At 70.1% G+C, this 113112-nt stretch carries 101 protein-coding genes and 1 riboswitch (2 of these 102 running past the window's edge); of the genes, 40 read left to right on the top strand and 61 right to left on the bottom strand.

Annotated elements, in window-relative coordinates; genetic code table 11:
• Positions 1-74: the 5' portion of a transketolase gene (gene tkt / locus ASC67_RS12150; RefSeq protein ID WP_082535977.1), read on the bottom strand. It extends 1969 nt beyond the left edge of the window; the window shows 74 of its 2043 coding nt (coding positions 1-74); the start codon lies at positions 72-74; its stop codon lies beyond the left edge, outside the window.
• Between the two features lie 70 nt (positions 75-144).
• On the opposite strand from tkt, the gene speD reads away from it, so the two are divergent.
• From speD to ASC67_RS12135, 3 genes are read left to right on the top strand one after another with little or no spacing between them, the layout of a single operon-like run.
• Positions 145-522, top strand: coding sequence for an adenosylmethionine decarboxylase (speD, locus tag ASC67_RS12145; protein ID WP_056320510.1), 378 nt, complete (start codon positions 145-147; stop codon positions 520-522).
• Entirely contained in the window at positions 519-1223 is a 705-nt protein-coding gene (gene murU / locus ASC67_RS12140; protein WP_056320506.1) for an N-acetylmuramate alpha-1-phosphate uridylyltransferase MurU, read from the top strand. Before speD ends, murU begins: the two co-directional genes overlap by 4 nt.
• A gap of 20 nt (positions 1224-1243) precedes the next feature.
• A complete protein-coding gene (locus ASC67_RS12135) occupies positions 1244-1951 on the top strand; it encodes a hypothetical protein (protein ID WP_235566299.1) in 708 nt (235 codons plus the stop codon).
• 6 nt (positions 1952-1957) lie between these two features.
• On the opposite strand, the gene ASC67_RS12130 is transcribed toward ASC67_RS12135, so the two are convergent.
• Entirely contained in the window at positions 1958-2950 is a 993-nt protein-coding gene (locus tag ASC67_RS12130; protein WP_056320498.1) for an aldo/keto reductase, read from the bottom strand.
• A gap of 100 nt (positions 2951-3050) precedes the next feature.
• On the opposite strand from ASC67_RS12130, the gene ASC67_RS12125 reads away from it, so the two are divergent.
• The gene (locus ASC67_RS12125) at positions 3051-4415 is read left to right on the top strand and encodes an aminopeptidase P N-terminal domain-containing protein (protein WP_056320493.1); all 1365 of its coding nucleotides are present in this window, start codon (positions 3051-3053) and stop codon (positions 4413-4415) included.
• A 15-nt stretch (positions 4416-4430) separates the two neighbouring features.
• Here the strand turns inward: ASC67_RS12125 and ASC67_RS12120 are convergent, their stop codons facing one another.
• Positions 4431-4817 (bottom strand): hypothetical protein, encoded by a 387-nt coding sequence (locus ASC67_RS12120; protein ID WP_056320488.1) that lies wholly within the window; start codon positions 4815-4817, stop codon positions 4431-4433.
• A gap of 280 nt (positions 4818-5097) precedes the next feature.
• On the opposite strand from ASC67_RS12120, the gene ASC67_RS12115 reads away from it, so the two are divergent.
• Positions 5098-5310: a hypothetical protein gene (locus ASC67_RS12115; RefSeq protein WP_056320482.1), complete on the top strand. Its 213-nt coding sequence runs from the start codon at positions 5098-5100 to the stop codon at positions 5308-5310.
• Between the two features lie 10 nt (positions 5311-5320).
• Here the strand turns inward: ASC67_RS12115 and ASC67_RS12110 are convergent, their stop codons facing one another.
• From ASC67_RS12110 to ASC67_RS12085, 6 genes are read right to left on the bottom strand one after another with little or no spacing between them, the layout of a single operon-like run.
• Positions 5321-6439: a tartrate dehydrogenase gene (locus ASC67_RS12110; protein ID WP_056320477.1), complete on the bottom strand. Its 1119-nt coding sequence runs from the start codon at positions 6437-6439 to the stop codon at positions 5321-5323.
• Complete coding sequence (locus ASC67_RS12105; RefSeq protein ID WP_235566298.1) at positions 6436-8106, bottom strand: FAD-dependent oxidoreductase; 1671 nt, start codon at positions 8104-8106, stop codon at positions 6436-6438. Before ASC67_RS12105 ends, ASC67_RS12110 begins: the two co-directional genes overlap by 4 nt.
• The gene (locus tag ASC67_RS12100) at positions 8103-9686 is read right to left on the bottom strand and encodes a polyamine aminopropyltransferase (protein WP_056320474.1); all 1584 of its coding nucleotides are present in this window, start codon (positions 9684-9686) and stop codon (positions 8103-8105) included. The genes ASC67_RS12105 and ASC67_RS12100 overlap by 4 nt, the downstream gene beginning before the upstream one ends.
• Positions 9687-9716: 30 nt before the next feature.
• Positions 9717-9941, bottom strand: a complete 225-nt coding sequence (locus ASC67_RS12095; protein WP_056320471.1) for a DUF350 domain-containing protein — start codon at positions 9939-9941, stop codon at positions 9717-9719.
• 34 nt (positions 9942-9975) lie between these two features.
• On the bottom strand, positions 9976-11613 hold the full coding sequence (locus ASC67_RS12090; protein WP_056320467.1) for a DUF4178 domain-containing protein: 1638 nt from the start codon (positions 11611-11613) through the stop codon (positions 9976-9978).
• 34 nt (positions 11614-11647) lie between these two features.
• Positions 11648-12685 carry an SPFH domain-containing protein gene (locus ASC67_RS12085; protein WP_056320462.1) on the bottom strand — a complete coding sequence of 346 codons (1038 nt, stop codon included), beginning with the start codon at positions 12683-12685 and terminating at the stop codon, positions 11648-11650.
• A 129-nt stretch (positions 12686-12814) separates the two neighbouring features.
• Here ASC67_RS12085 and ASC67_RS12080 point away from each other — a divergent pair, with 129 nt between their 5' ends.
• Complete coding sequence (locus tag ASC67_RS12080) at positions 12815-14050, top strand: FAD-dependent monooxygenase (protein WP_056320457.1); 1236 nt, start codon at positions 12815-12817, stop codon at positions 14048-14050.
• A 16-nt stretch (positions 14051-14066) separates the two neighbouring features.
• Here the strand turns inward: ASC67_RS12080 and ASC67_RS12075 are convergent, their stop codons facing one another.
• A complete protein-coding gene (locus ASC67_RS12075) occupies positions 14067-14885 on the bottom strand; it encodes a carbon-nitrogen hydrolase family protein (protein ID WP_056320454.1) in 819 nt (272 codons plus the stop codon).
• Complete coding sequence (locus ASC67_RS12070; protein WP_082535975.1) at positions 14882-19231, bottom strand: YhdP family protein; 4350 nt, start codon at positions 19229-19231, stop codon at positions 14882-14884. The genes ASC67_RS12075 and ASC67_RS12070 overlap by 4 nt, the downstream gene beginning before the upstream one ends.
• Before the next feature lie 143 nt (positions 19232-19374).
• Here ASC67_RS12070 and glnE point away from each other — a divergent pair, with 143 nt between their 5' ends.
• Positions 19375-22170 carry a bifunctional [glutamate--ammonia ligase]-adenylyl-L-tyrosine phosphorylase/[glutamate--ammonia-ligase] adenylyltransferase gene (gene glnE, locus ASC67_RS12065; RefSeq protein ID WP_200946896.1) on the top strand — a complete coding sequence of 932 codons (2796 nt, stop codon included), beginning with the start codon at positions 19375-19377 and terminating at the stop codon, positions 22168-22170.
• The gene (gene rrtA, locus ASC67_RS12060; RefSeq protein ID WP_056320442.1) at positions 22154-22759 is read left to right on the top strand and encodes a rhombosortase; all 606 of its coding nucleotides are present in this window, start codon (positions 22154-22156) and stop codon (positions 22757-22759) included. The genes glnE and rrtA overlap by 17 nt, the downstream gene beginning before the upstream one ends.
• A 54-nt stretch (positions 22760-22813) precedes the next feature.
• Here rrtA and rfaE2 read toward each other — a convergent pair whose 3' ends face one another.
• The 3 genes from rfaE2 to ASC67_RS12045 all read right to left on the bottom strand — a co-directional run bounded on the left by rfaE2 (position 22814) and on the right by ASC67_RS12045 (position 25285).
• Positions 22814-23293, bottom strand: coding sequence for a D-glycero-beta-D-manno-heptose 1-phosphate adenylyltransferase (rfaE2, locus tag ASC67_RS12055; RefSeq protein WP_056320438.1), 480 nt, complete (start codon positions 23291-23293; stop codon positions 22814-22816).
• 52 nt (positions 23294-23345) lie between these two features.
• Positions 23346-24230 (bottom strand): hypothetical protein, encoded by an 885-nt coding sequence (locus ASC67_RS12050; protein WP_056320435.1) that lies wholly within the window; start codon positions 24228-24230, stop codon positions 23346-23348.
• Positions 24231-24352: 122 nt separating this feature from the next.
• Entirely contained in the window at positions 24353-25285 is a 933-nt protein-coding gene (locus ASC67_RS12045) for a MerR family transcriptional regulator (RefSeq protein ID WP_056320433.1), read from the bottom strand.
• Positions 25286-25428: 143 nt separating this feature from the next.
• Between ASC67_RS12045 and ASC67_RS12040 the strand changes: the two genes are divergently transcribed.
• The 9 genes from ASC67_RS12040 (at position 25429) to ASC67_RS12000 (ending at position 33498) form a co-directional block, all read left to right on the top strand.
• Positions 25429-26046: a glutathione peroxidase gene (locus ASC67_RS12040; RefSeq protein ID WP_056320430.1), complete on the top strand. Its 618-nt coding sequence runs from the start codon at positions 25429-25431 to the stop codon at positions 26044-26046.
• A gap of 388 nt (positions 26047-26434) precedes the next feature.
• Positions 26435-27760, top strand: coding sequence for an NAD(P)/FAD-dependent oxidoreductase (locus ASC67_RS12035; RefSeq protein ID WP_056320425.1), 1326 nt, complete (start codon positions 26435-26437; stop codon positions 27758-27760).
• A gap of 5 nt (positions 27761-27765) precedes the next feature.
• Entirely contained in the window at positions 27766-28575 is an 810-nt protein-coding gene (locus ASC67_RS12030; protein WP_056320421.1) for a DUF1365 domain-containing protein, read from the top strand.
• 7 nt (positions 28576-28582) lie between these two features.
• Positions 28583-29845 carry a cyclopropane-fatty-acyl-phospholipid synthase family protein gene (locus ASC67_RS12025; RefSeq protein ID WP_056320418.1) on the top strand — a complete coding sequence of 421 codons (1263 nt, stop codon included), beginning with the start codon at positions 28583-28585 and terminating at the stop codon, positions 29843-29845.
• Complete coding sequence (locus ASC67_RS12020; protein ID WP_082535973.1) at positions 29845-30417, top strand: chalcone isomerase family protein; 573 nt, start codon at positions 29845-29847, stop codon at positions 30415-30417. Before ASC67_RS12025 ends, ASC67_RS12020 begins: the two co-directional genes overlap by 1 nt.
• Positions 30414-31721 carry an MFS transporter gene (locus ASC67_RS12015; RefSeq protein WP_082535972.1) on the top strand — a complete coding sequence of 436 codons (1308 nt, stop codon included), beginning with the start codon at positions 30414-30416 and terminating at the stop codon, positions 31719-31721. The genes ASC67_RS12020 and ASC67_RS12015 overlap by 4 nt, the downstream gene beginning before the upstream one ends.
• Positions 31718-32266, top strand: a complete 549-nt coding sequence (locus ASC67_RS12010; RefSeq protein WP_056320415.1) for a DUF3833 domain-containing protein — start codon at positions 31718-31720, stop codon at positions 32264-32266. The genes ASC67_RS12015 and ASC67_RS12010 overlap by 4 nt, the downstream gene beginning before the upstream one ends.
• A 6-nt stretch (positions 32267-32272) precedes the next feature.
• Positions 32273-33058, top strand: a complete 786-nt coding sequence (locus ASC67_RS12005) for an SDR family oxidoreductase (RefSeq protein ID WP_056320410.1) — start codon at positions 32273-32275, stop codon at positions 33056-33058.
• A complete protein-coding gene (locus ASC67_RS12000; protein WP_056320406.1) occupies positions 33058-33498 on the top strand; it encodes a nuclear transport factor 2 family protein in 441 nt (146 codons plus the stop codon). The genes ASC67_RS12005 and ASC67_RS12000 overlap by 1 nt, the downstream gene beginning before the upstream one ends.
• Positions 33499-33502: 4 nt before the next feature.
• On the opposite strand, the gene ASC67_RS11995 is transcribed toward ASC67_RS12000, so the two are convergent.
• Together ASC67_RS11995 and corA are read right to left on the bottom strand one after the other, a co-directional pair.
• The gene (locus ASC67_RS11995; RefSeq protein ID WP_056320401.1) at positions 33503-34684 is read right to left on the bottom strand and encodes an MFS transporter; all 1182 of its coding nucleotides are present in this window, start codon (positions 34682-34684) and stop codon (positions 33503-33505) included.
• 37 nt (positions 34685-34721) lie between these two features.
• The gene (corA, locus tag ASC67_RS11990; RefSeq protein ID WP_056320397.1) at positions 34722-35678 is read right to left on the bottom strand and encodes a magnesium/cobalt transporter CorA; all 957 of its coding nucleotides are present in this window, start codon (positions 35676-35678) and stop codon (positions 34722-34724) included.
• A 368-nt stretch (positions 35679-36046) separates the two neighbouring features.
• Here corA and hpf point away from each other — a divergent pair, with 368 nt between their 5' ends.
• From hpf to hprK, 3 genes are all read left to right on the top strand, one after another.
• Complete coding sequence (gene hpf, locus ASC67_RS11985) at positions 36047-36391, top strand: ribosome hibernation-promoting factor, HPF/YfiA family (protein ID WP_056320393.1); 345 nt, start codon at positions 36047-36049, stop codon at positions 36389-36391.
• Positions 36392-36615: 224 nt separating this feature from the next.
• Positions 36616-37086, top strand: coding sequence for a PTS sugar transporter subunit IIA (locus tag ASC67_RS11980; RefSeq protein WP_056320386.1), 471 nt, complete (start codon positions 36616-36618; stop codon positions 37084-37086).
• A 304-nt stretch (positions 37087-37390) separates the two neighbouring features.
• On the top strand, positions 37391-38347 hold the full coding sequence (gene hprK, locus ASC67_RS11975) for an HPr(Ser) kinase/phosphatase (RefSeq protein WP_056320383.1): 957 nt from the start codon (positions 37391-37393) through the stop codon (positions 38345-38347).
• A 7-nt stretch (positions 38348-38354) separates the two neighbouring features.
• Here hprK and fur read toward each other — a convergent pair whose 3' ends face one another.
• Positions 38355-38792, bottom strand: a complete 438-nt coding sequence (gene fur, locus ASC67_RS11970; protein ID WP_056320917.1) for a ferric iron uptake transcriptional regulator — start codon at positions 38790-38792, stop codon at positions 38355-38357.
• Positions 38793-38912: 120 nt separating this feature from the next.
• Between fur and ASC67_RS11965 the strand changes: the two genes are divergently transcribed.
• The 9 genes from ASC67_RS11965 (at position 38913) to ASC67_RS11925 (ending at position 49066) form a co-directional block, all read left to right on the top strand.
• Positions 38913-39458: an outer membrane protein assembly factor BamE gene (locus ASC67_RS11965; RefSeq protein ID WP_056320377.1), complete on the top strand. Its 546-nt coding sequence runs from the start codon at positions 38913-38915 to the stop codon at positions 39456-39458.
• The gene (dapB, locus tag ASC67_RS11960; protein WP_056320372.1) at positions 39455-40285 is read left to right on the top strand and encodes a 4-hydroxy-tetrahydrodipicolinate reductase; all 831 of its coding nucleotides are present in this window, start codon (positions 39455-39457) and stop codon (positions 40283-40285) included. The genes ASC67_RS11965 and dapB overlap by 4 nt, the downstream gene beginning before the upstream one ends.
• 11 nt (positions 40286-40296) lie before the next feature.
• Positions 40297-40962 (top strand): MotA/TolQ/ExbB proton channel family protein, encoded by a 666-nt coding sequence (locus ASC67_RS11955; RefSeq protein ID WP_056320913.1) that lies wholly within the window; start codon positions 40297-40299, stop codon positions 40960-40962.
• A gap of 6 nt (positions 40963-40968) precedes the next feature.
• Positions 40969-41406, top strand: coding sequence for a biopolymer transporter ExbD (locus ASC67_RS11950; protein ID WP_056320367.1), 438 nt, complete (start codon positions 40969-40971; stop codon positions 41404-41406).
• A 91-nt stretch (positions 41407-41497) separates the two neighbouring features.
• Positions 41498-44191: a leucine--tRNA ligase gene (gene leuS, locus ASC67_RS11945; protein WP_056320362.1), complete on the top strand. Its 2694-nt coding sequence runs from the start codon at positions 41498-41500 to the stop codon at positions 44189-44191.
• Positions 44192-44196: 5 nt separating this feature from the next.
• Positions 44197-44706 carry an LPS assembly lipoprotein LptE gene (gene lptE, locus ASC67_RS11940; protein ID WP_011827818.1) on the top strand — a complete coding sequence of 170 codons (510 nt, stop codon included), beginning with the start codon at positions 44197-44199 and terminating at the stop codon, positions 44704-44706.
• 31 nt (positions 44707-44737) lie between these two features.
• Positions 44738-45829, top strand: a complete 1092-nt coding sequence (gene holA / locus ASC67_RS11935) for a DNA polymerase III subunit delta (RefSeq protein WP_056320357.1) — start codon at positions 44738-44740, stop codon at positions 45827-45829.
• A gap of 161 nt (positions 45830-45990) precedes the next feature.
• Positions 45991-46614: a methylamine utilization protein gene (locus ASC67_RS11930; RefSeq protein WP_200946893.1), complete on the top strand. Its 624-nt coding sequence runs from the start codon at positions 45991-45993 to the stop codon at positions 46612-46614.
• Position 46615: 1 nt separating this feature from the next.
• Entirely contained in the window at positions 46616-49066 is a 2451-nt protein-coding gene (locus ASC67_RS11925; protein WP_056320352.1) for a bifunctional diguanylate cyclase/phosphodiesterase, read from the top strand.
• A gap of 9 nt (positions 49067-49075) precedes the next feature.
• On the opposite strand, the gene ASC67_RS11920 is transcribed toward ASC67_RS11925, so the two are convergent.
• The 6 genes from ASC67_RS11920 to ASC67_RS11895 are packed head-to-tail and all read right to left on the bottom strand — an operon-like array spanning position 49076 to position 54838.
• Positions 49076-50005: a glyoxylate/hydroxypyruvate reductase A gene (locus ASC67_RS11920; RefSeq protein ID WP_082535971.1), complete on the bottom strand. Its 930-nt coding sequence runs from the start codon at positions 50003-50005 to the stop codon at positions 49076-49078.
• A complete protein-coding gene (locus tag ASC67_RS11915; protein WP_056320347.1) occupies positions 50002-50508 on the bottom strand; it encodes a CinA family protein in 507 nt (168 codons plus the stop codon). Before ASC67_RS11915 ends, ASC67_RS11920 begins: the two co-directional genes overlap by 4 nt.
• Positions 50509-50515: 7 nt before the next feature.
• Positions 50516-51070: a phosphatidylglycerophosphatase A gene (locus ASC67_RS11910; RefSeq protein WP_056320344.1), complete on the bottom strand. Its 555-nt coding sequence runs from the start codon at positions 51068-51070 to the stop codon at positions 50516-50518.
• The gene (thiL, locus tag ASC67_RS11905; RefSeq protein ID WP_056320899.1) at positions 51067-52038 is read right to left on the bottom strand and encodes a thiamine-phosphate kinase; all 972 of its coding nucleotides are present in this window, start codon (positions 52036-52038) and stop codon (positions 51067-51069) included. The genes ASC67_RS11910 and thiL overlap by 4 nt, the downstream gene beginning before the upstream one ends.
• A 50-nt stretch (positions 52039-52088) precedes the next feature.
• Positions 52089-52766, bottom strand: coding sequence for a response regulator transcription factor (locus ASC67_RS11900; protein WP_056320340.1), 678 nt, complete (start codon positions 52764-52766; stop codon positions 52089-52091).
• Positions 52763-54838, bottom strand: a complete 2076-nt coding sequence (locus tag ASC67_RS11895) for a nitrogen regulation protein NR(II) (protein ID WP_056320335.1) — start codon at positions 54836-54838, stop codon at positions 52763-52765. Before ASC67_RS11895 ends, ASC67_RS11900 begins: the two co-directional genes overlap by 4 nt.
• A 182-nt stretch (positions 54839-55020) precedes the next feature.
• Between ASC67_RS11895 and ASC67_RS11890 the strand changes: the two genes are divergently transcribed.
• The 3 genes from ASC67_RS11890 (at position 55021) to ASC67_RS11880 (ending at position 58398) form a co-directional block, all read left to right on the top strand.
• Positions 55021-57315 (top strand): NADP-dependent malic enzyme, encoded by a 2295-nt coding sequence (locus ASC67_RS11890; protein ID WP_156466746.1) that lies wholly within the window; start codon positions 55021-55023, stop codon positions 57313-57315.
• Positions 57316-57545: 230 nt separating this feature from the next.
• Entirely contained in the window at positions 57546-57962 is a 417-nt protein-coding gene (locus tag ASC67_RS11885) for a ribonuclease domain-containing protein (RefSeq protein ID WP_056320332.1), read from the top strand.
• A 37-nt stretch (positions 57963-57999) separates the two neighbouring features.
• Entirely contained in the window at positions 58000-58398 is a 399-nt protein-coding gene (locus ASC67_RS11880; RefSeq protein WP_235566296.1) for a barstar family protein, read from the top strand.
• 198 nt (positions 58399-58596) lie between these two features.
• Here ASC67_RS11880 and rsmA read toward each other — a convergent pair whose 3' ends face one another.
• The 3 genes from rsmA to ASC67_RS11865 are packed head-to-tail and all read right to left on the bottom strand — an operon-like array spanning position 58597 to position 63257.
• Positions 58597-59367, bottom strand: coding sequence for a 16S rRNA (adenine(1518)-N(6)/adenine(1519)-N(6))-dimethyltransferase RsmA (rsmA, locus tag ASC67_RS11875; protein WP_056320328.1), 771 nt, complete (start codon positions 59365-59367; stop codon positions 58597-58599).
• A 34-nt stretch (positions 59368-59401) separates the two neighbouring features.
• A complete protein-coding gene (locus ASC67_RS11870; protein WP_056320325.1) occupies positions 59402-60715 on the bottom strand; it encodes a peptidylprolyl isomerase in 1314 nt (437 codons plus the stop codon).
• A gap of 13 nt (positions 60716-60728) precedes the next feature.
• The gene (locus ASC67_RS11865) at positions 60729-63257 is read right to left on the bottom strand and encodes an LPS-assembly protein LptD (RefSeq protein ID WP_235566295.1); all 2529 of its coding nucleotides are present in this window, start codon (positions 63255-63257) and stop codon (positions 60729-60731) included.
• A gap of 84 nt (positions 63258-63341) precedes the next feature.
• Here ASC67_RS11865 and ASC67_RS11860 point away from each other — a divergent pair, with 84 nt between their 5' ends.
• The 3 genes from ASC67_RS11860 (at position 63342) to ASC67_RS11850 (ending at position 65695) form a co-directional block, all read left to right on the top strand.
• Positions 63342-64397 carry an aminoglycoside phosphotransferase family protein gene (locus ASC67_RS11860; RefSeq protein WP_404932874.1) on the top strand — a complete coding sequence of 352 codons (1056 nt, stop codon included), beginning with the start codon at positions 63342-63344 and terminating at the stop codon, positions 64395-64397.
• Between the two features lie 14 nt (positions 64398-64411).
• Positions 64412-65149 (top strand): 16S rRNA (uracil(1498)-N(3))-methyltransferase, encoded by a 738-nt coding sequence (locus ASC67_RS11855; protein WP_056320316.1) that lies wholly within the window; start codon positions 64412-64414, stop codon positions 65147-65149.
• Positions 65150-65278: 129 nt separating this feature from the next.
• Entirely contained in the window at positions 65279-65695 is a 417-nt protein-coding gene (locus ASC67_RS11850; RefSeq protein ID WP_056320312.1) for a YidB family protein, read from the top strand.
• Positions 65696-65775: 80 nt separating this feature from the next.
• Here ASC67_RS11850 and ASC67_RS11845 read toward each other — a convergent pair whose 3' ends face one another.
• The 15 genes from ASC67_RS11845 to ASC67_RS11775 all read right to left on the bottom strand — a co-directional run bounded on the left by ASC67_RS11845 (position 65776) and on the right by ASC67_RS11775 (position 78420).
• Complete coding sequence (locus ASC67_RS11845; RefSeq protein ID WP_011827799.1) at positions 65776-66192, bottom strand: F0F1 ATP synthase subunit epsilon; 417 nt, start codon at positions 66190-66192, stop codon at positions 65776-65778.
• Between the two features lie 130 nt (positions 66193-66322).
• A complete protein-coding gene (gene atpD / locus ASC67_RS11840) occupies positions 66323-67738 on the bottom strand; it encodes a F0F1 ATP synthase subunit beta (protein WP_056320309.1) in 1416 nt (471 codons plus the stop codon).
• A gap of 56 nt (positions 67739-67794) precedes the next feature.
• Positions 67795-68670 (bottom strand): F0F1 ATP synthase subunit gamma, encoded by an 876-nt coding sequence (atpG, locus tag ASC67_RS11835; RefSeq protein ID WP_056320307.1) that lies wholly within the window; start codon positions 68668-68670, stop codon positions 67795-67797.
• Positions 68671-68702: 32 nt separating this feature from the next.
• A complete protein-coding gene (gene atpA / locus ASC67_RS11830; RefSeq protein WP_056320304.1) occupies positions 68703-70256 on the bottom strand; it encodes a F0F1 ATP synthase subunit alpha in 1554 nt (517 codons plus the stop codon).
• Positions 70257-70345: 89 nt separating this feature from the next.
• Positions 70346-70879 (bottom strand): F0F1 ATP synthase subunit delta, encoded by a 534-nt coding sequence (locus tag ASC67_RS11825; RefSeq protein WP_056320301.1) that lies wholly within the window; start codon positions 70877-70879, stop codon positions 70346-70348.
• 2 nt (positions 70880-70881) lie between these two features.
• Positions 70882-71352, bottom strand: a complete 471-nt coding sequence (locus ASC67_RS11820; RefSeq protein WP_056320298.1) for a F0F1 ATP synthase subunit B — start codon at positions 71350-71352, stop codon at positions 70882-70884.
• Positions 71353-71390: 38 nt separating this feature from the next.
• The gene (gene atpE / locus ASC67_RS11815; RefSeq protein ID WP_011827793.1) at positions 71391-71639 is read right to left on the bottom strand and encodes a F0F1 ATP synthase subunit C; all 249 of its coding nucleotides are present in this window, start codon (positions 71637-71639) and stop codon (positions 71391-71393) included.
• A gap of 59 nt (positions 71640-71698) precedes the next feature.
• Positions 71699-72571, bottom strand: coding sequence for a F0F1 ATP synthase subunit A (atpB, locus tag ASC67_RS11810; RefSeq protein WP_056320294.1), 873 nt, complete (start codon positions 72569-72571; stop codon positions 71699-71701).
• 3 nt (positions 72572-72574) lie between these two features.
• A complete protein-coding gene (locus ASC67_RS11805; RefSeq protein ID WP_082535969.1) occupies positions 72575-73081 on the bottom strand; it encodes an ATP synthase subunit I in 507 nt (168 codons plus the stop codon).
• Between the two features lie 177 nt (positions 73082-73258).
• Positions 73259-74098 (bottom strand): HpcH/HpaI aldolase/citrate lyase family protein, encoded by an 840-nt coding sequence (locus ASC67_RS11800; RefSeq protein WP_056320290.1) that lies wholly within the window; start codon positions 74096-74098, stop codon positions 73259-73261.
• A gap of 85 nt (positions 74099-74183) precedes the next feature.
• Positions 74184-74693 (bottom strand): GNAT family N-acetyltransferase, encoded by a 510-nt coding sequence (locus ASC67_RS11795; RefSeq protein ID WP_056320287.1) that lies wholly within the window; start codon positions 74691-74693, stop codon positions 74184-74186.
• Positions 74694-74733: 40 nt separating this feature from the next.
• Positions 74734-75576: a PhzF family phenazine biosynthesis protein gene (locus ASC67_RS11790; protein WP_056320282.1), complete on the bottom strand. Its 843-nt coding sequence runs from the start codon at positions 75574-75576 to the stop codon at positions 74734-74736.
• Positions 75573-76769 (bottom strand): PLP-dependent aminotransferase family protein, encoded by a 1197-nt coding sequence (locus ASC67_RS11785; protein ID WP_056320278.1) that lies wholly within the window; start codon positions 76767-76769, stop codon positions 75573-75575. The genes ASC67_RS11790 and ASC67_RS11785 overlap by 4 nt, the downstream gene beginning before the upstream one ends.
• On the bottom strand, positions 76769-77482 hold the full coding sequence (locus tag ASC67_RS11780; RefSeq protein ID WP_056320275.1) for an aspartate/glutamate racemase family protein: 714 nt from the start codon (positions 77480-77482) through the stop codon (positions 76769-76771). The genes ASC67_RS11785 and ASC67_RS11780 overlap by 1 nt, the downstream gene beginning before the upstream one ends.
• Positions 77479-78420, bottom strand: a complete 942-nt coding sequence (locus ASC67_RS11775) for a DMT family transporter (protein WP_056320272.1) — start codon at positions 78418-78420, stop codon at positions 77479-77481. Before ASC67_RS11775 ends, ASC67_RS11780 begins: the two co-directional genes overlap by 4 nt.
• A 96-nt stretch (positions 78421-78516) precedes the next feature.
• On the opposite strand from ASC67_RS11775, the gene ASC67_RS11770 reads away from it, so the two are divergent.
• The gene (locus ASC67_RS11770) at positions 78517-79941 is read left to right on the top strand and encodes a PLP-dependent aminotransferase family protein (RefSeq protein ID WP_056320269.1); all 1425 of its coding nucleotides are present in this window, start codon (positions 78517-78519) and stop codon (positions 79939-79941) included.
• A gap of 80 nt (positions 79942-80021) precedes the next feature.
• On the top strand, positions 80022-80768 hold the full coding sequence (locus ASC67_RS11765) for a hypothetical protein (protein ID WP_056320266.1): 747 nt from the start codon (positions 80022-80024) through the stop codon (positions 80766-80768).
• A gap of 39 nt (positions 80769-80807) precedes the next feature.
• On the opposite strand, the gene ASC67_RS11760 is transcribed toward ASC67_RS11765, so the two are convergent.
• From ASC67_RS11760 to ASC67_RS11735, 6 genes are all read right to left on the bottom strand, one after another.
• Entirely contained in the window at positions 80808-82697 is a 1890-nt protein-coding gene (locus ASC67_RS11760) for an ATP-binding cassette domain-containing protein (RefSeq protein WP_056320263.1), read from the bottom strand.
• 63 nt (positions 82698-82760) lie between these two features.
• On the bottom strand, positions 82761-83711 hold the full coding sequence (gene gshB / locus ASC67_RS11755; protein ID WP_056320260.1) for a glutathione synthase: 951 nt from the start codon (positions 83709-83711) through the stop codon (positions 82761-82763).
• A gap of 24 nt (positions 83712-83735) precedes the next feature.
• The gene (locus ASC67_RS11750) at positions 83736-84911 is read right to left on the bottom strand and encodes a benzoate/H(+) symporter BenE family transporter (protein ID WP_056320257.1); all 1176 of its coding nucleotides are present in this window, start codon (positions 84909-84911) and stop codon (positions 83736-83738) included.
• Positions 84912-84983: 72 nt separating this feature from the next.
• On the bottom strand, positions 84984-86171 hold the full coding sequence (locus ASC67_RS11745) for a lipid-transfer protein (RefSeq protein WP_056320254.1): 1188 nt from the start codon (positions 86169-86171) through the stop codon (positions 84984-84986).
• A 44-nt stretch (positions 86172-86215) separates the two neighbouring features.
• Positions 86216-87760: a long-chain fatty acid--CoA ligase gene (locus ASC67_RS11740; RefSeq protein WP_056320250.1), complete on the bottom strand. Its 1545-nt coding sequence runs from the start codon at positions 87758-87760 to the stop codon at positions 86216-86218.
• Between the two features lie 8 nt (positions 87761-87768).
• A complete protein-coding gene (locus ASC67_RS11735) occupies positions 87769-88899 on the bottom strand; it encodes a DUF5938 domain-containing protein (RefSeq protein ID WP_056320248.1) in 1131 nt (376 codons plus the stop codon).
• 170 nt (positions 88900-89069) lie between these two features.
• Between ASC67_RS11735 and ASC67_RS11730 the strand changes: the two genes are divergently transcribed.
• The gene (locus ASC67_RS11730; protein WP_056320245.1) at positions 89070-89693 is read left to right on the top strand and encodes a TetR/AcrR family transcriptional regulator; all 624 of its coding nucleotides are present in this window, start codon (positions 89070-89072) and stop codon (positions 89691-89693) included.
• Between the two features lie 33 nt (positions 89694-89726).
• Here ASC67_RS11730 and ASC67_RS11725 read toward each other — a convergent pair whose 3' ends face one another.
• The 4 genes from ASC67_RS11725 to ASC67_RS11710 form a co-directional block, all read right to left on the bottom strand.
• The gene (locus tag ASC67_RS11725) at positions 89727-91613 is read right to left on the bottom strand and encodes a potassium transporter Kup (protein ID WP_200946890.1); all 1887 of its coding nucleotides are present in this window, start codon (positions 91611-91613) and stop codon (positions 89727-89729) included.
• A gap of 129 nt (positions 91614-91742) precedes the next feature.
• Positions 91743-93038: a glutamate--cysteine ligase gene (gene gshA / locus ASC67_RS11720; protein WP_056320235.1), complete on the bottom strand. Its 1296-nt coding sequence runs from the start codon at positions 93036-93038 to the stop codon at positions 91743-91745.
• A 157-nt stretch (positions 93039-93195) separates the two neighbouring features.
• The gene (locus tag ASC67_RS11715; RefSeq protein ID WP_056320231.1) at positions 93196-94719 is read right to left on the bottom strand and encodes an ammonium transporter; all 1524 of its coding nucleotides are present in this window, start codon (positions 94717-94719) and stop codon (positions 93196-93198) included.
• A 26-nt stretch (positions 94720-94745) separates the two neighbouring features.
• The gene (locus tag ASC67_RS11710) at positions 94746-95084 is read right to left on the bottom strand and encodes a P-II family nitrogen regulator (protein ID WP_011827772.1); all 339 of its coding nucleotides are present in this window, start codon (positions 95082-95084) and stop codon (positions 94746-94748) included.
• 245 nt (positions 95085-95329) lie between these two features.
• Between ASC67_RS11710 and ASC67_RS11705 the strand changes: the two genes are divergently transcribed.
• A complete protein-coding gene (locus ASC67_RS11705) occupies positions 95330-96847 on the top strand; it encodes a YifB family Mg chelatase-like AAA ATPase (RefSeq protein WP_056320228.1) in 1518 nt (505 codons plus the stop codon).
• A gap of 28 nt (positions 96848-96875) precedes the next feature.
• Here ASC67_RS11705 and ASC67_RS11700 read toward each other — a convergent pair whose 3' ends face one another.
• Complete coding sequence (locus ASC67_RS11700) at positions 96876-97457, bottom strand: glycine zipper 2TM domain-containing protein (RefSeq protein ID WP_056320224.1); 582 nt, start codon at positions 97455-97457, stop codon at positions 96876-96878.
• Positions 97458-97555: 98 nt separating this feature from the next.
• A complete protein-coding gene (gene metH / locus ASC67_RS11695) occupies positions 97556-100327 on the bottom strand; it encodes a methionine synthase (protein WP_082535968.1) in 2772 nt (923 codons plus the stop codon).
• Between the two features lie 63 nt (positions 100328-100390).
• Positions 100391-100493: riboswitch (S-adenosyl-L-homocysteine riboswitch) on the bottom strand.
• A 104-nt stretch (positions 100494-100597) separates the two neighbouring features.
• Here metH and ASC67_RS11690 point away from each other — a divergent pair.
• Positions 100598-101128: a hypothetical protein gene (locus ASC67_RS11690; RefSeq protein ID WP_156466745.1), complete on the top strand. Its 531-nt coding sequence runs from the start codon at positions 100598-100600 to the stop codon at positions 101126-101128.
• 39 nt (positions 101129-101167) lie between these two features.
• On the opposite strand, the gene ASC67_RS11685 is transcribed toward ASC67_RS11690, so the two are convergent.
• The 8 genes from ASC67_RS11685 to aceB all read right to left on the bottom strand — a co-directional run.
• Positions 101168-102241, bottom strand: a complete 1074-nt coding sequence (locus ASC67_RS11685) for a homocysteine S-methyltransferase family protein (RefSeq protein ID WP_056320217.1) — start codon at positions 102239-102241, stop codon at positions 101168-101170.
• Positions 102242-102272: 31 nt separating this feature from the next.
• Complete coding sequence (locus tag ASC67_RS11680; RefSeq protein ID WP_056320214.1) at positions 102273-104600, bottom strand: AAA family ATPase; 2328 nt, start codon at positions 104598-104600, stop codon at positions 102273-102275.
• A 130-nt stretch (positions 104601-104730) separates the two neighbouring features.
• Positions 104731-105993, bottom strand: a complete 1263-nt coding sequence (locus tag ASC67_RS11675) for an NAD(P)/FAD-dependent oxidoreductase (protein WP_056320210.1) — start codon at positions 105991-105993, stop codon at positions 104731-104733.
• Positions 105994-106081: 88 nt separating this feature from the next.
• Complete coding sequence (locus ASC67_RS11670; protein WP_056320206.1) at positions 106082-108145, bottom strand: M13 family metallopeptidase; 2064 nt, start codon at positions 108143-108145, stop codon at positions 106082-106084.
• 109 nt (positions 108146-108254) lie between these two features.
• Entirely contained in the window at positions 108255-108995 is a 741-nt protein-coding gene (locus ASC67_RS11665) for an anti-sigma factor domain-containing protein (protein ID WP_056320201.1), read from the bottom strand.
• A complete protein-coding gene (locus ASC67_RS11660) occupies positions 108992-109558 on the bottom strand; it encodes a sigma-70 family RNA polymerase sigma factor (protein WP_056320197.1) in 567 nt (188 codons plus the stop codon). The genes ASC67_RS11665 and ASC67_RS11660 overlap by 4 nt, the downstream gene beginning before the upstream one ends.
• A 531-nt stretch (positions 109559-110089) precedes the next feature.
• Complete coding sequence (locus tag ASC67_RS11655; RefSeq protein WP_056320193.1) at positions 110090-111427, bottom strand: NAD(P)/FAD-dependent oxidoreductase; 1338 nt, start codon at positions 111425-111427, stop codon at positions 110090-110092.
• A gap of 113 nt (positions 111428-111540) precedes the next feature.
• A protein-coding gene (aceB, locus tag ASC67_RS11650) for a malate synthase A (protein WP_056320189.1) crosses the window boundary here: on the bottom strand, positions 111541-113112 show its 3' portion. The gene runs 15 nt beyond the window's last position; the window shows 1572 of its 1587 coding nt (coding positions 16-1587); its start codon lies beyond the right edge, outside the window; it ends in the stop codon at positions 111541-111543.

The raw sequence follows: 113112 nt of genomic DNA, 5'->3' as shown, positions 1-113112 counted from the left end.
GCCAGCGCGCGGATCGCGTTGGCCATCAGCGAGGTGTCGGGGGTGGCGGGCGTGCGGGATTCGAGGGCAGCCATGGTTTGCAGGGGAAAAGGGCGCCACGGAAGCGGCAGAATCGACGATTTTACGAGCCCCGTCGCGCCACCCATGCAGGGTCTGCACCTCACCGCCGATTTGAGCGGCTGCCGCCGCGGCAGCACTGCCCTGGTCGACGTGTCGGCGCTGCGCGCTCTGTGCATGGAGGCGGTTCTCGACGCCGGCCTGCAGCCGGTCGGTGAATGCTTCCATCCCTTCCCCGCCGAGGACGGCGAACCTCGCGGCGTCACCGGCGTGCTGTTGCTCGCCGAATCGCATCTCGCGGTGCACACCTGGCCGGAACTGGACGCGGTGACGCTGGATCTCTACGTCTGCCATCGCCATACCGACAACTCGGCGCGCGCCGAGGCGGTGATCGCGCGGCTGCTCGAAGCCTTCGCTCCCGCTCGCACCGAGCGCCACGCGCTGCGCCGCGGAGCGGCGCCATGAACGCGCCCGCGCTGATCCTCGCCGCCGGCCGCGGCGAGCGCATGCGCCCGCTGACCGACCGCACGCCCAAGCCGCTGCTGCCCGTGCACGGCAAGCCGCTGATCGAGTGGCAGCTCGAGGCGCTGGCACGCGACGGCGTGCGCCACGTGGTCATCAACACGGCCTGGCTCGAGGAGCAGTTCCCGGCCACGCTGGGCGACGGCTCGCGCTTCGGGCTCAGCATCCGCTACTCGATGGAGGGCCGGCGCTACGGCGGTGCGCTCGAGACCGCCGGCGGCATCGCCACCGCGCTACCGCTGTTGCAATCGGACACCTTTTGGGTCATGGCCGGCGACGCCTACATGCCGGGCTTCCGCTTCGACGCGCATCACGTGAACGACTTCATGGCCGGCGGCGATCTGGCCCACCTCTGGCTGGTGCCCAACCCGCCACAACACCCCCGCGGCGACTTCGGACTCAGTGACAAAGGCCGCATCCTGGCCGGCGACGACGCGGCGGTCATCCCTCGTTACACGTACTCCACCGTGGGCTTGTTCCAATCGAAGCTCGTCGAGGGCGTGCAGCCGGGGCAGAAGGCGCCGCTGCGGCCCCACTTCGATGCGGCGATCGCCCGCGACCGGATCAGCGGCAGCCTCTACCTGGGGCCCTGGACCGATGTCGGCACACCGCAGCGCTGGCAGGCCTTGCAAGATGGGAGCTGAGAACGATGGACGGGGGCGCGGTGGGATCACCGCTGGTCTGGTTGCTGAGCGTGGCGGTCGCCGTGCTGCTGCAGCGCGGCGCCGTGCGCGGCCTGCGGGCGGCCTGGCTGGCACATGAGCCGGTGTCCGGCGACCACACCGACTCGGTCGTCTACCACCGCAGCCTGTGGACTCCGGGCGAGCCCCAGGTGCTGGGCACGGCCGGCTTGCTGCTGGCCAGCGGCCTGGCCGCCGCGGCCGGCCTGCAGTTCAAGGACTGGCCACTGTGGCCCGCCGGCCTGGTCTGGCTCGGCGCCGTGGCCTGGGACCTGTGGACCTGGGAGCGGGTGGCGGCGAGCGTCAAGTTCGTCTCGTGGCGTCGCGGCTGGCGGCATTCGGCGCGTCGCGTCGCGGTGTCGGACCTGAGCGAGGTCAACGTCGTCGAGCGACGCCCGCGGGCGTCTCGGATTCCCGTCTGGGCCCGCCCCAGCGCCTGCTATCTCGCTTTGGTCATGCGTGACGGCAAGGCGGTGAAGCTGCCGCGCACCGGCGCGCTGTTCGGCGGCGAGGCCGAGATCGAGCGCCTGGCCAACTTCGTGCGCATGCAGATGGACGTGGTGGCCGACAATCGGCGCCGGGCCGCTGCCGACAAGCGCTCGGCCGCGCGCCGCGCCATGTTGGAGCCGGTGCCGGTGCACCCGTCGAACCGGATCGATCCGCTGGCGCTGAACCGCGGCGGCCCGGGCTGAGCCGGCTCAGGCCGCCAGCGGCTTCGTCGCCGCATCGATCCGTGCCAGCACCTCCGGCGTGAGCCGGGGCGTCAGCGCCAGGGCCTTCAGGTTGTCCTGCAGCTGCGTGATGCGGCTGGCACCGAGGATCACGGTGCTGACACGCGGATTGCGGTTGGCCCAGGCGATCGCGAGTTGCGCGACCGTGCCGCCCAGATCGGCGGCGATCTCCTCGAGCTGGCCGACCGCGGCGTTCTTCGCCGGATCCGTGAGGCCGTCGCGCAGGAAGGCCATGTTCTCGAGCGCGCCACGGCTGCCCTCGGGGATGCCGCGGCGGTACTTGCCGGTCAGCAGGCCGCTCGCGAGCGGGCTCCAGGTGGTCAGGCCCAGGCCGATGTCCTCGTAAAGCCGCGCGTACTCCTCCTCGACGCGGCGGCGGTGGAACAGGTGGTACTGCGGCTGCTCCATCACCGGCTTGTGCAGGTGGTGCTTGTCCGCGATCTCCCATGCAGCGCGGATTTCCTGCGCGCTCCATTCGCTGGTGCCCCAGTAGAGCAGCTTGCCGCGGTTGATGAGGTCGTGGAAGGCCCAGACGGTCTCCTCGATGGGCGTGTGCGGGTCGGGCCGGTGGCAGAACACGAGGTCGACGAAGTCGAGCTGCAGCCGCTGCAGCGCGCCGTCGATGGCCTGGTGCAGGTACTTGCGGTTCAGCGTGTCCTGGCCGTTGATGCGCGGCCGCTCGCCCGGCTTCGCACGATCCAGTCCCCAGAAGAACTTGGTCGACACGACGACGTCGAGCCGCGGCAGCCTGAGCTGGCGGAGGGCTTCGCCCATGATGGTTTCGCTGCGACCGTTGGCATAGATCTCGGCGTTGTCGAAGAAGTTGACACCGGCGTCGAAGGCAGCCGCGAGCATGTCCTTCGCGGCGCTCACGTCCACCTGGTTGTGATAGGTCACCCAGGACCCGAGTGACAGTTCACTGACCTGCAGGCCGGAGCGGCCTAGACGACGGTATTGCATGAGAGGAACTCCTGGTCGTCGGGGATCGGTCGGACGCGCGCCGGGGAACGCTGCGACGCTGCTCACTACACTGCAAGCGTACCCAGAACCGCATCGCCCCATGAGCCCCTCCGTCTATGCCGAGCGTCGCGCTCGCCTCGGCGCCGCGCTGCGCGAGGCCGGTGGCGGCGTCGCCGTGCTGCCGACCGCGCCGGAGCGCACCCGCAACGCCGACAGCGAACACCCCTATCGCCACGACAGTGCGTTCTACTACCTGACCGGCTTCTCCGAACCCGGTGCGCTGCTCGTCCTTGACCACACCGGGCGCAGCCTGCTGCTGTGCCGCCCCAAGGACGAGGAGCGCGAGATCTGGGACGGCTACCGGCTCGGGCCCGAGGCCGCGCCCGCCGCGCTGGGCGTGGATGAAGCGCTGCCGATCGAGGCGCTGGACGCGGTGTTGCCGCAGCGGCTGGCCAACCGTGCGACGGTGTGGTTTCCGTTCGGCGGACACGAGGGCCTCGGCTCCCGGGTCGCAGGATGGCTGGACGCCGTGCGCGCACGATCACGTGCCGGCATCGAGGCGCCGACGCAGCAACGCGACCTGGCTCGGCTGCTCGACGAGATGCGCCTGTTCAAGGACCCGCACGAGGTGGCGCTGATGCGCCGCGCCGGCGAGATCGGTGCGGCCGGTCACGTGCGCGCGATGCGGGCCTGCCGGCCCGGCCTGCGCGAGTACCAGCTCGAGGCCGAGCTGCTGCACGAGTTCCGCCGCAGCGGTGCCAGCGGCCCGGCCTACACGAGCATCGTCGCCGCAGGCCGCAATGCCTGCGTGCTGCATTACGCGGCCGGCGATGCCGAACTGCGGCCCGGCGAGCTGTGCCTGATCGACGCCGGCTGCGAGTACGGCAGCTACGCGAGCGACATCACGCGCAGCTTTCCCGTCGACGGCCGCTACACGGCGCCGCAGCGCGCGCTCTACGAAGTGGTGCTGGCCGCACAGGCAGCGGCGATCGACCACACCCGACCCGGCGCCCGCAAGACCGACAGCCACTGGGCCGCAGTGCACGCGCTGAGCGCCGGCCTGCTGGACCTGGGCCTGCTCGACCGCGACCGGCATGGTGGCGTCGACGACGTGGTGGCCAGCGCCGCCTACCGACGCTTCTACATGCACGGCACCGGCCACTGGCTGGGGCTGGACGTGCACGATGCCGGCGAGTACCTCGCGCTCGACGAGGCGCCGATCGAGCAGCCCGACGGGCTCGGCGGCCTCACGGTCAAGAAGCCGTCACGCCGCCTGCAGCCGGGCATGGTGGTGACGATCGAGCCCGGGCTCTACGTGCGGCCGGCGCCCGACGTGCCGGAGTGCTACTGGCACCTCGGCATCCGCATCGAGGACGATGCGCTCGTCACGCCCGACGGCTGCGAGCTGCTGAGCCGGGGCGTGCCGGTGCGGCCCGACGAGATCGAGGCGCTGATGCGCGGCTGATCGCCGCGCCCGGCGCTATTGCAATTGCCCGGGGGCGCGGTGCCACAGCCGCTGCGCCGCTTCGACCGGATCGGCTCCGACGGCGCCCGACGGGTCGGCGATCGGCGTCAGGCGATCCCAGTGCACGCGCAGGCGATGCAGCGTGAGGCGGAACCCTTCGCTCAACTGCGGGTGATGGCTCAGGCAGCCGAGTTGCTTGCGCACCTTGGCCGCCATCAACAGGCTTTGACCATGCGCCGCGAGCGGCTGGGCCATCGCGGCCCGCTCCACCACGCCGGTCATCAGGGCCAGCGTGCCCGCCAGCAGGGCCTCGGCGGTCGGCAGTGCGGCCTGTTCGACGTCGTCTTCCGACAGTTCGGCCGGCGGACGGCGCACGGCGCCATCGGGATCGTTGCGGTTCATTGCGAGCCTCCACCGCGCGAACGCGGGCGTGGTGAGTCGTCGGACTGGCTCGGGCGAAGGCCCTGGCTGCTATGACACGGGTTCAGTGACCTGCGCCGTGGACTCGATTGTAATGAGAACCATTCGCATCTTTCAAGGCGCATCGATCTCTCCGCTGGCGACCCCTGTCCCCCCGATTCCCGGGCCTGTCCCAGGTACGACGCCACCTAGATCGAGGATGAAACAAAACGTACACGCCCCCATGATGGTGGCGTAAGGACTCGCGACACAGGGGACGACGATGCAGGAGCGGTTCGAACACCGAGGCAAGGCCATCGAGGTGTGGACCACGGGGCGCCAGAAGGGCCCGTGGAACTGGGCGTACCGGATCGACAGTGGTGCGCCACGCGAAAGCCGCAACCGCCTGCTGTCGAACGAGGTGGTCGTGTTCAACGAGGGCAAGGCGGCGGCCTGCGCCGAACTCGACCGGCTGACCCGCGCCGGCATGCGCTGAACTGCCGCGCTCAGCGCACGCCGGCCGCCACCTGCGCGGCAATCGCGCTGCCCATCGCCGACGTCGATGCGGCACCGCCCAGGTCGGGCGTGCGTGGCCCCTCGACCAGCACCCGCTCGATCGCCGCGACGATGGCATCGTGCGCCTGCACGTGGCGCGCGGTGTCCGCGCCGATCGAGCCGCCGAGGAAATCGAGCATCAGCGCTCCCGACCAGATCATCGCCACCGGGTTCGCGATCGAGCGCCCGAAGATGTCGGGCGCCGAACCGTGCACCGGCTCGAACAACGAAGGGAAATGGCGCTGGGGATTCAGGTTCGCGGAGGGCGCCAGTCCGATGGTGCCGGTGCAGGCCGGTCCCAGGTCGCTGAGGATGTCGCCGAACAGGTTGCTGGCGACCACGACGTCGAAACGCGTCGGCTGCAGGACGAAGCGCGCACTGAGGATGTCGATGTGCTGCTTGTCGACCGTGACCTCCGGGTAGCCCTGCGCCATCGCGTCGGCGCGCTCGTCCCACCACGGCATGCTGATGGCGATGCCGTTGGACTTGGTGGCCACGGTGAGGTGCTTGCGCGGCCGCGACTGGGCCAGCTCGAAGGCGAACTTCATCACCCGGTCGGTGCCGTGGCGCGAGAACACCGACTCCTGGATCACGATCTCGCGCTCGGTCCCTTCGAAGAGGCGGCCGCCGAGGTTGGTGTATTCGCCCTCGGTGTTCTCGCGCACGACGAAGAAGTCGATGTCGCCGGGCTTGCGCGGTCGACCGTCACGGTCGACCAGCGGGCACGGCACGCCGTCGAACAGCCGCACCGGGCGCAGGTTGACGTACTGGTCGAACTCGCGGCGGAACTTGAGCAGCGAGCCCCACAGTGACACGTGGTCGGGCACCACGGCCGGCCAGCCGACGGCGCCGAAGTAGATGGCGTCGTAGCCGCTCAGCGTCGCGAACCAGTCGTCGGGCAGCATCTGCCCGGTGCGCTGCCAGTAGTCGGCGCAGGCCCAGTCGAAATGATCGAACTGCAGTGACAGCTCGAAACGCTGCGCTGCCGCCTCCAGCACTCGCAGGCCCTCGGGCATCACTTCCTGTCCGATGCCGTCGCCGGGAATCACCGCGATGCGATGGGGCTTCATATCGATCTCCTCGAAGTGTTGGCGTCGCCGAGTGTCCGCGCGACGGCCTGGCCCGCCAGTGTGCCGCGCGTGTAGGCCTCCTCGAACACCGAACCGGCCGACAGGTCGGCGTGGGCGAAGTGCAGCCGGTCCTGCGCCGCGCCCAGCGCGGCCAGCGCCGCGTCGCCGCGCAGCCCGGGTGTCGGAACGATCATCGCGTGGCCATAGCGCATCGAATCGATGCGCGCCAGCCGCCGTGGCAGGTCGGGGTGCGCCGGCAGCAGATCGGCCAGCACCGCGTCGCGCCAGGCGCTCCACGGCGCCTCCAGCAGGCGGGCGCGCTGCGCCTTCAGTTCGGCGAGCGACTGCCCGCCGAGCGCCCAGTAGTGCGTCAGCACCGTCGGACCGGGCACCGGGCGCAGGCCCTGGTGCATCGCGTCGACATAGCCCAGCGCCGGGCTGCCGGCGATCACGTTGTCCCAGGCCGGCGGCGGCCCGGGCCGGTCGAGCAGCGGCGCATGCAGTTGCAGGTTGCTGACCAGCCAGGGCGCATGGACGAGCCGCGGCGCCACGTCGGCCAGCGCCGCCGGCAGCGCGTCGATCAACCGCGCCGCGACGAACAGCGGCACGCAGACGACGACCTGCTGCGCCAGCCAGCGCTCCGGCCGCCCGGCCCGCGCATTCCAGACCTCGAGCGCCACCTCGTGACGCGTCGGCGTGATGCGGGTCAGCACCGCGGCGGTCTGCAGTCGATCGTCAAGGCCGCGCACGAGTCGTTCGGTCAGCCAGGCATTGCCTTCGGGCCAGGTCAGCACCGCGTCGGCCGGCTCGGCGTCATCGTCGCCGGGGGCGTGGAAGCCGTGGCGGCTCGCGAAGTAGTGAATCCCGGCCCAGGCCGAGACGAGACCGAGCCCGGCGCCATAGTCGTCGCGGCAGCAGTAGTCCAGATAGGCGAGCAGGCGCGCGTCGTCGTAGCCCTGCGCACTCAGCCAGGCCGCGAAGGTCCGGGCGTCGAGGGCGGCCAGGCCCGCGCTCCAGCCGCTGCGCAGCGTGGGCATCGCGAAGCTCAGCGTGCGCTGCAGCGCGGCCACCTCGGCGGCGAAGCGGCGCAGTTGCGCCAGCGTGCCGGCCCCGTCCCCGTCCAGCGGCAGCAGGCCCTCGTGCCAGCGACCCGGCGCCGTCGCATCGGCCTGGACGGACGGCACGAACACGCGCTCCTGCGGCGCGTGGCAGAGGTGGCGCTCGTCGTAGACCGTGCGGCTGGCCTCGCTGCGCGCGACGCCCAGTTCATGCAGCAGTTCCGCAACCTCGCGCGCCTCGGGGCCCGGCAGCGGCAGGTAGTGCGCACCGAGCGGACAGCGCATGCCCCCCATGGCGTGCGCGCGGGAATTGCCGCCGGCCGCGTCTTCCAGCTCGAACAGGCGCAGGTCGTCGATGCCGGCGCGGCGCAGCGCCCGTGCCGCCGCGAGCCCGGCCACGCCGGCGCCGACGATGGCGACGCTGCAGCGCCGCGCGCTGCCGGCATCGGCGCGCGGCAGCCGCCCGTCGCGCAGCGCGTGCCCCCGCTCCGCATCGGCGCCGACCCAACCGCCCGCCACCTCGGCCGGCGCGCGCTCGCAGCCGGCCAGCCACGGCCACGTGGCCAGCGCCCCGCCCGCCGCCAGCAGCGCACGGCGTGCGCGGCTCACTGGTGGACGCGGCCCCATTCCTCTTCGAAGGTGTGAACCAGCCCCTGGGTGCTGAGGCGGTTGGGCTCCGCAGGCACGCGGGCCATGTCGGGGGGGAATTCGAACAGCGCGGGCAGGCCGGCGACAGTCAGGAAACGCAGGCCGGCGGGCAAGCGGCGCGGCGGCGCAAAGGGCCGCTGGCCGGCCAGCACGAAGCCCCATTCGCCGAAGCTCGGCACGTGCGCGTGATAGGGCGTCGCCTGCAGGCCCACCGCCTCGATCGTGCTCACCACCGTCCAGAAGCTCTTGCGCGCGATCAGCGGCGAGGTGGTCTGGACCACGGCGTAGCCGGAGGCCGCGAGATGGCGGGCCATCAGCGCATAGAAGCTGGTCGAGTAGAGCTTGCCGATCGCATGGTTGCTGGGGTCGGGGAAGTCGACCACGATCACGTCGAACAGCTCGTCGTGGCGGTCCAGCCAGCCGAAGGCGTCGTCGTTGACGATCGTGAGCTTCGGGGACTTCAGCGCCTCGCCGTTCAGCGCGGTCAGCAACGGCTCGGTGGAGAACAGCCGCGTCATCGCCGGATCCAGCTCGACCAGCGTGACGTGCTCGACCGCCGGATGCTTCAGCACCTCGCGCACCGCCATGCCGTCGCCGCCACCCAGCACCAGCACGCGCTTGGGCGCGCCATGCGCCGCCATCGCCGGGTGCACCAGCGCCTCGTGGTAGCGGTATTCGTCGCGCGAGTGGAACTGCAGGTTGCCGTTGAGGAACAGCCGCACGCCGGCCGACCCCGACGTGACGACGACGCGCTGGTAGAGCGAGCTCTGGCTGAAGACGATGCGGTCGCCGTAGAAGCGGTCTTCGGCCCAGGTCGTGAGCCGGTCGGCGCCCAGCAGCGCGGCACCGAGCGCGGCGAGCACCGCGGCGCAGGCCAGTGCATGTGCGCGCCAGGCCCGCAGCTCGGCGCGGAACAGCCACAGCGCCCACACCGCGACGGCGACGTTCAACAGGCCGAACACCACACCGGTGCGCACCAGCCCCAGTTGCGGCACCAGCAGCAGCGGGAAGGCGACCGACACGGCCAGCGCACCGAGGTAGTCGAAGGTCAGCACCTGCGACACCAGGTCCTTCAGCGCGTAGCGTTCGCTGAAGTGACGCTTGAGCAGGCGCATCACCAACGGGATCTCCAGGCCCACCAGAATGCCGACCGCCAGCACCAACCCGTAGAGCAGCGTGCGAAAGGGCGCGACCGCGCTGACCGGCAACAGGCTGTGCGCGACGAACAGCGCCGCCGGCATCAGCCCGCCGATCAGGCCGACCAGCAGCTCGATGCGCAGGAAGTTCGCGACCAGCTGTCGCTCGATGTGTCGCGACAGCCAGGAGCCGATGCCCATCGCGAACAGGTAGGCGCCGATGACGGTGCTGAACTGCAGCACCGAATCGCCGAGCAGGTAGCTCGCCAGCGCCCCGGCCGCCAGCTCGTAGACCAGGCCGCAGGCCGCGACGACGAACACCGAGGCGAGCAAGGCCACCTCGGCCGGACGCACCGCCGCCGCGCGGCCGTCTGCCGCGGCATCGAGCGCCGCCGGTTCGCTCACGCGCCGGCCGGCTGCGCCGGGCGCGCGCGCTCAGCCATGGATCGCCGCGGCGACGATCAGCCCGATCGCCAAGCACATCGCCGCCACCACGAGCGCCAGCGCCTTGTTCTGCTTCTCGACGATCTCGGCCCACAGGTCGTAGGGCGTGAACTTGTCGATGATCACGAAACAGATCCAGAACACCAGCACGCCGATCAGCGCGAACAGGATCGAGCCGAAGAAGACCCCCGGCCTCAGCCACTCCATACCCATCATGATGCGTCGCTCCTGTTGATGAATCTACGGCAGGCTACTTGTGCCCGCCACCGCCGGTGCTGAAGCCACCGTAGGACCCGCCCGAACTGCGCCCGCCGCTGCCGCTGTTGCGCGCGCAACTCTGGTATTCGTTGCTGGCCTCGCCGTAGGTGCGACGCAGCTCGCTGCAGTCGTCGCGGCCGCAGCGCACCATCGAGAACACCACCACGACGAACAGCAGGAAGAGGAACAGCCCGGCCATGCCGCCGAAGCCCTTAGTCGACACCGGCTTGGCGTCGCGCTGCAGCGCGGTGCGCTGGCCGTCGTCGAGCTTGAAGGCCTTCAGCAGCACGTCGGCGTCGAGCGCCGCACCGGCCGACCAGGTGACCTCGGCGTCACCGCCCTCGCCGGTCTCCTCGCGGTTGAGCTGCTTGCCGCCGGGTCCGCGGTAATCGGTGTTGCGGGTGCGCTCGCCGCGCGCCAGCCGCCAGTAGAACTCGCCCAGCACGTAGGTGATCTGGCCGCTGTAGCGGTAGAGCTCGCGGTAGCTGTCGCCCTGCCAGCGCGCGGTGGCGCCGCTGACCTGCGGTGCGCCGGTCAGCGGCCGCACCCAGCTCCAGCCGTCCTCGGCATCGACCAGGAAAGCGAAGCCGGCTTGGCGGTTGTAGAGCAGGTACTCGCGCCAGAAGCTCTGCTCGTCGTCGCCGGCCTCGGGCAGCGTGCAGCGCTCGACATAGCCGACCACCTGCCAGGGCAGCGGCCCGCCGGCGCCGAGGGTCAGCGTGCCGCTGCGGCCTAGCGGGATCAACGGCTCGCCACCGGCGACGCCTGGGGTGTCCTGCGCGTAGTGCTTCAGGTCGGCGCCCGCGCCCTGCGCCCCGGGTGCTCCCAGGTCGACCACCGCATGGCACTGCGGGCAGGCGATCGACTGCGTGCTGTCGAGCTGCACCGCCAGCGACGCACCGCAGCTCGGGCAGGCGAGCGTGCGTCCCTTCAGCTCGCGCGTGCTGCCGTCCTCTCGCAGGCCCGACAGCGCCAGCTCGGCGAGCTGCAGGCCACGGCCGACGTACCAGCGCGGCGGCCGGCCGTCGATGGCCGGGCCGTAGTCGATGCTGGCGACCTCGCCTCGCGCGTTGCGCAGCTCGGCGACGACGTAGGCGCGCTCCAGCGCCGGCACGAAAGGCAGCTCGCCCTCGGCGGCCCCCAGCTTCGCGGTGGTGACGCTGGCGACCGACCAGCTCTCGCGGGCGAGCACCTGCTGGGCCCCGACGCGCAGCGCCTCGGGCGGCGGTAAGGCCTCGGGTGGCGCCGGCGCCTCGAAGCCGAAGACGTAGCCGCCGTTGTCCTCGCTGAGCCAGCCGGAGCGTGGTGCGGTGTCGGTCGGGTCGGCGCTGTCGAACAGCGCATGCCATTCGTTCCAGCTGCCGCCCGCGTAGCGCACCTGCAGCCGGCCGACCAACGTGAACGCCGCACCCTGCCAGCGCCCGGCGGTGCCGAGCTGCAACGGGCTGTGGTCGTCGAACAGCTCGGCGCTCTGGCCGATGCGCCGCAGCGCGTCGCCCTCGCGCAGCAGCGTGCTGCGGCAGTAGCTGCAGACCGCCAGCGCCGACGCGGCCGAGCGGAACTCGACCGCCGCGCCGCAGTTGGGGCAGGCGGCGCGGTAGGCGCGCTGGGGCGAGGGTTCGGTGGCCAAGGCTCAGCCGTGCGAGTCGGGGCCGGCCTTCACCTCACACCAGCTTCTTCAGCAGCTCGGCCTTTTTCGCCGCGAACTCCTCGTCGGTGAGGATGCCCTTGGCCTTCAGGTCGGCCAGCTTCTCGATCGTCGCCATCACCTGGTCGGGCGCGATCGCGGCCGGCGCGGCGGGGGCCGCCGCCGCGCCGCCGCCCTGCAGGCCCTGCTGCAGGTTCTGCGCGAGCACCTGGCCCAGCGCGACGCCGGCGCCCAGGCCCATCGCGTCGCCGGCGATGCCACCGCCCCCCTGCCCGCCGCCTTCGGCGAACTTCGGGATCGCCTGCGCTGTCTGGTACTGCATGAACTTGCCCATGTCGCCACCGACCATGCCCATGCCGATCTTCTGGTCGAGCACCTTCTGCAGCTCCTCGGGCAGCGAGACGTTCTGCACCGTCACGCCCTCGAGCTTCAGGCCGATCTTCTCGAACGCCGGCGCGGTGACGGTGGCGAGCTGCTGCGCGAACTCGACCTGGTTGGCCGCCAGGTCGAGGAAGGGCACGCCGCTGGACGCCACCGCGTCGCTGATGTGCTGCAACATCAGCGCACGCAGCTGGCCGTCGAGGTCGCCCACGGTGTAGCGCTCGCGCGTGCCCGAGATCTCGGTGTGGAACAGCTTGGGATCGGCCACGCGGTAGGCGTAGTTGCCGAACGCGCGCAGGCGCACCGCGCCGAAGTCCTTGTCGCGGATCGTCACCGGCTGTGTCGTCCCCCAGCGCTGGTCGACCTGCTGGCGCGTGCTGAAGAAGTACACGTCGCTCTTGAATGGCGACTGGAACAGCTTGTCCCAGTTCTTCAGGTAGGTCAGTACCGGCAGCGTCTGCGTGGTGAGCTTGTACATGCCGGGGCCGAACACGTCGGCCACCTTGCCCTCGTTGACGAACACCGCCATCTGCGATTCGCGCACCGTCAGCGAGCCGCCGTACTGGATCTCGTTGCCGGCCATCGGGTAGCGCCAGGCCAGCGTGCCGTCGTCGCCCTCGGTCCATTCGAGGATGTCGATGAACTGCTTCTTGATGAAATCCATCAGTGCCATGGGGAACCTCCAGTGAAGCGGGTTGCAGCGAGGGAAGCGAACACAATAGCGGCGGGATCATAGACCGCGGTCCGTCATGCGCCGCCCCTCTTCCGGGGGCGTGTCGGACGGCCGCCAGCAGGGCGGGCCATGGCAGCAGAACTTTCACTCGCGGTGGTCGGCGCCGGTCCGGTGGGCCTGGCGCTGGCGCTGCACACGGCCCGCGCGCTGCCCGACGCCCGCGTGCACGTGTTCGACGCGCGGCCCGCCGATCTGGATGTGTCGCGCGATCCGCGCACGCTGGCGCTCTCGCTCGGCAGCGTGCAGGAGTTCGAGCGCCTGGGCGTCTGGCCGACCATCGCCCCGGCCAGCACGGCGATCACCGCGGTGCACGTGTCGCAGCAGCAGCCCGCGCTGCTGCTGAGCGGCCTGGCCTCGGTGCTGCGCCTGCCGCCGCCCGAGCTGCTGCTGACGGCGGCCGAGTGCGGCGTCGACCAGCTCGGCGCGGTGGCCAGCTACGGCGCGATCGTCGCGCCGCTGCAGGCGGCCTGGTTCGAGGCGGTGGCGAAGGAGCCGCAGCGGCTGTCGGCCCGCTTCGGCACGCCGGTCGCAGCGCTCAAGCCAGCCGCGGGCGGCGTGGAGGTCGACGCCGGGATCGCCGAACTGCACGACCTGGCGGTGGTGGCCGAAGGTGGCGTGTTCTCGACGCAGGCGCGCAAGGCGCTGGCGCACGACTACCGCCAGACCGCCTGGGTCGGCCAGGTCACGCTGGCCGGCCCCGCGGACCCGGCGACGGCCGGCACCGCCTACGAGCGCTTCACGCCGCAGGGCCCGGCCGCGCTGCTGCCGCTGCCGATGCACGACGGCGCCGCGCGCGCGGCGTTGGTGTGGTGCGTCGAAGCGGCCGATGACCCGGTCCACGATCTCGACGACGCGCAGCGCCTCGCGGTGCTGAACCAGGTGTTCCATCCGAGAGTCGGTCGCCTCGTGGCGATCACGCCGCTCAAGCGCTTCGCGCTGGGGCTCAATGCCGAGCGCACGCTGGTCGAGGGCCGTACGGTGCGCATCGGCAATGCGGCCCAGACGCTGCATCCGGTGGCCGGCCAGGGCCTGAACCTTGGGCTGCGCGACGCGCATGCGCTGGTCGCCGCGCTGCGCTCGGCGCAGGTCGGAGGCGGTGGCATCGATGCCGCGCTGAAGCAGGTGGAGTGGCAGCGGGCCCCCGACCGCTGGGCATTGATCGCCGTGACCGACTTCCTGGCGCGCAGCTTCACCTGGCCGCTGCCCGGCCTGGCCAGCGCCCGCGGGCTGGGGCTGGCGGCGCTGCAGGCGTTGTCGCCGGCCAAGCGGCTGCTGGCGCGGCAGATGATGTTCGGCTGGCGTTGACGCAGTCGCTGCGGCTTTACAGCACCCTGTGCTGCAGCGCCGGCAGTTGCGCGCGCACCTGGGCCATGCGGGCGGCATCGAGGCTTGCCATCACCACGCCTTCGTCCTCGGCCTGCACCGCCAGCACGTCGCCCCAGGGGCCGACGGCCATCGAATGGCCCCAGGTGCGGCGGCCGTTCTCGTGGCGGCCGCCCTGCGCCGGCGCCAGCACCATGCACTGGTTCTCGACGGCCCGTGCGCGCAGCAGCAACTCCCAGTGCGCCTGGCCGGTGGGGTAGGTGAAGGCGGCCGGCACCAGCAGCAGGTCGCAGGGCGGCGCGCAGAGTGCGCGGTACAGCTCGGGGAAGCGCAGGTCGTAGCAGATGCTGAGACCCACGCGCCAGGCGTGTCCGGCGCGATCGGTGAGCGCGAAGGCGACCGGCGTGGCGCCCGGCATCAGCGTGGCGGCCTCGTCGTAGCGGCGCTCGCCGTCGTCGAAGCGGAACAGGTGGACCTTGTCGTAGCGCGCCACCCGCCGGCCGTCGGGGCCGAACACCAGCGTGGTGTTGTGGACGCGGTCGCGGCGGTCGGGGATGCGCAGCGGCAGCGTGCCGCCCACCAGCCAGATGCCGCAGTCGCGCGCGGTGGTGGCCAGCAGATCCTGGATCGGGCCGCTGCCGTCGGCCTCGGCGGCATCGAGCTTGTCGGCGTCGCGCTGACCCATCAGGCAGAAGTATTCCGGCAGGGCCACCAGCTCGGCGCCGGCGTCGGCCGCCTGCCCGATCAGCACCCGGGCCCGCGCCAGGTTCTCTGCCACCCGCGGCGTGGACACCATCTGCACGGCAGCGATCTTCATGGCGACTCCTTGGGCGGCGGCGCCGAGGCGGCCTCGTCGGTCGGCACCGCATCGCCGAGTTTGCGCTCGATCCGCTCGACCTTGGGCGTCGCCCACGGCCCGGTGACGTGGAATTCGCGCGTGCCCGCGTTCATGATGGGCCGGCGCAACAGCCATTGCGCGACGAAGCTGCCCAGGCCGACCGCCGGGTTGATGGCCGCCACCGCGAGCGAGGCCGCCCCCGCGTTGATCTCGGGCACGACCCAGACGCGCAGGTCCTGGGTCTCGTGCTCGACGTCGGCGCTGCCTTCCATCAGCACCACGGCCTGCACGCCGCGCATGCGCAGGTTGCGCGTGCTCGCCACGCCCTGCGCGATGCTGACGTCGCCGGTGATGTTGTCGAACACGAAGCCGCGCTCGAACACGTCGCGGAAATCGAGCAGCAGGCGACGCGGCAGCGACTGCAGGCTGAGCACGCCCAGCAGCTTGGCCATGCCCGGATCGGCCTGCAGGAACTGGCCCCCCTCGACCGCCGCGCGGACCTGGCCGCCGAGGCTGGCGTAGTCGATCGCCAGCGGCGAGCCGAGCCAGCTCACCTGCCCGGCCAGCTGGCCCTTGGCACCGCGCACCACCTCGCCCTGGCCGAGCCGCGAGAGCAGGGCTCCGCCATCGGCGACGTCGAGCTTGAAGTCCATCGTCGCGCGACGGCGCGAAGCCACGCCGGGGGCGGCGGCCGCCCAGCGGCCGCTGGCATTCAGCTGGGCGTCCGGCGTGACGAGGCGGAACTTGCTCAGCCGCCACTCTCGCCCCGCCTCCCCGGCCTCTGCCTCGCGGTTCTGCGCCTCGATCTCGACCCGGCCGAGCCGCTTGCCGCGCAGCTCGAAGTCGTCGATCACGACGTCGAGCGCCGGCACGCTGGCCGGCGAGGCCTGCTCCAGCAGCGAGCTGACCGCGTCGGCCTCGCTCTTGGGCAGCGACAGCCGCGACAAGCGTGCGTAGAGGCGGCCGGCGCCTTCGGCCGCGGCGCGGGGACCGCCGGGCGGGCGGTACTCGGCGTAGCCGTTGAACTCGGCAGCGTCGAGGTTGGCTCGCCACGTCCCCTCGTCGACGGCCGCGCCCCGCGTCAGGCCGATCACCACGTCGTGCAGGTGCCGCCCGCTGGTGACGAGCTCCTTCGCGCGCAGCGCCACCGTCGTCGGCGCGTAGGTCGAGCTGCCGGCGCCCGCCAGCCCACCGCCGCTGCTGCCGCCCACGCTCCAGGCGTCGGCCACCTTCTGCCAGGCATCGAGGTCGAGGTAAGGCAGGTTGAGATGGGCTGCGACGCCTTCGCCGGGCTGCGGCATCGCATCCTGCACGCCGATGCCACCGCGCAGCACCCGCGCCCCGTCCGGCCCCAGTTCGCGCCACCAGGCCGCCTGCACGACGCGGGCGGCCTCGGGGCCCAGCTCCACGCGCAGTTGGTCGCGCGGCGGTCCGCTGCCGCCCGCGGCCGACTCCGGCGACAGGCTGGCCTGCACCCGCAGCGGCAGCCCCTGATCGGCGGTCTTGCGCAGCGGCGCCGGCAGGTCGACCGACAGGCCGAGCAGGTTGCTGCTCAACTGCCATTCCATCTGGCCGTGCACGACCCCCAGCGCGAGCTTGTAGGCCGTCTGCCCACCGAGCACGGCGCCCGCCTGCGCCGCCAGCGGACCGAGTTCGCTGGTGCGCCGCAGGCCGTCGGCGCTGGCCGTGCCCTGCACATTGAAGCGCAGGCTGCCGTCGGCCTGGCGAGCGCCTTCGAAGCTCGCCTCGCCGCCCAGCACACGGGCACTGCCGCCGACCAGCGAGAAGCTGGTGTCGCCGAAGGCGACACGCGCCTTCGCGTTGGCCAGCAGCGGCAGATCGGGCCGCAGCCGCAGGTCGTTCCCGTTCAGCCGCAGCGAACCCCGCACGCTGCTGCGCTCGCTGTGCAGCAGCGGGATGTCGAGCGCCAGCTGCAGCTCGATCGGCGCCTGCACGGGGCCGGTGCTCGCCTTGGCCAGCGCGCCGCCGATCCAGCCTCCGACCGGCGTGGCATTGACGTAGCGCAGCGCATCGGCCAGCGGCCCGCTGCCGTTGCCTTCGATCACCAGCGTGGCGTTGTCGGCCAGGTTGCGGATGCCGCCGTGAACCCGCGACAGCTCGAAGCCGCCGCTGCCCACCGTGCCGAGGCGGGCCCGCAGGTCGCGCAGTTCCATCGACTGGCGGTCGAACACCAGCTCGCCCTTGATGTCGGTGAACGCCGGCCACGGCGGGTGCAGGCTCGCGGCGGCGGCCGTTCCCGGTTCGCCGGGCCAGCCGGGGTCGCCCGGCATGTAGGCCAGGCGCACGCCCTCGAGCCGGGCGGCGATGCGGAACTCGCCGGCCCGCTCGTCGGGCTGGGCGCCGTTGCGGACCGGCAGGCCGAACGGAAAATGCCGCAGGTCACCGCTGACCTTGAAGTTGACCGCGCTCGCCCGGCCGGCCTGCACCGCACGCTCGACGTACTGCCGCACACTCGCTGGCAGGCCCAGCGGCAGGTAGCGCGCGACGCGCGTGACCTGGGCGTCGCTCAGGCGCCCGTTGAGTTCCAGCACGCCGGGAAAGCGGCCCGGCTCGCCGGGCGCCACGGCCCCGGTATGCCAGGTGGCCTCGAACTCGCCCTGGGCATCGTCGTTGGCGAACCGCAGCTCGCGTGCCCGCACCTCGATGCGCGGTGGTGCGCCGCCGCTCCCGGCGTCGATGCGCCAGCTCAGGCGGCTGCCGAGGCGCTGCAGCGCGATGCGCGGTTGCTCGAACACACCCGGGAACTCGAGCACGCCGTCGCTCAGCGCAAGGCTCGCCTCGCCACCGGATTCGCTGGCCGTCAGTTCGATGTCGGCGCCCTGCAGTCCCGGCCGCCCGGGACGCCAGGCCGCCGCCGAGGCCCCTTCGCCCGGCGGCGCAGCCGCTTCGGCGGCGAGACCCAGGGCACGCAAGCTGGCCTTCAGCCGGTAGCGCTGCGGTGCGGCCAGCGGCCCGTCCCAGCGCGCCTCGACCTGGCTGGCAACGCCGGTAGGCGCCAGGCTCGCCACCCGCGTGTGCACGTCGGCGCCGATCCAGCCGACCGGCAGCCTGCCGAGGGTCTGGGCCAGCAGCGCGAGGTCGAGCCGCTGCGCATTCAGCTCGCCGCCGGCCAGGGCACCGCGCTCGTCGAGCCGCCAGCGCAATGTGGCATCGGCCGCCGGCCAGCTGATGCCGTCGGCGGTGACGAAGCCGAACTGGCGCGCCTGCAGCTCACCGCTGCGCTCGCCGCCCTGGCCGGTCGAGGGGAGGCGACCGCTGAGGCGGCCGTCGATGCGCTCGAAGGCCAGTGGCTCGGCCTCGGCGGCGAGCCGCAGCGCGACGTCGCGCAGCGCGACATCGACGGTCGCGGCCACCGGCTCGGCGTTCTTCACCTCGACCCAGGCGCGCAGCGCCCCGGCGCCGCGGCTGAGGTCGAAGGGCAGGTCGACCTGGCGGCGCAACGGTGCGATGTCGGCCGCCGGCAGGTCGGCGTAGAGCGTGCCGACCCAGCGACGCCAGTTGCCCGGTCGCGCCAGCAGCCCGCCCTGCCCCTCGACCGATCGCGCCAGCAAGGGTTGCGTGAAATGGCCGCGCAGCGAGAAGCGCTCGCCCCACTCGGCCGGCGGTGTGGCGTCGAGCCGCAGTTCGTGGCGACGCACCCCGTTGCGCACCACGAGATCCACCGCGTCGAGCGACAGTGGCGGCGCACCCCGCAGGTCGTCCGTCCACACCAGCGTGGCGCCCCGGATCACGAGCTCCTGCTGGCTGAAGAACCAGTCCGTCGCCGCGCCCTCGTCGCCCTGGCCCGAAGGCTCCAGCCCCGCCACGAGGATGCGGCCCCGTGCATCGCGCCGCACCTCGAGCCGCGCGCCCTCGACCAGCAATTGGTTGAAGCGAAGGCGCCAGTGCCCGTCCCACCCCGGCAGCAAGGACGACGGGGACAGCGCCGCGCGCACGCTCGGCAGGCGCAGCGCCTCACGCGGCGCAGCGCCCTCGCGCGGTGCCTCGTACAGCACCACGTCGCGCAATTCGATGGCGCCGGCCCAGCGCCACGCGGAGCCGCCATCCGTGACTTCGATCGCACCGATGCGCACCGGCACGCCCAGGGCGTGGCTCACGCGCATCTCCATGTCGGGACGCCAGTGTTCGATACGCGGCAGAATCGCCCACTGAAGAACAAGCCATGCCGCGATCACGATGCTCGACAGGAGCAGCAAGCCAGCAAGTCCCCAGCGCCCTGCCCTGGCCCAGCCGGAACGTCGACGGGGCGGGATGGCGGCTGGCGAAGGCGGTGGGGCAGTGGCGGGAGGCGGGATGGACGGCATCGGAGAGCAGAAGGGTCGGCGGAGCGCGCAGCACACGCGCCTTGCGCGCCGCACTGCAAGCACGGCCCGCCACGCGGCTCGGATGCCGCGTCATGACGCCCCGTCGACGGGCAGCACGCTAGCACAGACCCTTCAGCCGCATCATGCGTTCCCTGCCTGAAACAAGCGCGAACAACGGTGGCGGGCCGGTGGGCGACTGCCCGTCCGGTTCGGCGCGAGCCGCGCATTCGCGTTTCGTCCAGCGGATCCGCCGCCGCTACCCGACCGAGCTGGCCCTGCTGCCCCCCGGCGTGCCGGGGCGCGAGACCATCGGCGCGTTGATCGATACCCTGCAGGCCGGCGGCCGGGCGCTGCCGGCGGCCTTGCGCGTCGCGCGCCAGCTGGTGATCGAGCGCCTGGCAGTGCTCGACGTCGAGCAGCAGGCCCCGCTCGATGCCATCACGCTGACCATGAGCACGCTGGCGGAGGTCACGCTCGACCGCGCGCTGGCGCAGGCCTTCGCCGACCAGGATGCGCGCCACGGCGCTCCATGCAAGGACGACGGCCGCCGGGCTGCCTTCTGGGTGCTGGGCATGGGCAAGCTCGGCGCGGTGGAGCTCAACGTGTCGTCGGACATCGACCTGATCTACGTCTACGACGAGGACGGCCAGACGGCCGGCCACGGCAACAGCCACGCCGGAGTGTCGATCAGCAATCACGAGTATTTCAGCCAGGTGGCGCGCACGCTCTATGCGCTGATCGGCGAGACCACCGAGGACGGCAACGTGTTCCGCGTCGACCTCGCGCTGCGTCCGAACGGCAACTCGGGTCCGCCGGTGGTGAGCCTGGCGATGCTGGAGGAGTATTTCCTCGTGCAGGGCCGCGAGTGGGAGCGTTTCGCCTGGATGAAGAGCCGCGTGGTCGCGCCGGCCAGCGCGATGACCAGCGGCGAAGCGCTGCCGCTGCGCGACGTGGTGATCCCCTTCGTGTTCCGCCGCTACCTCGACTACGGCGTGTTCGAGGGCCTGCGTCAGCTGCACCGCAAGATCCGCGACGAGGCGGCCCGGCGCGCCGCCGGCCGGCCCGAGCGCGCCAACGACGTGAAGCTGTCGCGCGGCGGCATCCGCGAGATCGAGTTCACCGTGCAGCTGCTGCAGGTGGTGCGCGGCGGCCATTTCCCCGAGCTGCGCACGCGCTCGACGCTGACCGCGCTGGAGCGGCTGGTTGCGGTGGGCGTGATGAAGCCCGAGACCGCCAGCAAACTGGCCGAGGCATACCGCTTCCTGCGCCGGCTGGAGCACCGCATCCAGTATCTCGACGACCAGCAGACCCACCTGCTGCCGACCGACGACGCCGACCTCGGCTGGATCGCCCGCTCGATGGGGCTGATCTGCACGGCCGACACCTGCGAGCTGCTCGACACCCTGGGCACGCACCGCGAGTTCGTCGCGACAGAGTTCGACGCGCTGCTGCACGACGGCCGCACACCGGGTGCCGGCGGCTGCAAGAGCTGCGGCGGCCCGCCGCCACAGCTCGACGGCGAGGCCTTTCTCGAGCGCCTGCCGGCGGCGATCGCCGCGCGCGTGCGGACCTTCTGCGCGACACCGAAGGTCGCCGTGCTGCGCGACGAGACGAAGCTGCGGCTGGCCAAGCTGATCGGCCGCGCCTCGCTGGCCATCGACGAGGTCGACATCCGCGAGGACGCGGTGCTGCGCTTCATCGACTGGCTCGAGCCGCTGCTGCGCCGCGAGAGCTATCTGGCGCTGCTGGCCGAGCGGCCCGAGGTGCTGAACCGGCTGCTGCGGCTGCTGGGCCTGGCGCGCTGGCCGATGCGCTACCTGATGCGCCACCCGGGCGTGATCGACGAGCTGGCCGACGCCCGCGCGCTGCAGGGGCGCTTCGAGCGCGCCGCCTACCTGCGCGACCTGAACGAGCGCCACAGCGCCTGGACGCGCGGCGGCCAGGCCGACGAGGAGTCGCTGCTCGACACGCTGCGCCGCGCCCACCACGCCGAGGTGTTCCGCACGCTGGTGCGTGACGTCGAGGGCGCGCTCACCGTCGAGCAGGTGGCCGACGATCTGTCCGCGCTGGCCGATGCCACGCTCGACTGCGCCATCCGCTGGGCCTGGCAGCACCTGCGGCAACGCCATCGCGACGACCCGCATTTCGCGGTGGTCGCCTACGGCAAGCTCGGCGGCAAGGAGCTCGGCTACGGCTCCGACCTCGACGTGGTGTTCCTGTTCGACGATGCCGACGAGGCCGACCCCGACAAGGCAGCCGAGGTCTACGCCGCCTTCGTGCGCAAGCTGATCACCTGGCTCACGCTGCGCACCGCGGCCGGCGAGCTGTTCGACATCGACACCGCGCTGCGGCCCAACGGCAACTCGGGGCTGCTGGTGACCTCGATCGCGTCCTTCGAGCGCTACCAGGCCGGACGCGGCAGCAACACCGCATGGACCTGGGAGCACCAGGCCATCACGCGGGCGCGCTGGTGCGCCGGCGAACCCCGCCTCGCTCCCCGTGTGGAGGCGGTGCGTCGCGCCGTGCTGGCCGCGCCGCGCGACGCTGCGGCACTGCGCGACGAGGTCCGCACGATGCGCGAACGGGTGCGGGCGGCCCACCCGGTGCCGGCCCGAGACGGCCAGCCGGTCTTCGACGTGAAGCACAGCGAAGGCGGCATGATGGACGTCGAGTTCGCCGTGCAGACCCTGGTGCTGGCACACGGGGCGGCGCACCCGGCGCTGCGCGACGACATCGGCAACATCGCGCTGCTGCAGCTCGCCGAAACCGTCGGACTGCTGCCACCGAGCGTAGGCCAAAGCGCAGCCGATGCCTACCGCGAGCTGCGCCGGGCCCAGCACCGGGCGCGGCTCGACGAGGCGCCGACGCAGTTCGACGGCGAGGCCTTCGCCACCGAGCGCGCCGCGGTGCGCGCGCTCAGCCGTGCCGTCTTCGGCTGACGGCGAGCGACGCCCGGTGCGGCTCGGTGCCGCCGCCTGGGGCCTGGTGGGGGCGCTGCTGCTGTTGCCCGCCGTCATCGTCTACCAGAGCCCCACCGCCGAGCCGGTGCTGGCCTGGCAGCCGGCGCTGTGGCTGGTCGAGCCGTGGCGCGCATGGAGCGCCGTCTGGGTGCACCTGAGCCTGCAGCACTTGCTCGTCAATCTGGCCGGGGGGCTGCTGGTGATCGCACTCGGCATGACGGCCCGGGTGCCGGTGCGCGCCGCCATCGCGTGGGCAACGGCGTGGCCGCTGACCCAGTTCGGCCTGCTGCTGATGCCCGAGCTGCTGCGCTACGGCGGCCTGTCGGGGGTACTGCATGCCGGGGTCGCCGTCGTCGCGGTGGTGCTACTGCGCCGTGCTGATACGGGCTCGAGGCGGTTGGGCGCCGCGATCGCCGCGGTACTGGCTTTCAAGCTGCTGAGCGAAACGCCCTGGCGCGGACCGCTGACGCATCCCGAAGGTTGGGACATTGCGGTCGCACCGCTCGCGCACAGTACCGGCGCCATCTCCGGTGCGCTGCTCGCCTGGCTGCTGCTGCGCCGGCGCTGACGACGACTCTCGAGGAAGAAAACGCCGGGCCGCCCCGGACCGGCCCTGAGGTGCTCAGTCGCGGATGCGGCGCACCAGCGACGTGGTCGAGTAGCCTTCCAGGAACGGGATGGCGAGCGCGCCGCCGCCCCAGCTGCGCACCAGCGCAGTCTCGGCCAGCGCCTCCATGTCGTAGTCGCCGCCCTTCACGTAGAGATCGGGGTGCACCCGTTTCATCAGTTCGACCGGCGTCGGCTCGTCGAACAGCGTCACGAGGCTCACGCTCTCGAGCGCCGCCAGCACGGCCGCGCGGTCGGCCTCCCGGTTCAGCGGCCGGTCCGGCCCCTTGCCGAGGCCGCGCGCCGACGCATCGCTGTTCAGGCCGATCACCAGGCTGCCACCGAGCGCGCGCGCCTGCGCCAGATAGTCGACGTGACCACGGTGCAGGATGTCGAACACGCCGTTGGTGAAGACGATCGGCCGCTCGAGTTCGCCGAGGCGTCGGCTCAGCGCGTCACGAGGACAGAGCTTGCCGTGAAAGGCGGGGGGCGTCATGACGCCATTGTCGTGTGCCCTGCGTCGGGCGGCCGCGGCGAGGCCGGTCCGTTCAGGCCGGCTGAGCGCCCGAGGGTCCGGCGGCGGCCGCAGCCGCCGCGGTGGCGGCCAGCTTCTGCACCATCTCCTTGCGGAAGCGGTTGAGCTCCTGGACGCTCTCGAAGCTGCGCTCCATCAGCAGGCTGAGGTTGTGCAGGATGCGCTCGACGACCTTGTTCTCCCAGACCGCATCGAACTGGATCTGCTTGTCGAGCCAGGCCTCCAGCCACTCGGGGTCAGGCAGGCGCGACTGGATGGTGTCGCGCGGGAACAGACTCTCGTTGACGTGCAGGTTGGTCGGGTGCAGGGCCTGCGCGGTGCGACGCGCGCTCGCCATCAGCACGCCGACCTTGGCGAACGCGGCCTTGGCCTCGTCGCCGAATTTCTGCAGCGCGCGCTTCATGTAGCGCAGGTAGGCGCCGCCGTGACGCGCCTCGTCGCGCGCCAGCGTTTCGTAGATCGCCTTGATGACCGGCTCGTCGTGCCACTCTGCCGCGCGGCGGTACCAGTGGTTCAGCCGGATCTCGCCACAGAAGTGCAGCATCAGCGTCTCGAGCGCCGGGGCGGGGTCGAACTCGAACCGCACCTCGTGCAGCTCGGCCTCGGTAGGCACCAGGTCGGGACGGAAGCGGCGCAGGTATTCCATCAGCACCAGCGAATGCTTCTGTTCCTCGAAGAACCACACGCTCATGAAGGCCGAGAAGTCGCTGTCGTCGCGGTTGTCGCGCAGGAACATCTCGGTGGCCGGCAGCGCCGCCCACTCGGTGATGGCGTTCATCTTGACAGTCTGCGCCTGCTCTTCGGAGAGGCGGCTGGCGTCGAACTGGTCCCAAGGAATGTCCTTGTCCATGTTCCAGCGCACGGATTCGAGTTGCTTGAAGAGTTCGGGGTAAAGCATGACGGCCCCTTAGTGAGCTTCAGAGATTGTAGGTGGCAGGCGTGACACAACGGCGTCATGTCCATCCTGTGCAGCGGCCGGTGGCCTGGCGGGCGGACGATGCCCCGCCCCGGGCTTCGTGCTCAGCCGTGCTGCGCGCGCCAGCGCCGCGTCTCCCCGGCGATCGCACCCAGCGCGGCCAGCGCCGTCACACCCGCCACCGGCCGGCGCTGCAGCACCGGTGCGCCGCCGCCGGCCCAGATCTCGATCGACGGCGGCAGCTTCTCCCGCAGCTCGGCGAGGCCGGTCGTGACGGCTGTCGGTGTGAGCATCGAACTGAAACTCAGCGCCACGATGTCGGCGCGCTGCGACTTGGCGGCCAGCACGATGTCCCAGATCGGCGTCTGCACCCCCAGGCTCAGGCAGCGACAACCCTCCAGCAGGAACAGCGGTTCGGCCATCAGCAAGCCCAGGCCGTGTGGCTCGTGCGGGAAAGTGGTCAGCAGCACGCGCGGCTGACTGCCCGGTTCGGGCCCCGGCACCGTGCTGATGGCCTGGCGCAGCAGCACGTGGATCGATTCGGTGTACAGGTGCTCCTCGAAAACTTCCAGATGCCCGCGCATCCAGCTATCGCCGATCAGCGTATTCAGGGGCGAGATGACGTCGATAATGAAGCGCCCCAACCCGAGCTGCAGTTGCGCCTGTGCCAGTTGTCGGCGCAGCCCGTCCACGTCATGAGCGCGCACCAGGTCGACGTAGGTGCGCAGATCGGGCTGGCCGAGATCTCCACGCGGCGCCGCGACCGCCGCGCTGCCGTCGCTGAGCCGCAGCAGGGCGTCGACCGGCTGCGACACGATCTGCCCGGGCCGGTGGCCCGCGTCGAGCAGTCGCTTGATGACTCGCAGCTTCTCCACCTGTTCCAGCGGATAGAAGCGCTCGGCCAGCGCGTTCCGGTCCGGTGCGGGAAAGCCGTAGCGGCGCTCCCAGATGCGCAAGGTGTCCTTCGTCAGACCCGTATCGCGCTCGACCGCCGCAATGGACAGGGTGATGGGACGGGCGGCGCTGCGCGTGCTCATCGCCGCTGGCACCGGGCCGCGCACGGCAATCGACAAACCGGGGATTCGCGTTTCATTGCGGGTCGACCAGCATTTGACGGGGGCACATGCGCCCGTAATATAGATCAGTTCTAGCGTTTGACCAGGACAAACAGGAGATCCTCATGCCTACCTTCGCCGCGATTTCTGCCGACGCCACCCCCTCGCCGCGGCGAGGCCCCTGGCCCGGCCGAACGGCGTTGCGACCCCTCGCGATCACTGCGCTGCTGTGCATCGTGGGCAGCGGCGCACAGGCCGCGTGTCCGCCGTTGCTGGACCGCAGTTTCCCCCGCCTGCAGGACGAGAAACCGCAGAACCTGTGCCAGTACGCCGGCAAGGTGGTGGTGGTGGTCAACACCGCCAGCTATTGCGGCTTCACGTCCCAGTACAAGGGGCTCGAGGCGTTGCACGCCAGGTACCAGTCGAGGGGACTGGTCGTGCTCGGCTTCCCGTCCAACGACTTCGGCTCGCAGGAACCGGGCAGCAACCAGGACATCGCCGCGTTCTGCGAGAACACCTTCGGCGTCAGGTTTCCGATGTTCGCGAAGTCCAGCGTGAAGGGCGGTGCCCGAAATCCGCTGTACGCGGACCTCGCGCAGCGCACCGGCAAGACGCCCGCATGGAATTTCCACAAGTACCTGATCGGTCGCGACGGGCAGGTCGTGCTCAGCTTCTCGAGCCAGACCGACCCGCAAGACCCCGCGTTTGTCCAAGAGATTGAAAAACTTGTGGATTCACAATAAGACTGAGCAGTAATATAAAGACTATGCAGTTCAATAAATTGCGATTCGGGATCGACCATGCCATTGCCTTGAGCGGACCAGGTTGGGGCTGCTTGCAAGTCGTTGCACCCGGATACGGAACATTCCGCGGCCACTCCGATCGCAGGAAAGGTGGCCGCCTCCTCTCCCGAGTGCGGCCGATAGGTGACCGAACCGAGCGCTCTTTTCTGCCGCGAAGCCTTCCCCAGTGGATTGAAATCCCTGAGCACTTCTCCTCCTCCCTCCCTCCCTCCTTGGCTCAGGGGCGCTTCGCAGCATTTGTTCTTCCGATCGAGGCCCTTGCCGACCCGATCCTGACCTGCGACGCCGGTGCTTGCACCGGCGTCGTCACGTCTGCGCGGTGATGCCAATGCGCCGCGTCGCCGTCATCGGGTCAGGGATTTCCGGTCTGGCTGCGGCCCACGCCCTGGCGACGGAGCCATCGCCCGTGCCGCTCGCGGTGACGCTATTCGAGGCGGGCGCCTATCTCGGTGGGCACACCCACACCGTCGACATCACGCTCCCGGGCACGAACGGTCCGGTCCGTCATGGCGTGGACACCGGCTTCCTGGTGTTCAACCACCGGACCTATCCCGAGCTAGTTCGCCTGTTCGCCGCGCTCGGCGTGGCCACTGCGCCATCGGACATGTCGTTCTCGGTGCAGGCGCCCGACGCAGGCGCCGCCGGGCTGGAATGGAGTGGCTGCAATCTGGACACGGTGTTCGCGCAGCGCCGCAACCTCGTGCGCCCGCGGTTCTGGCGCATGCTGAAGGACATCCTGCGCTTCAACCGCCTCGCTACCGCCATTGCGGAGCGCAATGAGGACGCGCAGCTGACCCAGCCGATCGGCGACTTCCTGGCCGGGCAGGCCTTCAGCCCCGAGTTCCGCGACTGGTATTTCCTGCCGATGATCGGCTGCATCTGGTCCTGTCCGACCGATCAGATGCTGCGTTTCCCGGTGGCGACGATGATCCGCTTTTGCCACAACCACGGCCTGATCCAGGTGATCGACCGGCCGCAGTGGCACACGGTGCGCGGCGGAGCACGGCATTACGTCCAGAAGATCGCCGCGCAACTGACCGATGTGCGCCTGTCCACGCCAGTGCGTCGAGTGATGCAGGTTCCGGGCGGTGTGCGGATCGCCACCGACGCCGGCAGCATGCCGTTCGACGCGGTCGTGCTGGCCTGCCACAGCGACCAGGCGCTGGCGCTGCTGGCCGACCCGACGCCGCAGGAGCGTGCGGTGCTCGGCGCGATCCGCTACCAGCCCAATCGCGCGGTGCTGCACACCGACAGCTCGGTGCTGCCGAAGCGCCGCCGGGCCTGGGCCGCCTGGAACTACGAGCGCGCCACGACCGGCTCGCGCGAGCAGGCTGCGGTGTGCCTGCACTACCTGATGAACCGGCTGCAGCCGCTGCCGTTCCAGCAGCCCGTCGTCGTGTCGCTGAACCCGACCCGCGAACCCGCGCGCGGCAGCGTGCTCGGCGACTACGACTATGCCCACCCGGTCTTCGACCTCGCGGCCATCGAGGCCCAGCGTCGCCTGCCCGAGATCCAGGGCAGCAGCCTGCAGCGCTGGTACTGCGGCGCGTGGACCGGTTATGGCTTCCACGAGGACGGCCTGACGTCCGGGCTGGCCGCGGCGCAGGCCGTGCGCGAGCGGCTGGCCGCCGCAGCCGCGCCGCGTGCCGCATGAGTGCCATGCCGCTCACGGGAAACCCGGCACGGGCGCTGATCGCCTTCGGCAGCGTGCGCCACACGCGGCTGCGCCCGACGCGACACGCGTTCGCCTACCCCACCTACTTCCTGATGCTGCCGATGCGCAGACTGCGCGGCGCGCCCTGCGCGGCACTGCCACGCAACCGCTTCGGGCTGATCGGTTTTCACGACGCTGATCACGGCGACGGCCGGGCCGATGCTCTGGCCTGGTTCGACGAGCTGCTGACCAGCGAAGGCGTCGCCGATGCCCGCGGCGAGGTCTGGCTGCAGACCTATCCGCGCGTGCTCGGCTACGTGTTCAAGCCGGTGAGCTTCTGGTACGCGCACCGCGAGGACGGCTCGCTCGCCGCGATCGTCGCGGAGGTCAACAACACCTTCGGCGAGCGCCACTGCTACCTGCTGCATGGCGACGGCCTGGCCTGGGGCCGGGAGCTGAGCGCCGCGAAGGTCTTCCACGTCTCGCCGTTCTGCGCCGTCGAGGGCCGCTATCGCTTCCGGTTCCTGCGCACCGCGCATCCGACCGCCACGGCGCTGCGGTCCCACCCGGACGCGATCGAGCACGTCGTCGCCTGCATCGCCCACGACGATGCGCAGGGGCCGTTGCTGCAGACCAGCGTCAGCGGCGCGCTCGTGCCGTTGACCGTGGCGAGCCTGCAGCGTGCCTTCTGGGGCATGCCGCTGATGAGCGCCGGCGTGATCGCGCGCATCCACTGGCAGGCGCTGCGGCTGTGGCTCAAGCGCGTGCCCTTTTTCGGCAAACCCATCCCGCCCCGCGCCTTCGTCAGCCGCTGAACGACCGATGAACACCACCACCCACGGCGGCACCGCGCCGCGTCTCGAATCCGCCACCCTGCCGCCGTCGGCGCCCGCCGCCGCACGCGCCGTGTTCCGGCTGCTGACGCGGCTGCGGCACGGCCAGCTCGACGTGCAGATGCCCGACGGCACAAGCGCACGCTTCGGCAGCCTGCGCGAGGGCGGCGACGTGCGCGCCGCGATCCGGCTGCGCAACTGGGCCGTCTGCGGCGCGGCGCTGCGCAGCGGCGACATCGGCTTCGCGGAGAGCTACATCGCCGGCGACTGGAGCACGCCCGACCTGGCGGCGCTGCTGCGGTTGTTCGTGGCCAACCGCGAAGAGATCGAGGGCATGGTCTACGGTAGCTGGTGGGGCTCGCTGCTGTACCGCGCTCGTCATCTGCTGAACCGCAACTCGCGCCGCGGCAGCAAGAAGAACATCCACGCCCACTACGATCTCGGCAACGCCTTCTACGCGCTCTGGCTCGACGAGACGATGAGCTACTCGAGCGCCTGGTTCGACGGCGACACGCGGCGCTCCACCGTCGATGGCCAGCTCGCCAAGATGCGGCGTGCTCTGACCGAGGCCGGCGTGACGCCGGGATCGCGTGTGCTCGAGATCGGCTGCGGCTGGGGCGGCGTGGCCGAGGTCGCGGCGCGCGACTTCGGTGCCCACGTGACCGGCGTCACGCTGTCGTCCGAGCAGCTCGAGTACGCGCAGCAGCGGCTGCAGCGCGCGGGCCTCGCGCGCCGGGGCGACCTGCGCTTCCAGGACTACCGCGACATCCCCGACGGCCCGTTCGACGCGGTGGTATCGATCGAGATGTTCGAGGCCGTCGGCCGCGCCTACTGGGACGGCTATTTCCGAACGCTGTCGAACAAGCTCAAGCCCGGCGGGCGCGCCTGCATCCAGAGCATCACGATCCGCGACGACCTGTTCGAGCGCTATGTGAAGAGCACCGACTTCATACAGCAGTACATCTTTCCCGGCGGCCTGCTGCCGAGCATCGGCGCCTTCGAGGCCGAGGCCCGTCGCGCCGGATTCGAGGTGGAGAGGACCTTCCGCTTCGGACCCGACTATGCCGAAACGCTGCGGCGCTGGCGCGAAGGCTTCATGGGCGAGGAGGCCCGCGTGCGCCAACTCGGCTTCGACACGCGCTTCGTGCGCATCTGGGAGTTCTACCTCGCCTACTGCGAGGCCGCCTTCGCGGCCGGCAACACCGACATCGTGCAGTTCACGCTGCGCAAGCCCGAAGAGGCGGTCGCCTGATGGAGCGTCGCGCCTGCCTGCTGGCCCTGGCCACCGCCGCGTGTTCGGCGGCCGTGCCGGGGCTGCGGGCGCAAGTCGCGGCCAGGCCTCCGGCCGAGGTGCTGGCCGAGCTGCCCGAGGCACGCCTGCGAGGGAGCGGCCGTCTGCGCTACTTCGGCTTGCACATCTACGACGCGCGGCTGTGGGTGGGCCCGGACTATCCCGTCGCCGCCCCCGCCCGGGAGGACTATGCGGCGCATCGCTTCGCGCTCGAGCTCGAGTACGCCCGCTCGCTCGACGGCGAGAAGATCGCCGAGCGTTCGATCGACGAGATGCAGCGCGCCGGCTCGCTGCCCGAAGCACAGCGGCAAGGCTGGCTGGCCTTCATGACGAAGACCTTCCCCAACGTCGCGGCCGGCTCCCGGCTCACCGGACTGCACCGACCGGGCGAGATGACGCGCTTCTACTTCAACGGTCAGCCGGCCGGCGAACTGCGCGACTCCGCGTTCGCGCAGCGCTTCTTCGGCATCTGGCTCGGCCCGCAGACCTCGCAACCGGCGCTGCGGCAATCGCTGCTCGGGGGTGCGCCGTGAGCGAGCCGGCGGCGGCAGCGCTCGGCCTGCCGCGCGCAACGGCCGGGCTGGCTTCGGCCGGCGAGGGGCTGCGCTATGGTGCCCTCGGCCTGCCGCTGGCTTTCGTCGCACTGCCGCTGTATGTGGTGCTGCCGAACCACTACGCATCGCAGTTCGGCGTACCGCTGGCCGCGCTGGGTGCAGTGCTGCTCGGCGCGCGCCTGCTCGACGCGCTGGCCGATCCGCTGATCGGCCGCTGGGTGGACCGGCTGTTCGCTCGCAATGCCCTGTCGGCGTGGTGGTCCGCCGCCATCGCGGCCGTGGTGCTCGCGATCGGCTTTCGCGCGCTGTTCTTTCCCGCCGTCGCAAGCACGGCGGCCCTGCTCGCATGGTGCGCGATCGGCCTGGCCTTCACCTACCTGGGCTATAGCGTGGTCTCGGTGGTCCACCAGGCCTGGGGTGCACGGCTCGGCGGCGACGAGGCGGGCCGCGCCCGCGTGGTCGCGTGGCGCGAAGGGGCCGCGGTGGTGGGGGTGCTGATCGCCAGCGTGCTGCCGTCGGCCGCCGGCCTGCAGGCCACCACGCTGGTGTTCGCGGTGCTGCTGATGGCCGGGCTGGCGCTGCTGCGGCAGGCGCCTCGGGCGGTCGTCCGCCCACTTCACGCTGCCGGCGCCGCCACCTCGGTGCGGCCCTTTCGCGTGGCGGCGTTTCGCCGCCTGTTGGCCATCTTCATCGTCAACGGCATCGCCAGCGCGGTGCCGGCCACGCTGGTGCTGTTCTTCATCCGAGACCGGCTGCAGGCGCCGGCCTGGGAGCCAGCCTTCCTGGCGGCGTACTTCGCGGCCGGCGCGCTGTCGATCCCGCTGTGGCTGCGCAGCGTTGCCCGCTTCGGCCTGGCACGCAGCTGGCTCGCCGGCATGGGGCTGGCGATCGCCACCTTCGGCTGGGCCGCGACGCTGGGCGCTGGCGACACGCTCGGCTTCCTCGCGGTGTGCATCGCCAGCGGCGTGGCGCTCGGCGCCGACCTCACGCTGCCCGGCGCGTTGCTGACGGGCGTGATCCAGCGCGCCGGTCACGCCGGCCACGGCGAAGGCGCCTACCTCGGCTGGTGGAACTTCGCCACCAAGCTCAACCTCGCGCTCGCCGCCGGCGTGGCCTTGCCGCTGCTGCAGGCCACCGGCTACGAGAGCGGCGCGCGCGACCCGCAGGCGCTCGCCGCGCTGAGCGTCGCCTACTGCCTGCTGCCCTGCGCGCTGAAGTTCGGCGCCGCGCTGCTGCTGTGGGCGCTGTGGCTGCGCCACCCCGACACCGGAGATCTCGCATGAACAAACGCACCCTGCTGGCGGCCGCCGGCGCCGCCGCGGCACTGGCGGCCACCGGCGGCCTGGCCGGCTGCGCCGGCCCGACCGTCACCGACTACGTCGCCGAGCAGCCGACGCTCGACCTCGCGCAGTACTTCAACGGCACGCTCGACGCCCATGGCGTGTTCAGCGACCGCTCCGGCAAGGTCGTCAAGCGCTTCCGCGTGGTGATGAAGTGCAGCTGGCAGGGCAACGACGGCGTGCTCGACGAGGACTTCACCTACAGCGACGGCACGAAGCAGCGGCGCGTCTGGCGCCTGAAGAAGCTCGATGGCGGCCGCTACACCGGCACCGCCGACGACGTGAGCGGCGAGGCGCAGGGTCAGGCCGCGGGCAACGCCTTCAACTGGCGCTACACACTGCGCCTGCCGGTGGACGGCAAGGTGGTCGACGTGCAGTTCGACGACTGGATGTACCTGATGGACGAGCGCGTGATGCTGAACAAGGCCGTGATGAGCAAGTTCGGCGTCCGCCTCGGCGAGGTCACGCTGTCCTTCTACAAGCGCTGAACCTCGATGTCCCTGAACCCTCCTCTCACCGAGTGGTCCGGCCAGCTCGCCTGGCTGGTCGGCGCTTCCAGCGGCATCGGGCGCGCCACCGCGTCGGCGCTGCACGCGCAGGGCGCGACCGTGGTGGTGTCGGCCCGCAAGGCGGCGGACCTCGAGCGCTTCGTGCAAGAGCATCCCGGCAGCCATGCGGTGGTGCTCGACGCGACCGACCGTACAGCGGTGCAGGCTGCGGCCCGCCGCGTGCAGGGCCTGATGGGCCGCATCGACCTCGCGATGTACTGCGCCGGCCACTACAAGCCGCAGCGTGCCACCGCCTTCGACCTCGACGAGATGCTGCTGCACCAGCAGGTCAACTACGTCGGCGCTCTGCATCTGGTCGACGCGGTGCTGCCCGCGCTGCTCGGGCAGGCCGCGGCCGGCTCAGGGGGCCACCTGAGCCTGGTCGGCAGCGTGGCCGGCTACCGCGGCCTGCCGAACTCGCTGGCCTACGGGCCGACGAAGGCGGCCCTGATCAACCTGGCGCAGACGCTCTACCTCGACCTGCATGCGAAGGGCATCGGCGTGTCGATCGTCAACCCCGGCTTCGTCGAGTCGCCGCTGACGGCGCAGAACGACTTCGCGATGCCGGCACTGCTGACCCCCGAGCAGGCGGCGCAGGCCATCCTCGGGGGCTGGGCCGCGGGTGCCTTCGAGCTGCACTTCCCGAAGCGCTTCACGCTGTGGATGAAGTTGCTGAGCCACGTCGGCGACGGCCTGTACTTCAAGGCGGTGCGCCGCGCCACGGGCCTGTGATGCCGGCCTCCACCGACGACGCTCGCGTGGCGCGCGTGATCGCACGCTTCGAGCTCCTCACCCGCGAGGATGTGCCGCGCCTGGGCGAGATCTACACCGACGATGCGCTGTTCAAGGATCCGTTCAACGAGGTCGAGGGCCTGGCCGCCGTGCAGGCGGTGTTCGCGCACATGTTCGATGCACTCGACGAACCGCGCTTCGTGGTGCAGGACGCCGTCGTGCAAGGCGACCAGTGCCTGCTGACCTGGGACTTCCTGTTCCGCTTCAAGCGCTACCGCTACGAGCTGCAGAAGGTGCGCGGTGCCTCGCACCTTCGTTTTGCCGCCGACGGCCGGATCGCGCTGCATCGCGACTACTGGGATGCCGCCGAGGAGCTGTACGAGAAGCTGCCCGCGATCGGCGCTCTGATGCGCTGGCTGAAGCGCCGCGCGAGCCGCTGAGGGCTCAACGCTCGTCGGATGCGGCGTGCATGCGCAGCGCCACGGCGATCACGCTGACGGCGAGCGCGGCCAGCCACAGCGACTGCCCCGGCACGCCGCAGCGTTCGAGCATCAGGCCGCTGACCGCGGGCCCGACAGCGCCGCCGGCCGTGTAGCCGGTGATCATCGCCGCGGTGCCGGCGATGGTGGAGCGTCCGGTGAACTCATGTGCCACGCGGACCATCGTCAGGGTGTAGAGCGCCCCGCCGACCGCCCCCCACAGGAAGGCCGCCACCCAGAACAGCGCGGCCGCACGGGGCGCCAGACCGAAGGCCAGCACCGACAGCAGCAGCAGGGCACCGGCGACGCCGAACACCCGCCGCACCGGCGCGTGGTCCGCCAGCCAGCCGGCCGGGTACTGCAACGCGAAGCTGCCGACGCCCAGCGCGCCGGCGATCGACGTCGCCACACCGAGCGACATGCCGAGCTGGGATCCATAGGCCGCGGTGATGCCGCCGAGGCCCGCCTCGAACACCCCGCCCGCGAAGGCGATCCACACGAGCGCAGGACGTGCGCGCAGCGCGGCCCGAAGGCTGTCGTGGCCGGCGCCGCTGTGCGAGGCCCGCAAGCGGCCGACCGCGGGTCCGGCCGTGACCGCCAGCGCCAGCGCATAGATGGCAGCGGCGCCCCACAGCAGCCACACCGTGTGCAGAGGCTGCCCCACGGGCAACAGCCACTGCAGCGCACCGGGCAGCAAGGGACCGACCGCGAGAGCTGCGCCCAGCGCGGTCTGGTACAGCCCGGTGAAGCGGCCGCGCCGAGCCGGCGGCGCGTTGAAGGCGATCAGCGCCTCGGTGCCGTTCCATTCGGCCGCCGCACCGAGCGCGCCGAGCACCGACCAGCAACACCAAGCGAGATAGCTGTCGGTCAGTGCATAGCCCGCCAGTGACAGCACGCCCAGCACCAGGCCGGCGCGGTAGGCGCGGATCACGCCGATGCGTGCGAACACGCGTGGCATCACCGGGATCATCGTGGCCACCGTCAGGAAGGGCAGCATCGCGAACAGGCCGATCGCACCGGCATTCACGCCCCGGCGCTGCAGGGTCACGGCGAGCACCGGATTGACGACGCTGAAGGCCAGCACCACCAGCGTCGTGCCCGCGCCGACGCGCCAGAGCCCGCGGCCCTCGGAGGCGTCCGGGCTCATCGCGTCGGGCCGGCAGCGCGGACGCGCCGCGCTGCCGTCACAGCCAGCCCTTGCGACGGAAGTACCAGAACGGCGCGATCACCGAGGCGAGCATCAGCGCCAGCGCGAACGGGTAGCCCAGGCTCCAGTCGAGCTCAGGCATCGCCTTGAAGTTCATGCCGTAGATGCTGGCGATCAGCGTCGGCGGCAGCAGCGCGACGCTGGCCACCGAGAACAGCTTGATGATCTTGTTCTGGTTGATGTTGATGAAGCCGACGATGGCGTCCATCAGGAAGTTGATCTTGTCGAACAGGAAGGCGGTATGCGAATCCAGCGAGTCGATGTCGCGCAGGATCTGGCGCGCCTCCTCGAACTGCTCGGCATTGAGCAGGCGGCTGCGCATCATGAAGCTGACCGCGCGCCGCGTGTCCATCACGTTGCGGCGGATGCGCCCGTTCAAGTCTTCCTGCCGCGCGATGGCAGCCAGCACCTCGGCGGCGGTCTGGTCGTTCACCTCCGACTGCAGCACGCGCGAGGACACCTTCTCCAGTTCGTCGTAGATGCCCTCGAGCGAATCGGCCGAGTACTCGGCGTCGGCGTCGTAGAGCTTGAGCAGCACGTCCTTGGCATCCTCGATCAGCGCCGGCGTGCGGCGCGCCCGCAGGCGCAGCAGGCGGAACACCGGCAGGTCCTCGGCATGCACCGAAAAAAGAACCTTGTCGTGCAGGATGAACGCCACGCGGACATTTCGAGTCGCCTCGTCGTGGATCAGGAAGTCGGATCGGATGTGCAGCTCACCGTTGTCTTCCTCGTAGAAGCGGGCGGACTCCTCCAGATCGTCGTCGACGATGTTCTCGGGAATGTGCAGGCCGAAGCGACCGGCCAGCCAGCCCTTCTCTTCGGGCGTCGGACTTTCCAGGTCGACCCACACCGGCTGCACGTGGGCGAGCGCTGCCGCGCTCTCGATTTCTTCCTGGAACAGCCGCCCATTGGCGAGTGTGAAGACGTTCAGCATGCGAACTCCAACGACCGCGCGGGCCGACGCGCCGCGGATTCGACCCCGGAAGCTGGGCTCGGGGTCGGCTTGGGAAGTGAGATCACCGTCTCACTCCCTGCGGTATCGCGCCACCCGAAGTGGCGCAGAAGCGGTTGGAGTGGACGGTCACCGAGGTGGGGTGGTGTCCAACGGAAGCTCCGACAACGAAACCGGCGGATTATGGCATTCGCGCCATGGCGCCGAGCCCGCCGCGGCCCTGTCCCGGCTCGGTCATCGGCTTGTCACGCTGCAGCGTCGGGCGCACACTGATCCGGACCGTCGAGGCACGGCTTGCCCTGCCCCGGCGTCGCCGGTTTCCTTCTCAACCCTCAGTGAAAGGCGAACTTATGAACCTGACGATCAGCGGACACCATCTCGAAGTGACGCCTTCTCTGCGTGAGTACGTACTTACAAAATTGGACCGAGTCACTCGACATTTCGATCAGGTCGTCGACATCAATGTCCTGCTGAGCGTGGAGAAGCAGAAGGAGAAGGAAAAGCGGCAGAAGGCCGAGGTCAACGTGCATGTGAAGGGCAAGGACATCTTCGTCGAATCGGCCCACGAGGATCTGTACGCCGCCATCGATGATCTGATGGACAAGCTCGACCGCCAGGTCTGCCGCCACAAGGACAGGGTGCAAGATCACCACCACGCCTCGGCCAAGCGCCTCGACGCGCCGGATCTCCAGTAAGCCCACCGCAAGGATCGCGGAACATAAAGGAGCGGCCTGCGGGCCGCTTTGTTCTTTTCGATCGGGCAGGAAGTCGTTGCCGCACCGCAACCGCAGGCACCTCATCGCGGGGACTGGAGGGCTCGCCCCAGCTTCTGAGCCGGCCTCCTTCCTATAATTTGTCACTCGTTTGTTGCGAAGCGCTGGCCAAGGCTCCTTTCCGTCGAAACCGGCGCTGCCCCTAGATGAACCGTCTCTCCGCCATCCTGCCCGCCAGCAATGTGCTGGTGGATGTGGACGCCACCAGCAAGAAACGTGTGTTCGAGCAGGCGGGCCTGCTGTTCGAAAACCGACACGCGATCGCGCGGGCGACGGTCACCGACAACCTGTTCGCCCGCGAGCGCCTGGGCTCGACCGGTCTGGGTCACGGCGTGGCCATCCCGCATGGCCGGATCAAGGGGTTGAAGAACCCGCTCGCGGCGGTGATCCGCATGCAGCAGCCGATCGGCTTCGACGCGCCGGACGACGAGCCGGTGTCACTGCTGATCTTCCTGCTGGTGCCGGAAGCGGCCACGCAGCGCCATCTCGAGATCCTCTCGGAGATTGCCGAGTTGCTGTCGGACCGGGCCCTGCGCGACAAGCTCAAGACCGAGCCCGACGCCGCCAAGCTCCACGAGCTGATTGCCAACTGGGAACCGCTGAAGTCGGTCGCGTGAGCGACCTGCCGGCCCCGGCTCGAGCGGCGCAGCCGGCCTGCTCCGGGGCGATGCAATGAAGCTCCAACCCGTTCGTCCTGCGACACCGCGTCCGCGCATGCCTTGCTTCGCAACGGCTGGCGCGATCCGAGGCAGTCGATGAAGCCCCAACCCGTTCGTCCTGCGACACCGCGTCCGCGCATGCCTTGCTTCGCAACGGCCGGCGCGATCCGAGGCAGTCGATGAAGCCCCAATCCGTTCGTCCTGCGGCACCGTGTCCGCGCGTGCCTTGCTTCGCAACGGCCGGCGCGATCCGAGGCAGTCGATGAAGCCCACCGTCATCAGCGCCGAGGCGCTGTTCGAGGCCCACCGCGCCGCGCTGCGCTGGGAATGGCTGGCCGGCCACGCCCATCCGGAGCGCCGCTTCGACGAGGTCGCGGTGCGCGACGCCCAGTCGGCGGCCGACCTGGTGGGCTACCTGAACTACATCCACCCCTATCGCGTGCAGATCGTCGGTCGACGCGAGGTGCGCTACCTCGTCGACGTTCCACCGGAGGACCAGGAACGCCGCATCTCGCGCATCGTGACGCTCGAGCCGCCGGTGGTGATCGTGGCCGACCAGCAGACGCCGCCGGACCGGCTGGTCGCGATGTGCGAACGCGCCGACATCCCCCTGTTCGTGACCGAGGAGTCCGCCGGCCACGTGATCGACGTGCTGCGCGCCCACCTGAGCCAGCACTTCGCCGACCGCACCACGCGGCACGGCGTGTTCATGGACATCCTCGGCCTGGGCGTGCTGCTGACCGGCGAGTCCGGCCTGGGCAAGAGCGAACTCGGTCTGGAACTGATCTCGCGCGGCCATGGACTCGTGGCGGACGACGCGGTCGATCTTTACCGGGTGTCGCAGACCGCTCTGGAAGGCCGCTGCCCCGACCTGCTGCTCAATCTGCTCGAGGTGCGCGGCATCGGCCTGCTCGACATCAAGGCGATCTTCGGCGAGACCGCGGTGCGTCGCAAGATGCGACTCAAGCTCATCGTGCACCTGGTGCGCAAGGAGACGATGGAACGCGACTTCGAGCGCCTGCCCTACGAGCCGCTCTACGAGGACGTGCTCGACGTGCCGGTGCTGAAGGCGGTGATCGCGGTCGACGCCGGCCGCAACCTCGCGGTACTGGTCGAGGCCGCGGTGCGCAACACCATCCTGAAGCTGCGCGGCATCGACACCTACCAGGAGTTCATCGCACGCCACCGCATCGCGATGGAAGGCGACGAGCCGATCTGAGCGCTGGTCAGCGCGGCGGGTTGCTGCCCTTGCAGCCGTCGCGCCCGCAGATCACGTAGAGCGCGAGCGAGTGGTCCTGCAGTTCGTAGCCGCGCTCGCGGGCGATCTGCACCTGGCGCTTCTCGATCTCGGCGTCGTAGAACTCCTCGACACGTCCGCAGACCACGCACACCAGGTGGTCATGGTGCTTGCCCTCGTTGAGCTCGAACACCGACTTGCCCGACTCGAAGTGGTTGCGCGACAGGATGCCGGCCTGCTCGAACTGCATCAGCACCCGGTAGACCGTGGCCAGACCGATGTCCGAGCCGTCGGCCAGCAGGTGCTTGTAGACGTCCTCGGCCGTCAGGTGGCGCACCGTCGAGGTCTGGAACACCTCGAGGATCTTGAGGCGCGGCAAGGTGGCCTTGAGCCCGCTGCTCTTGAGGTCTTCGGCATGGGTGGTCATCGGCATGTCCTCGGAGCAGGTGGGCTCCACTAGAATTCTTGGATGATATCGAGCCTGCAGCCCTGGTGCGGCGGGCACCCCGTCGCTCTCGCAGCGGCCCCGCCTGCCGCACCGATTTCCATGCCTTCTTCGTCCCACATCCGCGCCCTCTGCCTGCTGCTGGCGCCTCTCGTGCTCGGTGGCTGCGGTTCGATGCGCTCCACGTCGGACACCCTGTTCGGGTTGATCACCCCTTATCGCGTCGAGGTTGTTCAGGGCAATGTCGTGACGCAGGAGATGGCCGCTGCCGTCAAGCCCGGCATGACACGGGCCCAGATCCGTGACACGCTGGGGTCGCCGCTGCTCGCCGACATCTTCCATGCCGACCGCTGGGACTACGTGTTCACGATCCGGCGCCCGGGCGCGGCCTACCAGCAGCGCCGCGTCACCGTGCTGTTCGACGGCGACACGATGAAGTCCTTCGAAGCCGACGAACTGCCGAGCGAGCGCGATTTCGTCTCGTCGATCGACACCAAGAGCACGAAGGGCGGCAAGGCGCCCACCCTGGCCCTGAACGACGAACAGCTCAAGGCGCTGCCGGTTCCGGCCAAGGGCCGCGTGCCGGAGCCGAGCAGCGCGCCGCAGGGCCCGGCCCGCGAGTACCCGCCGCTGGAGGCGGCGCCGTGAGGCCGACGGCCGCTGCCGAACGGCGCCGCATCGCGATCGCCGGCGCCACCGGCCGCATGGGCCACATGCTGATCGAGGCCGTGCTGGCCTCGGACGACTGCGTGCTGGCGGGCGCCCTCGACCGCCCCGACAGCCCCCAGCTGGGGCAGGACGCCGCCGGTTTCCTCGGGCAGCGCAGCGGCGTGGCCATCACCGACGATCTGCGCACCGGGCTCGCGAACGCCCAGGTGCTGATCGACTTCACGCGTCCCGAAGGCACGCTGGCGCACCTGCAGGCCTGCCGCGAGCTCGGCGTGCAGCTGGTGATCGGCACCACCGGTTTCGACGAGGCCGGCAAGGCCCGCATCGCTGCGGCATCGCAGGACATCGCGATCGTGATGGCGCCGAACATGAGCGTGGGCGTGAACGTGGTGCTGCAGCTGCTGGCCACCGCCGCCAAGGCGCTGAGCCACGGCTACGACATCGAGATCATCGAGGCCCATCACCGCCACAAGGTCGATGCCCCCAGCGGTACCGCGCTGAAGATGGGTGAGGTGGTGGCCGACGCGCTCGGCCGCGACCTGAAGGCCTGCGCGGTCTACGGCCGTGAAGGCGTGACCGGCGAACGCGACCCGTCGACGATCGGTTTCGCCACCGTGCGCGGCGGCGACATCGTCGGCGATCACACGGTGCTGTTCGCCGGCACCGGCGAGCGCATCGAGATCACGCACAAGTCCAGCAGCCGCGCCACCTACGCCCAGGGCAGCCTGCGCGCGGCACGCTTCCTGGCCGGCCAGCAGCGTGGCCTCTACGGCATGGAGGCCGTGCTGGGCCTCGCGGCGACGTGACCAGCGGTCTCCTGCATTTCTGGGCCGAGGGTGATGCGATCACCCGCCTCGTCGCCGCGCTGTTGTTGCTGATGTCGATCAGCGCGTGGGTGCTGATCTTCTGGAAGTCCTGGCTGCTGCGCCGGGTGCGTGCCGACCTCGCGCGTGCCGTGCCGGCGTTCTGGGCCGCGCCCGATCTGACAACGGCCCGCACGCAATTGCAGACCTTCGATCGCGAGGCGGCGCTGGTGCCCCTGCTCGACGCCGGGCTGCAGTCCGCCCGCAGCGGCACGCTCGAGGCCGCCGGCGCGCGCGCCTCGCAGCTCACGCGCCGCCTGCGCGACGCCCTGCATGGGGTGCTGATGCAGCTGCAATTCGGCCAGGTGCTGCTCGCGTCGATCGGCGCGACGGCGCCCTTCATCGGCCTGTTCGGCACCGTCTGGGGCATCTACCACGCGCTGCTCGGCATTGCCGCCGCCGGCAACCTGAGCATCGATCGCATCTCCGGCCCGGTCGGCGAAGCCCTGGTCATGACGGCGGCCGGCCTCGCGGTCGCGATCCCCGCCGTGCTGGCCTACAACGTGTTCGGCAAGCTGGTCGGCGCCTGCGAGGCCGAGCTCGAGGGCTTTGCCCACGACCTGCGCGAGATGCTGCTCGACGACGCCTCGGCGCCCCGCCCAGGCACCGAGCGAGGCTGAGCCGCCATGGCCTTTGGTCGCCTGGAGCGCACCGCGCTGCCGCAGCCGATGAGCGACATCAACATGACGCCGCTGATCGACGTGATGCTGGTGCTGCTGGTGATCTTCATGATCAGCGCCCCGCTGATGACCTCCAGCCTGCGTCTCGATCTGCCGCGGACCGATGCCGCGACGCCGAGCGACACACCCAGCTTCGTCAGTGTCGCGCTCACCCCGGACGGCGCGCTCCATCTCGGCGACGAGGCGCTGGCCGACGACGCCTTCGACGCCCGCATCCGTGAGGCTGCAAGGCGCCAACCCGGCCTGGAGGTGCAGCTGCGCGCCGACCAGTCGGTTCCCTACGGCCGCGTGGCCGCGCTGATCGGCCGGCTGCAGAGCGCCGGCCTGAACCGCATCGCCTTCGTCGCACAGCCCACCGAGGCCGCGCGGCCCGCCTCGAACTGAGCGCCGCGGTGCGGCCGTCGTGCTCGACGGGCCGCGCCCTAGAATCCATCGACTTTTCCGAGACGGCGCCGTCGCAGCGCCCGTGCCCTGCATGAGCACCCCGCATCCAGCCCCCGCCTCCTCCTACGAACCCGGCACGATCGAAGCCGCCGCGCATGCGCACTGGACCGCGCGCGACGCGCACCGCATCGTCGAGGACGCGAACCGCCCGAAGTTCTACGCCTGCTCGATGCTGCCCTACCCCAGCGGCAAGCTGCACATGGGCCACGTGCGCAACTACACCATCAACGACATGATGGCTCGCTACCTGCGCATGAAGGGCTACAACGTCCTGATGCCGATGGGCTGGGATGCCTTCGGCCTGCCGGCGGAGAACGCGGCGATCGACAAGAAGGTCGCGCCGGCGCAGTGGACGCGCGACAACATCGCCGACATGAAGTCGCAGATGCAGCCGCTCGGGTTGGCGTTCGACTGGTCGCGCGAAGTCGCCACCTGCGACCCGGGCTACTACAAGTGGAACCAGTGGTTCTTCCTGAAGCTGCTCGAGAAGGGCATTGCCTACAAGAAGACCCAGGTCGTGAACTGGGACCCGATCGACCAGACCGTGCTCGCCAACGAGCAGGTGATCGACGGCAAGGGCTGGCGCAGCGGCGCGCCGGTCGAGCGCCGCGAGATCCCGGGCTACTACCTCGCGATCACGCAGTACGCCGACGAGCTGCTCGCCAACGTCGCCGACCCCGCCAGCCCCGGCTTCCTGCACGGCTGGCCCGAGCGCGTGCGGCTGATGCAGGAGCACTGGATCGGCAAGAGCGCCGGCGTGCGCTTCGCCTTCCCGCACGAGATCCGCGACGCGAGCGGCGCGCTGATCGGCGACGGCCTGATGCACGTCTTCACGACGCGCGCCGACACCATCATGGGCGTGACCTTCTGCGCGGTGGCGCCCGAGCACCCGCTGGCGACGCATGCTGCCGCCTCCGACCCGGAGCTTGCCGCGTTCATCGAGACCTGCCAAGCCGGCGGCACGACCGAGGCCGAACTGGCCACCAAGGACAAGGAAGGCCGGCCCACCGGCCTGTTCGTGAAGCACCCGCTGAGCGGCGCGCCGATCGCGGTGTGGGTCGGCAACTACGTGCTGATGGGCTACGGCGATGGCGCCGTGATGGGCGTGCCGGCGCATGACGAGCGCGACTTCGCGTTCGCCAGGAAATACGGCATCGACATCCTGCAGGTGGTGCACGTCGACGGCGAGCACTTCAGCTACGACCACTGGCAGGACTGGTACACCGACAAGCAGCGCGGCGTGACGATCAACTCCGGCAACCTGAGCGGCCTGAGCTACCCGGTCGCGGTCGACGCGGTGGCCAAGGCGCTGGCAGGTCAGGGCCTTGGCGACAAGAAGACCACCTGGCGCCTGCGCGACTGGGGCATCAGTCGACAGCGCTACTGGGGCACGCCGATCCCGATCATCCACTGCACCGGATCGGGACCGGAGTCCGACAACCCCGGGTGCGGCGACGTGCCGGTGCCCGAGCAGGACCTGCCGGTGCTGCTGCCCGAGGACCTGATCCCCGACGGCTCGGGCAACCCGCTGAACAAGAGCGCCGCCTTCCTGAACGTGGCTTGCCCGAAGTGCGGCGCACCGGCCAAGCGCGAGACGGACACGATGGACACCTTCGTCGATTCGTCGTGGTACTACATGCGCTACTGCTGCCCCGACAGCGACGAGGCGATGGTCGACGCGCGCAACGACTACTGGATGCCGATGGACCAGTACATCGGCGGCATCGAGCACGCAGTGCTGCACCTGCTGTACGCGCGCTTCTGGACCAAGGCGATGCGCGACTGCGGGCTGGTGAGCTTCGACGAGCCGTTCACGAAGCTCTTCACCCAGGGCATGCTGCTCAACGAGTCCTACTTCCGCGAGGAGGCCTCGGGCAAGAAGCGCTGGTTCTACCCGAGCGAAGTGGAGGTGCAGTTCGACGACAAGGGCCACCCGATCGGCGCCACCGCGCGCGAGGACGGCCAGCCGGTGCAGCTGGGCGGCATCGAGAAGATGTCGAAGTCGAAGAACAACGTGGTCGAGCCGCGCGACATCATCGCGAAGTTCGGTGCCGACACCGCGCGCCTGTTCACCATGTTCGCGGGCCCGCCGGACCAGAGTGCAGCCTGGTCGGACTCCGGTGCCGAGGGCAGTTTCCGCTACCTGCGCCGGCTGTGGGCCTTCGCGACGAAGCAGCGCGAGGCCGTGCAGGCCGCCGGCACCGACTTCGACGGCGCCTCGCGCGGTGCCGTCGACCTGCGGCGAGACGTGCACCTGCTGCTGCGCCAGGTCAGCCACGACTACGACCGGCTGCAGTACAACACCGTCGTCTCCGGCGCGATGAAGCTGCTCAATGCGCTGGAGAGCGCCGTGCTCACCGACGCCGCTGCCGACCGCGCCGCGCTGCGGGAAGGCCTGGGCATCCTGCTGCGCGCGCTGTATCCCGCCGCGCCGCACATCGCCCACGCGCTGTGGCAGGACCTCGGCTACGCCGCGGCGCACGGCGACCTGCTCGACGCCCCCTGGCCGGCGGTCGACGAGCAGGCGCTGGTGCAGGACGAGATCGAGCTGGTGTTGCAGGTCAACGGCAAGCTGCGCGGCGCGCTGACGGTGCCCGCGTCGGCCGACAGGGCTGCGATCGAGGCCGCCGCGCTGGCCAGCCCCGAGCTCGCGAAGTTCGCCGAGGGCCGCACGCCGAAGAAGGTGGTGGTGGTGCCCGGCCGGCTGGTCAACGTGGTGGTGTGAGCCGCATGTCGCCTCTGCACCGTCGCACCACGCTGAAGGCCGCGCTCGCGCTGTCCGCCCTTGCCTTGTCCGGCTGCGGCTTCCAGTTGCGCCGCCCGCCGAAGCTGAGCTTCTCGACGGTGCAGCTGGTCGGCTTCCCGCAGCGCTCGCCGTTCACCGAGCAGCTGCGGCGCAGCATCGAGGCCAGCGGCACGACCCGCGTGGTCGAGTCTCCGGCGCAGGCCCAGGTGGTGCTCGAAGCGCTGGAGGACGTGCGCGACAAGTCGGTCGCCGCACAGACCGCCGCCGGCCAGGTGCGCGAGTTCACGCTGCGCACGCGGCTGCGCTTTCGCCTGCGCACGCCGGGTGGCCGACTGCTGATCCGCGACACCGAGTTGCTGCTGAGCCGCGACATGAGCTACAACGAGACCAACGCACTCGCCAAGGAACAGGAAGAGGCCATGCTCTACCGCGGCATGCAGAGCGACATCGTCGACCAGGTGATGCGCCAGCTCGCCGCGGTGCCGGCCCCCTGAGCACGGCGCACCCCACCGGTTCCGCACCTGCATGCAGATCAAGCCCGACCAGCTCGATGCGCATCTGAGGAAGGGCTTGCGCCCGCTGTACACGCTGCACGGCGACGAGCCGCTGCTGGCGCTGGAGGCGAGCGACGCGATCCGCGCCGCCGCGCGCGATGCCGGGCACACCGAGCGCGAGGTGCACCACGTGGCCGGTGCGCACTTCGACTGGAGTTCGCTGCTCGGCGCAGCCAGCTCGATGAGCCTGTTCGCCGAGGCCAAGATCGTCGAGATCCGCATTCCGTCGGGCAAGCCGGGCAAGGACGGCTCGCAGGCGCTGCAGCACTATTGCGAGCACCTGCCGGAGGGCGTGGTGACGCTGATCACGCTGCCGCGCCTGGACCGCCAGCAATCGGGTAGTGCCTGGTTCGGCGCGCTCGAATCGGCCGGCGTGACGCTGCGGCTCGACCCGGTGGAGCGCCAGGCGCTGCCGCAGTGGATCGCGCAGCGCCTCGCGGCGCAGAACCAGCGCGTCGCCGCCGCAGACGAGGGGCAGCGCACGCTGGCCTTCTTTGCCGACCGCGTCGAGGGCAACCTGCTGGCCGCCCAGCAGGAGCTCACCAAGCTCGGCCTGCTGTACCCCGCCGGCGAGCTGAGCTTCGAACAGGTCGAGGCCGCGGTGCTGAATGTGGCGCGCTACAGCGTCTTCAAGCTCGGCGAGGCCGTGCTGGCCGGCCAGGTCTCGCGCGTGCTGCGCATGCTCGACGGCCTGCGCGCCGAGGGCGAGGCCGCCGTGCTGGTGCACTGGACGCTGGCCGAGGACATCCGTGCGCTGCGGCGCTGCAAGGACGCCGTCGCGGCCGGCAAGCCGCTGCCGATGGCGCTGCGCGAGAACCGCATCTGGGGCCTCAAGGAGCGCCTCTTCGAACGCGCGCTGCCGCGGCTCGGCGACGGCACGATCGAGCAGCTGATCGAGGCCGCTCACGTCTGCGATGGCCTGGTCAAGGGCCTGAAGCACCCGCAGTGGCCACAGGACCCCTGGATCGGCCTGCAGCGGCTGGCACTGCAGCTCGCGGGGTCGATGCAGGCCGCCAACCTGCCACGCGGCGCCACGTCGCAGCGGCTCGTGCTGCAGGCCTGAGGCGACCGGCACGGAACGCGCGTGACGAGTCGCGCGCGTTCGCCTCGCCTACAGATGGCGCAGGAGCGGTCGATATCCCTTGCTGAGGCTCCGACGGCCCCGCTCGCGCATCATGCGCGTCGGCCGGCCTGGATCGGCCGACCTCGCCCGCTGTCCGCCCCATGAAGCCCCTGATGCTGCGTCGCTGTCCGTCCCGCCGGTTCATCCCCCTGTGGCTGCTGCTCGCCGGACTGCCGGTCCATGCCGTGCCGCTGGTGGTCACCGTGACCGACGAACAGGGCGCGCCGCTCGCCGACGCCGTGGTCGCGGTGCAGGTGAAGGGCACGCCGACCCACGCGCCCGCGGGCACGAGCGCCGAGCTGGGCCAGAAGAACCGGCGCTTCACACCGACGGTGCTGGCCGTGCAGACCGGCACGGCGGTCAGCTTCCCCAACTTCGACACGGTGCGGCACCACGTCTATTCGTTCTCGCCGATCAAGACCTTCGAACTCAAGCTCTATGCCGGCACGCCGGCCGCGCCCGTGGTGTTCGACAAGCCCGGCACCGCGGCCCTCGGCTGCAACATCCACGACACGATGACGGCGTATGTGCGGGTGGTCGACACGCCGTACTTCGCCCGCACCGACGGCAGCGGCCGCGCGCAGCTCGAGCTGCCCGCCGGCGACCACCAGTTGCAGACCTGGCACGCGCTGCTGGGCGTGGACGTGCTCGCGCCGGTCCAGCCGCTGAAGGTCGGCAGCGCGCCCGTTGCCGCTGCGGTGAAGCTGAACGCGAAAGCCCCCTGAGATGCCGCTGCCGGCCTTCCTGACACCGAAGCGGCTGCAGTTCCGCATCGTCGCGCTGTTCCTCGGCCTGCTGCTGGTGGTGCAGCTGGCCAGCCTGCTGCTGATCGGCAACAGCATCAGCGTCAACGCCCGGTCCGCCGTCAACGCCGAGCTGCGCACGGCCGAACGGGTGTTCGAGCGCCTGCTGGCGCAGAACGCCGGACGGCTCACCGATGCAGCGCGACTGCTGGCATCCGACTTCGGTTTCCGCGCCGCCGTGGCGAGCAACGACGGCGAAACGCTGGCCTCGGCGCTGGCCAACCAGGGCGACCGCATCGGCGCGAGTCTGGCCATGTTCACCGACGCCCAGTTCCGCCTGAAGGCCGCCACGCACGACGGCGCCGCACGCTTCCTGCCGACGCTGCGACAGCTGGCCACCGACCCCGACGTGACGCAGCGCCTGGTCATGCTGGACGGTGAACCTTACCAACTGGTGGCCGTGCCGGTGAAGGCACCGCTGACGATCGGCTGGGTCGCGATGGGCTTTCGCATCGAGGCAGGGCTCTTGCAGGAGATGCAGCAGCTGTCGTCGATCGACGTCGCGCTGCTCACGCAGCGCGGCAGCCCACCGCGCTGGGACGTGCTGCAGTCCACCCTGGGCCCGGCAGCCTCGCCGCAGCTCGTCGAGCAATGGCTGGCGGCGCGCGCGACGCAGGCCACCAGCCAGATGTCGCTGAAGGACCGCCACGCGACCCTGACGCTGAGCGATGACAGCGGCAGCCGCGTCAGTGGGCACCTGCTGGCCCGCGACATGCCGCTCGGCCGTGAAGGCGAGCCGCAGACCGTCGCCGTGTTGATGCGTTCGCTGGACGAGGCCACCGCACCCTATCGGCGCCTGCAGTGGCTCCTGCTGGCCTTCACGGTGGTGGCGATCGCGGTGTTCGCGGTCGTCAGCGTCTTCACGGCCCGCCGCATCACCACGCCGCTGAAGACGCTGGCCGGCTCGGCGCGCCGGCTCGGCCAGGGCGACTACGAACAGGCGGTACCGGTGCGCACGGACGACGAGATCGGCGAGCTGGCGCAGGCCTTCGAGGCCATGCGTCTGGCCGTGCGCGAGCGCGAAGGCGAAGTGCGCCGGCTGGCCTTCGAAGACGGCCTCACGCAGCTGCCGAACCGCGAGCAGTTCCGCGCCGACCTGCGGGCCGCGATCCTGCATGCACAGGCCCATGACGAACCCTGCGCCGTGCTGATGCTCGATCTCGACCGCTTCAAGCACGTCAACGACGTCCTGGGCCATCGCTTCGGCGACCGTCTGCTCCAGGAGGTCGCGAAGCGGCTGACGCAGGAAGCACGGCGCAGCAACGATGTGGTGGCGCGTCTGGGTGGCGACGAGTTCGTGATGCTGATGCCGAGCGCCGACATCGCGCTCGCGCTCGGCATCGCGCAGCGCATCCAGCGCGCCTTCGAACGCCCGATCTCGCTGGACGACCACACCGTCGACCTGAGCGCCGGCATCGGCATCGCCTGCTGCCCCGCGCACGGCGTCGAGGCGGACACGCTGGTCAGCCGCGCCGAGCTGGCGATGTACGCGGCCAAGCAGCATCAGCTGGGCGTGAAGGTCTACGACGCGGCGCTCGACATGAGCAGCGACGAGTCGCTGTCGCTGCTGAGCGAGCTGCGCACCGCGGTCGACCGCGACCAGCTGCGCCTCTACCTGCAACCGAAGATCTCGCTCGCCACCGGCGCGGTGCTGGGCGCCGAGGCGCTGGTGCGCTGGCAGCACCCGCAGCGCGGCCTGGTGCCGCCGGCCAAGTTCATTCCCTTCGCCGAGCAGACCGGCTTCATCCGCGTGCTCACAGGCTGGATGATCGAGCGCAGCGCGATGGTGCTGCGCCAGCTGCACGCCGGTGCGCCGGCGCTGAAGATCTCGGTGAACCTGTCGACCCGCGACCTGCTCGACCAGGACCTGTCGGCCAAGATGCAGCGCCTGATCGACACCCTGTCGCTGAACCCGAACTCGATGTGCCTCGAGATCACCGAGAGCGCGATCATGGACGACCCGCAGCGTGCCCTGCAGACACTGGAGCGGCTTCACGCGATGGGCTTCAAGCTGTCGATCGACGATTTCGGGACCGGCTACTCCTCGCTCGCCTACCTCAAGCGACTGCCGGTCGACGAGTTGAAGATCGACCAGAGCTTCGTCTTCAACATGGAACGCGATCTCGACGACGCGAAGATCGTGCGATCCACCATCGACCTGGCCCATAACCTGGGCCTGAACGTGGTAGCCGAGGGCATCGAGACCGCCAAGGCCTGGAAGCTGCTGCAGGCGCTGGGCTGCGACGAGGCGCAGGGCTACTTCGTCGCAAAGCCGATGCCAGAGGCCCTGTTCGCCGACTGGATCCGCGACTGGACCGCGCCGCAGGTGCAGGCAGTGCGGCTGGACTCCGACTTCAGCCGACTGGCCCTCTGACGACGGACGCTAGTAGCCGCGCGCGCGATCGACCACGTGCGCCAGCGGCCGGCCCGCGCGCCAGGCGTGCAGGTTGGCCGCCACCACGCCGGCGGCGCTGCGCGGATCGGTCTGGGCAGCCGCATGCGGCAGCACGGTGACGCGCGGATGCGACCAGAACGCGTGGCCGGCGGGCAGCGGTTCCGTCTGGAACACGTCGAGCACCGCGTGGCGCAGCGGCCCCGCATCCAGCGCCGCCAGCAGGTCCGCCTCGACCACGTGCGCGCCGCGCGCCAGATTGACGAAGCCTGCGCCGGGCTTCATCCGCGCGAAGCGTGTGGCATCGAACAGGCCTCGCGTGGCGGGCGTCAGCGGCAGCAGGTCGAGCACGATGTCGGCGCGCGCCAGCAGCGCGTCGAGCGCGGCGGCGCCCGCGTGGGTCTCGATGCCCTCGACGGCGGTCGGCCCCGCGCTCCAGCCCAGCACGCGGTAGCCCTGCGCCGAGAGCCGCAACGCCGCGCAGCGGCCCATCTGGCCGAGCCCCAGCACCGCCACCACCATCTCGTCGGCGCGGCGTTGCCCGTGCGGCGCCCAGCGCCCTTCGCGCTGCAGCCGGGCATAGCGGAAGAAGCCGCGGTGCAGCGCCAGCACCGCCCACAGCGCGGTCTCGGCCATCGCGACGTTCATCGCCGGATCGACCATGCGCACGATCGGCACGCCGGCCGGCAGCGTCGGGTCGGCCAGCAAGCGATCGACACCGGCCCACAGCGACTGGATCAGGCGCAGCCGCGGCAGCCCGGCCAGCGCACCCGGGCGCGGGTTGGCGACGATCGCGACCTCGATGTCGTCGGCAGCGTCGCTCGTCTCCACCAGGTGTTCTCCGGGCAGTGCGGCGGCCAGCGCAGCGCGCCATGTCGCCGCTTCGTCGGCGCCGACGTCGCAGGCCAGCAGCAGGCTCACGGGCGCGCGGCCTCCAGCAGGCGCTGCAGGGCCTGCTGCACGGTCTGCGCGCGGATGCTCGCGCGATCGCCCCCCAGTTGCAGCAACTCGGCCCGCGCCGCCTGGCCGCGCGCTGCCAACCCCAGCCACACCGTGCCGACCGGCTTGCCCGGCACCGCCCCGCCGGGGCCGGCGATGCCGGTCACGCCGAGCGCGAGATCGGCCGGCGCCTGCCGCAGCACGCCATCGGCCATCGCCAGCGCGACCTCGCGGCTCACCGCGCCGTACCGTGCGATCAGCGCGGCCGGCACGCCGAGCGACTCGACCTTGGCCTCGTTGCTGTAGGTGACGAAGCCGCGCTCGAACCAGTCGCTGGAGCCGGCCACGGCCGTGCAGGCCGCCGCCACCAGGCCGCCGGTACAGCTCTCGGCGGTGGCCAGGCGCCAGCGCCGCGCGCGCAGCGCGGCGGCCAGTTGCAGCACCAGCGGCTCCAGGGCGTCGAGCGCAAGCAGCGGGGCCGTCATCGGGGCCTCAGACGACGAAGCGCCACAGCGCGATGACCAGCAGCGTGCACAGAGCGGCCACGCCATCGTCGAACAGGATGCCGAAGCCCTGCGCCCAGCCGATGCCCGGCCCACTGCGGCGCCGCTTGAAGCGCGCATCGGCCCAGGCCACCGGGCCGGGCTTGGCGGCATCGAAGAAGCGGAACAGGCCGAAGGCCACCAGTTGGCCGAGGAGGCCAGCCGGCATCACCAGCCACAGGACAGCCCAGAAGGCGAGCACCTCGTCCCAGACGATGGCGCCGGGGTCGGCGACGTGGAGATGGCGCGCGGTGACGGTGCAGGCCCACCAGCCCACCGCCGCCCCCGCGAGCAGCAGCAGGGCCCATTGCCCGGCGTCGAGCCAGCGGTCGAGCACCAGGAAGCTGACCCAGGCCCACAGCGTGCCGACGGTGCCCGGCGCCACCGGGCTGAGGCCGGCACCGAAGCCCAGCGCGATGACATGCGCAGGATGGGCCCACAGGAAGCCCGCGGTCGCGCGGCGCGGTGCTGTCACCGAAGCTTCTTCGGGCAGGACGGCGCTCATGCGGAGAAATGATCGAACGACGACCACACGCGCTCCACCGCCTGGCCGTCGGCGTCGACGAGCCGCAGGCCGGTCTCCTGCTCGACGCGGCCGATGCGGCTGACCGCCACGTCGGCCGCGCGCGCGGCCTCGAGCACGAACGCATGCGCCGCCTCCGGTGCGGTGAAGACGAGCTCGTAGTCGTCGCCGCCGGCCAGCGTGCACAGGCGCTGCAAGGACAGCGGCTGGGCTGCGAGATCGGCGCTGCGCGGCACGCGGCCGACATCGACGCTGGCGCCCACGGCGCTGCGACGCAGCAGATGGGACAGGTCGCCGAGCAGCCCGTCCGACACATCGACCGCCGCGCTCGCCACGCCGCGCAGCGCCAGGCCCAGCGCGACGCGCGGCTGGGGCTGCTCCATCGCGCGCCGCACGCGCTCGAACACCGCCCCTGGCAAGGACACTTGGCCGCGGAAGGCCTCGAGCGCGAGCCGCGCGTCGCCGACACCGCCGCCGATCGCATGGCTGACCCAGATCTCGTCGTCGGGCTCCGCGCCGCTGCGCAGCAGCGCCGCGCCCACGGGCACCTCGCCGAACACCGTGATGCAGATGTTCAGCGGACCGGCCGTGGTGTCGCCGCCGATCAGTTCGCAACCGTGCGCGTCGGCCAGTTCGTACAGCCCGGCCGAGAAACCTTCGAGCCAGGCCTCGTCGACCCGCGGCAGCGCCAGCGCCAGCGTGCAGGCCATGGGCTGGGCGCCGCAGGCCGCGAGATCGCTGAGGTTGACCGCCAGCGCCTTGTGGCCGAGGCGGCGTGGATCGACGGTGGGCAGGAAATGCCGGCCTTCCACCAGCATGTCGCACGACACCGCGAGCTGCATGCCGGGCCGCAGCGCGAGCAGCGCGCAGTCGTCGCCGGGCCCCAGCGCCGCGCGGCGGGTCGGGCGGCCGAAATAGCGCGCGATCAGGTCGAACTCGCCGAGGCTCATGGCCGCATTGTCGCTGCGCGCCTCGACGATCGCGCAGCGTCGCACCCGTCTCAGGGCGGCCGCTGTGCGCCGTGCTCGCGCAGTACGTTGGCCAGCTCGACGGCCGACTTCACGCCCATCTTCTCGAACACACGCGCACGATGCACTTCGACCGTGCGCACGCTGATGTCGAGCGCGTGCGCGATCAGCTTGTTCGGGCGGCCGTCGATCACCAGCATCATCACCTCGCGCTCGCGCTCGGTGAGCTCGGTCAGGCGCTGGCGCATCAGCGCGCCGGCACGGCGCGCCTCGAGCGTCGCGCGGCTGGCGGCCAGCGCACGCTCGATGCGGTCGACCAGGCTGTTGTCGGAGAACGGCTTCTCGACGAAGTCGAACGCGCCCTGCTGGATCGCCGCGACCGCGGTAGCCACATCGCCATGGCCGGTGAGGAAGATGACCGGCATCACCGCCAGCAGGCGCTGCTCGATCAGGCGCTCGAACAGCTGCAGCCCGCTCATGCCGCCGGGCATGCGCATGTCGAGCAGCACGCAGGTGGGTGCGTTGAGAATCGCGTCGCCGCGTGCCGCCAGCATGGCCTCGAACGCCTCGGCCGATTCGTGCGGCTCGGCCAGCAGGCGGCGCGTGCGCAGCAGCCAAGCGATCGCATTGCGCACCACCGCCTCGTCGTCGACGAGGTGGACGACCGGCAGACCCAGCGGCGCGGTGGCCGGCAGCACGCCATGGCTCATGCAGACACTCCATCGAGAACACCCGGTTGGGCGGCCACCGCTGCAGCGGCGGGCCCGGCTGCCGGCAGTGTGAACTCGAAACAGGTGCCACGCACGCGGCCCTCGCCGTCGCGCAGCGTGGTGAAGTCGAGCGCACCGCCGTGCTGCTCGACGACCGTGCGGCACAGGCTCAGGCCCAAGCCCATACCTTCGGCCTTGGTGGTGAAGAAGGGCGTGAACAGGCGGGCCGCCACCTCGGGTGCGATGCCGGGGCCGTGGTCGGTCACGCTCAGCCGCACCCAGGCGCCGTGCGTGCGGGCGCCGAGCTTCACCACGCGGCGCTCCGGCGGCTCGGCTTCCATCGCCTGCAGCGCATTGCGGGTCAGGTTGAGCAGCACCTGCTCGATCATCGTGCGGTCGCAGACGACGCGCGGCGCCGGACTGCCGAACTCGAACTCGATGCGCGCGCCGCTCTTGCGCGCCTGCAGCCGCAGCAGCGGCATCACCGCCTCGACGAGCTGGTCACAGGTCAGGTTCTCGCGGCTCTGCTCGCGCCGGCGCACGAAGTCGTGCACGCTGCGGATGACGCGGCCGGCCCGCTCGGCCTGCTCGGCGATGTGCTGCGTGGCCTCGCGGATCATCGCCACGCTCGGCGGATCGGGCCGCTCGCCGGCGTCGTCGATCAGGTTCAGCGAACCGGTCGCGTAGCTGGCGATGGCCGCCAGCGGCTGGTTGAGCTCGTGGCTCAGCAGTGAGGCCATCTCGCCGACGCTGGCCAGCCGGGCCGTGGCCTGCAGCTGCTCCTGCTGCTGGCGCGAACGCTCCTCGACTCGGCGCTGTGCGCTGAGGTCGAGCACCGCGCTCATCCAGCCGCTCTGCAGTCCGTCGGGGCCCACCAGCGGCGCCTCGAAGATCAGCACCGGGAAGCGCTCGCCGTCGGAGCGCATGAAGGTGGTCTCGAAACCATCGCGCGACTCGTGCGCCGGTACGCCCTGCGCCATGCGCTGCGCCTGGCGCGCCTCGTACGCGCTGAGCATCTCGGGTGGCCAATAGGGCGGCGTGGTCTGGCCGACCAGCTGCTCGGCGCTGAAGCCCACCATCTTGCAGAAGGCCGGGTTGACGTAGGTGACGCGGCCCTGGAGGTCGCGCGCCCGCAGGCCGGTCACCAGCGAGTCCTCCATCGCGCGGCGCAGCGTCAACTCCTCGCCGAGGCGCAGCTCGGCCGCCGCACGGCGGCGCACGTCACGCGCCAGCAGGGCCACGACCGCCGCCAGCGCAAGCGAGAGGCCGAGCACCAGCGAGGTCGCCACGTTGGGCATCAGTCGCGGCGCGCCGGCCGCGCTGTCGAGCCGCAGCGCGAGCGTGAGGCTCGACAGGTTGACCAGGCGCTCGGCGACGTAGACGCCCGCGCCGCGCGTCAGCCCGCCGCGCGCCAGGCGCGTGCCGTCGCCCTCGACGAAGGACAGCTCGTGGCTTCGCGCCAGCTCCGGCGCGACGGCCTCGTCGATCACCCCGCCGAGCGCCAGCGTCGCCACCATCGCGCCGCGCTCGCCGTTGGGGCCGATCGGCAGGCAGACGTCGATCACCTCGACGCCCAGTCCGCCGGGCTGGGGCACGAAATAGCTGCGCGACCAGGCCGGCGCCGCCAGTCGCTGTGCGTCGGCACAGGCGGCCTGGGTGTCCAGATCGAGGTCGCTGCGCGCCAGGCTGACGAACAGCGGCCCGCCGTAAGGCGAGTCGGCCGCCGTCTCGATCGCGTTGGCACCGCTGCGCCACTCGATGCGCAGCATCTCGCGACGCGCGCGCAGCAGGTCGGCCGCGTCGGAGCGCCACTGGGCCGGCTGCGGGTCGTTCCACAGCAGCGCCTGCAGGCTCTGCACGTCGCGCAGCAGCAGCTGCCGCACGTTGGCCGACGCCGAGGCCGCCGCCAGCTCGATGCGCTCCTGCTCGCGGTTGTGCTCGTGCTGCACCGTCAACGCCAGCAGCAGCGTCTGGGCCACGCCCAGCAGCAGCACGAGCAGCGCCCACGGCAACAGCCGCCGCCAGCGCGAAGCGGGCGGCGCGGGCACGACGGTGGCATCGGCATCGGCCATAGCCTCAGTATCGAGAGCTCGCAAGCGAAAGAGGTAAGCAGTTTCGCGCATGGCCGTTACCTCCGGGATTTGCAACACTGCCCTGCGCAAGCCGCTCTGGCCGCAACAGGGGTCTTCTTACAATCGACGACCCGGCCCGCTGCCTCTCGTGCGGTGAGCCTCCCAACACGGAAAGCCCGACCATGCTGACCAACGAAGAAAAGAGCGCGGAACTGCGCCAGGCCGCGCTCGAGTACCACGAGTTCCCGACGCCCGGGAAGGTGGCCATCGCCGCCACCAAGCAGCTGGTCAACCAGCGCGACCTCGCGCTGGCGTACTCGCCCGGTGTCGCAGCCGCCTGCGAGGAGATCGTGGCCGACCCGGCGAACGCCTACCGCTACACCTCGCGCGGCAATTTGGTGGCAGTGGTCACCAACGGCACCGCAGTGCTGGGCCTGGGCGACATCGGCCCGCTGGCAGCCAAGCCGGTGATGGAAGGCAAGGGCGTGCTGTTCAAGAAGTTCGCCGGCATCGACGTGTTCGACCTCGAGATCGCCGAGCGGAACCTCGACAAGCTGGTCGACTGCATCGCTGCACTGGAGCCCACCTTCGGCGGCATCAACCTCGAGGACATCAAGGCGCCGGACTGCTTCTACGTCGAGCGCAAGCTGCGCGAGCGCATGAAGATCCCGGTCTTCCATGACGACCAGCACGGCACGGCGATCGTGGTCGGGGCCGCGCTGATCAACGGCCTGAAGGTGGTCGGCAAGGACATCAAGAAGGTCAAGCTGGTCACGTCGGGCGCCGGCGCCGCCGCGCTGGCCTGCCTGAACCTGCTGATCAAGCTGGGGCTGCCGCGCGAGAACATCTGGGTGACCGACCTGGCCGGCGTGGTCTACAGCGGCCGCACCGAGCTGATGGACCCCGACAAGTCCGAGTTTGCGCAGCCCACCAGCCAGCGCTCGCTGATGGAGGCGATCGCCGGCGCCGACATCTTTCTGGGCCTGTCGGCCGGCGGCGTGCTGAAGAAGGACATGGTCGCGAAGATGGCCGCCAGGCCGGTGATCTTCGCGCTGGCCAATCCCAACCCCGAGATCTCGCCCGAGGACGTGAAGGCGGTGCGCGACGACGCCATCATGGCCACCGGCCGCACCGACTACCCGAACCAGGTCAACAACGTCCTGTGCTTCCCCTACATCTTCCGGGGTGCGCTGGACTCGGGGGCCACCACCATCACCGACGAGATGGAGGTCGCCGCCGTCTACGCGATCGCCGACCTGGCGCAGGCCGAGCAGAGCGAGGTGGTGGCCGCCGCCTATGCGGGCGCCACGCTCAGCTTCGGCCCGGAATACCTGATCCCCAAGCCCTTCGACCCGCGCCTGATGATGAAGATCGCGCCGGCCGTCGCGCTGGCCGCGGCGGCCTCCGGTGTGGCAACGCGGCCGGTGAAGGACATCGACGCCTACCGCGAGAAGCTTCAGGCCTTCGTCTACGCCTCGGGCACGACGATGAAGCCGATCTTCACCGTCGCCAAGCGCGCCAAGGTCAAGCGCGTCGTGTTCTGCGAGGGCGAGGAAGAGCGCGTGCTGCGCGCGGTGCAGGTCATCATCGACGAGGATCTGGCGCGCCCGACGCTGGTGGGTCGCCCCCAGATCATCGAGCAGCGCTGCGAGCGCTTCGGGCTGCGACTGCAGGCCGGCCGCGACTACGACGTGGTCAACCCCGAGAACGACGAGCGCTACCGCGACTACTGGCAGACCTACCACCGCATCATGGCGCGGCGCGGCGTCACACAGCAGTTCGCGAAGATAGAAATGCGCCGCCGGCTGACGCTGATCGGCGGGATGCTGCTGCACAAGGGCGAGGTCGACGGCATGCTGTGCGGCACCTGGGGCACGACGGCGATGCACCTGAAGCACATCGACGAGCTGATCGGCCTGCGCCCGGGCGCCAAGACCTATGCCTGCATGAACGGCCTGATCCTGCCCGGCCGGCAGGTGATGCTGGTCGACACCCACGTCAACTACGACCCCACGGCGGCCCAACTGGCCGAGATCACCGTGATGGCGGCCGAGGAGATGAAACGCTTCGGCCTCGTGCCCAAGGCCGCATTGCTGAGCCACTCCAACTTCGGCTCGAGCAACCAGCCCTCGGCGCTGAAGATGCGGGAGGCCCTCGCGCTGGTGCGCGCGCAGGCGCCCTGGCTCGAGGTCGACGGCGAGATGCACGGCGACACCGCGCTCGATCCGTCGCAGCGCAGCGCCCAGATTCCCGACAGCACGCTGCAGGGCGAGGCGAACCTGCTGGTGCTGCCCAACATCGATGCCGCCAACATCTCGTACAACCTGCTGAAAACCGCAGCGGGCGGCGGCATCGCGATTGGCCCGGTGCTGCTCGGCGCCGCCAAACCGGTGCACATCCTGACGCCATCCGCCACCGTGCGCCGTATCGTGAACCTGACGGCGCTGACCGTCGCCGACATCAACGCGGTCCGCTGATCCGACCTGCCGGCACGGGCCGGCCGGCCCGTGCACACGCGGCTTCGGCCGCTCTACAAGTCAGCGCCAAGAACGCGGTGAAATCTGCTGATATACGAGATGATTTCAAGAAGTTTGCGCCCACAAACAAAACTTGAATTCCCCCCATGCACTGCTGAAATTTGAGGCAGGCCCTTGAGGTATCGGCCCCGATTCGGTACCATCTGGGCTTCGAATTTCAGGGATAACCCGTGGTCTTCACCGGTCGGTCACACCGGGGATCTGCTTGGCGACTGGTCGCCGTTGCATTGCTTGCAGCGGCGTCGGTCGGAGCAGCATCCGTCGGTTTCGTGACACAGGCGAAGGACTCGGCGCCGCGGGCGGAGGTGAGCTTGTCCTCACTGCCGGTCGAGGCGCAGACAGCCCAACGGCTGATCCACGCCGGCGGTCCCTTCCCGTACTCGAAAGACGGCATCGTGTTCGGCAACCGGGAGCGTCTGCTCCCGCGCCACCCGCGCGGCTACTACCGCGAGTACACGGTGCGAACGCCAGGGTCCCGCGATCGGGGGGCCCGGAGGATCGTGTGCGGAGGGCAGCAAGCCACCGCGCCCGACGCCTGCTACTACACCGACGATCACTACGCGAGCTTCCGCCTCATCGCGCAGTGAGCCCTACCACCAACAAGGAACGAGGGGGATTTCGACCATGATGCCTCTGCACACCGTCCGTCCCAACATCGTGCAGGCCATCCGCGCGTTCCGCGTGGAGGATCTGCAGCTTGCCGCGCAAGACCTCGGCCAGCATTTCCTGTATGCCAACCTGGGATCGGCCCAGTCCAAGCAGGAAGTGTTGGAGGGCATTGCCGAAGCCTTCCTGTTCCCGGCGCACTTCGGCAAGAACCTCGACGCATTGTTCGACTGCATGACCGACCTGGTACACAAGTCGGGCAGCCAGCCGGGCTTCGTGGTGGTGCTGGAACAGCTGCCCGACAACGCCAAGTTCGATCGCGAGGCCCGCGAGCAGCTGCTCGACGTCTTCCGTGACGCCGCCGACTTCTGGGGGGAACGCAAGATACCCTTCAGGTGCTTCTATTCTTTTCAGTAGCCCGCTCCCCGGACATCGGGCAGGGAGAGCGGGCGATGGAAGCCCAGAACGACGCCAAGCCGGCCAAGACGCCGGCCGGTGTGATCAGCGTGCAACTGCCTTTCATGAGCAGTGCGTTCGACACCGCAGGGTGGCTGGTCGCAGCCTAGCGATCAGCAACAGACCATGTGAACGGACCCCACGGGGTCCGTTTTCCTTTCAGCGCCCGCCGAGCGCCAGCGCCAGCTCCACATAGTCGGACACCGGCACCTCCTCGGCCCGGCGCTGGGTGTCGAACGATCCACCGAAACCGCGCGCCTCGAGCCACTTGCCGAGCGTGTGCCGCAGCAACTTGCGGCGCTGCGAGAACGCGGTCGCCACCAGTTCACCGAGCAGCGCGGCGTCGACCGCCGGCGGCGCCGGGAACGGCAGCATGCGGACCACCGCCGAGTCCACACGCGGCGGGGGCTCGAAGGCCTCGGGCGGCACGTCGAGCACCGACTCGATGTCGTAACGCCACTGCAGCATCACGCTGAGCCGTCCGTAGTCCTTGCTGCAGGGCGCGGCGGCCATGCGCTCGACGACTTCCTTCTGGAGCATGAAGTGCTGGTCCTCGACCTGCGCGGCAGCCGGCAGCAGATGGAAGAGGATGGGGGTCGAGATGTTGTACGGCAGGTTGCCGACGATCCTCAGATGGCCCCCCGAGGCAGCGGCTGAAGCCAGGGCGGGGAAGTCCACCCGCAGCACGTCGGACTCGATCACCTGCAGCTCGGCGCGCTTGCGCAGGCGCGCCGCCAGGTCGCGATCGAGCTCGACAACGGTCAGGCGTTCGCAGCGCGCCACCAGCGGATCGGTCATCGCGCCGAGGCCGGGGCCGATCTCGACCAGTGCCTGCCCGGGGCGCGGATCGATCAGGTCGACGATCGCATCGATCACCGCCGCATCGGCCAGGAAATGCTGGCCGAAGCGCTTGCGGGGGATGTGCTTCACGGCTGCCGCGAGGCCACCGTCGCCGTCGTCACGCTCACTGCGGCGGCTCCCTCATCTCCACGTAGGCGCGGGCTCGCACATCGCGCGCCCACTCCTGGTAGGCGCTCTCGAACTTCTGCTCGCGCAGGACGTTGCGCGCGATCTCGCGCTGCTGCTTGCGGTCGACCGGGACGCTGCGGCGCTCCAGGACCTGGATCAGGTGCACGCCGAAACGCGAGACCAGAGGCTCCGACACCTGGTTGATGTCGAGCGCCTTCATCGCTGCCTCGAACTCCGGCACGAACTGGCCCGGCGAGGCCCAGCCGAGCTCACCGCCCTGGGCCGCACTGCCGTCCTCGGAGTTCTCGCGAGCAAGCTGGGCAAAGCTGGCCTTGCCGCTGTCCACCTGCTGCTTGAACTCGGCCAGCCGCGCCAGCGCGGCCGACTGGGTCAGCTGCGCCGAAGTCCTCAGCAGGATGTGCCGTGCGCGCGTCTGCGGCACCATCATGCCGCCATCGCGACGATCCAGAACCTTCAGCACGTGGAAGCCGGCACCCGACTGCAACACCTGCGGCACGATGGCGCCACTGCGCAGATCCCGCACCGCGTCAGCGAACAGGTCGGGCAGGCGATCGAGCGTGCGCAGGCCCAGGGCGCCACCCTGCTCCTTCGGGCCGGTCGACAGCTCGCCGACGAGGCGCGCGAAGTCCTCGCCGCCGCGGGCGCGCTGCAGGGCCTGCTCGGCGACCTTGCGGCGCTGTGCCAGCTCGGCCTCGCCAGCCCCTTCGGGCACGCCGATCAACAACTGCGCAATGTTGAACTGCGGCGGCGCCACGCCGCTGGCGCGGCTGGCCAGCAGGGTCTCGACCTCGCTGTCACTGATCTTGATGCGCGACTGGACCTCGCGTTCCCGCACACGCTCGAGCAGCAGCTGGTCACGCAGGTTGCTGCGAAAGCGCGAGAACTCGATGCCATCGCGCTGCAGCCGTTCACGCAGTTGCGCCAGCGTGATGCGGTTCTGTGCTGCGACGTTGGCGACGGTCCGGTCGAGTTCGGCCTCGTCGATGCGCACGCCGCTTTCGCGCGCCGCGCCGAGTTGGGCGCGCTCGTCGATCAGGGTGTCGAGCATGCGTCGGCGCAGTTCATCGTCGGGCGGCAGTGCCTGCCCGCCCTGTGCCGCCTCGCGCCGCAGGGCCGCCAGCCGCTGCTGGACCTCGGCATTGGTGACCAGTTCACGGTCGACGATCGCGACGATGTAGTCGGCCGAGCGGACCGGCGACGGCTGCGCGGCCGCGGTTCCGGCGAACAGACCACAGAGCAGGGCGAGCAGCAGCCCTCTGGCGCACGGGGAAGAAGACTTCGGCAACATCGATGGCAGCAGCTCAGGGGGTCGAGAGGGCCGGCGCGACCACCGGACTGTCGTCGCGCAGCAAACGGTAACCGGGCACATTCTCCCTCAGCACCTTCAGCGGGTTGGACCCGAGTCGCGACAGGCCGATCAGCTCGAGCTGGAACAGCAGCCGGGTGGTCGCCTGGCTGCGCCCGGTGGACAGGCGCTCGGCGACGATGCGGCCGATCCAGCATCCCGAGTCGTATTCGAAGCCGACGATCGAATCGGTGATACGCGAGTCGCGGCGGCTGTAGTTGACGCGCCCCACCGTGTACCAGGCGCCCGGGCAGCCGGCCAGCGGCGCGAGTCGGGAGCGGCCCTCGAAGTCCTCGAGCATCTGCGCGTCGCGTGCCTGCACCGCCGCGGCATGCTCGCGCGCCGGCGCGTTGAGCGGCCACTGCCAGCCCAGCTCGACCTGTTCGCTGGCATTGCGTGTGTAGCGGTAGCTGGTGCTGAGGGTGCGCAAGGGGCCGGGCGAATAGCGCACGCTCGAAATCGAACGCGCCACGCGACTGGTGTCGGAGTTGTACTGGACCGTGCTGTCGAGGTACCAGTTCCGCACGAGGTGGGTCGAGCCGAGCAGCAGCAGGTCGGACCAGCGCTGCGTGATCGGTGTGCCATCGGCGGTGATGCGCTGCGTGCGCAGCAGCGTGCGCTGCGCGATGCCCAGTCGCAAGGCCTCGGCGCCGGTGGTGCGGTCGAGGAAGCGCGTGGTCACGCCGGCGGTCACCTGGTTCGCATCGGACACGCGGTCGACGCCGGAGAACACGTTGTCGGAGTAGATGGAAGTGAAGTTGAAGTCGTTGGCGGCGCTGTCGAAGTTCGGCAGGCCGGTCTGGTCGCGGAAGGGCGTGTTGACGTAGAACAGCCGCGGCTCCAGCGTCTGGGTGAGTTCGCGGCCGAAGGCATTGCTGTCGCGCTCGAAGATCCAGGCGCTGTCGAGCGAGACCGTCGGGATGACGCGCGACGCGCTCCGACGGCCATCGGCCAGCGGCTGGTCGAGGTCGTAGGTGGCCGCGTTGAACGACACGCGCGGCGTCAGCGTCCAGCCGGGCGCGCCGGTCGGCGACCAGGGGCGTGCCAACGACCCCAGGGCGTGCAGGCGCGAGCCGGTCTGCAGGCTGGCGTCGTCGTTCGAGAAACGGTTCGCTTCGGTCTCCCACTGCCACTCGAGTCCGCTCGCCGCGCCGCGCTGGCGCAGACCGATCTGCGGCTCGCGCTGGTAGGGCGAGACGATGCGGCTGGCCGGGTCGAGGTCCTGCAGCACCTGCCATGTCTGCACCCGGGTGTAGGCCACGGTGTCGCCCCAGCCGTGATCGAAGCGTCGGCGCGCATAGGCGTCGGTCGGCAGCAGGCGCGGTGTGAGGCTGGGCAGCGTCCCGGCAAAGTCCTTCCAGAAGTTGTCGTCGGACGTGCGCTGCAACGCCAGGCCGTAGTCGATCTCGCCGACCGTCGCGCCCTCCCAGCGAGCCTCGTGACCAAGGTTCAGCGCCCAGCGCGAGCGGTTCGCCACCCGGTCGTCGGGCAGCATGTAGGCCTGCATGCTGCCCAGATAGCCCGGCTCGAGATAGCGGAACTCGGTATCGAGCGCCGCGCCGCGCCGCGTCATGACGGACGGGGTCAAGGTCGCGTCGCGGTTCGGTGCGATGTCCCAGTAGTAGGGCACGCCGAGTTCGAAGCCGCTCTTGTTGTCGAGCTTGATGCTCGGTGGCAACCAGCCGGACTTGCGCTTCTCGGTCAGCGGGAAGCTGAGCGTCGGCGCGGCCAGGATCGGCACGCCATAGAAGCGCAGCACCGCGCCCTCGGCCGTACCCTCTTCGGCCGCCGTGTCGAGCAGCACGCGGTCGGTGCTCAGCAGCCAGGCCGGATCGGGCGCCGGACAGCTGGTGTAGGTGGCGCCGTAGGCGACGCCCCGGTTCTCGTCGAGGAAGTCGAAGCGGTCGGCCTGCCCTCCGGCGTTGGTGCGCCCGAAGTGGTAGCTCGGCGACTGGAAGTAGCCCTCGAAGCGGTCGACCTTCAGTTGCACCTCGGGGCCGCGGTAGACGTTGCCGTTGCGCGAGATCTCGACGTTGCCGGTGGCGCGCGCCAGGTCGCTCTGCTGCTGGTACTCGACCCGGTCGGCCTTCAGGATCAAGGGGCCGCGGCGGAACTCGACGGCACCTTCGGCCAGGGTTTCCAGGTCGGGCCGGCCCGACAGACGATCAGCCTCGATCACCAGCGGCCCGCCGCCGTCGTCGGCCTTGATGAGTGGGCCGAAGCGCGCACTGCTTTCGGGGCTCACCTGCAGTCCGGGACCTTCGGCCCCCGACTGCGCGCGTGCGACTTCGATCAGCACGCCGCTGCCGGCGGTCGTCATCAGGACCGCGGCCGCGACCGGGCGCATGGCCCAGGCGCGCCTTGGAGGCAGGACGGTTGCGGCGCGGTCGGCGATCGGCAAGGTCGTGGCAGACAAGAGAAAAGGGCCGCCGGTCACGGCGCGCTGCGGCCGCTCGAGCAGCGCCACGGCGACGCCACCTTGCATGCGGTTTGTAGAATCTGATTATTCCACGCGCCTTCGCTCCGAAGGCTGCCGTACCGCAGGACCGCGGTGTCTCCGCGCCCACACATCTTGACCACACCCGCACCGATCCGCTGGACCGACACCGTTCGGCAGCAGGCCTTCACGCATTGGCTGGGCGCGCAGGCCGCGTCGCACGGCCTCGACATCGGCAGCCTGCGCACAGCGAGCGCCGATGCCAGCTTCCGGCGCTACTTCCGCATCGACGGACGCGACGGTCCGCGCATCGTGATGGACGCGCCCCCCGCCCAAGAGGACTGCCGGCCGTTCGTCGGCGTGGCCGCACTGCTGCGCGGCGGCGGTCTCGAGGCGCCCGAGGTGCTGAGCTGGGACGAGTCGAACGGCTTCATGCTGCTCACCGACCTGGGCGCCACCACCTACCTCGAAGCGCTGCAGCGCGGCGACGCCGCGCACACCAACGCGCTCTACCTGGCCGCGCTCGACGCCCTGGTGCAGCTGCAGCGCATCGAAGCGCAGACCCGCGTGCCGGCCTACGATCGCACGCTGCTGCAGCGCGAGCTCGACCTCTTCCCCATCTGGTACATCGAGCGCCATTGCCGGCACACGCTCGATGACAAGGCGCTCGCGCAGCTGCAGCGTTGCTTCGGGCTGATCCTCGACGCCTGCACCGCTCAGCCCAGCGTGCTGGTGCATCGCGACTACCACTCGCGCAACCTGATGCTGCCGCGCGAGCCGGGCGGCCAGCCGGGCCTGCTCGATTTCCAGGATGCCGTCTGGGGCCCGGTCAGCTACGACCTTGCGTCGCTGCTGCGCGACGCCTACGTCGAGTGGGACGAGGCCACCCAGCTCGACTGGGCGGTGCGCTACTGGGAACGCGGCCGCAAGGCAGGCTTGCCGCTGGACGCCGACTTCGGCTGCTTCTGGCGCGACTTCGAATGGATGGGGCTGCAGCGCCACCTGAAGGTGCTGGGCATCTTCGCGCGGCTCTCCCACCGCGACGGCAAGGACGGCTATCTCAAGGACCTGCCGCTGGTGTGGCGCTACGCGCACCGCGTGGCCAGCCGCTACAACGGTCTCGGCGCGCTGGCGCATCTGCTGGAGCGACTGGCCGGCACGCAGCGCGAGAGCGGCTACACGTTCTGAGCGAAAGCCCGAAGGTGCCTCGCTTTCTCGTCGACTTGCCGTTGGCCGAAGGCCTGGAGGCGCCGTTGCCCGCCGCCGCCGCGCGCCACGTGCAGGTGCTGCGGCTGCAGCCGGGCGACGGCCTCACGCTGTTCGACGGCAGCGGCAGCGAGTGGGAGGCGCAGGTCCTGCTGATGGGCCGCACCGAGGTGCGAGTCCGCGTCGGCGCCTCGCGGGCCGTCGACCGCGAGCTGCCGCTGCCGATCACGCTGGCCATCGGCATGCCGGCCAACGAACGCATGGACTGGTTGGTCGAGAAGGCCACCGAGCTCGGCGTGTCGACCCTGCAGCCGCTCGTGTGCGAGCGCTCGGTGCTGCGCATGAGCGGCGAACGGGCTGACAAGAAGCTGGCGCACTGGCAAGGCGTGGCGGCCGCCGCGGCGGAGCAGTGCGGCCGCGCCGCGCTGCCGCGCCTGCTGCCGGTCCGCTCCTTCGCCGAATGGCAGCGCAAGCTGCTGCCGGATGCGGCCGAGGCGCGCTTCGTGCTGAGCCTGGGCCAGGGCACGCTGCCGTTCGCGGAAGCGCTGCCACCGGCGCTGCGGGCCGGTCGGGGCCTGCTGTTCCTGAGCGGGCCCGAAGGCGGGCTCGGCGACACCGAGGAGGCCCAGGCGCGTGCGGCCGGCCTGCAGCCGATCACACTCGGCCCGCGGGTGCTGCGCGCGGAAACCGCGGCGCTGACGGCGCTGGCGGCGGTCGCGGCGCTGTTCGGCTGACCAGGCCGCCCGGGCCGCCCAGACGATCGGCCCGGGAACCGGAGCCGTACACCGCCCAGGGCCTCTGGCCCCGCGTGTCGCATTCGGGCCGCACAATCGGCGCGGGGACGGTCCCCGCGGGAGCACGTGATGGGTTTGCTGGACTCGGTGATCGGAGCCCTCGGCGGCTCCCAGGGAAGCGGGCAAGGCGACGCGCTGCAGGCGGTGATCGCGATGCTGGCGCGAGGCGGGCAGGGCAGCGGCGGGCTCGACGGCCTGGTGCAGCAGTTCCAGCAGGGCGGCCTGGGGGACCTGATCGCCTCGTGGGTCGGCACCGGCCAGAACCTGCCGGTGTCCGCCAGCCAGCTGCAGGACGTGCTGGGCAGCGACATGCTGTCGCAGTTCGCCCAGCAGCTGGGCCTGCCGCCGGGCGAGGCGGCCGGCCAGCTGTCTCAGCTGCTGCCGCAGGTGGTGGACAAGCTCACGCCCAACGGTCAGCTGTCGGACATCGGCAGTTCCGGCCTCGGCGACCTGGGCAGTGTGCTGGAGCGTTTCAGCCGCCCCTGAAGAAATAAGGCCCGCACGCGGCGGGCCCGATCGAATCTTGCTGCCGGTGGGGCGACGCCCGCCGACAGCACCTCAGCGCATCACTTCTTGCGGAACTTGCGCAGAGCGGCGATCTGCGCGGCCATGGCCGCGAACTCGCCCTGGGCCTTCGCGAAATCGATGTCGCTCTTGGCGTTCTTCATCGCCTCTTCGGCGGCCTTCTTGGCCTCTTCGGCCTTAGCCTCGTCGAGGTCGTGACCGCGGATCGCGGTATCGGCCAGCACCGTGACGCGGTCCGGCTGCACCTCGAGGATGCCTCCGGCCACGAACACGAACTCTTCCTCGCCGTTGTCGGCGCGCTCCACCCGCACCGCGCCCGGCTTGATGCGCGTGATCAGCGGCGTATGGCGCGGATAGATGCCGAGCTCGCCCATTTCGCCGGGCAGCGCGACGAACTTCGCTTCGCCCGAGAAGATCGAGGCTTCGGCGGAAACCACATCGACGTGAATCGTAGCCATGCTCGGTAGTCCTTAACGTGTCGAAGAAGGTTCAGTAAGCGAGCAGTCGGGTGTCAGGCTAGGCGCCGCGCGGAAGCGGACTCGTGTCCGCTGAGCACGGCAACGACGCATGGCGCCCGAGTGCGAAGTCTTACTGAATCTTCTTCGCCTTTTCGAAGGCTTCGTCGATCGTGCCGACCATGTAGAAGGCCTGTTCCGGCAGCGAGTCGCACTCGCCGGCCACGATCATCTTGAAGCCGCGGATGGTTTCCTTGAGGGGCACGTACTTGCCGGGCGAGCCGGTGAACACCTCAGCGACGTGGAAGGGCTGCGACAGGAAGCGCTGGATCTTGCGGGCACGCGACACGGCCAGCTTGTCTTCCGGCGCCAGTTCGTCCATGCCGAGAATCGCGATGATGTCGCGCAGTTCCTTGTAGCGCTGCAGCACCTGCTGCACGGCACGCGTGGTGTTGTAGTGCTCTTCGCCGACGACGTTCGGGTCGATCTGGCGCGAGGTGGAATCCAGCGGGTCCACCGCCGGGTAGATACCCAGCGAAGCGATGTCACGCGACAGCACCACGGTGGCGTCCAGGTGGGCGAAGGTGGTCGCGGGCGAGGGATCGGTCAGGTCATCCGCCGGCACGTAGACGGCCTGGATCGAGGTGATCGAGCCGACCTTGGTCGAGGTGATCCGCTCCTGCAGACGGCCCATTTCCTCGGCCAGCGTCGGCTGGTAACCCACCGCCGACGGCATCCGGCCCAGCAGCGCGGACACTTCGGTGCCGGCCAGCGTGTAGCGGTAGATGTTGTCGACGAAGAACAGCACGTCGCGGCCTTCGTCACGGAAGGACTCGGCGATCGTCAGGCCGGTCAGCGCGACGCGCAGTCGGTTGCCCGGGGGCTCGTTCATCTGGCCGTAGACCATCGCGACCTTCGACTGCGTCAGGTCCTCCTGCACCACGACCTTCGAGTCCGACATCTCGTGATAGAAGTCGTTGCCCTCGCGGGTGCGCTCGCCGACACCGGCGAACACCGACAGGCCGGAGTGGGCCTTCGCGATGTTGTTGATCAGCTCCATCATGTTGACGGTCTTGCCGACGCCGGCACCACCGAACAGGCCGACCTTGCCGCCCTTGGCGAACGGGCAGATCAGGTCGATCACCTTGATGCCGGTCTCGAGCAGCTCCTGCGAGGGGCTCAGCTCGTCGTAAGCCGGCGCCTTGCGGTGGATGGGCATGCTCAGCTCGGCGCTGACCGGGCCGCGCTCGTCGATCGGGCTGCCCAGCACGTCCATGATGCGGCCGAGCGTGGCCTTGCCGACCGGCACGGTGATCGCCGCACCGGTGTTGCTGACCATCAGGCCGCGACGCAGGCCGTCGCTGGAGCCCAGCGCGATCGTGCGGACCACGCCGTCACCGAGCTGCTGCTGGACCTCGAGCGTGAGTGCCGTGCCATCGAGCTTGAGGGCGTCGTACACACGCGGCATCTGGTCACGCGGGAACTCCACGTCCACGACGGCGCCGATGCACTGGACGATCTTGCCGACGGCTGCTTGAGTGTTCGCCATTTTTCCGTTCCTTCAATCAATAGTCTGTGCGTTGCGTCTGCGGGTGCGTCGGGCTGTCAGCCCACCGCGGCCGCGCCGCTAACAATCTCTGAAAGCTCTTTGGTGATCGCGGCCTGGCGGGTCTTGTTGTAGACCAGCTTCAGCTCCCCGATCAGGGTGCCGGCGTTGTCGGTCGCGGCCTTCATCGCGACCATGCGAGCCGACTGCTCCGATGCCATGTTCTCGGCCACCGCCTGGTAGATCAGCGCCTCGACGAACCGCAGCAGCAGGTCGTCGATGACGGTCTTGGCATCGGGCTCGTAGAGATAGTCCCAGCCATGCTCGCCGGCGTCGGCCTTCAGCTGGTCGGACGCCAGCGGCAGCAGCTGCTCGACGAGCGACTCCTGCTTCATCGTGTTGATGAACTTCGTGTAGCAGAGGTAAACGGCGTTGAGCCGGCCCTCGGCATAGGCGTCTAGCAGCACCTTGACCGGGCCGATCAGCTTCTCCAGATGCGGCGTGTCGCCGAGCTGGGTGGCATGCGCCACGACCTTCACGCCGATGCGGTTCAGGAAACCCAGGCCCTTGTTGCCGATCGCCACGGCCTCGGACTTGACGCCCTGACCCTCGAGCTCCTTGAGCTTGGCGGTCACGGCGCGCAGGACATTGGTGTTCAGGCCGCCGCACAGGCCCTTGTCCGTCGTCACGACGATGAAGCCCGCGGCCTTGCCGGCCGTAGGGCTCACCGCCATGAACGGATGGGTGTACTCGGGGTTCGCCTTCGCCAGGTTGGCGGTGACGTTGCGGATCTTCTCCGCATAGGGCCGCGCCGAGCGCATGCGCTCCTGCGCCTTGCGCATCTTCGAAGCCGCGACCATTTCCATGGCCTTGGTGATCTTCTTGGTGTTCTCGACGCTCTTGATCTTGCCGCGTATTTCCTTGCCGGCTGCCATGACGCGCTCCTTGTCGTGAGAGGGTCAGGCGCTTACGCGAAGGACTTCTTGAAGGCACCGATCGCGGCGGCCAGCTCGGCCTCGCTGTCCTTGTCCAGCGCCTTGCTGTCCTCGAGCTTCTTCAGCAACGCGGCATGGCTGGTCTTCAGGAACTGGTGCAGGCCCGACTCGAAAGCCAGGACCTTCTTCACCTCGACGTCGTCGAGGAAGCCCTTGTTGGCGGCATACAGCGTGGCGGCCATCAGGCTGATGGGCAGCGGCTGGTACTGCTGCTGCTTGAGCAGCTCGGTCACGCGCGCGCCGCGGTCGAGCTGCTTGCGGGTGGCGTCGTCGAGGTCGGAGGCGAACTGCGCGAACGCGGCCAGCTCGCGGTACTGCGCGAGGTCGGTCCGGATGCCGCCCGACAGGCCCTTGATCAGCTTGGTCTGGGCGGCACCCCCCACGCGCGACACCGAGATACCGGCGTTGATCGCAGGGCGGATACCGGCGTTGAACAGGTTGGTCTCGAGGAAGATCTGGCCGTCGGTGATCGAGATCACGTTCGTCGGCACGAAGGCCGATACGTCGCCGGCCTGCGTCTCGATGATCGGCAGCGCGGTCAGCGAGCCGGTCTTGCCCTTGACGGCGCCATTGGTGAACTTCTCGACGTAGTCGGCGTTCACGCGCGCGGCGCGCTCGAGCAGGCGGCTGTGGAGATAGAACACGTCGCCGGGATAGGCTTCGCGGCCCGGCGGGCGGCGCAGCAGCAGCGAGACCTGGCGGTAGGCGACCGCCTGCTTGGACAGGTCGTCATAGATGATCAGCGCGTCTTCGCCGCGGTCGCGGAAGTACTCGCCCATCGTGCAGCCCGAGTAGGCCGACACGTACTGCATCGCCGCCGATTCCGACGCCGAGGCCGCGACGACGATGGTGTAGCTCATCGCGCCGGCGGCTTCGAGCGAGCGCACCACGTTCTTGATCGACGAGGCCTTCTGACCGATCGCGACGTAGACGCAGGTCATGTTCTGACCCTTCTGGTTGATGATCGCGTCGATCGCCACCGCGGTCTTGCCGGTCTGGCGGTCGCCGATGATCAGCTCGCGCTGGCCGCGGCCCACGGGCACCATCGAGTCGATCGACTTCAGGCCCGTCTGCACCGGCTGGTCCACCGACTTCCGTGCGATCACGCCCGGCGCGACCTTCTCGATGACGTCGGTCATCTTGGCGTTGATCGGGCCCTTGCCGTCGATCGGCTGACCCAGCGCGTTGACCACGCGGCCGATCAGCTCGGGGCCGACCGGCACTTCCAGGATGCGGCCGGTGCACTTGACCGTGTCGCCTTCGGAGATGTGCTCGTATTCGCCCAGGATCACCGAGCCGACCGAGTCGCGCTCCAAATTCAGCGCCAGGCCGTAGGTCGGCTGGCCGTCCTTGGTGGCGGGGAACTCCAGCATTTCGCCGGCCATCACCTCCGACAGGCCGTGCACGCGCACGATGCCGTCGGTCACCGATACCACGGTGCCCTGGTTACGGATGTCCGACGAGGCGCCGAGCCCCTCGATGCGGCTCTTGATCAGTTCGGAAATTTCAGCGGGATTCAGTTGCATGGCTTGCTCCCAGTCTCTTCAGGCGCCCTGCGGCGTCGACGACCGAACCCGACGACTCGCGCCTCCGGGCGGATTGATTCAAAAACGGCTCAGGCGGTCAGCGCGACCTTCATGTGCTCAAGACGGGCCTTGACCGAGGTGTCGAGCACCTCGTCGCCGACCACCACCCGCACACCACCGATCAGTTCGGGCTCGAGCGCCACCGTGGCGGACAGCTTGCGCCCGAAGCGCTTCTCCAGCGTCACTACCAGGTCGGCCAGCGCGGCCGGCTCGATGGGATAGGCGCTGTAGACGGTGGCGTCGGAGACGCCCGAACTCGCGTTGACCAGCGCGTGGAACTGCGCCGCGACCTCGGGCAGCGCCGACAGGCGCCCGTTCTCGATCATGGCGCGCAGCAGGTTCTGCACGCCCGGCACCAACGACTGCTTGGCGACACCGACGACGAGATCGAAGACCTGCTGGGCCGCCACCTTCGGGCTGTCGGCGAATTGCCGCAGCGCCGGATCGGCGGCGACCGCGCCGAGCGCGGCCACCTGCTCCGCCCAGCCGGCCGCCTCGCCCTTCGGCGCGGCGCGGAACAGCGCCTCGGCGTAGGGGCGTGCGATGGTTGCGAGTTCGGCCATCGTCAGAGCTCCGTCTTCAGCCGCGTCAGCAACTCGGCGTGGACGCCGGCGTTGACTTCGCGCTTGAGGATCTGCTCGGCGCCCTTGACGGCCAGCGCGGCGACCTGCTCGCGCAGGGACTCGCGAGCCTGCACCAGTTGCTGCTCGGCTTCCGACTTGGCGGCGGCGACGATCTTGCCGCCTTCCTCGGAGGCGCGCTTCTTGGCGTCCTCGACGATCGCGAGAGCGCGCTTCTCGGCATCGGCCAGGCGGCGCGCGTTCTCGTCACGTACGGAGGCAAGCTGTTCCTCGACCCGCTTGTTGGCCGAAGCCAGCTCGGTCTTGGCACGGTCGGCCGCGGCCAGGCCGTCGGCGATCTTGCTCGCGCGCTCGTCCAGCGCCTTCGTGATGGGCGGCCACACGAATTTCATCGTGAACCACGCCAGGATGAAGAACACCACCAGCTGCGCGAAGAGCGTTGCGTTCAGACTCACGGCAACACCTTTCTAGTGCGGTTGGAGGGACGGCCGGATTACTTCAGCACGAAGGGGTTGGCGAACGCGAACATCATCGCGATACCGACACCGATCAGGAAGGCCGCATCGATCAGGCCGGCGAGCAGGAACATCTTGGTCTGCAGCTCGTTCATCAGCTCGGGCTGACGGGCGGCCGATTCCAGGTACTTGCTGCCCATGATGCCGATGCCGATGCAGGCGCCAATGGCGCCCAGACCGATGATCAGGCCGGCGGCGAGGGCAACAAAACCGAGAACGTGTTCCATGGTGACTCCTTCAGAGGGGTGGTTGTAGTGAGAGAAAGAAACGAATAGAGCGCGAGCGGTCAGTGGGCGTCGTGCGCCTGACCGACATAGACCAAGGTCAGCATCATGAAGATGAAGGCCTGCAGGGCGACGATCAGGATATGGAAGATCGCCCAGGCGGTGCCGGCCAGGATGTGGCCGATCCACATCGCGATGCCGGTGCCGGAGGCGAAGCCGACGCCCCCCATCAGCGCAATCAGCATGAACAGCAGTTCGCCGGCATACATGTTGCCGAACAACCGCATGCCATGCGACACCGTCTTCGCGAGGAACTCGATGAGCTGCATCGCGAAATTGAACGGATACAGGAACCACTTGTCGCCGAACGGCGCCGAAAAGAGCTCGTGCACCCAGCCGCCGAGCCCCTTGATCTTGATGTTGTAGTAGATGCAGACCAGCAACACGCCCGACGACAGGCCGAGCGTGGTCGACAGGTCGGCGGTCGGCACGACGCGCATGTAGGCGTGGTGCGGATCGTGGCCGGCCGCGCCGTAGATCGCTTCCCAGATGCGCGGGATCAGATCGACCGGCAGGAAGTCCATCGAGTTCATCAGGAAGATCCAGATGAAGACGGTGAGCGCCAGCGGGCCGACGAACTTGCGCGAGGTGGCGTTGTGGATGATCGACTTGGCCTGGTTGTCCACCATCTCGAGCAGCAGCTCGACGGCGGCCTGGGTGCGGCCCGGCACGCCGGCGGTCACGCTCTTGGCGACGCGCCACATGAAGAACAAACCGACGACACCGAGCAGGATCGACCAGAACAGCGAATCGACGTTGAACACCGAGAAGTCCACGATGCCGGTCTGCTCGTGGCTCTGCAGGTGCTTCAGGTGGTGCCCGATGTACTCACCGGCAGTGGGTCCGTGTCCCGCAAGGTTTCCTTCGGCTGCCATTTGTCAGTCTCGTCCCGCTTCGTTCTTCACCCGGCCCTGCCAGAGCAGCGCCAACCAGTTGACCTTCATGCACACGAGCATCGCGACCAGCAGCGCTGGCCAGCTCAAACCCGGCACGACCTTCGCGGCAGCCGCCAGCATGGCCACCGCCAAACCCACCTTCACCGCCTCCCAGAGCATGAAGCTGAACGCCGCGGCGCCCACCCCTGCCCCCGTGAGGCGAGTGATGCCTCGCGCCAACAAGGCGCCCGGCACCACCACGGCCGCGGCGCCGTAAAGCGCCGACCAGGCCAGATCGCTGCGCTGGGTGACTAGCCCGATCAGGGCTGCCACCACCAAGCCGACCGCAGCCTGCGCCGCGATCACCCGCCAGGGTGAAACCGGCGGGTGCTTGGCCCTCAAGGCCTGGGCTTCTTCGTGGCTCAGGGTCTTGAAGGGCGCGTCGTCGTCCTCAGCTTCCCCCGACCCGGGCCAGGCGCTGCGCACGTCGGTAGAAGCGCGCTCGCTCATGTTCGGGAGGGTCAGATTCGGCAAAACCCCGGGAGTGTACGTGATAACCCGGAGGTTTCAAGCCTTGCCGGGTCCGCCGGTTTGCGGACCCGGCGCCCCCTCGACGGGCGTTCGTTGCCGTGCTAAGACGGCCGAACCGTCAGCCACCTTCGGGCGCGCCGCGTCAAACTCCGTCCGTCAGTAGGCGTGTGTGCCGACGTTGAGCGAATGCACCACGGCGGCATCCGGCGTGCGCAGCGCGTGCAGCGAAGCCTGCGCCGCATGCACCAGCAGCCCGAGATCGGACCCCAGACCGACGAAATCGAAACCGGCCGCGCGGACCTGTGTAGCCATCTCCGGCGTGCCGGCCAAGGTGCCGATCGGAATGCCCACTGCACGCGCCCGCTCCGCGGCCTGGGCCATGGCCTTCTGCACGGCCGGATGGCGTGCGTCGCCGCCGTGCCCCATCGCCGCCGACAGGTCGGCCGGCCCGACGAACAGCGCATCGACGCCCTCGACCGCGGCGATCTCCTCCAGCGCGTCCAGCGCGTGTGGCGTCTCGAGTTGCAGGATCAGCGCCACGCCGGCGTTGGCCGCCTGCGTATCGAGCCGCTGCGTGCCGTAGCGCGTGGCGCGGCTCATGCCGGCGACACCCCGCATCCCGAGCGGCGGATAACGCGTGGCTGCCACCGCGCGGCGCGCCTCCGCCGCCCCCTCGACCATCGGCACCATCAGGGTGCTCGCACCGGCATCGAGCAGGCGCTTGAACAGCACCGCGTCGTTCACGGGCAGGCGCACGATCGGCACCAGCTTGGTCGCCGCCACGGCCTGCAGCATCTGGACGACGCCCGGCAACTCGAGCGGCGAATGCTCCATGTCGAGCACCGCCCAGTCGAACCCGGCATGAGCGATCGCCTCGGCCACCAGCGGGCTGGCCGACATCACCCAAGTGCCGAGCGGCACGCGCTGGTGGCTGGCCCGCGGGTGCGCGTCCACGCCTCGGGTCGGGTTCTGCAAGAGCTGCTTGAAGGCATTCATCGCGGTCTCCCCGGCGGGACGGCGCCTCGTCGCGCGCCGTCACCGCATCGACACTCACTCACTGAACGAACAACCGACTCGAGACTCAGTAGTGCGAGCCGGGCCCTTCGAGCCCGACGCGCAGATAGTGTGCGCCGGGAATCGGGTTGTAGTAGTAGGGTGGTACCTCCTCGAAGCCGAGCGAGGCATACAGTTCGCGGGCCGTCTCCATGTCGTCGAGTGTGTCGAGCAGCATGGCCGAGTAGCCGCGGCTGCGCGCCCGATCGATCAAGGCTTCGGCGAGCAGCCGCCCCAGACCGAAACGGCGAAAGGCGCGCCGCACGTAGAGGCGCTTCATCTCGCAGGCGTTCGCCTCGTCGGCCTCGGGCAGCGGTCGCAGCGCTCCGCAGCCGGCCAGCTCGCCGTCGCAGTAGGCCAGCAGCAGGGCGCCGCCGGGCTCGGCGTAGTCGCCCGGCAGCGCCGCCAGCTCGGCGTCGAAATTCTGGAAGCACAGGTCGATGCCGAGCGCTTCGGCGTACTCGCGGAAGATCTGCCGGGTCGCCTCCAGCAGTTCTGGCGTGGCCGGAGAGAGCAGTTCAATGCCGGGACGGGTCATCGCCCGACGAATTTACACCGAGCCGCCACCGCCGTCCTGCTCAGAGCCGCAAGCTGCCGACGATGCAGGTCACCGAGTCACCGCCGACCCAGATGTCCGCGCCGACCTGCTCGACATGCACCCGCCCCGCGCGCTCGAGCCGCGCACCCTGGCTCGCGACGTAGCGCGCCGGCGCCAGCCCGGCGCCGATCAGCCACTGCGCCAGGCCGGCGTTCAGGCTGCCGGTGACCGGATCCTCAGGCACGCCGAGCGAGGGCACGAAAGCGCGCACCTCGAAGGCCGTGTCGTGCCCCGGCGCGTGCGCCCCGATCACGCCGAGGTTCAGCGGCAACATCGCCGCATAGTCGGGTTCCAGCGCCAGCACGGCCGCGGCGCTGGGCAGCATCGCGGCCACCCAGCCCGGGCCGTTGTCGACCCATTGCGTCGCCAGCAACTCGGCAACGTCGACGCGCAGGGCGCGGGCGATCTGGGTCCGCGTGGCTTCGTCGACCGCGCCACTGCGGCGCAGCGGCGGCGCGGCAAACGCCAGTCGCGAGCCGTCGCGTCGAATGCGCACGAGGCCGACGCCGCATTCCTGCACCACCTCGTCGGCCCGAGGCCGGCCGCCGGCTTCGAGCCAGGCATGGCAGCTGCCCAGCGTGGGGTGGCCGGCGAACGGCAGTTCCTCGGCCGGCGTGAAGATGCGCAGGCGGTAGTCGGCGGCCGGGCGGGTCGGCCGCATCAGGAAGGTGGTCTCGCTGAGCTGGGTCCAGCGCGCGAAGGCTTGCATCTGCGCGTCGCTCAGGCCCTCGGCGTCGAACACCACCGCGACGGCGTTGCCGCGCAGCGGCTCGGCGGTGAACACGTCAACCTGCGCGAAGCGGCGTTGGGCGGTCTGGCTCATGCGGCCCTCCTCAGCGGCGGCTGCTCGGCCAGCGCCTCGTGCACGACACGTCCGAGCGCGGCGACCGCGGTTTCCAGCTGCGCCGGCGTCAGCGTGACGAAGCTCAGCCGCAGCGTGCGCCCGTCGGGCTCGCCGGCATAGAACGGCGCGCCCGGCACGTAGGCCACGCCGGCAGCCACCGCGCGCGGCAGCAGCGCCGTCGCGTCGAGCCCGGGCGGCAGCCGCAGCCAGAAGAACATGCCGCCGCGCGGCGCTTGCCATTCGGTGGTGGTGGGCAGGTGGGCGCGCAGCGCCGCCGCCATGGCGTCGCGCTGCGCGGCATAGCGCGCACGCATGGTCGGCACGTGGCGATCGAGCAGGCCGTCGCGCACGACCTCGTGAACGATGCGCTGATTGAGGCCCGGCGAGTGCAGATCGGCGGCCTGCTTGGCCTGCAGCAGCTTCGGGCTCAGCGCCGGCGGCGCCACCACGTAACCCAGCCGCAGGCCGGGGGCGAGCACCTTGGAGAACGAGCCGAGGTAGATCGTGCCTTCCGGCCAGCGCGCGGCCAACGGCGCCGGCGGTGGCGCGTCGAACCACAGCTCGCCATAGGGGTTGTCCTCGACCAGCGGCAGACCGACCGCCTGAGCCGCAGCCACCAGGGCGTCGCGGCGGGCGTCCGACATCAGCCGCCCGGTCGGGTTCTGGAAGTTCGGCAGCAGGTACGCGAAACGCGCACCCGCGGCGCCGGCCAGGGCTTCGGGCCGCGGGCCCTCGTCGTCGGCGGCCAGCGCGGTGAACTCTGGCTCGCAGGGCGCGAAGGCCTGCAGCGCGCCCAGGTAGGTCGGCGTCTCCACCGCGACGGCGCTGCCGGCGTCGATCAGCAGCTTGCCGACCAGGTCCAGCCCCTGCTGCGAGCCGGTGGTGATCAGCACCTGGCCGGGCTCGACCCCGATGCCGTCGGCGGCGAGCCGCGCCGCGACCCAGTCGCGCAGCGGACCGTAGCCTTCGCTCGCGGCGTATTGCAGCGCCTCCCGCGGGGTATCGCGCAGCACCCGGGCAGTCGCCTCGCGCACCGCGTCGACCGGGAAGCTGTCGGGCGACGGCAGGCCGCCGGCCAGCGACAGCACGCCGGGCTGCTCGGTGAGCTTCAGGATCTCGCGGATCGCGGAGGGGTTCATGCGCCCGGTGCGTCGGGCCAGGGTCCAGGTCATCAGGCGTCTCCTCGGGGAAGGTCGTCGAGCATCCAGTCCACTGCCTGCTGCACATGCAGCAGCGTGCTGTCGAAGCCGGGCAGTGGCAAAGCGGCGGGGTCGAGCAACAGGCCCAGCTCGGTGCAGCCGAGCACGATGCCCTGCGCGCCGTCGGCGGCGAGCCGGTCGATGATCGCCAGGCTCGCCTGCCGGGATGCGTCGCGCACCGTGCCGCGGCACAGCTCTTCGTAGATCAGGTGCTGCAGCGTGGCCCGGTCGGCCTCGCCGGGCACCCGCATCTCGACGCCGTGCTGCCGCTGCAGATGCTCGCGCAGGAAGTCCTGCTCCATCGTGAAGCGCGTGCCCAGCAGCCCGATGCGGGTCAAGCCCGCAGCGCGCACGGCCGCACCGATCGCATCGCCGATGTGCAGCAGCGGCAGGCCACAGGCCCGCTGCACCGCGGGCGCCACCCGGTGCATCGTGTTGCTGGCGATCAGCACGCCCTCGGCGCCAGCATCGCGCAGGCCGCCAGCGGCCGACGCCAGCAGATCGGCCGCCGCGTCCCAACGGCCTTCGTGCTGCATCGCCGCGACCGGCGCGAAGTCGAGGCTGTGCAGCCGCAGCGACGCGCTGTGCAAGCCCCCGAGACGCTGCGCGACGCCGCGATTGAGCTCGCGGTAGTAGACCAGCGTGGACTCCCAGCTCAGGCCACCGAGCAGACCGAGCGTCCTCATGCGGCCGCCCGTACCGGCATGCGCTTGCCGATGAACACCGTGGCGATGACCGCGAGCGCGAAGGCGACGGTCAGCGCATCGAGCCGCTCGCCCAGCAGCGGCACCGCGGCCAGCATCGACACGAAGGGTTGCAGCAGCTGCATCTGGCTCACGCGCACGGTGCCGCCGAGCGCCAGGCCGCGGTACCAGGCGAAGAACCCCAGCCACATCGAGAACAGCGCGACATAGCCGAAGCCGAGCCAGGCGCCCGCGCGCACCGCGCCGAAGTCGATGCCGGTGGCGGCCCACAGCGTCAACGGCAGCGTGACCGGCAGCGCACCGACCAGCACCCAGCAGATCACCTGCTCGGGTCGCATCGCGATCGACAGCCGGGCGCCGTAGACGTAGCCGATGGAGGCGCTCAGCACCGCGATCAGCAGCAGGCCATCGGCCACGCTCAAGTGCCCGCCGCCTTGCAGCGCCGCGTAGCCGAGCACCAGCGCACAGCCGGCCAGCGCGCAGACCCAGAAGCCGCGCGAGGGCCGCTGGCGCAGCACCAGCACCGCCACCACGGCCGTGCCGAGCGGCAGCAGGCCGGTGACCACGGCCGCGTGGATCGCCGCCACCTCGCGCAGCGCCAGCGCCAGGAACAGCGGGAAGCCGATCACGACGCCGCTGGCGGTGATCGCGAACTCGCGCAGCTGATGCCGTTGCGGCCGCGGCGCACGCGTGGCCCACAGCCACACCGCCGACAGCAGGCCGGCCACCGCGGCCCGGCCGGCGGTGACGAACAGCGGCGTGAGCTGTGGCGCGGTGGCGTCGCCGACCGCAAGCCGCGTCATCGGCATGGTGATCGCGAAGATCACCACGCCCAGCAGGCCGAGCCACAGGCCGCGCACTTCGTCGCGATGTCGGGAGGCGGTGCCGGCGGTGGTCACGGGGAGGGCTTGTGTCGACATGCGAAAGCACTGTACGCTCCGAACCAGTACACCAACAATACAGAATGCTGGATCAATGATCGATCTGTACTGGCTCTACTGACGACACACACGCCGATGCTGACCCGCGACGCCACCACCACCCTGACCGAACAGCTGGCCGAGCGTTACGCCGAGCGCATCCGCAGCCGCCTGCTGGCACCCGGCGCGCGGCTGCCGTCGGTGCGCGACTGCGCGCAACGGCACGGCGTGAGCCCGCACACTGTGGTGGCGGCCTACGACCAGCTGCTCGCTCAGGGCCTGATCGAGGCTCGCCGCCAGCGCGGCTTCTTCGTGCGCAACGCCGTCGCCTCGACACGCGCCGCCCGCGCCACGGCGCCCGCCGAAAACCGCCCGGTCGCTCCCGTCGATGCGACCGCGCTGATCCGCAGCATGTTCCACCACCCCGGCACGCGACCTTCGCCAGGCCTGGGCACGCTGCCGCCCGAATGGCTGGACCTGGCCCTGCTCGGCGGCGCACTGCGCCGTGTGAGCCAGGGCGACGGGCTGGCCGGCCACGCGCTGCACTACGGTGACCCCGCCGGCGACAGCCGGTTGCGTGCGGCGCTGTCGTTGCGCCTGGCCGACCTCGGCATCGCTGCCGAGCCCGCGCAGATCGTCACGACGCTGGGCGCGACGCAGGCGCTCGACATCGTCTCGCGCACGCTGCTCGCGCCGGGCGATGCGGTGCTGGTCGACGAGCCCGGCTGGGCCGTCGAGTTCGCCCGCCTGGCCCAGCTCGGCATGCGCGTGCTGCCGGTGCCGCGCGGCGCCGACGGCCCCGACCTGGCGGTGATGCAGCGCCTGATCGAGGCGCACCGGCCGCGGCTCTACGTCACCGTCTCGGTGCTGCACAACCCGACCGGTTCGACGTTGTCGCTGGCCCGGGCCCATCAGCTGCTGACGCTGGCGCAGGCGCACGACTTCCACATCGTCGAGGACGACACCTACGCCTGGCTGGCGCCGCTGCACGCACCGCGCGTCGGCGCGCTCGACGGCCTGCAGCGCAGCATCTACATCTCGGGCTTCTCGAAGATCCTCACACCGAGCTGGCGGGTCGGCTTCATCGCCGCGCCGCCGGCGCTGGTGCAGCGGCTGGTCGACGTGAAACTGCTGATGTCACTGACGACGCCGGTGCTGACCGAGCAGGCTGTCGCCGTCTGCCTGGAACAGGGCGCGCTGCGCCGCCATGCCGAGCGCGTGGTCGCGCGGCTCGCCACGGCACGTGCCCGCAGCATCGATCTGGCACAGCAGCACGGCTGCACGCCGGCCACGCCGCCGCAGGGGCTGTTCGCCTGGCTGGACACCGGCGTCGACACCGACCGGCTGGCGCTGGCGCTGCTCGACGATGGCTGGCTGATCGCCCCCGGCTCGCTGTTCCACGCCACGCGGCGGCCGAGCGGCCTGATGCGCATCAACGTCGCGACTTCGCAGGACCCGGTGTTCTGGCGCGCGCTGGACCGTCGCCGCACCGAACTGCAGCGGCGCGGCGCACGCGCCTGACCGGGACCACCACGCGCACGGCGCTTGCAAGCCTACCGAAGGCTGGATCGACATACAGACGCTTACAATTGCTGCAACGCATGGACGAACCCACCATCCCCTTCGGCGAACCTGAACTCTGGCGGGTCAGCACCTTCCAGCGCGCCATGGGCGGCGGCAGCGGCAACACATCCAACGACGGCGGTTCACGTTACAGCGCGCTGAGCCCCTCGCTGATGGCGGACCTGCAACGCTTCGAGAGCCGCGACACCGGCGCCGAAGTGCTGGAGGTGCTGGCCGCCTGCCTGCGCCACGCCCAGGACATGGCGCTGCACCTCGACCGCGACGGCCACGTGCTGCCGCTGACGGTGTTTCCCCGCGAGCACCTGTTCCACACCCCCCTGCCGCTCGAGGCCCTGTACGCGACGCGCTTCGACACGGTGCAGTTGCTGCAGGTCGAGCAGGCGCTGCTGCACGCGCCGAACCGCGGCCGCGACGACATGGCCGCGCCGGCCGAGATGTGCCATCCGCTGGGCCCGCTGCTGTGGCACATGGCGCTGCATGGTCCGCGCCACGAGCTGCTGCCCGAGCTGGCCGGGCCGGCCGTCTACCGCGTCGCGCCGGACCTCGCCACGCCGACCGTCCTTAGCGGCGCGCTGGCCGCTGCGGTCGGCCGGCTGCGGCAGGAACCGATCTCGCTGCGCGCGCTGGCGGCCTGGCCGGGCTTCGACCGGGAGCGTGCCTCTCGGCTGCTCAACGGCCTGTACCTGCAGGCCGGGCTGATCGTCAGCCGCACCCACCCGAGCGCCAGCGGCGACTCGTGGTTCAGCAACCTCGGCAAGTGGTAGCGGACCGGCCGCCGGCGATCTTGCGGCGGCCCTGACAGCTCAGCGGTTTCCCAGCGCTTCCCAGCGTTCCAGCGCCGCCATCAGCTCTTCCTCGATGCGCGCATAGCGCGCCTGCGCCTCGGCCACCCGCTGCGGCGCTTCGGCGTAGAGCGCCGTGCCGCCGAGCTGCTCGCCCAAGGTGCGCTGCTCCGCCTCGAGCGCCTCGATGCGCGCCGGCAGCGCGTCGAGTTCGCGCTGCTCCTTGAAGCTGAGCTTGGCCCGCTTCACCGGCGCGGCAGCGACCGGCGCGGGGGGCGCAGCAGCAGCAGCCACGGCCGGCACCGCGCCGGCGCGCCGGGCCGCGGTCGCCTGCAACGCACGCGCGCGCTCGGCCTGCAGCAACCAGTCCTCGACGCTGCCTTCGTACTCGCGCCAGCGCCCTTCGCCCTCGTGGACGATGGTGCTGGTGACCACGTTGTCGAGGAAGCGCCGGTCGTGGCTGACGAGGAACACCGTGCCGGCATAGGTCTGCAGCAGCTCTTCCAGCAGCTCCAGCGTGTCGATGTCGAGGTCGTTGGTCGGCTCGTCGAGCACCAGCACGTTGGCCGGCTTGGCGAACAACCGCGCCAGCAGCAGGCGGTTGCGCTCGCCGCCGCTCAGGCTGCGCACCGGCGAGTTGGCGCGCGCCGGGGCGAACAGGAAGTCTCCCAGGTAGCTCATCACGTGCTTGCGCTGGCCGGCGATCTCGACCCATTCGCTGCCGGGGCTGATGGTGTCGGCCAGCGTCGCATCGAGGTTCAGCACCTCGCGCATCTGGTCGAAGTAGGCCACCTGCAGGTTGCTGCCGGTGCGCACCGTGCCGCTGTCGGGCGCAAGCGTGCCGAGGATGAGCTTGAGCAGCGTGGTCTTGCCGGCGCCGTTGGCGCCGATCAGACCGACCTTGTCGCCGCGCAGCAGCGTGGCGCTGAAGTCGCGCACGATGGTCTTGTCGCCATAGGCCTTGCCCACGCCCTCCAGCTCCGCGACGATCTTGCCGCTGCGCGAGCCGGCGTCGACCTCGAGCGAGACGCGCCCCACCGAGTCGCGTCGCGCCGCGCGCTGAGCGCGCAGCACTTCGAGCCGCTTGATGCGTGCGACGCTGCGGGTGCGCCGCGCCTCGACGCCCTGGCGCACCCACACCTCCTCCTGCGCGAGCAGCTTTTCCTGGCGCGCGTTGTAGAGCGCCTCGTCGGCCAGCTCGCGCTGCTTGGTGGCCTCGTAGGCCGCGAAATTGCCCGGGTAACTGCGCAGCACGCCGCGGTCGAGCTCGACGATGCGGGTCGACACGGCATCCAGGAAGGCGCGGTCGTGGGTGATCAGCAGCACGCTGCCGCGGAAGGCCTTCAGCAGCTCCTCCAGCCAGCGGATCGCGTCGAGGTCGAGATGGTTGGTCGGCTCGTCGAGCAGCAGCACGTCGGGCGCGGCGACCAGCGCCTGCGCCAGCGCGACGCGCTTCTTCGTGCCGCCCGACAGCGGGCCGACCTGGGCGTCGGGCGCGAGCTGCAGCCGCTCCAGCGTCTCGGTGACGCGCTGCTCCCAGGTCCAGCCGTCCATCGCCTCGATGCGGGTCTGGATCGCGTCGAGATCGTCGTGCGCATCGTGCGCCTCGTAGCGTTCGCGCAGCGCCTTCACCTCGGCGAGGCCGACGCTGACCGCGTCGAACACGCTGGACTCGGGGTCGAGCACCGGCTCCTGCGCCACCAGCGCGAGCCGCAGGCCCTGCTGCAGCTGCAGCGTGCCATCGTCGGGTTTCTCGAGCCCGGCGATGATCTTCAGCAGCGAGGACTTGCCGGTGCCGTTGCGGCCGATCAGGCCGACGCGCTCACCGGTCTCGAGCGAGAAGCCGGTGTGGTCGAGCAGGGCGACGTGGCCATAGGCCAGGTGGGCATTGGAGAGGGTCAGCAGGGCCATGAATGAAAGGCGGCGCCCGACCGGAATGTCGGGCGCCGCAGCGCGAATGGTACGCGCAGGCGGTCAGGTGGCGAGCGCGGCCTCGAGTGCGTCGACGAAGCGCCGGGCCACGTCGAAGCCGGTCTGCTGCGTGATCTCCTGGAAGCCGGTCGGGCTGGTGACGTTGATCTCGGTCAGGCAGTCGCCGATCACGTCCAGCCCCACCAGCAGCAGGCCGCGTGCCGCCAGCACCGGACCGAGCGCCTCGGCGATCTCGCGGTCGCGGGCGCTGAGCGGCAGCGCCACGCCCTTGCCGCCGGCGGCCAGGTTGCCGCGCACTTCCGAGCCCTGCGGGATGCGCGCCAGGCTGTGCGGCACCGGCTCGCCGCCGATCAGCAGGATGCGCTTGTCGCCCTGTGCGATCTCGGGCAGGAAGCGTTGCACCATCAGCGTCTGGCTGCCGAACTTGTTCAGCGTCTCGGTGATGCTGCCGAGGTTCAGGCCGTCCTCCCTGACGCGGAAGATGCCCATGCCGCCCATGCCGTCGAGCGGCTTCAGGATGATGTCCCGGTGCTCGGCATGGAAGGCACGCACGTCGTCGGCGTCGCGCGTGACCAGCGTCGGGCCGATCAGCTCGGGAAACTCGAGGATCGCCAGCTTCTCCGGGTGGTCGCGCAGCGCGCGCGGCGCATTGAACACACGAGCGCCCTCGCGCTCGGCCTGCTCCAGCAGGTGGGTGGCGTAGAAGTACTCACTGTCGAACGGCGGGTCCTTGCGCATCAGCACCGCGCCGACGTCCTTCAGCGGACGCTGCTGCGCCTCGCCGACCGCGCAGTACCAGTCGTTCGCATCGCCGGTGAGCGTGAACGCCTGCATGCGCGCACTCACCACGCCGCCTCGGGCCCACATCACGTGGCGAGGCTCGCAGGCCAGCAGCGTGTGGCCACGCGCCGCGGCCTCGCGCATCATCGAGAACGTGGTGTCCTTGTAGGTCTTGAAGTGGTCCAGCGGGTCGGCGACGAAGAGCAGTTGCATCGGAGGCATCCTTCGGAAGGATCATCAGGTCTTGCGCCACTGTTGCACAACGAGCGCGATCGTGCCGGCGACCACGCCCCAGAAGGCTGCGCCGATGCCGGCGATCGTGACGCCGGACAGGGTGACCAGGAAGGTGATCAGCGCCGCCTCGCGGTGCCTCTCGTCGCGGAAGGCCACCGCCAGCGCGTTGGCGATCGTGCCGAGCAGCGCGAAGCCGGCGATCGCGACCACCAGCTCGCGCGGGAAGGCCGTCAGCACGCCGGTGACCGCCGCGCCGAACACGCCGATCACGCAGTACAGCAGGCCGCAGACGACGGCGGCGACGTAGCGCCGCGCCGGGTCCTCGTGTGCCTCGCGGCCCATGCAGATGGCCGCGGTGATGGCCGCCAGGTTCATCGCGAAGGCACCGAACGGCGCCAGCAGCAGCGTTGCCGCGCCGGTGATCGCGATCAGCCGCGATACCGGCATCGCGTAGCCTGCGGCACGGATCGCCGCGACGCCCGGCAGGTTCTGTGAGGCCATGGTCACGATGAACAGCGGCAGCGCCAGGCTCACGGTCGCCGCGAGGCTGAAGCGCGGCGCGGTGAAGACCGGCTGCGCGAGCGACCACGAAACAGCCTCGGTGTGCAGCTGGCCCTGCAAGGCGACGAAGCCGGTCGCCACCGCCAGCACGCCCACGATCGCGTAGCGCGGCCAGCATCGCCGGCCCACGAGGTAGCAGCCCAGCATCAGCAGCACCAGCGGCAGTGCGGTGCGGGCCGCCGCGAAGGCCTCGATGCCGAAGCGCGCCAGCACGCCGGCCAGCAGCGCCGACGCCAGCGCGACCGGGATGCGGTTCATGACCCGCTCGAACCAGCCGGTGATGCCGGCCAGCGTGATGAGGGCGGCGCAGACGAGGAAGGCCCCCACCGCGTCCGCCATCGTGTAGCCCGCGCCGGCCGTCGCGAGCAGCGCCGCGCCCGGCGTCGACCAGGCCGTGATCGCCGGCTGGCGCCACCGCAGCGACGGCAGCAGCGTCGTCAGGCCCATGCCGAGCCCCAGCGCCCACATCCACGAGCTGGTTTCCGCAGGCGTCGCGCCGAAGGACTGCGCCGCCTGGAACACGATGGCGACCGAGCTGGTGAAGCCGACCAGCATGGCCACGAAACCGGCGGTGGCGGCGGACAGCGAGAAGTCGGTGAAGAAGGAGGAACGCGGCATGGCCGGAGTATCCCGGCGCGCGGCCTCGACGGGCGCCGCAGCGTCAGCGGAGGCGCCGTGCCCGCCCGGAACTCAGGCGGTCGCTTCGTACAAGGTCACGACGCACGCCCCACCCAGCCCCAGGTTGTGCTGCAGCGCGATCCGTGCGCCATCGACCTGGCGCTGCTCGGCCGTGCCGCGCAGCTGATGGGTCAGTTCGTAGCACTGCGCCAGGCCGGTGGCGCCGAGCGGGTGGCCCTTGGAGAGCAGGCCGCCCGAGGGGTTGGTGACCACGCGGCCGCCGTAGGTGTTGTCGCCCGCGTCGATGAAGGCGGCCGCGCCGCCCTCGGGGCACAGACCCAGCGCCTCGTAGGTGATCAGCTCGTTGTGCGCGAAGCAGTCGTGCAGTTCCACCACGTCCAGGTCGTCGGGGCCGATGCCGGCCTGCTCGTAGACGCTCAGCGCGGCAGCGCGGCTCATGCCGGCACCCACCACCTTCATCATGTCGCCGCTGTCGAAGGTGTCGGGGCGGTCGGTGGTCATGGCCTGGGCCCGGATCGCCACGTCGGTGCGCAGGCCGTGCTTCCTGGCGTAGGCCTCGGAGACGAGCACGGCCGCCGCCGCGCCGCAGGTGGGCGGGCAGGCCATCAGGCGCGTCATCACGCCGGGCCAGAGCATCGGCGCGTTCATCACGTCCTCGGTACTGAGCTCCTTGCGCAGCAGCGCCAGCGGATTGCGTGCGGCGTGGCGGCTCGCCTTCGCGCGGATCTTGGCAAAGGCCTCCAGCGGCGTGCCGTACTTCTGCATGTGGCCGAGGCCGGCGCCGCCGAAGTAGCGCAGCGCGAGCGGCAGTTCGGGCATGCCCACCAAGGTCTCGGCCTCGCGGTCGAAGTCCTCGAAGGGGCTGGGGCGGTCGTCGAACACCGTGCCGAGCGCGCCGGGCTTCATCTGCTCGAAGCCGAGCGCCAGCACGCAGTCGGCGGCGCCGCTCTCCACCGCCTGACGCGCCAGGAACAGCGCGGTCGAGCCGGTCGAGCAGTTGTTGTTGACGTTGATCACCGGGATGCCGGTCATGCCGAGCTCGTAGACCGCCTTCTGGCCGCTCGTGGAGTCGCCGTAGACATAGCCCACGTAGGCCTGCTGCAGCGCGTCGTAGCCGATGCCGGCGTCGGCCAGGGCCTGGCGGCCGGCCTGCGCGGCCATCAGGTGATAGGGCTCGCTGGCACCGGGCTTGGCGAAGGCGATCATGCCGACGCCGGCAATGCAGACTCTGTTGGCCATGGCGGCTCTCCGATGGGTGCGAGTGGCGGTGCCTTGAAGGCAGTTCAGCTCGATTCTGCGGGCTTCAGCAACGAGGCACGGATGTCCTTCTTCAAGACCTTGCCGACCTTGGAGCGCGGCAGGTCGGACCAGATCTCGACCTGCTTGGGCGACTTGACGCTGCCGATACGTGCCTTGACGAAGGCCTGGATGTCCTCGGGCTTCACGCTGCGGCCGGCGTGCAACTGCAACACCGCCACCACGCGCTCGCCCCACTTGTCGTCGGGCAGGCCGATCACCGCGCTGTCCTGCACGTCGGGGTGCTGCATCAGCGCCTGCTCGACCTCGACCGAATAGACGTTGAAGCCGCCGGTGATGATCATGTCCTTGGCGCGGTCGACGATGTAGAGAAAACCGTCGGCATCGAGCCGGCCGATGTCGCCGGTGTGGTGCCACCCGAAGCGGCCGGCCTCGGCCGTGGCCTTCGGATCCTTGTAGTAGCCGGCCATCACCAGCGAGCCGCGCACCACGATCTCGCCGGTCTCGCCGGTGGGCAGCAGGCGGCCCTCGCCATCCATCGTGGCCACCTGCACCAGCGGGCCGGGCCGCCCGGCCGACGACAGCCGCTCGCGCGCCACCGAGCCATCGGCATGGAAATGCTCGCGCGGCGACATCATCGAGATCATCATCGGCGCCTCGGTCTGGCCGAACAGCTGCGCCATCACCGGGCCGATCTTGGTCAACGCTTCCTCGAGCCGCGCCGCCGCGATCGGCGCCGCGCCGTACCAGAAGCACTGCAGCGAATCGAGCCTCGTCGTTGCCAGGCGCTCGTGCTGCAGCAGCATGTAGATCAACGTCGGCGGCAGGAAGGTGTGGGTGATGCGGTGGCGCTCGATCAGCGTGAGGAACTCGCCCAGGTCGGGCTTCGGCATGATGACCACGCGGCCGCCCAGCGCCATCACCGGCAGGCACAGCACGCCGGCCGCATGGGTCAGCGGCGCCAGCGCGAGGTAGGACGGCCGGCCGTCGAATGGATAGCCCATCAGCGTCAGCGCCGACATGGTCTCGAGATTGCGGCCGGTCAGCATCACGCCCTTCGGGCTGCCGGTGGTGCCGCCGGTGCCGGCGATCATCGCCAGGTCATCGGGCGGATCGACCTGCAGCGGCTCATCGCCCAGACCATCCAGCCAGTCGTCGTACCCGGCCGCGAACGGCGCAGGCTGATCGAGGCAGACCAGCAGCCGCAACTTGGGCAAGCCGGCGCGCATCTGCTCGACCATCGGCCCGTAGTTGCTGTGGAAGATGACGCAGGCGCAGTCGAAGGCGTCGAGCACGTAGCGGTTCTCGCTCGCCTCGTTGCGCGGGTTGACCGGGCACCACACGGCGCCGGCGCGCGAGATGCCGAACACGCAGGCGAAGGCCAGCGCGTGGTTGCTCGACAGCACCGCGACCTTGTCGCCCGGCGCGATGCCCGAGCGCTGCAGGCCGCGGGCGACGCGGTGGCTGATGCGCTGCACGTCGCCGTAGCTCAGGTCGGCGTCGCCCATGGTCAGGCAGGGCGCGTCGGCGCCGAGCTGGGCGCCCTTGTCGAGGTAGTCGACCAGTCGCATCGCGCGGCCTAGCGGTGCACGGTCAGGATCGGCGCCTGCACCAGGCCGAAGCTGCGCAGGGCGCCGAGCAGTTCGTGATGTCCGAAGGCCTGGCAGCCGGAGGCGAAGCCGACTCGCCTGGGCGCCTGCTGCAGCAACGAGGCCGCCGCGAACGCCTGCAGCAGGCCGGTCTGCTTGTAGTTGCAGTTGCCGAAGATCACGCAGTGCGCGCGCGCCAGCGGGCCCGACGCGTGGACCGAGTCGACCGACTTGTTGAGGCGCGGGTTCTCGCGCGGCGGCATGGTGTTCATCACGCCGGCGGCCGTCTGGGCCAGTGCGGCGTAGCGGTCGTCGGGGTTCATGCCCTCGGTCGCCTTCAGCGCCGCGGCGACGATCAGCGGCACGCCCTGCATCAGCGGCTTGTTGAACACGCCGCCCAGCACCTTGACGGTGGCCACTCGCGGGTCGCGCTTGAACCACACCGGGTGCGAGGTACCGCCCCAGGGCAGCGCGAGCGCGGCCTCGTGCTGGCCCGGGATCGTCACGTTGTAGAGGCCCGCGTCGGGCTGCCACTCGACGTACTTGTTCTGTTCGAGGTAGTAGGCCTTGGACGTCGCGGCATTGACCAGGATGGTCTGCGTCGACGCGATCGTCGGGCTGCCGCCCCAGAACACGGCGATGTCGAGCGTGTCGAGCCCCGGCGTCTCGAGGCACAGCTGGGCGGCGATCTCGCCCGTGGTGTACATGTGCGCCAGGCCCGGCGACAACAGCAGCCCGGCGGCGGCGAATTGGGCACCGTACTGTTCGTCGAGCGTGATCAGCCAGTCCTGCTCGCCGGTCGTGTCGGTGTAGTGGCATTTGGCGGCCAGGCAGGCTTCGACGACTTCCGGGCCGAACTTGGCGAACGGCCCGACGGTATTCAGCACGACCGCGGCGCCACGGAACAGTTCGGTCAGCGCCGCGACCGTGTGCGGCACTTCGGCGACCTCGTAGCTTGCGGTCTCGATGCCGGGCACGTTGGATTGCATCGCCGCCTGGACCTTGTCCGCGCTGCGGCCCGCGGCGATGAACGGGATGCCGTACTCGCGCAGGTATTCGCAGATCAGGCGACCGGTGTAGCCGGAGGCGCCATAGACGACGACGGGCTTCTTGTTGCTCATGCTGTCTCCTCGTCGGTCGTGGAGGCCGACCGTTCGATGCATGCTAGAAGTCGCCTTGACAAGCGTCAAGTATTTTTTGGACAGTTGTCAAGATCTTCTGTTCCGGCTATCGAGCAGCATGTGCGGTGTGCTATCTTGAGCGGCACCCGCGCTCAATCCGCATCGACCCCATGCCCCGCATCGCCTCTCCCCGCATCGACAAGTTCGCCGAGCGTCGCGCCGAACTCGGCGCGGCCGCGTTGCAGGCCCTGGCCGAGTTGGGCTACGCACGCACCAGCCTGCGCGAGATCGCGCAGAAATCGGAGTTCTCGCACGGCGTGCTGCACTACTATTTCAAGGACAAGCTCGACCTGATCCTGTGCAGCATGCGCCAGTACAAGGCGCGCTGCGTCGTGCGCTACGACAAGGTCACCGCGGAGGCGACCAGCTTCGACGAGCTGATGTCGGGCTTCCTCGCCGTGCTGGGCGAGACGGTGCGCCGGGAGGCACCGCTGCACCGTCTCTGGTACGACCTGCGTGCGCAGTCGCTGTTCGACGAGGGCTTCCGCACCGACGTGGCGGAGATCGACAAGAGCCTGGAGAAGATGATGTGGCGCGTGATGTCGCGCTTCGCCGAACTCGCTGGCGAGCCGCTGCGGCTGCCCGCCAGCGTGATCTACGCGACCTTCGACGGGCTGTTCCAGCAGTGTCTGCTGAAGCACCTGTCCGGCGACCGGCAGGCGATCTCGTCGCTGCAGAAGAACGTGCGGCTGGTGGTGGCGCAGTTGGTCGGCGCGCCGACGCGCCTGCAGTAGTTCAGCCCGGCGCGCAGCGCGAGCTCGGGTCGCTCAGATCTCGACCTTCGAGCCCAGCTCCACGACGCGGTTGGTCGGCAGATTCAGGAAGTCCGCCGCCGCGGCCGCGTTGCGGTGCATGCTGCAGAACAGCTTCTCGCGCCAGATGGCCATGCCTTTGCCGATGGTGGGGATCACGATGTCGCGCGACAGGAAGTAGCTGGTCTCCATGTCGTCGAGCTGCACGCCGCGGCCCCTCAGCAAGGCCAGGGCCTCGGGCACGTCGGGCTCGTTCTTGAATCCGAAATTCAGCGTCACCTGCCAGCAGCAGTGGCCCAACGACTCGATCTCGCAGCGCTTGCTGAACGGGATCCACGGCACCTCGTGGTGCCTGACGGTGACGAACAGGTTCTGCTCATGCAGCACCTTGTTGTGCTTGAGGTTGTGCAGCAGCGCATTGGGCGTGCTGCCTTGCTCGGCCGCCAGGAACACGGCCGTTCCCGCGACCCTCGTCGGCGGGCTGATGAACACCGACTCCAGGAAGCTCTTCAGGTCGATCGCCTCCTCGCGCAGGCGTTCGCTCATCAGTCGGCGACCCTGCTTCCAGGTCATCATCAGCGTGAACATCGCCGCACCGATCGCCAGCGGGAACCAGCCACCGTCGAGGATCTTGATCGCGTTGGCCGCGAAGAACAGTGCATCCACGATGAAGAAGAAACCGGTGGCTGCCACGCACAGCGCCCACGGGTACTTCCAGCTGTAGCGGATCACGAAGAAGGTCATCGTCGTCGTGATGAGCATGTCGGTCGTGACGGCGATGCCGTAGGCCGAGGCGAGCTTGCTGCTGGAGCCGAAGGTCACGACGGCGAGCACGATGCTGACGTACAGGCCCCAGTTGACAAACGGCACATAGATCTGGCCGGTCTCCTTGACCGAGGTGTGGGTGACGCGCAGCCGCGGGAAGTAGCCGAGCTGGATGGCCTGCTTGGTGACCGAGAAGGCGGCGGTGATCAGCGCCTGCGAAGCGATCACCGTCGCCAGCGTGGCCAGCACGATCAGCGGATACAGCGCCCACTCCGGCGCCATTTCGTAGAACGGGTTCTTCACCGTCTCCGGCCGCTGCAGCAGCATCGCGCCCTGGCCGAAGTAGTTGATCATCAGCGCCGGCATCACCAGGCTGAACCACGCAAGGCGGATCGGCCGCTTGCCGAAGTGGCCCATGTCCGCATACAGCGCCTCGGCCCCGGTCACGCACAGCACCACGGCGCCGAGCGACACGAAGGCCGTGCCGGGGTGCTGCCACATGAAGGTGAGGGCGTAGTGCGGGCTCAGCGCGGCCAGCACCGCCGGGTTCTCGACGATGTGCACCACGCCGAGCAGCGCCAGCACGATGAACCACACGGCCGTCACCGGGCCGAAGAACTTGCCGATGCCGCCGGTGCCGAAGCGCTGTGCGGCGAACAGCAGCGTCAGCACCACCAGCGTCAGCGGCACGACGTAGCGGTGCAGGCCGGGCGCGGCCACTTCCAGGCCCTCGACCGCCGACAGCACCGAGATCGCCGGCGTGATCACGCCGTCGCCGAAAAAGATCGCGGTGCCGAACACGCCGAGGATCAGCAAGCGCCGCCGCAGCGCAGGCCGATGCTTCACAGCGGTCGAGGCCAGCGCCAGCATCGCGATCAGGCCGCCCTCGCCGTTGTTGTCGGCGCGCAGGATCAGCAGCACGTACTTGAGCGAGACGATGACCGTCAGCGTCCACACCACCAGCGACAGGATGCCGTAGATGTTGTCCGGCGTGATGTCGATGCGCCCGTGCGCGAAAACCTCCTTCAGCGCATACAGCGGGCTGGTCCCGATATCGCCGTAGACGACGCCGACAGCGCCGAGGGTCAGGGCCGCCAGCTTGGAGCCGGTCGGCGGGTCGGAAGGTCGGGATTGCACGAAACGGGCAAGGGGGGTCGGCGGGGCCACCATTCTGCGCTGCCACCCGGCGCTTGGTGCGACGGCTTTGTTGCGACGCAGCAACGCGTTTGCGTCCCGCAGGGCCGCGCGAAGGCGGCCGACCGGCCCTTACTCGTAGACCTCGGCGTCCGGGTCGGTCGCCTCGAGTTCGTAGCTGGCCCCGAGCATCGCCAGCCGCCCGATCACGCCGTACATGTAGAACCGGTTCGGTGCACTGGCGCCGGGCTTCTCGCCAGGCCGAGGCAGGTGGTGGCTCTCGGCGAAAGCCAGCGGCACGAAGCTCGCACCGGGCGAGTTGAGGTTCTCGTCGATGCCGCGCTCGGCGTGCACGCGGTAGAAGCCGCCGACCACGTAGCGGTCGATCATGTAGACCACCGGCTCGGCCACGGCGTCGTTCATGCGCTCGTAGGTCGGCACGCCTTCCTGGATGATCACCTCGGAGACCTCCTGGCCGTCCTTGATGACGCTCATCTTGTTGCGCGCCTTGCGGTTCAGCTCGTCCAGGTCCTTCGCATCGCGCACCGTCATGATGCCCATGCCGTAGGTGCCGGCGTCGGCCTTCACGATGACGAAGGGCTTCTCCTGGATGCCGTACTCCTTGTACTTGCGACGGATCTTCCCCAGCAGCGCGTCGGCGTGGCTCTGCACGCACTCCTGGCCGGTGCCGTCCTGGAAGTTGACCTTGCCGCACTTGGCGAACATCGGGTTGATCAGCCACGGATCCATGCCCAGCAGCTTGGCGAACTTCTTCGCGACCTCCTCGTAGGCCTGGAAGTGCTGGCTCTTGCGCCGCACCGCCCAGCCAGCGTGCAGCGGCGGCAGCAGGTACTGCTCGTGCAGGCCTTCGAGCACCTTCGGGATGCCCGCGGACAGGTCGTTGTTGAGCAGGATGGTGCAGGGGTCGAAGTCCTTCAACCCCAGGCGGCGCTTGCTGCGCAGCAGCGGCTCGAGCGTCAGCTCGGATCCGTCGGGCAGCGCCAGGCGCGTCGGCTCCTTGATGCTGTCGTCCAGCGTCCCCAACCGTACGTTCAGCCCGGCCGCGCCGAAGATCTGCACCAGCCGCTGCACGTTCATCAGGTAGAAGGTGTTGCGGGTGTGCTTTTCCGGGATCAGCAGCAGGTTCTTCGCCTCGGGACAGATCTTCTCGATCGCCGCCATGGCCGCCTGAACCGCCAGCGGCAGCATCTCGGGCGTGAGGTTGTTGAAGCCGCCGGGGTAGAGGTTGGTGTCGACCGGCGCCAGCTTGAAGCCGGCATTGCGCACGTCGACCGAGCTGTAGAACGGTGGCGTGTGCTCCATCCACTCGAGCCGGAACCAGCGCTCGATCGCCGGCATGGATTCGAGGATGCGCTGCTCCAGTTCGTTGATCGGTCCGTTCAGGGCGGTGATGAGATGGGGGACCATGGAGCAGCCTTTGGCGTAACGGGAACCGGAATTCTAGGCAGGTGGCGGTTCGCGTGCGGCTTGCAAGCCCGGAATGAAAAAAGGCCGCCCGAAGGCGGCCTGGGCAGTGGGCGGTCCCCACGGGCCTGGGCCCGTGCAGGAACCGCTCACGGAAAGATCACTTGTGGTACGCGGTTTCGCCGTGCGAGGTGATGTCGAGGCCTTCGCGCTCGGCATCTTCGCTGACGCGCAGACCGATCACCAGGTCGGTGATCTTGTAGGCCACCACCGAGACCACACCCGACCAGACGATGGTCAGCAGCACGGCCTTGGCCTGGATCCACACCTGCGAGGCGATCGAGTAGTCGGCCGCGGAGATCACACTGACCGTGACCCAGTCGGTCACATAGCCCGGGCCACCGAGGGCCGGCGAGTTGAACACGCCGGTCAGCAGCGCACCGACGATGCCGCCAACGCCGTGGACGCCGAACACGTCGAGCGAGTCGTCCGCGCCCAGCAGCTTCTTCAGGCCGCTGACACCCCACAGGCAGGCGAAGCCGGCGATCAGGCCGATCACCATGGCGCCGACGATGCCGACGTTGCCGGCCGCCGGCGTGATGGCCACCAGACCGGCCACCGCACCCGAAGCCGCACCCAGCATCGAGGCCTTGCCCTTGAACAGCGACTCACCAATACACCAGGCCAGCACGGCGCAGGCCGTGGCCGAGAAGGTGTTCAGGAAGGCCAGCGCGGCGCTGTTGCCGGCTTCCAGCGCGGAGCCCGCGTTGAAGCCGAACCAACCCACCCACAGCAGCGAGGCACCGACCATCGTCAGCGTCAGCGAGTGCGGCGTGAAAGCCTCCTTGCCGTAGCCGATGCGCTTGCCGACCATGTAGGCACCCACCAGGCCCGCCACTGCGGCGTTGATGTGCACCACGGTGCCGCCTGCGAAGTCCAGCGCGCCCCACTGCCAGATCTGGCCGGCCTTGCCGTTCATCGCGTCGACCACTTCCTTGCCGGTGTAGGCGTCCGGACCCATCCAGTACCACACCATGTGCGCGATCGGTGCGTAGCTGAAGGTGAACCACAGCGTGACGAACAGCAGCACCGCGCTGAACTTGATGCGCTCGGCGAACGCGCCGACGATCAGCCCGCAGGTGATGGCCGCGAACGTGGCCTGGAAGGCGACGAACACGATCTCGGGAATGACCACGCCCTTGCTGAAGGTGGCACCCATCGCGAACGCGCCGGTGGCGGGATCGAACACGCCCTTCAGGAACAGCCGGTCGAAGCCGCCGATGAAGGCATTTCCTTCGGTGAACGCCAGGCTGTAGCCGTAGATGAACCACAGCACGCTGATCAGCGAGAACACCACGAAGACCTGCATCAGCACCGACAGCATGTTCTTGCTGCGCACCAGGCCGCCGTAGAACAGCGCCAGGCCGGGGATCGACATCATGATGACCAGCAGCGTGGACACCAGCATCCACGCGACGTCGCCCTTGTTGGGCACCGGCGCTGCGGCAGCCGCGGCTTCGGGTGCCGAGGCTTCGGCAGCGGGTGCAGCGGCAGACGCCGCTTCGACCACCGCGGCAGCGGCGGGCGCCGACGCGGCTTCCTGGGCCATCGCGACGTCGGCAAAGCCGAGTACCGCAACGCCGAGCGCCAACGATGTGGCGAGGGAGGCAATGAGCTTTCTCATGTTTGTCTCGTTCCTGTTGAAAGCGCTCAGAGCGCGTCCTTGCCGGTTTCACCGGTGCGGATGCGGATCACCTGCTCGAGGTTGGTGACGAAGACCTTGCCGTCACCGATCTTGCCGGTGCGGGCCGAGGCTTCGATCGCTTCGATCACACGGTCGACGATGGCATCGTCGACGGCCGCCTCGATCTTGACCTTGGGCAGGAAGTCGACGACGTACTCCGCACCGCGATACAGCTCGGTGTGGCCCTTTTGGCGGCCGAAGCCTTTGACTTCGGTCACCGTGATGCCCTGAACGCCGATGGCGCTCAAGGCTTCACGAACTTCGTCAAGCTTGAAGGGCTTGACAATGGCAGTCACCATCTTCATGGCGTTCTCCTTGGATGGACGGGACGGTTACAAGGTCTCGGTTCAGAGCACGGAAGAGGACTCAGCAGGTTCTGTGCCACTGCGCCATAACAGGGAGTCGCGAGCCGAACCGGGGACGCTTGTATCGGCAACGCCCCAAAACAGGGATGTCTGAAACTTTTGGCACTCCTGCGGTGCCAAACTACGGGTCGCCCCCCTTCGGTGGGCTCGTGGCGGCGGCGGTGCAATGCCATGATCGATCGGACATGTCGCTCGCCGTTGTTCACAGCCGTGCCCTCGACGGGCTCGATGCACCCGAGGTCACCGTCGAGGTGCATCTGGCCAACGGCCTGCCGAGCTTCACGCTCGTGGGCCTGGCCGATACCGAAGTCAAGGAGGCGCGCGAACGGGTCCGTGCCGCGCTGCTGAACAGCGGTCTGGCGTTTCCCCACAACCAGCGCATCACGGTCAATCTGGCGCCGGCCGATCTGCCCAAGGAGTCGGGCCGCTTCGACCTGCCGATCGCGCTGGGCATCTTGGCCGCCAGCGGCCAGATCGACGCCGGGCGGCTGGCCGATCTGGAGTTCGCCGGGGAGTTGTCGCTCGCCGGCGACCTGCGACCGGTGCGGGGCGCGCTGGCGATGGCGCTGGCCGCGCGACGTGAGGGGCGAGCGCGCCCGCTGGTGCTGCCGGAGCCGAGCGCGCGCGAGGCAGCACTGATCGAAGGACTGCAGGTGCGCTCCGCCAGACACCTGCTCGACGTGGTCAGTGCCCTGCTGCCCGGCGATGCGGCGCAGGCCTTGCCGGTGGCCGCGCCCTGGCCGCGCTCGCCGACGGCACCCCGGTGGGGCGAGCTTCGCGACGTGAAGGGGCAATCCGCCGCCAAGCGAGCGCTCGAGGTCGCGGCGGCGGGTCACCACAGCGTGCTGCTGGTCGGTCCGCCGGGGACCGGCAAATCGATGCTGGCGCAGCGCTTCGCCAGCCTGCTGCCGCCGCTGAGCGACGAACAGGCGCTGGAGTCCGCGGCCGTGCTGAGCCTGGCGGGGCGCTTCGAAGCCGATCGCTGGCGCGAGCGCGTGCTGCGCGCCCCGCACCACAGTGCTTCGTCAGCCGCGCTGGTCGGCGGCGGGTCACCACCGCGGCCGGGCGAGATCTCGCTGGCCCATCACGGCGTGCTGTTCCTCGACGAATGGCCGGAGTTCCCTCGCGCCGCGCTGGAGGCACTGCGTGAGCCGCTGGAAACGGGCCGCATCACGATCTCGCGCGCCGCGCGCCAAGCCGAGTTTCCCGCGCGCTTCCAGCTGATCGCGGCGATGAATCCCTGTCCCTGCGGCCACGCCGGCTCCACCCTGAGAGCGTGCCGTTGCTCCAGCGACGTGGTGGCTCGTTACCAGGGCCGAATCAGCGGCCCGCTGCTCGACCGCATCGATCTGCAGGTGGAGGTGCCGGCGGTCGCCCCCGAGGCCTTGGCGGCCCTCCCCGACGGCGAGCCGAGCGGGGTCGTCGCCGAACGTGCCGCACGGGCGCGCGAGCGGCAGCACCGCCGCCAAGGTTGCAGCAACGCGCTCCTCGACAGCAATGGCATCGACGCGCACGTGGCGATCGAGCCCGGTGCAGCGCAGTTCATGCAGGCCACGTCGTTGCGGCTCGGTTGGTCGGCCCGCGGCCAACACCGCTTGCTGCGGGTGGCGCGCACCATCGCCGACCTGGCGGGCGCCGAGCGCGTCGGAGTCGGCCACATGGCCGAAGCGATCCAGTACCGCCGCGTGCTGTCTGCAGGCTGAACGGCCGGCGCCGCCGGCCGACGCGCACTCAGGCGGCGCGCAGCGTCGACCCGTCGACCTTGACCCGGGCGCCGACGGCCGGCGCCTGCGACTGCTGCAGCGTGCGCAGGCTGCCGTCTTCCATGCGCACGCGCACGCTGTAGACCGTCTTCGCCTTCACGTTCTTCTCGATCTCGTGACCGGCCACGCCGCCGCCCACCGCACCGAGCACGGTCATCGCGGTGCGGCCGTTGCCGCCGCCAAACTGGTTGCCGACCACGCCGCCGAGCACGCCGCCCGCGACCGCGCCGACGCCGCTGGCCTCGCCCTTGACCTTCACCGCCTGCACCGACTCGACCACACCGCACTGCGCACAGGCCGGCGCTGCCGGTGACGCATTGGCAGCCGCCGGGCCCGTGGCCACGCCGCGCGCGGGCTTGGGCGCCGGCGACACGATCTCCTCGGCGGGAGGCGCGACCGCCGCCGCCGCAGGCGCCGGCTGCGCGCGCTGCTGCAGAGCCAGCGCACTGGCGACTCCGGCAATGGTCAGCGCGACCGCGCCGCCGGCCAGCCACATCCAGCGCGGCAGGCCGCCGGCGGTGTTGTCAGATGCTTGGGATGCTGCGTCCATGATCGATCGTCCTCCTTCGGGCGATCGATTGGACACGAGGCGTGGCGCCGGGTTGCAGCGTCGAATGCTTCAGATGTAAGTCGCCGTTAAACGTCGACCTACATCAGCGGGGCGAGCGCGCGCTCCGCCTGCACCAGTTCCTGCTGCGTCCGACCCGCCCAGTCGCGCAACTGGTCCTCGCCGATCTTGCCGACATTGAAATACGCGGCTGCGGGGTGCGCAAGGTAGAAGCCGCTGACGCTGGCCGCAGGCGTCATCGCCAGGCTCTCGGTCAGCGTCATGCCGATCTCCTCGCACTGCAGCGCGCGGAACATGTCGCGCTTGACAGTGTGGTCGGGACAGGCCGGATAGCCGGGTGCGGGGCGGATGCCGCGGTACTGCTCGGCGATCAGCTGCACGGTGTCGAGCGCCTCGTCGGCCGCGTAGCCCCAGAAGTCGGTGCGCACGCGCTGGTGCATGCGCTCGGCAAAGGCCTCGGCCAGCCGGTCGGCCAAGGCCTTGAGCATGATGGCCGAGTAGTCGTCGTGGTCGGCCAGGAACGCGGCCTCCTTCTTGTCGACGCCATGGCCGGCGGTCACCGCGAACAGTCCGACGTGGTCGGCCAAGCCGGAGTCCTTGGGCGCCACGAAATCGGCCAGGCAGCGGTTCGGCCGCTTCACGCCATCGACCACCGGCCGCTCGGTCTGCATGCGCAGGCCGTGCCAGGTCATCAGCACCTCACGGCGTGTCTCGTCGGTGTAGATCTCGATGTCGTCGTCGTTCACCGTGTTGGCCGGATAGAGACCGATCACGCCGTGCGCCTGCAGCCAGCGGCCCTCGATCAGCCGCTGCAGCATGCGCTTGCCATCGCTCATCACGCGCTGCGCCTCGGCGCCGACCACCTCGTCGCGCAGGATCTGCGGGAAGGCGCCCGCCAGGTCCCAGGTCTGGAAGAACGGGCCCCAGTCGATCTGCTGCGCGAGCTCGGCGAGGTCGTAGTTCCTGAACACGCGTCGGCCGACGAACTTCGGTTGCGGCGGCGCGTAGCCGCGCCAGTCGATCGGCGTCTTGTTGGCCCGTGCGGCCGCCAGAGAAACCATCGGCGTGGCCTTCTTGTTCGCGTGCTGCAGGCGCACCTTGTCGTAATCGACCTTCAGGTCCTCGATGTACTTCGCGGCCCGATCGTCGCTCAGCAGCTCGCTGCACACGCCCACGCTGCGCGAGGCGTCCGGCACGTAGACCACCGGGCCTTCGTACTTCGGCGCGATCTTGACCGCGGTATGCACCCGGCTGCAGGTGGCGCCGCCGATCAGCAGCGGAATCTTCTTCACGCGGAAGTAGTCGTCGCGCTGCATCTCGGCGGCCACGTGCTGCATTTCCTCGAGGCTGGGTGTGATCAGGCCCGACAGGCCGATGATGTCGGCGCCCTCGACCTTGGCCTTCGCGAGGATGTCCTGGCACGCGACCATCACGCCCATGTTGACGACCTCGAAGTTGTTGCACTGGAGCACGACGGTGACGATGTTCTTGCCGATGTCGTGCACATCACCCTTCACCGTCGCGATCACCACCTTGCCCTTGGCCTTGGCCTCGCCGCCGGCGTCGACCAGCGCCTTCTTCTCTTCCTCGATGTAGGGCAGCAGGTGGGCGACCGCCTGCTTCATCACGCGCGCACTCTTCACCACCTGCGGCAGGAACATCTTGCCCTGGCCGAACAGGTCGCCGACCACGTTCATGCCCGCCATCAGCGGCCCTTCGATCACGTGCAGCGGCCGTCCGCCGCCGGCCCGGATGGCCTGCCAGGCCTCCTCGGTGTCGACGACGATGAAGTCCGTGATGCCGTGGATCAGCGCATGCGACAGCCGCTCGTCCACCGTGCCGGCGCGCCAAGCGAGGCGGGCGCTGTCGTCCTTGGCGGCGCCCTTGGCGCGCTCGGCGATCTCGATCAGCCGCTCGCCCGGCGACAGCGGCGCCTCGCCAGGCTTGTAGGCCGGCTTGCGGTTCAGCACCACGTCCTCGACGCGCTCGCGCAGCTCTGCGTCCAGGTCGTCGTACACGCCCACCATGCCGGCGTTGACGATGCCCATGTCCATGCCGGCCTGGATCGCGTGGTACAGGAAGACCGTGTGGATGGCCTCGCGCACCGGCTCGTTGCCGCGGAAGCTGAAGCTCACGTTGGACACGCCGCCCGACACCTTGGCGCCAGGCAGGTGCTGCTTGATCCAGCGCGTGGCCTCGATGAAGTCGACCGCGTAGTTGTCGTGCTCCTCGATGCCGGTCGCGATGGCGAAGATGTTGGGGTCGAAGATGATGTCCTCGGGCGCGAAGCCCACCTCGTCGACCAGGATGCGGTAGGCCCGCTCGCAGATCTCGGTCTTGCGCGCGAAGGTGTCGGCCTGACCCTTCTCGTCGAAGGCCATCACCACCGCAGCCGCGCCGTAGCGGCGCACCAGGTTCGCCTGGTGGCGGAAGACGTCCTCGCCTTCCTTCATGGAGATCGAGTTGACGATGCCCTTGCCCTGGATGCACTTCAGCCCGGCCTCGATCACCTCCCACTTGGAGCTGTCGATCATGATCGGCACGCGCGCGATCTCGGGCTCCGAGGCGATGAGCTTCAGGAAGCGCTCCATCGCGGCCTTGCTGTCGAGCATGGCCTCGTCCATGTTGATGTCGATCACCTGCGCGCCGTTCTCGACCTGCTGGCGCGCCACGGCCAACGCCTCCTCGAACTGACCGGCCAGGATCATCCGCGCGAAGGCCTTGGAGCCGGTGACGTTGGTGCGCTCGCCGATGTTGACGAACAGCGAGCGCTCGCCGATGGCCACCGGCTCGAGGCCGGACAGGCGCATCGGCGGCACATTCGAGAAATCAGGGGCAGCAGCTGTCGACATGGCGGTTCACCGTAAGACGCGCCGTGCCGGTGCTGCGGCCCACCCGCAGCCCGCCGGTCGGCGGAGGGGTGAGCGCCGTTGCAGGACGGCCTTCGCAGTGCCGCCGGCCCGAGCCTGGCGATCGCCCCACGAACCATGGGCAACCGTCGCAACGCTCCTCGAGCAGCACCGATTTTACGCGCGCCGGCGTTTACAAAGGCTCACCCAATACCCCTGCTCGGTCCGGCCGCCCCCTTGTGCCGCGCGCGGGGCCCGGTTGCAATCCTCGACATGACACGTTTCTCCCCTACGTCTGCAGCCGGGCTGCTTTGCCTGGCTCTGGTTCTGACTGGCTGTGCCAGCCGTTCGGGCGCACCCGGACCGTCCACCGGCACGGGCCCGAGCTTCGGTGGCCTGTTCGGCTCCGGCCTGTCGCCGGCGCTGGAGGCCCAGCGCGTGCGCCTCAGGGAGGCGCTCAAGGGCACGCCGGTCGTCGTCGACAGCACCGGTGACCACCGCCTGCGCGTCGAGGTGCCGACCAAGCATGCGTTCGATCCCCAGCGCACCGCCGTCAAGCCGGCGCTGGCCGCGGTGCTCGACCAGTTCGCCACCGGCTTCAAGCCGCATGCGGCGACCACCGAGCTGCTGGTCGGCGCCCCAGCCGACGACAAAGCCTCGGGCAGGATCGTCCAGGACCGCGCCGCCAGCGTGCGCGACTACCTCGTGGGCCGCGGCGTGCCGATCTCGCGCATCGTCGGCCTGGGCCGGGCAGAAGGCGCCGGACTGGAACTGCTGGTCAGCGACCGGCCGGCCAGCAAGTGACGCGGCGGATGAGCACGACGGCCCGGCGGCCGCGCGTCTTCAGGCCGTCTGCAGGTCGCCGTCGGCCTCTTCGCTCAACTGGCTGATCCAGCGCTCCTGCCGCACGCGCGGCCGGTAGGCGCTGACGCGCCGGGCGATCTCGGCGATGTGGTCCGGCGTGGTGCCGCAGCAGCCGCCGGCGATGTTCAGGAAGCCGGCGCGCGCGAACTCCTCGACCAGCCCGCCGGTGATCGCCGGCGTCTCGTCGAAGCCGGTGTCGCTCATCGGATTGGGCAGGCCGGCGTTCGGGTAGCAGGAAATGAAGGTGTCGGGCGCGGCCTTGCACAGCTCCTCGATGTAGGGCCGCATCAGCGTCGCGCCGAGCGCGCAGTTCAGCCCCACGGCCACCGGATGCGCGTGCCGCACCGAATGCCAGAAGGCGCTGACGGTCTGGCCGCTGAGGATGCGGCCCGACGCATCGGTGACGGTACCGGAGATGATGACCGGCAGGCGTTCGCCGGTGTTCTCGAACAGCTCGTCGATCGCGAAGATCGCCGCCTTGGCGTTCAGCGTGTCGAAGATGGTCTCGACCAGGAAGAGATCGGCCCCGCCCTCGAGCAGACCCTCGCCCTGCTCGTAATAAGCGGCCCGCAGTTCGTCGAAGCTGACGTTGCGCGCCGCCGGGTCGTTGACGTCGGGGCTGATGCTCGCAGTGCGCGGCGTCGGGCCGAAGGCGCCGGCCACGAAGCGCGGCTTGTCCGGCGTGCTGAACTTGTCGCAAGCGGCGCGCGCGAGCCGGGCCGCCACCACGTTCATCTCGCGCGCCAGCGGCGCCAGGCCGTAGTCCTCCTGGGCGATCGTGGTCGCGCCGAAGGTGTTGGTCTCGATCAGGTCGGCGCCGGCCGCGAGGTAGCCCTCGTGGATCTCGGCGATGACGTCGGGCCGCGTGAACTGCAGCAGCTCGTTGTTGCCCTTCAGGTCCTTGCCGTGGTCCTTGAAGCGCACGCCGCGGTAGTCGGCCTCGCCGAGCTTGTAGCGCTGGATCATCGTGCCCATCGCACCGTCGAGGATCAGGATGCGCTGCTTCAGCAGCTCGGGCAACTGGGCGGCACGGGTGTAGGGCAGGGCACTCATGCCCCGATTGTAGGAAGGCGGCCCGATGCCCCTACTGCACGAAGCCGATGCCGCGCCGCTCGCGCACGCCGGGCTTCACGCGGTGCTCGGCCTCGAGCTGCGAGAGGAAGCCGTCGGGCTCGAACACGTCGCCCAGCAACTCGACCTGCCGCTGCACCGCCGCGAAGTCGCCCGGCGTCAGCACGTCCAGCGCCGCCAGCCGGCTCCGATGCTCCGCGGTCAGCGCGGCGGCGTCGCCGCCCAGCGCCTCGGCGACGAACATGCGCTCGCGTTGCGGCGCCTCCAGCGGCTTGAAGCGGATCTTGAACGAGAAGCGCCGCAGCGCCGCCTCGTCGAGTTCCTCGAACAGGTTGGTGGTGCAGACGAACACGCCGCCGAAGCGCTCCATGCCCTGCAGCATCTCGTTGACCTCGGTCACCTCGTAGTTGCGCTCGGCACGCTGGCGGCTGCGCAGGTAGCTGTCGGCCTCGTCGAGCAGCAGCACCGCGCCCTCGCGCTGCGCCTCGTCGAACATGCGCGCGAGGTTCTGTTCGGTCTCGCCGACGTACTTGCTCACCAGGTCGGAGGCGCGCTTCGCGACCAGCGGCCGCTGCAGCGCATGGGCGATGTGCTCGGCCAGGGCCGTCTTGCCGGTGCCCGGCGGGCCGTAGAGGCACAGCGTGCCGCAGCCGCGGCGCTGGAGCGCCTCGACGATGCGCGGCAGCTCGAAGCGCGTGTCGACGTTGAGGAGCCCCAGGTCGTAGCGCGTGACCGCCGGCCGCGCCGCGGTGTCGCGCCCGCGCAGGCCCAGCGCCTTGTCGGCATTGCCGAGCTGGCGCTCGATCAGCACCTGCGCCGGCACCGGCTCGCCCGCGTCGGTCACGTCGGCCGCGTCCCCGCCGGCCAGCCGCGCGAAACGCACCGCGGTGCGGATCTGCGCCGGCGTCAGCCCGGCACGGCCGGCGAGCCTGGCCACGAACTCCGGCGCGGCCTGCACGCCCTCGAGCGCGCGCTGCACGATCGCTTCTCGCGCGCCCGGCGGCGGCGAGTTCAGCTCCAGGTGGTACTGGAAGCGACGGCGGAACGCCGGGTCGATCTGCTCGATGCGGTTGGTGACCCACACCACCGGCACCGGGTTGGTCTCGAGGATCTGATTGACCCAGGCCTTGCCGCCCACCGAGCTCGAGGTGCCGCTGTCGCTCTGCTCCAGCCGCGCCATCAACTGCGCGGCGTCGTTCGACAGCGGCGGGAACACGTCTTCCACCTCATCGAACAGCAGCGCGACGTTCGGGCTGCCCTTCAGGAACACCTGGCTCATCTGCAGCGAGCGGTAGCGGTCGCGGCCCGACAGCGAGTTGCCGTCGCGGTCGGCCGACTCCACCTCGTACAGCTCCAGCGCGGCGGCCTGCGCCGCCACCTTGGCGAGTTCGGTCTTGCCGGTGCCGGGCGGACCATAGAGCAGCACGTTGACGCCGGGCTCATGGCGCGCGACCGCGTTCCGCAGCAGCGCCACCAGCATCTGCGCGTCGGCCGCGACGAACTCGAAGTCGGACAGCGCGAGCTCGGTCGGCGTGGCCGGCTTGGTGAACACCGCCATCAGGTCGCTCGGGCCCTGGTACTCGCGCATCAGCACCGGCGGCAGCTGCTCGCTGACCTTCATCAGGTCGGCCAGGTCGGTGATGTTGTGCTCGGAGATCAGGTTCTCGACCATACCGATGCGCTCGAGCCGCGAGCCGGTGCGCAAGGCCTCGGCCAGCTCGCGCTCGTCGACCTCGGCCACCTGCGCGATCGCCGCATAGGCCTCCTGCGCGCTCGACACCTTGAACTCGACCAGCAGCCCGCGCAGGTCGCGCTGGTAGCGCGCCAGCGTGCCGTACAGCAGCAGCGCACGCTCGGCCGGGTTGAGCTGCAGCAGGCCGGCCAGCGCATCGATGTTCTTCTGCACCAGCGTCGATTCCTTCTTGACGCTGCGCTGCAGCCACTCGGCGGTGGCACCCAGCACCGCCAGCAGGTCCTTGGGCGCGTCCTTGACGTACTCGTCGATGTAGAAGAACAGCGTGCCTTCCTCGTAGGGCCCGCGCCACGCGCCGTGGCGGGCGATGAAGGCGAGGTCGCTCAGCGCCGCATGGCCCTGCCAGGCCTCGTGCGCCTTGACGCGCTGACCGAGGTAATCGCGCAGCCGCCGCAGCACGCTGGGCGGCCACACCAGGTGACGGCCGGTCAGGGACAGCAGCGCGCTCCAGTCGCGCCGCAGGTTGAAGCGCCCGAGGTGCCGCAACGCCAGCGTCAGCACGAACTGCGAGCACAGCCGGTCGAGCACGGGCGCGTCCGCCAGGCCGGGCGACAGCACGTAACGGGCGTCAGCAGTACTTCTTGCCATGGCCCCTTCTCCACAACCAAGACTCCGTGCGGGCCATCTTGGCCCAGGGCGCTCGCGCGAGCAAGCCCCGGGACGGGAGTCAGGGCGAATGCGAAGCCTTTACGCCACCAGGCCGGTGTCGGCGCGGCGCTCAGCGCTCGAACACCATCCGCAGGAAACTGCGCGCCGTCACCAGGTTGGCCGGCGTGTGTGTTTCCTCGAGCACGCCGCTCATGCGCTGCAGGCGGCGCGGGCTGCGCCGGGCGCTCCACACCAGCAGATCGACGAGCCAGGGGCGCTCGTTGACGCTGTTGGCCTTCTCGTAGATCGCGAAGCGCGGCCTCAACGCCACGAGGTCGGCCTCGTAGCGGGCGCGCACGGCGTCGTCGGCGAGCGACAGGCGCCGGCCCTCGATCACCGCCTCGGCCGCCAGAACGCCGGTCTCGAGCGCCTTGCCGATGCCTTCTCCGGTGAGGGCATAGGTGCTGCCGGCCGCCTCGCCGGCCACCAGCAGTCCCGGACGCGAGTAGCGTGCGCCCTCCAGCGAACAACGCAACGGCGCCCCCTTCAGCTCACCGAGCAGCGTGCCGCCGTCCATCAGCGCACGCGCCGGCGCGTGCACCTCGGTGAACGCTGCGAAGACCTCGCGCAGGTTCACGTCCGGCATGCGATGGTGACCTCGGGCGTCGCGGTGACGGCTCTGTGCGACGCCGACCCCGATGTTGAACACGCCGTCGCGGCAGGGAAAGATCCAGCCGTAGCCGGGCTTGAGCCGGCGGTGCCACGCCACCTCGAGCTCGGTGATGCGACCGACCATCGCATCGTTCTTCACGTAGCCGCGCAGCGCCACGGCGCTGGGCGTGCGGCGCTCGCACACACCGGCCGCGAGGCCGGCCTGCGGCGCCGCCCCGCTGGCCAGCAGCACCCAGCGGGCACGGATCTCACGCGGCTCACGGCCGTCGTCCTGGGCCTGCAGGCGAGCGCCGACAACACAACCTGCTTCGTCGATCGGCTCGATGAAGCGCAGCGGCGCATGCATGCGCGCGCCGGCCTCGGCCGCGGCGCGGCACAGCACCAGGTCGAGCTGGCGGCGTGGCAGCACGGCCAGTGTGCCCGGCACGTCGATGTGGCCGCCGCGCGGCGCGATGCAGCGCAGGTGTTTCACCGGCTGCGCGAGCGCCATCACCTCGTCGAGCACGCCCAGCTTGGCCATCGCACGGTGCGCGTCGGGAATCAGGCCATCACCGCAGACCTTGTCGCGCGGAAAGGCCTGCTGGTCGATCAGCACCACGTCGACACCGGCGCGCGCCAGCGTGCGGGCCGCCGCGCTGCCGGCCGGGCCGGCACCGACCACCAGCACCTCACAGGCGGCAGGCAGGTCGGCGAGCGGGCGGTTCAGCGGAGCAGGGGGCATGCGTCGTCGGGCGGACGGGCCAGGGCAAGGCGCGGCCTGCATTCTAGAAAGCTGGAAAGCCGTCGGCTTGGCGGCACGCCTCGCCACCTCACCAGATCGACACGCGTTCCGCCTCGGGCAGGTAGAGCGCGTCGCCCGGCTGCACGCCGAAGGTGGCGTAGAAGCCGGGATGGTTGCGCACCGTGCCGTTGGCGCGGAACTCGCCGGGGGCATGCGGGCCGGCCTTGATCTGCTCGATCAACGCCGCCTTGCGCTGCTTGCCGCGCCACACCTGCGCGAAGCCGTAGAAGAAGCGCTGCGCGCCCCCCAGCCCGTCGATGACCGGCGCCGGCCGGCCACTGAGCGAGCGCTGGTAGGCCTGGAAGGCGATGGCCAGTCCGGAGTTGTCGGCGATGTTCTCGCCCAGCGACAGCGCGCCGTCGATCGGATAGCCCGGCAGCGGTTCGTAGGCGCCGTACTGCGCCACCAGCACGCCGGTCTTGGCAGCGAAGCGGGCGCGATCCTCGGCGGTCCACCAGTCGCGCAGGTTGCCTTCGGCGTCGTACTGGCTGCCCATGTCGTCGAAGCCGTGGCTGATCTCGTGGCCGATGACCGCGCCGATCGCACCGTAGTTCACCGCGTCGTCGGCGTCCGCGTCGAAGAACGGCGGCTGCAGGATGGATGCCGGGAACACGATCTCGTTCATCGACGGGTTGTAGTAGGCGTTGACGGTCTGCGGCGTCATGCCCCACTCGTCGCGGTCGATCGGCTGGCCCAGCCGGGCGAGCTGGCGCGCGTGCTCGAACGCGCGCACGCGCCGCACGTTGCCGATCAGGTCGTCGCGGCGGATCTCCAGCGCGCGGTAGTCGCGCCAGCGTACCGGGTAGCCGATCTTGGTCACGAGCCGGGTCAGCTTGGCCCGGGCCTGCTCGCGCGTGGCGGGCCCCATCCAGTCCAGCGTGTCGAGGCTCTGGCGGTAGGCCGTGAGCAGCTGCGCCACCAGCGCCTCCATGCGCGCCTTGTGGGCCGGCGGAAAGTGCCGGGCAACGTAGAGCTTGCCCAGGCCCTCGCCGAGGCAGCCCTCGACCAGCGCAACGCCGCGCTTCCAGCGTGGCAGGTTCTCCGGCGTGCCGCGCAACACCGTGCCGGTGAAGGCGAAGCGAGTGTCGACGACCGCCCGGCCCAGGAAGGGCGCGTAGGCATACAGCACGCGCAGCGTCGCGTAGGCCTTCCAGGTGGCGAGCGGTGCGTCGGCGAGTTGCGCCGACAGCGCGCCCAGGTAGCTCGGCTGGCCGACCACCAGCCATTCGGCGCGACCGGCCAGGCCGGTGCGTGCGGCGAAGCCGTCCCAGTCGATCGCCGGCGCCAGCGCGCGCAGCGCGGCGAAGTCGCAGCGGTTGTAGGTCTTCACCGGGTCGCGGTTCTCGACGCGCGACCACTGCGCTCGGGCGAGCTCGGTCTCGAGCGCCAGCACGGCCTGCGCCGCCGCCTCGGCGGCAGCCGCGGGCTCGCCGGCCAGCACCAGCATCGCGGCCATGTGCGCCCGGTACTGCGCGCGCACCTCGCCGAAGCGCGCATCGTCATCCAGCAGGTAGTAGTCGCGATCGGGCAAGCCCAGGCCGCCTTGCAACAGGAAGGGCACGTAGCGCGTCGAATCGCGGTCGTCCTGCCCGATGTGCAGCGCCAGCGGCGTGCCCAAGCCTGCGCCGACGGCCTCGGCGAGCCACGCGCCGAACTGGGCGCGATCGGCGATCGCGGCGACCGCCGCCAGCTCGGCCTGCAACGGCGCGAGGCCGCGCGCCTCGATCGCCGCCTCGTCCATGAAGCTGGCATACAGGTCGCCGATCTGCCGCGCTTCGCCGTCCTGGCTATCGACGGCAGCCTCGTCGATCAGCGCCAGCAGCTGATCCTGGATGCGATCGTGGATCTGCATGAAGGCGCCAGTGGACGCGCGGTCGGCCGGAATGGCCGTGTGCTTCAGCCAGGCGCCATTGACATGGCGGAACAGGTCGTCCTGCACGCGCACCGAGCGGTCGAAGCAGGCCTGCTCGATGCCCGACGCCGCCGCGGCACGGCCCGGCTCGGCCTGGCCCGACGCCGGCTCGGGGCCGAACAGGGCTCGGTGCAGCCCGCAAGCGTGGACAGGACGGAAGGGCGGCTCGTGCGGACTCAAGATGAAGTCTCCAGGCGGTCAGGGCTGCGCGTGCGGCGGCGCATCGCCTCGGCGCTTTCCATCCACTCTAGTGCCTGCCGCAAACCCGCGCCGCCGGCGTTGCCTGCGGCTACAGGCGCACCGAGCGGCCGACGAACAGGATCGGTCCGGTCGGCCGGCCGATCGGCGAGCCGGTTTCGGGCTCCAGCGTGAGCTCGAACAACTGCCGGGCCTCCAGCGTCGGCAGCGTCGCGACCGGCAATTCGGTGACCTGCCCGGCGCGCACCAGTCCGAGCGAGGTCGGCCCCGCGGCGCCTTCGGCCTTGGTCCAGAACTGCAGCGCCTTGCCCGGCGGCACGGCCTCGGTCGTGCCGACCGGCACCAGCCGCAACTGCCCCCCGGCCGTGGCCTCGACGACCCAGCCGGTGGCGTTGCTGCCCGGTGCCTGCAGCACCGCGAGGTAGCGCGTCGCGTCGGCCGGCGCCGGCGCGCGCAGCACCAGCAGCGTGGCCAGCACCAGCGAGGCGGCGATCGCCAGGCCGCTGGTCCACTGCCAGCGCCGCAGGCGGCGCCACGCCGGGTCGTTGGCGGCTGGGGGCACAGACGCAGCAGGCGCCACGGCGCCCGCCGACGCGGCCGCGCCGGGCCGCAGGCTGGCTTCGATGGCCGACCACAGGCCGGCCGCCGGCTCGGCTGGCGCGACACGGCCCGCCAGGCCGAGCAGGCGGTCCTGCCACACGTAGACCTCGGCCTGCAGCGCGACGTCTTCCTTCAGCGCGCGCTCGAACTCGGCGCGCTCGGCGGCGTCCAGCGTGCCCAGCACATACTCGCCTGCAGTGGCGCTGCGCTCGTGCGGATCGTCGAGGCTCACGACAGGCACTCCTTCAGCGACAGCAGGCCGCGCCGGATCCACGACTTCACGGTGCCGACCGGCGTGGCGGTCTGCTGCGCGATCTGCTCGTGGGTATAGCCCTCGACGAAGGCATAGACGATGCAGTCGCGCTTGCGCTCGTCCAGCGTCTCCATGCAGCGCGACAGCGAGGCCGCATCGGCGTGCGGCAGTTCATGCGCTGCGTTCGACACGGCGTGCTGGTCGGCCAGCGCCTCGAGCTCGTCACCCACCGGCGTCTCGCGGCGCGTGCGGCGCGCCTCGTCGAGCGCGCGATGGCGCACCACGGTGTAGATCCAGCCGCGCGCCGACCCGAGCGCGCGCTGGTAGCTCGACGCCCGCTGCCAGACCTGCAGGAAGGCGTCCTGCAGCACGTCGTGCGCGGTATCGCGGTCCCGCACGATGCGCAAGGCCACGCCGAGCAGCCAGCGCGCCTCGCGCTCGTAGAGCGCCCGCAGTGCGAAGCGCTCGCCACGGGCGCAGGCTTCGAGCGCCGATTCGTAGTCGAAAGGATCGGCCGTGCGGCTGGGGGGACTGCTGGACATGTGCGTCGATTCTGTCAGCACAGGCTGCGGCGGCGTACCAGCAGGGCGAGGGGCGGGTGGGCATGGCGGGATTCAGGCGGACACGGCAGGTGCGGCGCGATGCACCGGTCGGTGGTTCCGGTACTACGGGGCCGAGAGTCCTGCGGATGCAGCCGTCTGGATGCAGCATGACGAAATCCGATGTGCGGAGAGCTCACGTGCAGCATCGCAAGGCTGGCGTTGACGTTTTTCATGCTGGTACCGAGCGCCGCTGACCAGGCCGCCGGGCAAACGGCTCCGTTCGTGTCCCCCGTGCCGGGCTTGCGCCCGGCCCTCCTCCTTAACCTCACTCCGCCATTCACCCGACGTCCCGCTCAGCACGCACGACCTTAGCGTGCGAAGGTATTTAAAGCCAGCGCGCCACGGTGTATCGAAGCGCCGTGACGGGCCGCTGTGTGGAGTGAAGTAGAGGGGGAGGCCCGGACGGAGTCCGGGACGGAGGACATGAACGCAACACAGCGGACCGGCGCGGCGCTCGCGTTCAATGCCGCATCACACCGTTGCGGCTGCGGTGGCACTCGCCTCGCGTTGCCGCCGCTCCTCGTCGCTGCCGAGTTCGGCGCTGCGGGTGAAGCGCAGGTGGGTGATGTCGGGTGGGTAGAACATGCCCCAGAACCACTCGAAGAAGATGCGCAGCCGCCGCCCGAAGGACGGCATCTGCGACAGGTAGTAGGCGCGCCACACCAACCAGGCCGGCCAGCCGGTGAGCGGCAGGCCGGCGACCTCGGCCACGCCCTTCAGGTGACCGATCGAGGCCATCATGCCGCGCGAGCGATAGCGGAAGGCCGTGGTCGGTGCCCCGGTCACCACCGCGCCGAGATTGCGCGCAAGGTGCTGCGCTTCGCGCACAGCGAACTGCGCCGTCGGCGGCGCGGTGCTGCCGTCCAGCGCATTGGGCACGCAGGCGCAGTCGCCCACCGCCCACAGCCCGGGATAGCCGGGCACCGACAGGTCGCCGGCCACCACCACGCGGCCGCCACTGAGGGGCAGGCCGAGTCGGGCCAGCAGCGGGTTGGCTGCGGTGCCGATGGTGCCGATCACGGTGCGCCCCTCGATGAATTCCCCGTCGCCCAGTTGCACGCCGTCGGCGGTGATGCAGGTCGCCCGGGCCATCAACCGCACATCGACGCCGCGCTCGCGCAGCGAGTTCAGCGCAGCGATGCCGAGCCGGGGCGACAGCTCGGGCAGCAGCCGGTCCAGGCCCTGCAGCACCGTGACGCGCAACTCGTCGGCCGCCACGCGTGGGTAATAGCGGCGGATGCTCGCGAGGCAGTCGACCAGTTCGCCGGCCACCTCGACCCCGGAGAAGCCGCCGCCGACGACGATGAAGTGCCCGAGCGCACGGCGCGCCGACGCGTCGTCTTCCAGCTCGATGCAGGCCAGCCGGCGCAGCACCGTGTTGCGGATGTGCATCGCGTCGCCCACGGTCTTCAGCGGCAGCGCGTGCTCGGCCATGCCGGGCAGCAGGTCGAGCCGGGCCCGGTTGCCGACCGCGAGCACCAGGTGGTCGTAGGCGAGTTCGCGCTCGCCGGCCAGCGTGCGGCAGACCAGGCGGCCCGCGGCCAGATCGACCTGCGTCACCGACCCCATGATGAAGCGGCACGCGCCGCCCTGGCGCGTCATCTCGCGCACCGGAACGACCACCTGCTCCGGGAAGACCGAGGCACCGACCGCCTCCGGCAGCATCGGATTGAAGGTGGTGTAGCTCTCGTCGGAGAGCAGCGTCGTTTCCACCCCGGGCGGCAGCCTGCGGTGCAGCGAACGCACGAGTTGGGTGCCGGCAAAGCCGGCGCCGACGATGAGGATGCGGGTGCAGGGTTCGTCGGGCATGGTGGGCTCGGTGTTAACCCGAACTCATGCACGAACCGTGCGCACCGTCGCGCGCCGCGTCGCGGTGCACGGGACGGACAGGCCGCAGAGCAGCCCGTCCGTCACGGCGCCGATCAGATCTCTTCGTAGAGCGGCAGCGTCAGGAACTCGGCGAACGCGTCCTGGGTGCTCATCTGCTCGAAGATCTCGGCGGCACGATCGACCGTCAGGCCCTCGTAGCCGGCGTCCTTGATGCCCTTGAGCTCCTCGGCCACCATCTTGCGCACCATGTCGGCGGTGACCTTGCGGCCGTCGTCGAGCACGCCCTTGGGGCTGCGGATCCACTGCCACACCTGCGAACGCGAGATCTCAGCGGTCGCCGCGTCTTCCATCAGGTTGTAGATCGGCACGCAGCCGTTGCCGGCCAGCCAGGACGCCAGGTAGTAGATGCCGACGTTGATGTTCATGCGCAGCCCGGCCTCGGTGATCGGGGCCTCCGGCGCGAACTCGAGCAGTTGCGCGGCGGTGATGTGCGTATACGGCTTCTGGCGCTCGATCTGGTTCGGGCGGTCGCCCAGCACATCGACGAATTCCTTCATCGCCGACTCGACCAGGCCCGGGTGCGCGACCCAGCCGCCGTCGTAGCCGTCGTTCGCATCGCGGCGCTTGTCCTTGATGATGCCGGCCATCGCGATGGCGTTCTTCTCCGGGTCGTTCTTGATCGGGATCAGCGCGCTCATGCCGCCGATCGCCGGCGCGCCGCGCTTGTGGCAGGTCTTGAGCAGCAGCAGCGCGTAGGCGCGCATGAAGGGCGCGGTCATCGTGACCTTGGCGCGGTCGGCCAGGCAGAAGTCGCGGTCGTTCTTGAACTTCTTGATGCACGAGAAGATGTAGTCCCAGCGGCCGGCGTTCAGCCCGGCGCTGTGCTCGCGCAGCTCATAGAGGATCTCGTCCATCTCGAAGGCCGCGAGGATGGTCTCGATCAGCACCGTCGCCTTGATCGTGCCCTGCGGCAGGCCGATCTCCTTCTGGGCGGCGACGAAGACGTCGTTCCACAGCCGCGCCTCGAGGTGCGATTCCATCTTCGGCAGGTAGAAGAACGGGCCGGCGCCACGCTCGATCTGCTCCTTGGCGTTGTGGAAGAGGAACAGCGCGAAGTCGAAGATGCCGCCGGAGACGCGCTGTCCGTCGACCAGCACGTGCTTCTCGTCGAGGTGCCAGCCGCGCGGGCGCACCTGCAGCGTCGCGATCTTGTCGTTGAGCTTGTAGGTCTTGCCCGACTGGCCCAGCGTCAGCGTGCGGCGGATCGCCTTGTAGAGATTGATCTGACCCTGGATCTGGTTCGTCCAGACCGGCGAGTTGCTGTCCTCGAAGTCGGTCATGTACGAGTCGGCGCCCGAATTGAAGGCGTTGATGACCATCTTGGCCTCGACCGGGCCGGTGATCTCGACGCGGCGGCACTCCAGCGCCTTCGGGATCGGCGCGATCTTCCAGTCGCCTTCGCGGATCGCCTTCGTCTCCGGCAGGAAGTCGGGGCGCTCGCCGGCATCGAGCCGCTTCACGCGGGCCACACGCGCGGCCAGCAGTTCCTGGCGCCGGGGCTCGAACGCGCGGTGCAGCTTGACCACGAGCTCGAGCGCCGCCGGCGTGAGGATGGTCTCGAAGCCCGGCAGGATCGCCGCGTTGATCTGCAGGCCGGCAGGCAG

It is taken from the genome of Methylibium sp. Root1272, from assembly GCF_001425905.1.
GTDB lineage: Bacteria > Pseudomonadota > Gammaproteobacteria > Burkholderiales > Burkholderiaceae_C > Methylibium.
The sequence above is the reverse complement of the archived record's forward strand: the minus strand, read 5'-3'. Positions and strand labels throughout refer to the sequence as shown.

What these genes read in the sequence shown, in the direction of transcription:
- speD (WP_056320510.1), top strand. Translation starts at nt 145, where the DNA reads ATGCAGGGTCTGCACCTCACCGCCGATTTGAGCGGCTGCCGCCGCGGC.
- murU (WP_056320506.1), top strand. Translation starts at nt 519, where the DNA reads ATGAACGCGCCCGCGCTGATCCTCGCCGCCGGCCGCGGCGAGCGCATG.
- ASC67_RS12130 (WP_056320498.1), bottom strand. Translation starts at nt 2,950, where the DNA reads ATGCAATACCGTCGTCTAGGCCGCTCCGGCCTGCAGGTCAGTGAACTG.
- ASC67_RS12125 (WP_056320493.1), top strand. Translation starts at nt 3,051, where the DNA reads ATGAGCCCCTCCGTCTATGCCGAGCGTCGCGCTCGCCTCGGCGCCGCG.
- ASC67_RS12120 (WP_056320488.1), bottom strand. Translation starts at nt 4,817, where the DNA reads ATGAACCGCAACGATCCCGATGGCGCCGTGCGCCGTCCGCCGGCCGAA.
- ASC67_RS12115 (WP_056320482.1), top strand. Translation starts at nt 5,098, where the DNA reads ATGCAGGAGCGGTTCGAACACCGAGGCAAGGCCATCGAGGTGTGGACC.
- ASC67_RS12110 (WP_056320477.1), bottom strand. Translation starts at nt 6,439, where the DNA reads ATGAAGCCCCATCGCATCGCGGTGATTCCCGGCGACGGCATCGGACAG.
- ASC67_RS12095 (WP_056320471.1), bottom strand. Translation starts at nt 9,941, where the DNA reads ATGATGGGTATGGAGTGGCTGAGGCCGGGGGTCTTCTTCGGCTCGATC.
- ASC67_RS12085 (WP_056320462.1), bottom strand. Translation starts at nt 12,685, where the DNA reads ATGGCACTGATGGATTTCATCAAGAAGCAGTTCATCGACATCCTCGAA.
- ASC67_RS12080 (WP_056320457.1), top strand. Translation starts at nt 12,815, where the DNA reads ATGGCAGCAGAACTTTCACTCGCGGTGGTCGGCGCCGGTCCGGTGGGC.
- ASC67_RS12075 (WP_056320454.1), bottom strand. Translation starts at nt 14,885, where the DNA reads ATGAAGATCGCTGCCGTGCAGATGGTGTCCACGCCGCGGGTGGCAGAG.
- ASC67_RS12070 (WP_082535975.1), bottom strand. Translation starts at nt 19,231, where the DNA reads ATGCCGTCCATCCCGCCTCCCGCCACTGCCCCACCGCCTTCGCCAGCC.
- glnE (WP_200946896.1), top strand. Translation starts at nt 19,375, where the DNA reads ATGCGTTCCCTGCCTGAAACAAGCGCGAACAACGGTGGCGGGCCGGTG.
- rfaE2 (WP_056320438.1), bottom strand. Translation starts at nt 23,293, where the DNA reads ATGACGCCCCCCGCCTTTCACGGCAAGCTCTGTCCTCGTGACGCGCTG.
- ASC67_RS12050 (WP_056320435.1), bottom strand. Translation starts at nt 24,230, where the DNA reads ATGCTTTACCCCGAACTCTTCAAGCAACTCGAATCCGTGCGCTGGAAC.
- ASC67_RS12045 (WP_056320433.1), bottom strand. Translation starts at nt 25,285, where the DNA reads ATGAGCACGCGCAGCGCCGCCCGTCCCATCACCCTGTCCATTGCGGCG.
- ASC67_RS12040 (WP_056320430.1), top strand. Translation starts at nt 25,429, where the DNA reads ATGCCTACCTTCGCCGCGATTTCTGCCGACGCCACCCCCTCGCCGCGG.
- ASC67_RS12035 (WP_056320425.1), top strand. Translation starts at nt 26,435, where the DNA reads ATGCGCCGCGTCGCCGTCATCGGGTCAGGGATTTCCGGTCTGGCTGCG.
- ASC67_RS12030 (WP_056320421.1), top strand. Translation starts at nt 27,766, where the DNA reads ATGCCGCTCACGGGAAACCCGGCACGGGCGCTGATCGCCTTCGGCAGC.
- ASC67_RS12025 (WP_056320418.1), top strand. Translation starts at nt 28,583, where the DNA reads ATGAACACCACCACCCACGGCGGCACCGCGCCGCGTCTCGAATCCGCC.
- ASC67_RS12020 (WP_082535973.1), top strand. Translation starts at nt 29,845, where the DNA reads ATGGAGCGTCGCGCCTGCCTGCTGGCCCTGGCCACCGCCGCGTGTTCG.
- ASC67_RS12010 (WP_056320415.1), top strand. Translation starts at nt 31,718, where the DNA reads ATGAACAAACGCACCCTGCTGGCGGCCGCCGGCGCCGCCGCGGCACTG.
- ASC67_RS12005 (WP_056320410.1), top strand. Translation starts at nt 32,273, where the DNA reads ATGTCCCTGAACCCTCCTCTCACCGAGTGGTCCGGCCAGCTCGCCTGG.
- ASC67_RS12000 (WP_056320406.1), top strand. Translation starts at nt 33,058, where the DNA reads ATGCCGGCCTCCACCGACGACGCTCGCGTGGCGCGCGTGATCGCACGC.
- ASC67_RS11995 (WP_056320401.1), bottom strand. Translation starts at nt 34,684, where the DNA reads ATGAGCCCGGACGCCTCCGAGGGCCGCGGGCTCTGGCGCGTCGGCGCG.
- corA (WP_056320397.1), bottom strand. Translation starts at nt 35,678, where the DNA reads ATGCTGAACGTCTTCACACTCGCCAATGGGCGGCTGTTCCAGGAAGAA.
- hpf (WP_056320393.1), top strand. Translation starts at nt 36,047, where the DNA reads ATGAACCTGACGATCAGCGGACACCATCTCGAAGTGACGCCTTCTCTG.
- ASC67_RS11980 (WP_056320386.1), top strand. Translation starts at nt 36,616, where the DNA reads ATGAACCGTCTCTCCGCCATCCTGCCCGCCAGCAATGTGCTGGTGGAT.
- hprK (WP_056320383.1), top strand. Translation starts at nt 37,391, where the DNA reads ATGAAGCCCACCGTCATCAGCGCCGAGGCGCTGTTCGAGGCCCACCGC.
- fur (WP_056320917.1), bottom strand. Translation starts at nt 38,792, where the DNA reads ATGACCACCCATGCCGAAGACCTCAAGAGCAGCGGGCTCAAGGCCACC.
- ASC67_RS11965 (WP_056320377.1), top strand. Translation starts at nt 38,913, where the DNA reads ATGCCTTCTTCGTCCCACATCCGCGCCCTCTGCCTGCTGCTGGCGCCT.
- ASC67_RS11950 (WP_056320367.1), top strand. Translation starts at nt 40,969, where the DNA reads ATGGCCTTTGGTCGCCTGGAGCGCACCGCGCTGCCGCAGCCGATGAGC.
- leuS (WP_056320362.1), top strand. Translation starts at nt 41,498, where the DNA reads ATGAGCACCCCGCATCCAGCCCCCGCCTCCTCCTACGAACCCGGCACG.
- lptE (WP_011827818.1), top strand. Translation starts at nt 44,197, where the DNA reads ATGTCGCCTCTGCACCGTCGCACCACGCTGAAGGCCGCGCTCGCGCTG.
- holA (WP_056320357.1), top strand. Translation starts at nt 44,738, where the DNA reads ATGCAGATCAAGCCCGACCAGCTCGATGCGCATCTGAGGAAGGGCTTG.
- ASC67_RS11930 (WP_200946893.1), top strand. Translation starts at nt 45,991, where the DNA reads ATGAAGCCCCTGATGCTGCGTCGCTGTCCGTCCCGCCGGTTCATCCCC.
- ASC67_RS11925 (WP_056320352.1), top strand. Translation starts at nt 46,616, where the DNA reads ATGCCGCTGCCGGCCTTCCTGACACCGAAGCGGCTGCAGTTCCGCATC.
- ASC67_RS11915 (WP_056320347.1), bottom strand. Translation starts at nt 50,508, where the DNA reads ATGACGGCCCCGCTGCTTGCGCTCGACGCCCTGGAGCCGCTGGTGCTG.
- ASC67_RS11910 (WP_056320344.1), bottom strand. Translation starts at nt 51,070, where the DNA reads ATGAGCGCCGTCCTGCCCGAAGAAGCTTCGGTGACAGCACCGCGCCGC.
- thiL (WP_056320899.1), bottom strand. Translation starts at nt 52,038, where the DNA reads ATGAGCCTCGGCGAGTTCGACCTGATCGCGCGCTATTTCGGCCGCCCG.
- ASC67_RS11900 (WP_056320340.1), bottom strand. Translation starts at nt 52,766, where the DNA reads ATGAGCCATGGCGTGCTGCCGGCCACCGCGCCGCTGGGTCTGCCGGTC.
- ASC67_RS11895 (WP_056320335.1), bottom strand. Translation starts at nt 54,838, where the DNA reads ATGGCCGATGCCGATGCCACCGTCGTGCCCGCGCCGCCCGCTTCGCGC.
- ASC67_RS11890 (WP_156466746.1), top strand. Translation starts at nt 55,021, where the DNA reads ATGCTGACCAACGAAGAAAAGAGCGCGGAACTGCGCCAGGCCGCGCTC.
- ASC67_RS11880 (WP_235566296.1), top strand. Translation starts at nt 58,000, where the DNA reads ATGATGCCTCTGCACACCGTCCGTCCCAACATCGTGCAGGCCATCCGC.
- ASC67_RS11870 (WP_056320325.1), bottom strand. Translation starts at nt 60,715, where the DNA reads ATGTTGCCGAAGTCTTCTTCCCCGTGCGCCAGAGGGCTGCTGCTCGCC.
- ASC67_RS11865 (WP_235566295.1), bottom strand. Translation starts at nt 63,257, where the DNA reads ATGCAAGGTGGCGTCGCCGTGGCGCTGCTCGAGCGGCCGCAGCGCGCC.
- ASC67_RS11850 (WP_056320312.1), top strand. Translation starts at nt 65,279, where the DNA reads ATGGGTTTGCTGGACTCGGTGATCGGAGCCCTCGGCGGCTCCCAGGGA.
- ASC67_RS11845 (WP_011827799.1), bottom strand. Translation starts at nt 66,192, where the DNA reads ATGGCTACGATTCACGTCGATGTGGTTTCCGCCGAAGCCTCGATCTTC.
- atpD (WP_056320309.1), bottom strand. Translation starts at nt 67,738, where the DNA reads ATGGCGAACACTCAAGCAGCCGTCGGCAAGATCGTCCAGTGCATCGGC.
- atpG (WP_056320307.1), bottom strand. Translation starts at nt 68,670, where the DNA reads ATGGCAGCCGGCAAGGAAATACGCGGCAAGATCAAGAGCGTCGAGAAC.
- atpA (WP_056320304.1), bottom strand. Translation starts at nt 70,256, where the DNA reads ATGCAACTGAATCCCGCTGAAATTTCCGAACTGATCAAGAGCCGCATC.
- ASC67_RS11825 (WP_056320301.1), bottom strand. Translation starts at nt 70,879, where the DNA reads ATGGCCGAACTCGCAACCATCGCACGCCCCTACGCCGAGGCGCTGTTC.
- atpE (WP_011827793.1), bottom strand. Translation starts at nt 71,639, where the DNA reads ATGGAACACGTTCTCGGTTTTGTTGCCCTCGCCGCCGGCCTGATCATC.
- atpB (WP_056320294.1), bottom strand. Translation starts at nt 72,571, where the DNA reads ATGGCAGCCGAAGGAAACCTTGCGGGACACGGACCCACTGCCGGTGAG.
- ASC67_RS11805 (WP_082535969.1), bottom strand. Translation starts at nt 73,081, where the DNA reads ATGAGCGAGCGCGCTTCTACCGACGTGCGCAGCGCCTGGCCCGGGTCG.
- ASC67_RS11800 (WP_056320290.1), bottom strand. Translation starts at nt 74,098, where the DNA reads ATGAATGCCTTCAAGCAGCTCTTGCAGAACCCGACCCGAGGCGTGGAC.
- ASC67_RS11795 (WP_056320287.1), bottom strand. Translation starts at nt 74,693, where the DNA reads ATGACCCGTCCCGGCATTGAACTGCTCTCTCCGGCCACGCCAGAACTG.
- ASC67_RS11790 (WP_056320282.1), bottom strand. Translation starts at nt 75,576, where the DNA reads ATGAGCCAGACCGCCCAACGCCGCTTCGCGCAGGTTGACGTGTTCACC.
- ASC67_RS11785 (WP_056320278.1), bottom strand. Translation starts at nt 76,769, where the DNA reads ATGACCTGGACCCTGGCCCGACGCACCGGGCGCATGAACCCCTCCGCG.
- ASC67_RS11780 (WP_056320275.1), bottom strand. Translation starts at nt 77,482, where the DNA reads ATGAGGACGCTCGGTCTGCTCGGTGGCCTGAGCTGGGAGTCCACGCTG.
- ASC67_RS11775 (WP_056320272.1), bottom strand. Translation starts at nt 78,420, where the DNA reads ATGTCGACACAAGCCCTCCCCGTGACCACCGCCGGCACCGCCTCCCGA.
- ASC67_RS11770 (WP_056320269.1), top strand. Translation starts at nt 78,517, where the DNA reads ATGCTGACCCGCGACGCCACCACCACCCTGACCGAACAGCTGGCCGAG.
- ASC67_RS11765 (WP_056320266.1), top strand. Translation starts at nt 80,022, where the DNA reads ATGGACGAACCCACCATCCCCTTCGGCGAACCTGAACTCTGGCGGGTC.
- ASC67_RS11760 (WP_056320263.1), bottom strand. Translation starts at nt 82,697, where the DNA reads ATGGCCCTGCTGACCCTCTCCAATGCCCACCTGGCCTATGGCCACGTC.
- gshB (WP_056320260.1), bottom strand. Translation starts at nt 83,711, where the DNA reads ATGCAACTGCTCTTCGTCGCCGACCCGCTGGACCACTTCAAGACCTAC.
- ASC67_RS11750 (WP_056320257.1), bottom strand. Translation starts at nt 84,911, where the DNA reads ATGCCGCGTTCCTCCTTCTTCACCGACTTCTCGCTGTCCGCCGCCACC.
- ASC67_RS11745 (WP_056320254.1), bottom strand. Translation starts at nt 86,171, where the DNA reads ATGGCCAACAGAGTCTGCATTGCCGGCGTCGGCATGATCGCCTTCGCC.
- ASC67_RS11740 (WP_056320250.1), bottom strand. Translation starts at nt 87,760, where the DNA reads ATGCGACTGGTCGACTACCTCGACAAGGGCGCCCAGCTCGGCGCCGAC.
- ASC67_RS11735 (WP_056320248.1), bottom strand. Translation starts at nt 88,899, where the DNA reads ATGAGCAACAAGAAGCCCGTCGTCGTCTATGGCGCCTCCGGCTACACC.
- ASC67_RS11730 (WP_056320245.1), top strand. Translation starts at nt 89,070, where the DNA reads ATGCCCCGCATCGCCTCTCCCCGCATCGACAAGTTCGCCGAGCGTCGC.
- gshA (WP_056320235.1), bottom strand. Translation starts at nt 93,038, where the DNA reads ATGGTCCCCCATCTCATCACCGCCCTGAACGGACCGATCAACGAACTG.
- ASC67_RS11715 (WP_056320231.1), bottom strand. Translation starts at nt 94,719, where the DNA reads ATGAGAAAGCTCATTGCCTCCCTCGCCACATCGTTGGCGCTCGGCGTT.
- ASC67_RS11710 (WP_011827772.1), bottom strand. Translation starts at nt 95,084, where the DNA reads ATGAAGATGGTGACTGCCATTGTCAAGCCCTTCAAGCTTGACGAAGTT.
- ASC67_RS11705 (WP_056320228.1), top strand. Translation starts at nt 95,330, where the DNA reads ATGTCGCTCGCCGTTGTTCACAGCCGTGCCCTCGACGGGCTCGATGCA.
- ASC67_RS11700 (WP_056320224.1), bottom strand. Translation starts at nt 97,457, where the DNA reads ATGGACGCAGCATCCCAAGCATCTGACAACACCGCCGGCGGCCTGCCG.
- metH (WP_082535968.1), bottom strand. Translation starts at nt 100,327, where the DNA reads ATGTCGACAGCTGCTGCCCCTGATTTCTCGAATGTGCCGCCGATGCGC.
- ASC67_RS11690 (WP_156466745.1), top strand. Translation starts at nt 100,598, where the DNA reads ATGACACGTTTCTCCCCTACGTCTGCAGCCGGGCTGCTTTGCCTGGCT.
- ASC67_RS11685 (WP_056320217.1), bottom strand. Translation starts at nt 102,241, where the DNA reads ATGAGTGCCCTGCCCTACACCCGTGCCGCCCAGTTGCCCGAGCTGCTG.
- ASC67_RS11680 (WP_056320214.1), bottom strand. Translation starts at nt 104,600, where the DNA reads ATGGCAAGAAGTACTGCTGACGCCCGTTACGTGCTGTCGCCCGGCCTG.
- ASC67_RS11675 (WP_056320210.1), bottom strand. Translation starts at nt 105,993, where the DNA reads ATGCCCCCTGCTCCGCTGAACCGCCCGCTCGCCGACCTGCCTGCCGCC.
- ASC67_RS11660 (WP_056320197.1), bottom strand. Translation starts at nt 109,558, where the DNA reads ATGTCCAGCAGTCCCCCCAGCCGCACGGCCGATCCTTTCGACTACGAA.
- ASC67_RS11655 (WP_056320193.1), bottom strand. Translation starts at nt 111,427, where the DNA reads ATGCCCGACGAACCCTGCACCCGCATCCTCATCGTCGGCGCCGGCTTT.